Genomic DNA, 83452 nt, shown 5'->3' with positions numbered 1-83452 from the left:
ATGATAAATTTAATGCTCGGACGACTTTGTGACTGACTTTTAAAACACGCACTTAGGATTTCGGTGATTTGGGCGACGCCGTCGCTGCCTCCGTCCAGCACATGGTATTCCGCGCTTGGCGGCAATGCGGCAATGATGCTTTGGATGTCGCCTATATTCGGGTCGATAAAGTAGATGTCGTTGCGTGACGGCTCAACTGCGGGCGGCGCAACGTCAGCCGCGGCTTCGACGAGCTTGGCGGCATCATTGGCGGGCGCATCCTGCACCACCGGGGGTTTGGTATCGACCACGGCATCCGCGGCTGTTTCCGCCGCCGCTCCGTCGAACATGATGCGCGGCTCCAGCGCCATCATGGTCCGGCGGGATTTATAATGCAGGTCGCTGTAGCTTACCGGAGTCGGCTGAGTTGAATTTATTTTGCCTGTTTTTTCATTAGGTAGGTTTCTGATAAATTTCATGTTGATGCTCTCCGGATTGTTGCTGCCGGCTTGCGACAGCACTTAAAATTATTTGAATACACTATTATCTGCTTGCCGGTTTTCATCGGCTTTAACAATATTCGACGATTTATCTTTGTTTAGGCTAATAGTAGCGTCGGCCGCTGGCGCACTCGCATCGCCCGTTAAATAGGCTCGCCAGAACTGGGACACTTTTTCCACATCTTTCCAAACCTGGGTATTTCGCACCGGTTGATCATATATCTTGGTCCATTGCGGAGGCTGAGATCTTACCTGTTGCCGTATAACATGCAGGTCTTTGTAGCCGTAAAAAAAATCATCTTCAAAGGTAATTTGCTCGACATTTTCGAAATCATGTAAAAACGCGGCTTCTCCTAGGAAATCATAAATACCTTCCAGGACGCTCTTCGGGTTTTTGGTGAGCTGATCGTATTCAACAAAATGCATGCACTCTCGCCAACCGCGCGTTACTGCGTCACGAATAACATTGTACGAACGTCCGACAACTTGGCTGTTATCTAAAAGTAACTCTATTCGCCCTAACGAGGTCTTTGATCTTATTAGGTCGGACATCTCAAAGGGTATCTGGCTTAATGCCGATGTGTGGCGAAAAACCCGCTCAAAAGAAGCGAGTACGTCGCGTAAGTCACGAACGGTAACAATCACTTTTATCCGTTCATCGCCTCCCAGTAATGCGGAAGCCATTTCCAGATATTCGGGCCAAATCCGGTTTTTATCAAAACATACTGTTTTATCGGTGTGCTGAAAATAGGATTGCAGAATACCATTCAGCACATTCCGTTTGATCGTCTCGCTATGCTTGCGATCCATCGCGCAAAAAGCTTCATTCTTATCCCAAACATTGCGCACCTGCACCAGTATATCCAGAATTCCTGACGTAGATGTTACATAAAAGCGCGGGTTTTGCCCGAGAATGTTCATTAGCAAGGTCGAACCGCTACGCGGTAAGCCTGCTACCAGATAGATGCTTTTCATCTAATGGTTAAGCCTTCTTTTCGTTAATATATGCTCGCGGTACCGCCAGAAATGTAGAGCCGAAGCGGAGTAAGCCGGAAATAAAATGATAGCGGGGCATCGTTATAAACTGATAATGAAGTCTTATAATAAAAAAAACATTAAAATTCATCATATGCATAAGTACTAATACCTAGTCTCAGTGTAACAACACCCCATCTTAAATTCAACTTCTTCCATCTCACAACGTTATCCATAGAAATAAACCCCGCATTCTTACGCCGTCGATCAAGCCGACTTGCGAGAAAAATTCGATAAAAAGCGAATCCCGTTATAATTAAGAAACACGACAACTATTTTGGAGGAACGACATGTTAGCGGCAAAAGATACCGGACTCATTAGCCCGGAAGACTATTTGAAAGGCGAACCGCTTCGTGAAGTCAAGCATGAATTGATCGACGGTCATGTTTATGCCATGGCTGGGGCCGGCGCCAATCATGAAAGAATATCGGTGAATGTTTTAAGAAAATTCGGCAATCATTTAGAAAACAGTCCCTGCGAACCTTTCGGCTCGGATATGAAGGTGAGGGTCGGTTCCAACTTTTATTATCCTGATGTGACTGTCGATTGCCGTTTCGACGATTCGGAACCCCATTTCACCGAACCCCCTATCATTATTGTCGAGGTTTTATCGAGATCAACGCGCAGAACGGACGAAACCATTAAATTGATGTCGTATATTACTATCCCCAGCCTGCAGGAATATGTGCTGATTCAACAAGATTTCGTGGACATTCAAGTCATAAGAAGAAGCGAGGGCTGGCTGCCGAAACATTATTTTCTAGGCGACGAGATTACTTTCGAATCCATCGGCTTAACTTTACCGGTCGAAGATATTTATCATCGGGTGCAAAACGACGATATGGTTGAATTCCTAATCAATAAAGCCGAAGCCGGGGAATAAGCGCCTGAATATATAAGTCGGACGTTCCAATTCAAAAGGTACGTGGTTCATACCCTTGTATCTTAATCCCTGTCATGATTAGCCTTGGAGGCCGGGTTAGCGTAGCGTAACCCGACATTTTCCTAACATCAAAGCAGCTTAACCAACGCCGCGATGATACCTGCCTGGGCTAACATCATTCCCGCTATCCATTTGACAAGGTCATGCTTGATGCTTAATTCCAGCTCCCTTAAGTCGCGTTTTGAGGCTATTTCATCAAGCTCATAGTCAGCTCTGGTTTGTTCAAGCGTAGAAGCGACAGCTGCCTTTTGCAGCCTGGTAATGACCTCGGCTTGCTGGTCGCTAAAGCCTGCACTTTTAAGCTCGTTAAAAAACTCGTGCGTATCGAAAGTAATCGTAGACATGTGCCCTGCTCCAGAAAAAATCAGGTCTTAATTATGACCCATCTATGAAAAATTTGACAATTGCCGCCGCCCTTACGCCCCCAAATTGAATACTGAAACCGGGCACTACCGCTAGTACTCAGTCAAATTTATAATGTCGAGTGAAGAAGGCTATGTAGGAGCGGCTTTAGCCGCGACAATCGCGGCTAAAGCCGCTCCCACAATTAAATTATCACCCGACAAAACAAGATTGACTGAGTACTAGGGAGACGCTGAGCATGAATAACATGAGCCGGTTTGATTTTCCAGTCGTTCATGATTATTGCTTTAGCTTGTTCCTTAGCTCCCAAGGCGCGCTTTTACGATTCGCAGGAGCGGGTCTTGCCCGCGATATTTTGATAACGAGAATGATCTTGCCCCATTCCATGCGCGGGCACGGCCCGCTCCTACAGACTCATTGATCTCGGCTGCGGCGTTGTTCGAGCTGCTCATACAGTGGCGCTACCCGTTGTTGCAGCATCGGATGCGATGAAATCGGCGGCGCATCGGTGCTGAAGCAAATACTTTTATCCTTGGCATGAAAACCGGCCCGTTGCCGCATGCGCTCCAGCTGCTCCAAAGTGCAATCGAGTCCTTGCCGGGGCAGCAAATCTTGCCATAGGATATCCGGCAATTGCCGGTAATTGATTAGTTGTAAGTGCTCTACATTGGCAAGCGCCGCTTCGAAAAATCCGGCTAAAACCTTGGCGCAATAGCCGTCCAAATCCCCCGCCTCCAATGTTTCCGCCGCCAGCGAGGCGATCATGCCGGGCACCATCTGAGGTCCGCGCTGGCGTCGATGCGAGGCCAGTACGGCTTCCGGTTCCCGATAAAGAAACCAGCATGGCGTATCCGGGAACGCGGCGCGAAATATCGGCAGAAATTGAGTATGCCAGCTATCGAGCTTGATGAAAAAGTGAGTTTCTTCAAGGCTTCGTTGTTGCCCCAAGGCCAGAATTAATTGCCTCAGGTTGGCGCTGCCGCCGCTGGATTCAGGCTCTGCTTGATGCATGTGTAAGAAAGCATTGATGACCGGCGGCTCCGACATCACAATACAACAAGACAGGGTTGACAATAATTGGGTCAGCAAAGTGGAGCCGCAACGCGAAGTATGAAAAATAAACGCGCTCGGCATCAGCCCCGGCTCCAGGCGCTTCAGCCAATCGAAGTCTGTACGGCAGAGATAACGTTGCGACGGATTTTGCTGTTGCAAGGTATCGGTAAAGAACGATGCGCTAAAGCGGTCTTGGACATGCCGCCAAACGATTTCCCGGCCTTGCAGAGCAACCGGAAACCAATTGCGCAATGAGGTCAAAGTTTCTGCGGCGACAGCTTGGCCGCTTAATAACTGCCGTTCATTCAGCATGGGATAGGATAAAAAAGAAGAAGGCGCGGCCAGGCCCGGCCGCGCCTAAGCGGTTTAATTCCGGGAAGGGAAAATGCCTTCGACGCAAATTATATAGTTAAGCCCAATATAGGGAGGCATGGTGGAAATGTTGGCGCTGGTTACAACTGGAGCCGTCACTGCAGCACCTGTCCCAGTGGTACCTGAATTAACATTAGCATTACCTACAAGCGTAGTGGTTACACTTTGGGTATTGAGCGCAACCAAATTCGTAGCGGGACCGGTCGTGGCTAGATACATTGCACCAGAGGTTGGGCCTGTGCCGGTATTGCATAACGTTGCGTTAGCAGTGGGCGTCGCACTACCACTACCCGCCCCATTCGAAGTGGCATTAAGCGTCGATGAAGCCGTGAATGCACTTCCCGGTACAGTTACGGAATGGTTGTGTTGAGGCAGATTATTGATACCTATTGTAAATGATACCGAGCCAGAGCTAACCACAGTTGCAGTATTTGCACCACCCTTTAAACCCTGAGGAACATTCATCAAACCCGGCCCTTGGGCCTGTGATCCGACGACAACCCGGCCGCGCAGATCGGGTATGCCGAAAGTGTTCTGCCCATCCCCGCCATACATGGTACCCAGCAACGCAAATAACGCCGCATTTTGTTGAACCGGCACGGTTTGCCCATTGCAAAACAACCAGCCTCTTGGCGGATAATTAAATCCCACTGCCAGAACGCTTCCCATAAATGCATCCATAATAAACTCCAATTTTACTATATATAATTGAAATACAACGACAATGTGTCGCCGCACAATAAGATTACCTCGTATTTAATTACGCAAATTGGGTTATTTTTTAGTAAAAGCCTTTACAAAACAGCTCACATAAAACAATAAATACCTAAATCTTGAAATTAAGTACTGGTTATCAGTAATACGATTTTACTCAAACTCCAATCGGTAAGATAAAACCAAGGTTTGAATTTAATTCTAACCAAATAGTCAGCTGACCGGGGCGCAAAGATAGCAGATTACACCGTTAAATAAAACAAAAAAGATAAGTTGCTAATCAGCATAGCAGTTGGTACACCTGACATCAGAAAATAATTAACTGACTTTATTCGCTAAAATATATAACCTAAACTTTCTTTTACGGGACCTTGCACTACTTCTGCTATTATTTAATTAGATACACAGGGAATTAATTACGGTATTGAGTATTCATTTAGTACGCCGCATCGCATCCAGTCTATTAGCCAAACTCAATGCCGCAACAGAGCCGCTTTGCCGCAATTCTGCAATGATGTCCGATACATTTGCATCGGTGATACTGGGATCGCCATATTTCGGTAAAGAATTGGCAACAAACCCGGCCGCATTAAATATATCGGTTAGCCATTGATTCGGGATGCAATCAAGCACTAAATGAATACGATGCACTTCGCTATGGTTTTCAACCCGGTGCCTGCAGTTGGCATTCATGTACCAAGTACCGCCCGCGGCAAAATGAACCGGCTCGCCATCCAGCCAAAACAATACCTTTGGGTCGGTAATAATAGGAATATGCAAGCGCGCCAAGCCATCTTCAAAATTGGTTCCCGGATCGGTATGTTCGCGGATGACGCCGCCGGGCGCCAAGGCCATCAAGCGCACGGCGCAGGTTTCGCATTTGAAGTGTTGCAGGACTTGCCGAAAATAAGGACAACGCGCCAAGAGCGGCGTATCCAGAAATTGATCATTCGAAAATGCCAGAATATCGTCGCTGCGGCCGTGAGGGGAACGCAATGCCTGACAGTGCCAATATCCGGCATCGGCGGCTTGATCATTGTAATGGGGCACCCATTGATCCGGCAATAAGCCCTGCAAATCAGTTTGCAATGCGGCCAAATCGAAATCAAACGGCAAACGCAAATAGCGGGTAGCTTGATTCATGCCGCGGCTCCTGCCCGCCAGCACATTTGTTCGCTGATTTCGTCTTCGCCAACAATCTGGAAGCCGGCGGAAAGATAGAACCAGCGTGCTTTGAAATTATTTTTTACTACGCGCAAACTCAAGCTTGCCTGATGTGTTTCGGCCATTTGTTGAAGGTGCTGCAACATATACCGCGCCAAACCCTGCCTTTGAGCGCCAGGCAGGACTGCAATGTCGATCAGGCGAATATCGCCGGTAGTATGTTCGAATACCATGCGCCCCAGTGCTTGACGTTGATATTCGAGGATTATAGTTTGAGCATTCGGATAGTTATGCTGCACGCCCAGTGCATGAATCTGTTGTTGTGATCGAATCAAGTTGTCGATAAAGACTGAATCCATCGGCAACATGAGTAAATCTTCGCGGGTTGAACGATAAAGCGTATCGATAAATTCTTGATCGTGCTCATGGACGGAACGTAAATGAAAATCGGACGGTGACATATCTATAGTTTTTATGAAATAAAAATTTTTTTTCTGCTATCATGTACGCCGTCAACTTTTGACGCAACTCTACTTAAAGGTTAGCCATGAATCTCAGTCTTGAACAAGTCTCTCCGTTAGTGGGCACAAACTTCACAGTACACACACAAGCAGGTCTAATTGACTTGGAATTAATCGATGTAGCGGAATTACCGCGCCGTAACATACCGGAACAATTTCGCACTCCGTTATCGCTGGTCTTTACCGGACCGCCGGATATCCTTCTGCAACAAGACATTTATCTTGTTGAGCACGCTGAATTGGGACAGAATCAATGGCTCATGGGGCCTATATTATCAATCAACCCGGGCTCGAATGATAACAAACTCTATTATGAGATAATGTTTTCTTGATAATAGCAGATCCGCCGTGCCTTAAGCAAACAGAACCAATAGATAAAATCCATGCAATCTAATAAGGCTGTTTTATCGGTCGGAGGTGACGAGACTCCGCCTACTCTCAACCCCATCCGAATGTCGTGCATGGGGTTAAGTGGGTTACTTATCCAAGCTGAAAGCTGGGCGTAAACCCTGCTGTTTGGGTGAGTTCGATTCCGTTTAGACTTCCAAGGACTGGCGATTCTTAAATTTATTTTTAACAGATGATTTATACTCGAAACAGCTAATGCAGTGTTATTCTCTTAACCATCGCTGCATCTGTGGGAACGCCTTCCAGCCCAATTGCTCGGCCTTGTCGGGTTCGGCAGTTAAGCCCATCCACTGTAGCAACGGCACCCCCATAGTACCTCCATTACTAAAAATATCTATCAGCCAGTCTGACTCGCCTTTGTAGCCATCGGGATGAAATACAACATCCGGCGCTAGGTTTAAATACACCAGAGCCGCCCATGACCAAGCTAACGTAGCTATCTCATCACCCGCATTTTTGCTGACATCGTTATATGAAGCATTGCGTTGCGTGCTGGGCATCACCGCTAGGTGTCCCGCTTCATGCAGCAAATCCCCAGGATATTTCAGCTTAGTTTCGTCCACAACCAATGTACCTTTATCAATTAGAATGCCGGGCAAGATAACATTGTCAGGAGCTTCTCCGGCCCGTACAGGGATGCCTATACCGGAAATAAAATCAGTGATCTGTAAAGTTAATGGATTTTCAAACACAGCTATGTCTTTCCTTTATGTTGATGATTGGAGCGAAAGCCGGCACAAGGCAAAACGTATGGTTTTATTAAGATAATGATAAGCTTGCCAATGAATATAACAGCAAGAATTATGCGATTTACTTATCATTAGACATAAAAAAACCGTAGCCCCAAAAGAGCTACGGTTTTTGCACGCAATTAGATGATTGTTACTTCTTCTGCTTGCGGGCCTTTTTGTCCTTGAGTGACAGTAAACTGCACTTTTTGTCCTTCATCAAGAGATTTGAAGCCTGAGCTGTTAATGTTACGAAAGTGAACAAAAACATCGGGGCCGTTTTCTTGCTGGATAAAACCGAAACCTTTTTCAGCGTTAAACCATTTAACTGTACCAGTAGTCATTTAGTGTATTCCTATTTGTTTAATTGAAGCCTTATAAAGGCCTATGGAGCTGGGAAATTAGAGAATTACTTAATGATAACAGGACGAACAATTACATGAAGAACTTCGTAGAGATAAGCATAACGGTAACACTATTTCAAGCTGAGTGCATTCTATGACCGCAATCTGGGAATGTCAAGCTTGCTCTTACAGTTTCCCGATGTTTTGTTGCAACCTTGAAGAATCCAGTTTATAGGCCGTATTAAAAGCCATCTGAAATAATTATTCCTGACTCAAGATTGAGCTGATAAACATTCAAGACCGGATGGCGCTCACCACTAAACTTTAACCTTTTACATGACTTATATGAATAGCTTATGAATTTAATACATCAAATAAGGAAACAATCCATCAACTCCTAGTGTTATTGTCAACAATAGAGTCCTTCACTATAGTTGAGTCGTAGTTTAAAAAACCTTTCAACTTTATACGAGGATTTACTCATGAGCGACCTTTACAAAGACATTTTAACCGGAACGGTATTTATAACCGGCCTGCTGGGTTTTATTTCCGGTGAATTCATCATCTCATCCGCATTATTCGCCACTGCTGCAATTGCCAGTAACATTAACCTGAACCGTAAAAGAGGTAAAGCTGGACAATTATCATGCGAATGACCTACCTGAATTGTTTAGCCACACGACTTTCAAGGCTTAACGGCCTTGAAAGTTTTTAGACTTTTTTACAGCTCCCTCGCTTAAAGCCCTCACTAAATCGTTACCGCTACTCCGTCAGCATTCAGCCACGTTACATCCCCATCGCCCTCACCTAAAATTATTGGCAATGGCGCAGCCATAGTTATAGGGCAAGATAGAATTTTATCCTTGCGACACCTACATTCTAAATAAGCAGCTACTTACACCCAGCCAAAATCATTCTCTGCCTCTCACACGATTTTTTACAAATACTTTCTGCAATGCTTGATCAAATACCAACCGGTATAAATGGTCAAAGTTCAATCCGTATCGACCGGTCACGAATATCAAACAAAAGATTTATCAGCCCCCACCCAAAAACGCTCTTGAAGCTATATGATTTTGCACCAGTAAGTTGCACACCCTTGCTTGCCACCAACAATGAGGCAGAATATGCATTGTGCCATTAGGTGATTTTAAGAAGTATTTGCCATGATATACTCACCAAGAATGGAAAGAGGATATCTCATTCGGAATGATTAAAGCTTGCCGCATAAAGGTCAGCAATCGCCTTAGACATATTTAGTTGCAGTGATTTCATCAGCGATATATGGGCTTGGCATCATCAGGCAAAGGAACTCAGAATAAATACTTGTACAAATAACGAATAGTGCAACCAAACCGATAAATATTATGATGCACCCTCTTTCCGAAGCGAGCCTTCATTACCGCAACATCTTTACTTCGCGAACAGAACAAGAACTTGAGACGATTTCCAAAATTAAACGATTTATGGAAAGATTTTCTGCCGATGAAGTCTTCCGTAAAAGATTACAGGAAAATCATCTAAATCCCCATTTGATCCTTGCCGAATATGGACTGGAAATTGACTTGCAACGCGCTCTACCGCTGTGGCACGACCAATATAGCAAGTACCGCTTTAAGACGAATCAGGAACAAAAATGGCCGCTGGCCGATATGTTTGACCGTTACATCAACGACATGCGCAAATATCGTGCGCTTATCCGCGAACAAGGCGACATGTCTCAGTCCTATCCCCGATTCCATTCTTGGCGCGAGCGGCAGATTGCTCGTTCCGCCAGTGAGATTCCAGGCAATTATGAAGCCATCACCCACTCCATAATTTCTTTTGAGTTGAGCCAAGGTTGTTCCGTGGGTTGCTGGTTCTGCGGCATTTCAGCGGACAAATTTACAGGATATTATCCTTACGATACAGAAAACGTCCAGCTGTGGCGGGCCATGTTGCAAGTCGTCTATGAGCTGTTTGGCGAAGCCGCCCATACCGGTTTCTGCTACTGGGCGACCGATCCTTGCGATAACCCGGATTATGCGGCATTTATCAATGATTACTATCAGGTGATGGGCTGTCTCCCACAAACCACCACCGCTACACCACTGAAGAATTTGGAATTGACACGCAAAATCTTGCATCTTTCTGAACAACACCGTTGCACGAAGAATCGTTTTTCGGTGATTAGTTTGCGCTTACTTAATCAAATCCATCAAACCTTTACAGCAAGGGAGTTGTTGGATGTCGAACTGGTCATGCAGAACAAAGAATCCCTGACCTTGAAGACAGTGGCAGGACGGGCAAGTGAACGCCAAGAGCGTTTTCGTAAATCAGGCCGTAATGATGAAAATTTAAAGCTAAAGCGTGACCACTCCACAATTGCCTGTGTTAGCGGTTTTTTGGTGAGCATGCTGAAAAAGACGATACAACTGATAGCACCAACACGCGCATGTGAGAAGTGGCCATTAGGTTATCGTATCTACGCTGAGCGCCAGTTTACGAATAGCGAGACATTTCGGACGGCTTTGGTCGAGATGATTGATGAATTTATGCCGGATTCATTGCCTGATGGAAACCTGGTTTCTTTTAGGAAAGACTTGACTTTTTCGGTCGTGCCAGAGGGTGATGAAAGTAGTTTTTATTTAAAAAGCAAATGGGTGAAACATACCTGCAAGGGCTTTTCATTCATGCGCCTTTTGGGCGAGCTGATCGCATCCGGATCATATTGCGTCGATACGTTGACTGCCCAATTAGTCGAAGCCGGCGCGGATGCAGGGCAGACTAAAAATACTTTGCAGCATTTGTATGATAAAAGCTTGTTAAATGATGAGCCAGATTATGCTTGAGCAGCAATCCGGCCCGAAGCATTTTGGGCGAACACTGAGTCAAATGGAAACGTTTGCAGAATTTGTTTGTTCAAATCATTTCTGCTGTCGATGCGCCAGAATAATAAATACTACTTCCTTATGAAGATGGACAAGGGTTAACGTGAAAACATCCGTTCATGGCCTCGTCGAATCGTTTCTATCATTTGGAGGGATTTATAAGACATAAACAGAATCACCTTCACTTTCTCCCGATGGCTCAGGAGTCGTTTCGGTTGTGGGCGCTACATTACCTGAAGATGCATTCGAGCCCATAATATCAGCCTCACGCTCCAGCCCTTTGTCATCATTTATAGCAACACTGTTTGGCATTTTTCTACCTCTCAATTTTAATTGTGTTTATTTTCGATTGTTTGGTCTGATCGCGCCTGAATGTAATATGGCTTTCACAAGGATGATTCAGGCCATAAAATTCTATATCTCATCATAACTCCGGTCAACTCCAGCTAAGCTAACTTCTTGATACTATGTGATATGCAATATTATTCAATCAATTACATCTTTGCCTCGCCATTTTTCATCCTGGATTTCATAAAACTTATCGCTGGGGCTAGTGCTTTTTATGGCGGCATCTGAGTAAATAGGCCGATATGCTTTGAAACTTAACAATCCCCCACAAATGACTGTACGTCAATTCGTTAGACATAAAAAAACCCGCAAAGCCAGATAAACTTGCAGGTTCCTGATATTCTTTACATCTCGCCGGATACTTAAATGGCGGAGAGAGAGGGGTTCGAACCCTCGATACGTTGCCGTATACACACTTTCCAGGCGTGCGCCTTCGACCACTCGGCCATCTCTCCTTTTATTCAGCTCCCCGCAGATAACGAGAAGCCGAGTAGAATAATCGATATTACGTTTTGACGCAATGGCATTTATCCGCCAGCTTCGGATAATGCTTCCAACTCATCCCATCGCTTATACACTTTCTCCAATTCCGTATCGATCTGTTTCAATTCATCCAAGGTCTTCGCAACCACGGCTTGATCTTTTTTGTAGAACTCAGGCGCACTGATTTGCCGGTTTAACTCCGCTTGCTTGGTTTCCAACTCAGCGATCAGTTCCGGCAATTTCTCCAGTTCCTGCTGTTCTTTGAAACTGAGCTTTTTTTTCGTTCCGGTACGAGAAGGCGTCTGTGCCGCCGGTTTCTCCTGCTTGGTTACCTTGGCCGTTTCGGCCTGCTTCACCTGCTTGACATGACTCATCCAGTCGCTATAGCCGCCGACAAACTCATCGACTTCGCCCGAGCCGTCCAACACAAAGACACTGGTCACTACATTGTCCAGAAAAGCCCTGTCATGACTGACCAGCAATAAAGTACCGTCAAAGTCGACCAATTTTTCTTCCAACAACTCCAGCGTTTCCAAATCCAGGTCATTGGTCGGTTCGTCCATGACGATCAGATTGGAAGGCTTGGTAAATAACCGCGCCAGTAACAAGCGGTTTTTTTCGCCGCCTGATAAGCTTTTTACCGGCGAGCGCGCTCTTGCCGGTGCAAACAGGAAATCCCCAAGATACGACATCACATGCCGTTGGTTACCGGCGATCTCGACAAAATCATTACCATCGGCAACGGTATCGGCAACGGTCATCTCCGGGTCGAGCTGATCGCGCAACTGGTCGAAGTAGGCGATTTCCAGCCGTGTACCCTGCTCTACCGTACCGCTACTGGGTTCCAATTGCTTTAACAGCAATTTCAATAAGGTCGATTTACCGGCGCCGTTAGCGCCAATCAGGCCGATTTTGTCGCCGCGCTGAATCAGCGTAGAAAAATGATTAATGATCTGCCGATCTCCATAGCCAAAGCTAATGTCATTAACCTCGATCACTTTTTTACCGGAGGCATCGCCCCTGTCCAGGGACATTTTGCTGGTGCCTTGAGTATTGCGGCGCTGGGCGCGTTCATTACGCAATTTCTCCAGCGCCCTGACCCGGCCTTCATTACGCGTACGCCGGGCTTTTACGCCCTGCCTGATCCAGACCTCTTCATCGGCCAGCTTCTTGTCGAACTCGGCATTCTGGTTGGCTTCATCCTCAAGGGCTGCGGCTTTACGGGCCAAATAATCGTCGTAATTGCCCTGCCAGGACACCAAATTGCCGCGATCCAAATCAACAATCCGGGTCGCCAGTTTTTGCAGAAACGACCGGTCATGCGTCACAAATAATACCGCGCCCTGAAAATTCAGCAGTTGATCTTCCAGCCAAGTAATACTTTCAAAGTCTAAATGGTTGGTCGGCTCATCCAGCAATAATACTTCCGGCTCAATGACCAAAGCTCTGGCCAACGCTACGCGCCGTTTCCAACCGCCGGACAAGCCGCTAATTTTTAACTCACCGGGCAAATCTAGCTTACTTAAAGTGGCTTCAACCCGTTGCTGAAAATGCCAGCCGTTATGGGCTTCGAGTTTATGCTGCAAATCGCCCAACTCATTCAAAGCCTTGTCGTCGTCGTAATCCATGGTTAACGTCATCGCGTGATAACGGGTGATCCATTCGCCCAGCTCGCCCAAGCCGCCGGCAACCGCATCGTAAATGGTTGCGTCATCAGGCAATTCCGGCGTTTGTTCCAGCCATGCCAGTCTTAATCCCGGTTGCTGCCAGATGTCGCCATGATCGGGCTGAACATTGCCGGCGATAATCTTCATTAAAGTTGATTTACCCTCGCCGTTGCGGCCTAACAAGCCTACCCGTTCCCCAGCATCCAGCTGAAATTCGGCATTTTTCAATAAAGCGTGAGTTCCATAAGCAATGGAAACGTTGGACAATCGTAATAAGGGCATTTTAAAGTTCTTTATGTTGTAAATAGCGTCGTAATAAATCCAGTGCCAGTAAAGCCGCTTGGTTTTGCTTGCGTTTAATAGGGCCTGCCACTGAATGGGTGGTTTGATGAAATCCATCTCCAGTCAGCAGCACATTATATAGAATAATGGCTTGGTCTTTATCGTGAAATGTTTCGTTATCCCCGGAATAGAGCTGAACCAGCACAAAATCGGCAGCACCGGTCTTGTGTATTTCGCCGGCGACGGCCTGTGCAGTTGCAACTAAATCATCGGCATTAACCGCAACCGAAAGTTTTTGCCCTAACCTGCCCAGAGATTGCTCATAGCGCGTTTCCAGCAGCCATGATAAGCCTATGCACTTGGCCGCCAACAAACCCTGGCTGGCTGTTTCCACTACAGCCAGCGTATGCTTGCCGACAGTCATCAATTGATCGACGGTAAATACCAAGTCGCCGCCAATCTGACCCAATCCATCAATTGTAAAAACATGATCGCCCAGCTCTGCTGCAACTTTTGACACCAATGCATTCATGGCAGCTTCAGGGTAATCAGGCACAAACAGCAATTTGGTTTGCACATCGTCCGGGCTGGCCCGGAAACCCAACTGCACTTGGGCCGGGATTTCAATTGAACTCATGCGTTCCTGAATGGCCGACTCGCCTATGCCCATGGTTTTAATGGTGATTAGCTTTCCCGGCCGCAACAAGAACCGGCCTGCCAGCGTTGGCTGGATGGATTCCAAAAACAAATGCCGCATTTCCATCGGTACGCCGGGTACAAAGGCAAACCAGCAACGTCCCACTTGCAGGGAAAAACCCGGCGCCGTGCCCCAGGCATTATCAATTCGCTCGGCCCCTTTCGGAAACATCGCCTGTTTGCGGTTTGATTCGGGCATAACCCGATTTCTAAGCGTAAAAAACCGATTGATCTGCTCAAAAGCAACATCGTCAAACTCCAACGGCAAATCGAACGCCTTGGCAACGGCCTCGGCAGTCAAATCATCACTGGTAGGGCCCAGCCCGCCTGTACAAATGCAACAGTCTGCACGTGCCGATATCTCCCACAGCAAGGCTACCAGATCATCCAGTTTATCGCCTACGGCGGTATGCCGGGTTACGTTAAAGCCCATGGCGACGACTCGCTCAGACAACCAGGCCGCATTGGTATCGACGGTTTGCCCGGTGACGACTTCCTCGCCTTGAGAGAATATTTCTAATATTGGATTCATGCTGGAAATAAGGCTTATTGAGTTTGCGTATCGGCCATAATCGGCTAAAGCGTTTTGAAATACAAATTGACCTTAACACTTAAAGTGGAAGTTGATTTATCCTAAAAAAATCATTTTGTCCACGAAAGACGTAAAAAGCACGAAAAGCCAACTTACTGCTTTATTTTGTGTTTTTCATAGATCAATTGCAGTTTTTAAGTTTACAGGAATTCCGGCTGTTTTTTGCTTAATTCAACAATGCCATAATCGATCCAGCGCCTCTGGAACTCATCGGCCGGCAATGGCATCGAAAGATAATATCCTTGAATCTCATCGCAGCCGTATGATTGCAAAAGTGCCAACTGGGCTTCGGTTTCAACGCCTTCGGCGACAACCTTCATGCTTAAAACCTGGCCCAGGGACACGATGGTCTTGATAAATGCGGCTTCGTTCGAGGCCGGATCATCGTTATAAGCCGAGATGAACGATCGGTCGATTTTAAGAGTCTGTATGGGTAGTTTTTGCAAATAGGATAAAGACGAATAACCTGTGCCGAAGTCGTCCATAGCGATGTGAATACCGCGTGCCTGGATTTGCTGCAAACGTTCGGTTGCTTTCTCGATGTCGTGCATGACCAAGCCTTCGGTCACTTCCAATTCAATCCATTCGGGATTCGTATGCGTTTCCTCAAGAATGCGGTCTAGAATCGCTATAAAGTCATCGGCCAGCAGTTGCAGAGGCGAAAGATTGATTGCAATTCGAAAACCTTCCTGCTGATCGGCCCACTCATTGGCTTGCAAACAGGCCGTCTTCAGTATCCATTTACCTAATGGAATGATTAAAGCCGTTTCCTCGGCGATAGGGATAAAGCGGTCCGGCGGTATAATGCCGAAGCCGGGACGCCTCCAGCGAACCAGCGCTTCGGCGCCGGTTATTCGGCTTAAAGCGCTATCGGCTTTAGGTTGGTAATAAAGCTGGAATTCGTCCTGTTCTATGGCCAGCCGCAATGCGTTTTCCAGCGATAGTCTCTGGTGCGCCGCCTCGTTCATGCCAGCCTCGAAGTATTGAAACATGCCCCGGCCTTTTGCTTTTGCCGCATACATAGCGGTATCCGCATGCTTGGTCAGGGTGTCGAAGTCATTGCCGTCGTCGGGAAAAATGGCAATGCCGATGCTGACGCCGACGAAAACGGTGTAGTCCTTAATTTGCACCGGTTTGGTCATCGCAGCGACCAGTTTCCGGGCCAGTTCGGTGGCATCGGTGATGCCGATTAAACCGGGCAGGATAATGGTAAACTCGTCTCCTCCCATACGGGCAACTGTGTCGGTTTTGCGTAAGCAGTTTTGAATACGCATTGCGATGATTTTCAATAAATTGTCGCCGGCCCAATGACCGAGCGAGTCGTTAACGTTCTTGAAATGATCCAAATCAAGAAAAAACAATGCAATACGGGCATTATTGCGTTGTGCCAAACAAATTTCATGCTCAAATCTATCCTTGAACAGAAACCGGTTAGGAAGGTTGGTAAGCACATCGTAGTACGCCAACTGTTTGAGTTCATGTTCCGTTTGTTTCTGGTGGCTGATGTCCGTGGAGATCGCCACATAATGCGTTAGCTGGCCCAACTTGTCAGTGACGGCGTTGATGCTGAGTAGCATTGGGCAAAACTCGCCATTTTTCCGACGATCCCAGATTTCTCCTTTCCATTCCCCGTCGTTCAACAACGATTGCCATAAATGCTTGTAAAACGACCGATCGTGCAGTTTCGATTTCAGCATACGGGGATTTTGGCCCAGCACTTCGGAGCGCTCGTAGCCGGTGATTGCGCAGAATGCCGCATTGACTTCCAGGATAGTGCCCTGCGGATCGGTGATAAAAATCGCTTCGCTACTATTGTTAAAGACTTTGGCGCTTAGTCTCAACCGGGTTTCCCGATTTTTCAACTCGGTGATGTTCAAAGCAGTTACGACTGCGCCTTCCAGCTTTCCCTGTTTCGAATGCAGCAAACTGCCCTTCAGCCAATAAATGGCTTTGGAACTGTCCGGATTTTTACCTAACAGCTCATGCTCACCGGTGTAGTAGCCTTTAAGCCGGACCGTTTCCAACAGCACGGAACTGATCAGCCAGGGCAACGCCGGCAAATGCCCGGCAAGATACTGTCGTTCTGCGGGAATCAGTAAATCGTCGATACCGGTTCCCAGTAATTCTGTCTCGGTGAATCCGAGTTCCCGTTCAACTCCCGTATTCAGTCGCTGAATCCGGCCTTCGGTATCAATGACGAACAGGAGATCGTCCATGGTATCCATAACGCGGTCGACGAAACGGTTGAGGTCTTGCTGCTGATTCGCTTTATGCTGGAGCTTGACCTTTTGCTGTTCGGATTCGCTGAGCATGGCATCCATGCTTTGGGTGATGACGAGGATTTGCCTTTCCTGTTTCAGGTTGGCTAAGCGTAGTTTATCGATCTCTTCCTGTAATCTAAGCATTGTTTCGGAATCTCCGCTGCCGGAAATATTTTCAGCGGCTTCCAATTGGCAGGTTTCGTTTAAGGATGCCAGAAATTGCCCCTCGTATTCTTTGATACGGAATTCGGCAATTTTCAAATCTATGCATCGGCCATGCGCCGGACAAACAAGGCTTCCGTTGGACAGCGGGCAATATGTCAGATCGTAACCTTCATGAGGACAAAAAGCGGGAACAGCTTTAAATTCGCCTTGAATATTGAAAATCAGAATATCGATAGGACGATGCGTCCCCGGTAATTGCAACCGGCCTTTCCAGCGCGGCGGATCGACGAAGTCGAAAAATATGACCGATTCAACAATGACATCGTGAAAACTTGAACGTTGACGACTCATGCCAACACAAGGTTTTGTATTAAATGGACGGTTTTGAGTACGGCCTGTTCGGTCTTATCGGACAGGCCGGGACAAAAGGCGGCCACGGCAGCGATTTCGACACCCACGATCAGAATATCCGGCAGCGGATTCCTGATGATTTTGAGAGCTTCCAGCAAATACGGAATTCCCAGGCCATGACCGGTGAGCTGCTCGGGTCTGTCGGCCAAATCTTCGGGTCTCAACACGAAAATCTGACCGACATTCCCGAAATTAGCCAGAGCATCGACCAGAATCGCTTGACTGCAATTTTCAAGAAACCGGAGCGCATTGAGTCCGGCGATGCCCGCATTGAATATCTCGACATTTTTCGGCCAGGTCAACTGACAAAGCTGTGCGTAGATGCGGATACCGAAGCCGTCATCTCCGTGCAGTTCGTTACCGAAACAAACAATGTGCTGCATACCCATAACTTAGGGCCATACAGTCATGCGTTTGCCCGTGTCGAGTACATGCACGGTACAGACCAGACAAGGATCATGGGAGCGGATAATATGACCGATCTCTACCGGATCGTCTGGATTGTCGACAGTCAGGCCAATCAAACTGCTCTCCCAATGCCCGTGCCGGCCTTCGCTGTCTTTGGGCGATGCGTTCCAGGCAGTTGGCGTAACGACTTGATAGCGACTAATCACGCCGTCGGTGATTTGCACCCAGTGGCCCAGCGCGCCGCGCGCCGCCGTTACCAGTCCAAAACCTTCCCCGTCGGGGATTTCCAACTGGCCGGGAGGAATCATATGCGGGTCGTTAGGATGTGCGGCCAGCTCATGCAGGATTTCGCGCATTTCATGCAACAGCCGGGCGGTACGGCGCAAGCGGGCGAACTGACGCAGCCACGCATTGCCGCCCTCAGCCAGATATAACGAACGGATCAACGGCTCGCCGTCGATTAACGCGTCAGCCAAAGGACCGGTTTGCACGACTTTATCTTGATAGCGCGGGGCCTTGCACCAGGTATAGCGGTCGGAATGGGGTTGATAATCCGGGATGGTTTGCCCCTGAAACGGATGACGGCCGCCCGTGTATGGCTGAAACCAGGAATAGCGCACATGTTCGGTAATTTCGGCTTGCTCGAAAGGCTCGATGTCGCCGGTATCGCCATTGAAAAAACCGGAGCGAAACAGATGCTTGCGTTGCGGCGGAAAAGTCCCGGCATCGTCCGGGTCGTCGTAAGCGCCGTAACTGATCATATGAGGCGTGCCGAAACCCACTTGATATAAGCCGATTTCGCGACTCATCAGTGTGAACAGCCCGATAGCGCTGTCGGCGTGCGCATCCTTCGCTGCCAGCCAGGTGAAGAATTCGTCGGCGGATTCTAGGGCCAGCCAGGAATCCAGGTCTGTACCTATAATGTTTTGTTCGAACCAGCGGGTCAGTTTGTTAAGGATGGACAGACTGTCGATAACATGGCGGCTACTCGCAGGCGACGTCACACCGCCCGGCAACATATAGGATGAGTGCGGCCACTGACCACCAAACAGCGCAATAATTTCGACGGCATGACGCGAATGTTCGAGAGCGCCGCGGTGAACCCAGCCTTTGAACGGCAGAAAAGCAGTGCGCGCTTTTTGATAAAACGACCGTTGCTCGTATTTGGGGTGGCAAAAGTCGGCGGTGAAGAACAAAAAAGATTGCCGCAGGTCGCTTTGCACTGTCTCTGCCATCAAACACAGGTTGCGGATACGAATGGCTGCCGGCGGTACAGGAACGCTCCCGACATTTTCCAATGCCAGCACCGCAGCATTTAATTGCGCGGTGCCGCAGATGCCGCAGATACGTGGCGTGATGACCAACGAATCTTTGGGCTTGCGGCTTATCAGGATTTGTTCGAACCCTCTATACATTGAGCCGATACAGCGGGCATCGACGACTTTGTTGTCTTCCAGTTCCAGCTGAAAATCGAGATCGCCTTCGACCCGGTTAAGGTCTATTTGGATGATTCTTCTGGACATCGGTTAAGGGTCCATGGTCTTGTTCAGCACCCGCTCAGGGGCTGCTTCGTGGGCCAGGCTTTTGTAAGCCATATAATTGGCCCGCTCTACGCCCAGCGGCAGATGTACCGGAATAGTACCGATTTTTTCGGTGAGAAACAGGTCCTGATCTTGGGGAAAGTCCGGGGACGTGCAGCCGAAACACGGCACGCCTGCACGCGTCTTGCTGCTGCGGCCATTCCAGAGTTCGGTATTGCAGATGGCTACCGTGACCGGCCCTTGGCAGCCCAGGTTAAAGAACATGCACGCTTTGCCGCCGAATGCGGTTTCTTCGACATTGTACTCATGATATTCGTTACGGGTGCAGCCCTGATGCACTGTAGTATTGAAAAAGGCTTTGGGGCGGTTGATATGATCGAGTTCTACCGGAAGCCCGGATGCCAGCATGGCCAGCGTTTTGGTCATCGCATTGGGATGAGCCGGACAGCCTGAAAGATTAATAACCGGCAAGCCTTTACGCGAGCGCCATTCGATCGGTAATAACCCGCCGGGAGATTGTTTATCGAATTGTAAGCCCAAACAGTCGGTAGGATTGGGCGGCGCGGCATGGACACCGCCGTATGACGCGCAGGTGCCCAGAGCGACTACGTATTCAGCCTTTTCGACCAGTTGACTGATCAGGCTCATTTTGGAACGCCCCCGATAAGGATCATACATGCCTGAACCGTTGGGCCCGGTGATGATGCTGCCTTCAATGCAAAAAATGTCGAGTGCTTGCCGATCCGCGAGGATCGCCTCGATCAAAGTATCCAGCTTGCTGGTCGGTTCTATGGACAAAGAGGGTTGCCAAAGCATCTCGATGTTGTATTCATCCACGAGTTCTTCCAGAGACGGACTGTCCGCACACAGGATTGACATGGTGTCGCCACCGCAGGAGCCGGTTTGTAGCCAAAGTAATGTCGTCATAAAAGTCTCTGTGATACTCTAAACTGGACGGCCTTGCTGAATAAATACTCTTAAGGCCGGGGCATTTCGGAGCGTAGCGACGCGGGAAGTTATGTTTTTACTCTATCTCGTTAATTGCCGTCAAATCCGTTTGTTCAGCTTAACCCAAGCCGATTTGTCATTGTAGCATAGTCTTATTTGCCCCCCATCCGCTGCCGGCACCGAATAAATTCAACAAACTGCTGTGCCCAAAATCTTTGGATCGATTGCTTCTATAACACGCTATGCCAGAACGGTAATGTAATCAGGCTGATTACCGTTGTCACCGTTACCGCCATCGCATACAGCGAACTATCGAGCCGATAGCGATCACAAAAAACGATTCCGAGAACCATACACGGCATCGCCAGATCAAGCACCGCCGCTGCCCGGTATTGGCCGACTATAGGCAAAAAACCAACCAAAACCATCGCAAACAACGGCATTAACGCCATTTTAATAATTATAACGGGGATAACATATGGAATATTACGGACGGTTACCGCCTTCCAACTTAAGGCAAGTCCCAGAGAAAACAGCATCAACGGTACAACGGCGGCGGATAACTTTTGCAATACGCCGAGCAACCAAACCGGAGCAACGCAGCCGTTAATATTAAGCATAACCGCGATAACCGCGGCCCAGAACGGCGGTGCATTGAAAAACAACCATAGTGTCCGCGGCTTTTCCACGCTATCTTCGCCGTAATACCGCGCTATCACGACACCCACGGTAAACAGCAGCGGCGTGGCTGCAAATAAATCCATCTGTATGACCACTGACCTGGCCCAACTGCCAAAGGTTTGCTCTAAAACCGGCAGACCCAGATAAGTTACATTGGGAAATGCGGCAGCCAGTATCATCGCTCCCATACGCCTATCTTCAAATTTGAACAGTGATCCAACCATCCACAGGCAAAGTATCGCAAAAACAATACTGCCCATGCCCAGCAACGCATACTGGAACGAATGCAAACCTATATCCGCAGACCATAAAACCTCAAGAACCATAGCCGGCAGCAGCAAATAATAGACTACAGTGGTCAAAACCTGCCGCGTTTGATCGGCCGACAAACCTCCCGGTTTTGCAAAACGCCATCCGGCGCCGCATACCATTAGCAAGGTCATTTGTATCAATGTTGAATTCATAATCGAGGACTATTGTAGCGATAGTGAATTTTAACATTCACCGTTAAAACAAGTTCCGGTAATATATATCGTCTTATTATTCGGGGAGTGTTTAAGTGCGTTTATTTTCAAGATATTGCCAGATCGGTGTTTTTTTATTAATAGCCAGCCCTTTTGCAATTGCGGAAACTGACGTCATCTCACCTAATGAGGCCGCAACAATGCGCGTCAAGAACCACGCGGTTATTGTGGATGTGCGTGAAAATGACGACTGGAATGAACACCAAATTCACGGAGCCATTCATATTCCGCTATCCCAATTGAATGCTCGGCTAGCGGAACTTGAACCTTATAAAAACCACCCGGTCATCACCCAATGCCAAGCCGGCCTACGTTCCGCACAAGCCCAGCTGATATTAAAGGCGGCGGGATTTTCCAAGGTTTATTTAATGAACGGCGGAATACAGGCTTGGCACAGCCAAGGCTTTGTGACCGAATAAACCGTAGCCCATCAATCGCGAACAACGATGGGCGCCGTGCCTCAGCTCATTCTATAGATTTTTTATTTTTTACCTTATGTCTACTATGCCTCAATCATTTATCTCAACCAAACCCATCCCCGTCCGCGAACGCTTAATCATGGCATTGGATGTCCCCAGCATTCCCGAGGCGCAAGCTTTGGTGGAAGAACTCGGCGACTCGGTGATCTTTTACAAAGTCGGTATGGAACTGTTTATGTCGGGCGACTATTTCGGCTTTATCGAATGGTTAAAACAGCAAAATAAGAAAATCTTTGTCGACCTGAAGTTTTTCGATGTGCCTGCCACCGTGGGCCGGGCTATTAAAGCTTTGAGCAGCAAAGGCGTCGATCTTGCCACCATTCACGGCAACGATGCGATTATGGAGGCCGCCGCCAAGGAAAAAGGCGACCTTAAAGTATTGGCCGTGACCGCGTTAACCAGTTTGGATCGAGGCGACCTTGATGATTTAGGCTTTGCCTGCGATGTGCGCGAGTTGGTTTTGTCCCGCGCCAAACGCGCCTTGCAAATCGGCTGCGACGGCATTGTTTCATCCGGCCTTGAAGTTGCGATGCTGAGGGAAGAGCTGGACCATAAGCTGTTGGTCATCACCCCGGGTATCAGGCCTGTCGATAATCGCGAAGAGGACGATCAAAAACGCGTGGTCAGTGTGGAAACGGCTTTCCAGAACGGCGCCGATTATATCGTCGTCGGCAGACCGATCCGCGATGCAGAAAATCCTAAAGCGATGGCTGAGAAGATTCAGGGGCAGATTCTTGCACAATTTCAACCTGTTCAATAAGTTCGACTCAAAAGGGGCAGCCGTCCCTTGACACCTTTTTTAATATAATCCTGCGACTATGGAATTTGATCTCGCTTTTACCACCTCATATCTGGTCGCTTTTACGATGGGATTGTTCAGTAGCATGCACTGTATCGGCATGTGCGGTTCCATTATCGGAACCCTGACCTTAAGCCTCAGCCCGGAAATACGGAACCAAAAAAACCGGCTGCTGCCTTTTGTGTTTAATTACAATATCGGACGCATTACCAGTTACACGATAGCCGGCGCATTAGCGGGCGTTATTGAAGCGCTGATTACGATGCCGATGGGTGAAATCAGCGGACATAGACTGCTGCAATTGCTGTCCGCGGCGATCATGACCGGATCCGGGCTCTATATAGCCGGATGGTTCCCCCGCTTTGCCTATATTGAAAAAATCGGCCTGCGTTTCTGGAAAAAGATAGAGCCTTTTGGCCGTAAACTGATTCCTGTAAAAAATCGCACCCAGGCCTATCTTTTCGGCATGGTGTGGGGATGGCTGCCGTGCGGTTTGGTCTATTCGGCTTTGGCGCTCTCCGCAACAGCAGGCAATATCAGCCAAAGCGCACTGACCATGTTGTTTTTCGGATTGGGAACTTTACCTGCGGTTATGGGAGTCGGTATAATGACCGGCATTCTAACCAGGTTATCCAGAATGCAGCGTTTCAAACAGGCTATCGGCCTGTTTATGATTGCGCTGGCTCTACTGGCCGCACTGCCTTGGCTTAACCCCATGGCAATTACAACACACATGGCATTACATTAAGAGGTATCTATGGATCATTTTAACACGATCATCGGTCAATCTCCTGCATTGGATTCCTTAATCCGTAGCGCCAAAATTGTTGCCGCTACCGATGTTACTGTATTGCTTAAGGGTGAAACGGGCACCGGCAAAGAAGTACTTGCTACAGCGATTCAACAAGCCGGCTCTCGTGTCAACAAGGCTTTTATTACCCTGAATTGCGCAGCATTACCTGAAAGCCTGATCGAATCGGAATTATTCGGTCATAAAAAAGGCTCATTTACCGGAGCGAGCACAGATAAGCAAGGCCTTTTGCAGGCGGCGAACGGCGGCACCCTGTTTCTCGATGAGATTAATTCCTTACCGCTATCGATTCAGGCAAAATTATTACGCTTTCTTGAATCCGGCGAGTGTCTTGCTGTCGGCGAAATCAAACCTTACAAAGTCGATGTTCGCGTTATTTCCGCAACCAACACGGACCTGAACAAGCAGATCGAAAACGGCCAATTCAGATCCGATTTATATTTCCGTTTGAATGTTGTACCTTTGGAATTACCGCCGCTGGCGCAGCGCACTGACGATATCGAATCGCTGATCAAGCACTTCCTGGCCTTATTTGAAAACGCACACGCACTGACCGCGCCCAAATTCAGCAAGGCGGCTTTAAAAACACTGAAAGCTTACCCATGGCCGGGCAATATCCGCGAATTGCGTAATTTATGCGAAAGACTCAGCATTTTATTGGCCGGCAGAGTTATAGAACCGGAAAATCTTCCGCCTGAATTTACCACCAGATACATCAGCAATACGCCTGCCGCAACCGATTTCACATTGCCTGAAAACGGACTGCAACTGGATACGTTAGAGGCTAATTTAATACATCAGGCCCTGAACCGCACTAATGGCAATCGAAGCAAATCTGCAAAACTATTGGGCATTTCCCGCGACACCCTGCTTTATCGTATGCAAAAACACGGCTTTGCGAGCTAATATTCAGCGCCTTCTTACCCACTGAGCGGTAATGTTGTCGCTCTTTCCGTGAGCGCGGAGCACTGCCAGTTGCGCCAATTTGCCAAGCTCATCCTTGCCACCGGCAGGTTGAGCCAATTGCAAAAGCTCGGATTGCTTTACATATTCCCAAAAACCATCAGTGCAAAGCATAAAAGTCTCGCCCTTTTTCATGGCCGGATACAGATTAATCTCCACCTCATGCGCTTTCAGGATGTTGATGGTACGTGTTAACCGATTTTGCTCCGGATGCAGCGCCATCTCCTGTTCGGTAATCTTACCTTCATTCAATAATTGTTGCGGAATGGAATGATCCTGAGTTCGCCACACTATCTGCTGCGGATTCATCCTGTATATCCTCGAATCACCGCAATGCGCAGTCAACACCCGCTGCTCATCCATATAAAGGATTGCGCAGGTCGTATGGGCATCATGACCTGATTTGTCGAAAGCAAACAGACGTTTCATTTCATTGACAGCCGCATCAATCCACATCGAAAAAGTATCGACCGGATTACGCTCCATCTGCTTACCGTAAGCATTTGCAAACCTGAGCAAGCCCTGGCAGAAAAAACGGGACGCTTTTTCTCCGGCATGATGGCCGCCCAAGCCATCGGCAACGACAAATAACGCATAACTATCGTTAACGATATGCGTCATAAAGTCCTGATTAATTTCCCTGTCACCGGTCAAGGTTAACTGATAGAACTCCAGCGCCACTTATTTTCCTTGAGTTAAACGCTCTGCTGCACAAATCCGCCGGGAGCGGATTTGCATTTACCCTAAGGGTGCCGGGCAGGACAGCCCTGCATGAATCTTGCATTACGCATGATCCGCTTCAAATCCTTAACCGACTGGGCCAAACCGGAAAACACCGCCTGAGCGATAATCGAATGACCGATATTAAGCTCCACTATTTCCGGTATCGCGCAGATGGCCTCAACATTATAAAAGTTCAAACCATGCCCGGCATTCACTTGCAACCCGGCGCTATGAGCATAAACAGCAGCCCTATTGATACGCGCCAGTTCTTCGGCTTGCTGTTGCGAATTGTGCGCCTCGGCGTAACAGCCGGTGTGCAACTCGACAACCGGTGCGCCGGCTTTTACCGCCGCATCGATCTGTATCTCATCGGGATCGATAAACAAAGACACTTCAACGCCTGCACCCGCCAATCTATCGCAAGCCCAGTGCAGGCGCTGCAGATTTCCGGCAACATCCAGCCCACCTTCGGTAGTCAATTCTTCGCGTTTTTCCGGCACCAGACAGCAGGCATAGGGCTGCACTTTCACAGCGATATCGACCATCTCATCGGTCACCGCCATTTCCATATTCAGCCGGGTATGAAGCATCTGTTTTAATAAATAGATGTCCCGGTCCTGGATATGCCGCCGGTCTTCCCGCAAATGCGCGGTTATGCCGTCGGCACCGGCCTGCTCTGCAACCAATGCCGCCTGAATCGGTTCAGGATAAAGCGTGCCTCTGGCTTGTCTCAGGGTAGCGACATGATCGATATTCACGCCTAATAGGATATTTGTTTTATTCATTTTTCGCGCTGGACGGAGTCTGTCGCCTCGTCCACTCCGTTTGAGATTGTTGTGGTTGGAGAAAGGTAAAAGATTACGATCTGGATGGTAAGCCCTGTCCGGCGCCGGTATGTTGAATAACTTTATTAATTACCGCTCGGCTTTTAAGTTGCTTGCCCTGCAAATAAACATCAATGACCATCCTCATCAGTGCTTTTGCTTCGCTTAATACGTGCGGATCGGTTAATTCCCTGGAATTTAACGCCTGCAAAGTTCCGCCTGAAAACTGTCCATTCATCGCTTCAACCGCTCCTTGACCTACATTGAAATCGTACTTTTTAAACGATTCAACCGGTTTTTCATTATCATCGTATTCAAACGACAAACCATAACCCGTGCACTCCAGCAGATTAAGCTCAAATTGCCGCAATGCCGCCTCCATGCTCGTCCCACCCGTCAAGCCGGATAAACATTCGCGATAATGTTCAAACACTTCGGGATGAGGATCGTATTTGTGTAAAAAACAACTAACCAGCTCATTGATATAAAAACCGCAATAAAGCGCGAGTCCCTTTATGTCGTTAAACGGCTGAATAATTTCGACATCGGTCAGCGTTTTTAACTCTGCCTTGCCAAAATAGGAAATGAGTAACGGGATAAAGGGTTGCAGCATGCCTGCTGTTTTAGACTTGGTTTTTCTTACGCCTTTGGCCAGCACAGAGATCCGGCCAAAATCCCGGGTTAACGCATCGATAATCAAGCTGGTTTCCCGGTATTTGCGCTGCTGCAAGATAAAGGCAGGCTGCAAGTAAACTGCGGTTTCAGTCATTAAAGCCCAGGCTTTGCAAGGCTCGCTCACTATCCGACCAGCCTTTTTTGACTTTAACCCAAAGCTGCAAATAGACCTTCTGCCCAAGCAGCTTTTCTATATCCACACGGGCATCGGTACCGACCTTCTTCAACATGTCGCCTTCCTTGCCGATGACGATATTCTTTTGGGTCAAGCGTTCAACCCAGATAATCGCGTATATCTTAGTAATGTTGGGCTTTTCTTCGTAGCGCTCAATCTCGACCGTAAGCGCATAGGGCAGCTCATCGCCTAAGCGTCTGGTCAGCTTTTCCCTGACAATTTCAGCCGCCAGAAACCGCTCGGACCGGTCGGTAACCTGGTCCTCGGGATAGATCAAATCACGCTCAGGCAACAGCGCCATGATCAAGCTTTCCAACTGATCAAGATTGATTCTTTTTAACGCGGAAATGGGTACTAAATGCTTGAACGGAAAACGATGCTGGGCTTCGTTAAAGAACGTCAAAATAGCTTCTTTGTCCGCCACCTTATCAACCTTGTTTACAGCAAGGATCACCGGCAAACCGGCCTGTTCCAGTTTTTTGAAAATAGCCTCGTCATATTCATGCCAAGACAAGCCATCGATCAGCCAGACGATCACATCGACGCCCAGCAAAGTCGTTTCTGCGGTCCGGTTTAAATAACGGTTCAGCGCCCGCTTTTCACTGTTATGCATGCCGGGCGTATCCATATAAATAGCCTGCCCCGCTTCAGTGGTGTTAATGCCGAGAATTCGATGCCGCGTAGTTTGCGGCTTACGTGAGGTAATGCTGATTTTCTGCTTTAACAGATGATTCATCAATGTTGACTTGCCAACATTGGGGCGCCCAATCAGGGCGACGAAACCACAATTCATTTAGTTTCCTTATTTAATAATTCGAGCATAAGCTCTGCCGCCGACTGCTCGGCTTTTTTTCTGGAATTTCCAGTACCAATGCAGGACTCTGCTATTAATGATGTCGTACATTTAACTTTGAAAGTTTGTTCATGAGCAAGCCCGGACATGGTCATTAAAGTGTAATCCGGCAGCTCCATTTTTTTGGACTGCATTAACTCCTGTAATTGAGTTTTAGGGTCTTTCTGCCAATTATCCAAAGACAAATTTTTCAGCTTTTCCGCAAATAGCTGCAAGATCCATTGCTGGCACGCATCCATGCCCTGATCGTTGTACAACGCGCCGATAATCGCTTCCACGGCATCTGACAGAATGGAATCTCGACGAAAGCCGCCACTTTTCAACTCTCCCGAACCCAGCAACAAATAATCACCCAACTGATGTTTTCTAGCCAGCTCTGCCAGTGATCCCTGATTGACCAAACTTGCTCTTAACCGGCTTAAAACACCTTCACAGGCACCGGGAAATAACTCATATAACTTCTGTGCGATAACAAAACCTAAAATTGAATCGCCCAGAAACTCCAAGCGTTCATTGTTGTTCGGACTTGCGCTTCGATGCGTTAAAGCTATGGTAAAAAGCTGGGGATTATTAAACGCCAAACCCAGCTTTTTAGATAACTCTTCTGGCTTTTTTATCACTTCTGACCGACCTCGAAAGAGTCGTGAAACTCGGCTAACACACTCAGGTTACTGACCAATTTCACAACAGTTTCATACTCGATATCTACTTTCAGATAGTCGCCATGCCTGATTACTTTAATCTCATCCTGAGTGACGTCGTAGACATAATTGATACTAAAACGCTTAGCCAAACTTTCCCTGATTTCCGCTTCGCTTTTTGTTTGAATATCCGGAGACTCCTTTAACGCTGCCAGAGCGCTCTTTACCTTGCCGTGGTCCAGATAAATGGGAACGATCTTAAGTGTCAATAAAGTAAAAAAACCAATGAGCCCCAGAACAAAAACAAGCGAAATCAATGTCAAACCTTGCTGACGTTTAGGTGATAAATTCATTTTTTCTCCGGATGATTTATAAAAGAAATAAGTATAGTGCAGTTTATTTCAACACTGTGCCAATGCGGTCAAGACCGACACCTTTATTTTGCCAATCCCAACTCATCCAGATAAAAAATGCTTTTCCAACCAGGTTTTCTTCAGGAACCGTACCCCAGTAACGACTATCGTTGCTGTTATCACGGTTATCACCCATCACAAAATAGCTCCCTTTCGGCACGACATACACGCCTTCGGCAGAGGCTGCGCCATTCCTTATCAAAATGCTATGCTCAACGCCGGTCAGATCTTCCAACAAATGCTCATTCCCGGTCATATCCTCGCCTTGACCTACGCCCTGATAGCGCCCCAGAGAAACTTGATTGATCGGAACGCCGTTAATGTGCAGTTTTTTATCGTAATAAGCGACCCGGTCGCCCGGCAAGCCGATCACACGTTTGATGTAATCGACAGTCGGGTCTTTGGGATAACGAAAAACCACAATATCCCCGCGTTTGGGCTCGTTCAACTCAATGATTTTTTTATTGATAACCGGCAAGCGTATGCCGTAGGTGAACTTGTTTACCAGAATAAAATCGCCGATCAGTAAAGTCGGCATCATCGATGCGGAAGGTATGCGAAAAGGCTCGGCTATGAATGAACGCAGAAGCAACACAATCAATACAACCGGAAAAAAAGAACGCGCATACTCTACCAATATGGGTTCATTTTCTTCATCAAAAACCTCCCCTCTTGATTTGAGTACCAGTAAATATCCGCCCCAAATTACACCGGTAATCAGCGTGGCGACGACAAGAAAAAAGGAGAAATCGTAATCCATAGTATATGTCTTCAAAGTGTATGGGCAATCCCTTGTGATTGCCCTGATGAGCCAAAGTCCAAGTTATTCTTTGTTAAGCTGTAAAACGGCCAGGAATGCCTCTTGAGGAATCTCGATATTACCGACCTGCTTCATACGTTTTTTTCCGGCTTTTTGCTTTTCGAGCAGCTTTTTCTTACGGCTGATATCGCCGCCGTAACATTTCGCAATCACATTTTTTCGCATCGCTTTAACGGTGGAGCGGGCAATAACCTTGGAGCCGATGGCTGCCTGTATCGCAACCTCATACATTTGCCGTGGAATCAGGTCTTTCATCTTTTCAACCAGATCCCTGCCCCGGTTATGACTTAGATCCCGATGCACGATAATAGACAGGGCATCCACCTTTTCAGCATTGATTAAAACGTCCAGCTTGACCAGTTCGGCCGGCTGAAAACGCAAAAACTCGTAGTCAAACGATGCAAAGCCCCGACTCACCGATTTTAAACGATCGAAGAAATCCAGCACCACTTCGCTCAACGGCATTTCATAATGCAGCGATACTTGCCTGCCGACATATTGCATGTCTTTCTGCACGCCGCGTTTTTCTATACACAACGTGATCACGCCGCCCAGATAGGCCTGCGGCACCAAGATATTAGCCCGAATAATAGGCTCCCTGATTTCCTTGATGGTTCCCATATCCGGTAATTTAGCCGGATTATCGATCATCAAAACCTGGTCGTTCTGGGTAATGACTTCATAGATAACGGTAGGCGCTGTCGTAATCAGGTCAACATCGTATTCCCTTTCCAAGCGCTCCTGCACGATCTCCATATGCAACATACCGAGAAAACCGCAACGGAAACCAAAACCTAGAGCCTGCGACGTTTCAGGCTCAAAGTGCAAGGAAGCATCATTGAGATTCAACTTGTTGAGCGCCTCGCGCAAATCCTCATAATGATCCGAACTGACGGGATACAAACCGGCAAAAACGCGCGGCTGTACCCGTTGAAATCCGGTGAGCTGTTCGGTTGCCGGGTTATCGGTCCAGGTGATGGTATCCCCTACCGGCGCGCCGAAAATATCTTTAATACCGGCCACGACATAGCCGACTTCGCCGGTATTTAAAATGTCTTTTTCCAGCCGTTTGGGGGTAAAAACACCGACTTTTTCGGCTATAAACGACTTGCCGGTGGACATGATGGTGATCTTTTGCTTTCTGCGGATACTGCCATGCATAATCCTGACCAGCGACACCACGCCCAGATAGCTGTCAAACCAGGAATCGATAATCAACGCCTGTAACGGACCGGCAGTGTTGCCTTCAGGCGGCGGAACTTTAAGCACCAGTTGTTCCAGCACATCCTCAACGCCCAGACCGGTTTTAGCGCTGATCATCAGCGCTTCGTCGGCAGGGATTCCTATCACTTCTTCAATCTCAGCCTGTACCCGCTCGGGTTCCGCTGAAGGCAAATCGATTTTGTTCAGCACCGGCACCACTTCCAGTCCCTGCTCTATCGCCGTATAACAGTTGGCGACGCTTTGCGCCTCAACGCCCTGAGCCGCATCGACAACGAGCAACGCACCTTCGCAAGCCGCTAACGACCTGGAAACTTCATAAGAAAAATCGACATGCCCAGGCGTATCGATGAAATTAAGCTGGTAAGTCTCGCCGTCTTTCGCCTTAAAATCCAGCGTGACGCTCTGAGCCTTAATAGTAATGCCGCGCTCTTTCTCAATATCCATCGAATCAAGCACTTGTGCCGACATTTCCCTGGCGCTTAAACCGCCGCAGATTTGAATAAAACGATCCGCAAGCGTCGATTTACCATGATCGATATGAGCGATAATGGAAAAATTTCTTATATGTTTTAAATCCACTTATATTTCAACTTGTTATGATAGTGTTAATGCATTGCGCCAAATACTAAGTATCAATAAAGACGTGCCCCGCAAAGCTTCCGCCCCTTAATTACCCCCATACAGACAACATCCTCACACTGCTTGCCGTCATGTATTTGCACACCTGTGTTAGCTGGACATTGTAACAGATTTAGACTTACTCAAAGCCTACTTTCATCATCAATCCCAAGGGGATTTGTGCTTGTATGTACAGTGGTACTCTCTTGCTTCAACCTCATGCATATAGATTAAGACTTACTACGACTAAATTAATTTTTTCTTAAATTCGACAACTTCCTAGTATTTGCACTTATGTTTTTTTTCATTTTTTTTACTTAGAATAATTCTAAAGTCATTGGTTTTCATATGATATTCAAAGAGTAATATTTTAAGCATAACGAAATCTAAGGAATTAGCATGTGTGGAATTAATGGTATTGCCGCCCTCTCAAGGCAGACCAAAATTAGTGAGGAGGATGTGCGAAGCATGTTGCCTTTCCTGGCCCATCGAGGTCCGGACGGTAGCGGTGTTTATCTTGATCCCAGCCAACAAGTTGGATTGGGCCATACCCGGCTCAGTATCATCGACCTTGCCGGCGGCGCTCAGCCAATGCACAACGAAGATAAGACGGTATGGGTCACATTCAACGGCGAGATATTCAATTATCTTGAGCTGCGCAAGACTTTACTCAAAGACGGGCACAGCTTCCACACTCACAGTGATACCGAGGTCATCGTTCATGCCTATGAACAATACGGCGACGACTTTGTGCAACACCTGAACGGCCAATTTGCAATCGCGCTTTGGGATAACAGCCGCCGACGTTTGCTGTTAATTCGCGATCGAGTCGGTATTTTACCGCTTTTTTATACGCGCCAAGGCGATAGGTTGCTGTTTGCATCTGAAATCAAAGCCTTATTGCCTCAATTGTCGGAAGCGCCGCGCATTTCCCCGACCGCACTGGACCAGATATTCACCTTCTGGGCGCCGCGCAGCCCTAATACCCTGTTTGAAGATATCTTCGAAGTGCCGCCCGGGCATATATTGGCATTGGAAAACGGCTGCTTGAGCGAATCAATCTATTGGGATTGGCGTTTCCCCGAGCAGGATGACTATCATCACGGTTCGGACGCCGATCTGGCCGAGCAATTGTATGACCTGCTGGCCGATGCAACGTCCATCCGTCTGCGCGCAGATGTACCGGTCGGCGCCTATCTTTCGGGAGGGCTCGATTCCTCAGCATTGGTAGCGTTGATCCGTCGTCACTCAGACGCACCGCTCAAGACCTTCTCTATTGGTTTCGAAGAACAGTCGCTTGACGAATCGGTCTTTCAGAAGCAAATGATCGAACATCTTGGCGTTGAAAACAGCCGAATACTCTGCCAAAACAGCGATATTGCCGAAAACTTTCCCGCCACTATTTTTCACGCCGAAACAGCTATTCTACGCACAGCCCCCACACCGATGAGACAGCTGTCCGGCTTGGTGCGCGCCTCAGGTTACAAGGTAGTTCTGACCGGCGAAGGCGCCGATGAAGCCTTAGGCGGCTATGACCTATTTAAGGAAGACAAAATCCGCCAATTCTGGGCCCGCCACCCTCAGTCCGAATGGCGCCCTCTACTGCTCAAAGCACTGTATCCCTACCTGGAAACCTCCGGCGCCCAGGCTAAGTCTTACTTGCAAAGTTTCTACAGTATCGGCTTGGATAAACCGAACCAGCCGGGATTCAGCCACCTTCCCCGATGGTTCACTACGACCCAATGCAAGGTTTTTTTCTCGGAAGAGCTCAACTCCAGGTTGCGTGAGAATGCTGTCGACCGCCTGACCGAGCAATTACCGATTGGTTTCGACCGCTGGCATTCGTTCAACCGCGCGCAATATCTGGAAGCAAAAACACTGATGGGTGACTATTTATTATGTTCCCAGGGAGACCGTATGCTGATGGCCAACTCAGTGGAAGGGCGTTTCCCGTTTTTGGACCATCGCGTTATTGAGTTCGCCAACCGCCTGAATCCACGTTTGAAGATGCGCGCGCTGAACGAGAAGTACCTCTTTAAGCAAGCCATGAAAAGCCAATTACCCCGGCAAATCCTTGAGCGCCACAAACAACCCTACCGCGCCCCGGACATACCCGCCTTTTTTTCCTCACATCCACCGGCCTATGTGACTGATTTGTTAAGCGAAGAAAAGCTTAAGCGTTACGGATATTTTGACGCTCAAAAAGTCGGTTTTTTACTTAAGAAGGCGAAACGCGGCAGTTCAATTGCCTACAAAGATAACATGGCGCTAGTAGGCGTTCTTTCTACACAGTTGTGTCATTATTTTTTTATTGAACAATTTTCTCAGACTGCCAGCCAATCAGGCAGCTCTTATCTTTCGTTAACCTGACATTAGGCTATAGCTATGAAAAAAACTATCAAACAATACATTTTGGAAAACCTCCTGTTCACCGAAGATGAATCAGCTATACAAGATAACGATTCCTTTCTTGACGGGGGCATTATAGATTCTACCGGCGTTATGGAAATCATACTTTTCATTGAAGAGACCTTTGGCATCAGAGTCAACGACGATGAAATGCTTCCGGCCAATCTTGATTCAGTAGATAACCTGATTGCTTTTGTTCAGAGCAAACAGGCTCAGGCTGTTGCTGCCTGAAGAAAGGTGATCGCTATGTCCCGACTATTGCAAAATACCTTGCTCACTACGGCCGCCCGCCATCCGGATCGTACCGCCCTGATTGCGGGCGATGTAAGAATGAGCTATCAAGAAGTGAAGGATTATGCGTGCCGCTTGGCTCATGCTTTGCGCACGCGTGGCGTCCGCCGAGGTGACCGGGTGGCGATTTTCATGGACAACACCTGGCAATGTGCTTTGTCGATATACGGCGTTCTATTAGCCGACGGAGTCTTTGTCGTCATTAATGCCCAAACCAAACGCGATAAACTGGCATTCATTCTCGGTGATTCGAACGCTCGAGTGCTGCTCAGCGAGCCGAATCTCCTGCGCGTGTTCGGCCCGGTGGCAGAGCAGTTGCCAACGTTACGGGTATTGTGTGCGGGCGGAATCGGAACCTTGTCGGCGGACATGGAAAGCTTGGACAATGCATTAACCGATATGCCGACCACTCCACCTCCGCAGTCGGCGATCTCACTGGATCTGGCCTCGCTGATTTATACCTCGGGCAGCACCGGCGAACCTAAAGGAGTGATGCACACCCATCAATCCATGCTGTTCGCCCTGCAAAGCCTGGTTGAATACCTGCGTTTGGACGGAACCGACCGCTTGCTGTGCGTACTGCCGCTAGCTTTCGATTATGGCCTGTATCAATGGCTAATGACAGTCTACACCGGCTCCGCTTTGGTGCTTGAACGTTCGTTCACCTACCCGGCGCAGGTGCTCAATGTGATGGAAACAGAAGGCGTTACGGTTTTTCCTGGAGTGCCCACTATTTTCGCCATGTTATTGGCCGCTCATGAGCGCCAACCGCTATGTTTCGAGAACGTGCGGCGCGTCACCAACACGGCTGCCGCTCTTCCGGCCAATTTCAATACCCGGTTGCGTGAAATATTTCCGAACGCCGATATCTACCGCATGTACGGTCTTACCGAATGCAAGCGCGTAAGCTACCTGCCTCCGGAACAAATCGAGCGAAAGCCGGAGTCTGTAGGCATCGCCATCCCCGGCACAGAAGTCATGGTGCTTGATGATGCCGGCCAGCCGGTCAAACCCGGCGAAGTAGGTACGCTTTATGTACGCGGCTCTCATGTGATGCTCGGTTATTGGAACCAACCGGAAAAATCCGCCCACATGCTTAAGCCCGGTTCGCTGCCCGGCGAGCGCTTACTTTGCACTCATGATTTATTCACCGTTGATGAGGATGGCTACCTTTACTTCATCGGCCGCACTGATGACATCATCAAAAGCCGTGGCGAAAAAATCAGCCCGCTTGAAGTTGAAACTGTTCTCTATGGTATTCAAGGCATTCGCGAAGCCGTCGTACTCGGCATTCCGGATCTCTTATTAGGACAAGCCGTCATAGCTTTTGTCAGCGTGATGGAAAACAGCGACCTTAGTGAAGGCCGGATCAAGAAATTGTGCGGCGATAAGCTGGAAGCTTTCATGGTGCCCAAATATGTAACGATTCTGCCTGAACTACCTAAAAGCGCGAACAACAAGACCGACAAAAAAGCACTCACCGCTATGCTTTCTTGAAACATTACGGAGCTAAAGAATATGTTTTTGAATAATGAAGAACTATACAACTTAATAAAGCCCGGCTTTGAAAACAAAATTCATTTACTTGAAGATAAACCGGAAGAAAACATTGAGTCATCCTTGAAAGCCTTGGGGTTTGCGGCTTGTGGGCTTCAGAAATCGGTTGAAATGGCGGCGAAACACCCCTTACCGGCGTTAACGGAAGAACAAAAAAACATACTCTTTGACTTAATCAATCAAAGGCTGGACGGCGCACCTCTCGCGTATATAACAGGACGACAGTACTTTATGGATATTGAACTCTTATGCGACAGAAGAGCGCTTATTCCCAGAAAAGAAACCGAGCTTTTAGGGAAAAAAGCGCTTCTTCTTTCGTTGGAAATCGCTAAAGAAAAGCAAGCCGTCAATATTATTGACGTCTGTTGCGGTAGCGGAAATTTAGGTTTAGCCATCGCAAGCCACAATATTAACGCTTCTGTTTATGCAACCGATCTTTCTCAAGAGGCCGTTGATCTCGCACAAGAAAATATTTCATTTTTAAATCTCAACCACCGGGTAAATGCCAAACAGGGAGATTTATTATCCGCTTTTGAAACCAAAGAATACCAAGAAAAAATAGACCTGATTGTTTGCAATCCGCCCTATATATCAAGCGTTAATGTTCCCAAAATGGATAAAGAAATATCAGACCACGAACCCGCTCTAGCCTTTGATGGAGGCGTCATGGGCATCAACCTGATCCAGAGGTTAATCCGTGAAGCGCCAAAACTTTTAACAAAGTCGGGATGGTTAATTTTTGAAGTCGGAGCCGGGCAAGGATTATTCATTTCCCGGTTATGCGAAAGAAGCGGGCTTTACCAACAGATTGAATCAGTTTCTGACGATTTAGGGACTATACGAGTGATATTAGCTCAAACATAATCCTCTTCGCCCAATCGGAATATTGTTTGTATACATAATGCTGAGCGAATTATTTTAATAGTTCTCCTCGCTCGCAAAATTAGAATAATTCATTGCTGAGGAATTTACGATGTCTATAAATCTTAATACTACATTGAGAAGTGTCCCCATAAATCTTACTGCGGATCTCAAGCTCGACGAAGCTGCTGAAATCTCTAAAATTGCCGAGCGCCTGCGTGAATTGTTACGCAGTCACCTGCACCGCCGCGGACTGATTATCGCTATTTCAGGTGGAGTAGACAGCGCGGTCTGTGCCGCATTGGCCGTGCGTGCGGTCGGGCCCGAACGTGTTTTCGGCTTGCTATTGCCTGAGCGCGATTCCGCCTCCGAAAGCACTATCCGCGGCCGTATGGTGGCAAAACAACTCGGCATCGCCTACGAGGAGTTCGATATTGCCTCCACATTGGATGCTTTGGGTTGCTACCAGTGGCGCGACGAAGCCATCCGTGCCGTTTTTCCGACCTATACCACCGGATGGAAAAACAAAATCGTGATCTCCGGTGGACAGGCAGGGACTTTCAACTATTTCAAACTCGTGGTGCAATCACCGGATGGGCAATTATTCGAGGAGAGGCTGGATTCGAAAAATTACCTGCAAATCGTCGCTGCCACTAATTTCAAACAACGGGTGCGCAAAACTATTGAGTATTTTCATGCAGACCGTTTGCACTATGCAGTCATCGGCACGCCCAACCGCCTGGAATACGATCAAGGTTTTTTTGTAAAAAACGGCGATGGTTCTGCCGATGTAAAACCCATTGCGCATTTATATAAAACCCAGGTCTACGCCCTGGCGCGTTATCTGGGGCTTCCTGAAGATATATGCAACGCTCCGCCCACTACCGATACCTACAGCATGGCACAAGGACAAGACGAATTCTATTTTGCGCTACCTTACGACAAAATGGACATTGCTTTACTGGCTCACAACAGCGGCAAAGCGGCCTCTCAGCTAGCCGAGGAGTTAGGCATTAGTCTTGACCAAGCAAAACTTATTTACCATGACATCGAAGCCAAACGTAAAACCACGGCTATGCTGCACTGGCCTGCAATTGCAATTGAACCTGTAATTGGCCCAAAAACTAAACCACCTGTGCTTGGCTGAAACTAAACTATTGAAAACGTTAAATGGAGGCGAATATGACGCAGACAAATATACGTAGAATGTGGTTGCTGGTTGCGCTGACAATGCTGGCCCTATCTGGATGTAATCAATCCAAACGCGAGGAACCCTTGATGACATCAACGCAAATTAGCGGGTCGGAATGGCAGGCACTGGAAAAAAAGAGAGTGGTTTTCGGTCACCAGTCGGTAGGCTGGAATATTCTTAACGGTGTAGAGCGACTGGCCGCCAGGGACAGAGTCAATCTTGATATTCACGAACAGCGGACGACCCCGGCTGTGGAGGGTATTAGTCATTTTCCTATCGGCAGTAACGGTGATCCGATATCCAAGATCCATGATTTTGCTGCCGCCATTGACGCCGGTGCCGCCCAAGGGGCGGATGTGGCCATGATGAAGTTATGCTATGCCGACTTCAATGCCGTTACCGATGCCCGGCAAGTGGCAAATGCTTATATCGCCAGCCTTGAATCCTTGGCTCAACGGCATCCGAACACAAGCTTCGTGGCGGTTACCGTACCGTTAACGGCGGTGCAAACCGGCCCAAAGGCATGGATCAAACAGCTTGTAGGCAAGCAACCAAGTGAGTATCTAGAGAATGTCAAGCGTGCGGAGTTTAATACGCAGCTTCGTGAGCGGTACCTTATGACGGGTCGCTTGTTTGACCTTGCCCGGACCGAGGCTGAATCGGCCGGCAAATACTGCCGGGCAGAGGTGAATGGTCAAACGGTCGAGACATTATGCCCTGAGCTTACAACTGATGGCGGCCACCTCAACGAACGCGGTCAAGAGCTGGTCGCCACCGCCTTTTTAGATTTTGTCAGCTCTGTCGCTGCCAAGCAGGTGTCAAGATGAGCCGGTTAGCCAAGGACATTGACACTGTCCATTTGCATCAAAGAACGCGGGCAGATGTTGTTAGCTTCCACCTTTCTACACTTAATCAGCTCTCTCATTGGCAAATAGGCGGCAAGATCAATAGGGACATCGATGTTGCCCATATGCGTTGCCGGCTGAATCGCCCCGTAAATCAGGCTTCACGCTTATGGTTGCTGGCAATTTCCCCGGGTTTGCAGCTAATCTTGATGTATCGCATCAATCGCTGGTTGCATTTAAAGCGTGAGCATAACAGTGATCGCGAGTGGTTCTGGCGCGTCATGTCGATTTTTCTTGTACCTCTGAGATGGGCAATTAAGATCAACACAAAGAGTGAAATTGCCCAGGACATTGAAATCGAAGGAGGCGTTTGCTTTTCCGACCAAGGACATATTATTTTCGGAGCTCTAAAAACGGGCGAAGGGACAGTGATTGGTACGCGAGTGACCATCGGTATGAGCCATGTTAATAATGGACGCCCACAGATTGGGCGCAATGTATGGATTGGCTCAGATTGTGTGGTTTACGGTGCTATTACTATTGGTGAGGGCGCCACGCTGCTGCCTGGCACCGTGCTTTCCAAAAGCATCCCCGCAGGCGTTGTAATGCAGGGCAATCCCGCACGATTGGTATTGAGGAATTTTGACAATTCCGAATTGCGCACGCGCCAGGATATTGATGCCCTACAGTATGTGAATGCTAAGCGGGCTGGAGGAGATTAAATGTTCAAAAATATCCATGCAGACACGATGCGTGTTCTTCGTGAGGAAAAGGCCCTACGAGTAGTTGATGTTCTGCGTTTACTGAGGATAAATGAGGGACTTCAGGCTCTGATAATATACCGCTTTGGACGCTGGCTGAGCAGTATACGCAGACACCGCTTCGGCTGGGCAGTTGCTACGCCTTTTTACCCAGCTTACTGGGTGCTGTCAGTTTATATACGCAAGGCCTATGGTATCTATCTGGATCAAAGTGCGGATATTGCTGCCGGTTTCTATATTAATCACTTCGGGGGGATTGAGGTAAGAAATTGCCGTATTGGGTCTGGTTGCACCATTTATCAGCAGGTCAAGTTGGGGCCAGCCGAGGGTATGGATAGAGGACCGGTGATTGGCAAAGGGGTGTTTATTGGTGCCCATGCACAAATATGCGCTGATATCAGCGTGGGAGATGGTGCCAGCATTGGCCCTGGCACCGTGATTACTCAGGACATACCTCACCACTGCCTAGTACTCGGCAATCCGAGCCGTATTACCCAACGGAATTACAATAATCGTGGATTTTTCGTGAAGTAGCCTCTTCCCTGCCCTGTTCGCCCCTTTTAAACGTCATCATATCGGAGCAATCCCCGTCACTCGAACTCCCTGTCGGGAATTTCCATGCCGCTACAGTGTGTTAAATAAAGATTTCATACCATAGATCATTTGGTGGCTAAAGCCGCCCCTGCTGTCACACCCAGCCAACTATAAACCCGCTTAACCAGCAAACCTTCATCATGCAGATAAGCGTGACCTTCATCATTGATTTTAATTTGCCGGTAACCGGTATTATCTTTTGCAGCCAAGCGTCGTTCCCTGGCGCTTGCTGTAACATCCGGTACATCTAACGCGCCATAAATATCCAGCATCGGCACTTTGACTTTCTTGATAAACGCCAGCGTTTGGGCCGCTTTGTTTTCGGTTGTCGGCACCGGCAAACTAATAGCCACCAATGCTTTAATATCCGCCGCCTGCTCAGCCAGCGCATAAATAGCCATCAAGCTGCCTAAGCCGTAACCGACCACAACAACACTTCCTGCGCCATTGCCCTTGACATAGTCAATCCCCGCCTGAATCCGCGCCGCCGCCTCAGGAAATAAGGCGTAATATTCTTCCTTTTCCACGCCGACTTCCCTAAGCGGCATTTGCAGCGACAGTGTCGCCCAATTATGTTCGGGTAAAAGAGTCCTTAAACCGTAAATCAGCTGCTGCTGATCGGGATGACTATCCATATCATGGACAATAATAGCAACGCCATGGCCTAATACTTTCTCTGTTTCGGTATAAAGACCAAGAAACTTTTTCCCTTCGGACTCCAGCCAGACCGCCTTGCCTATTGTCATAGTCTTGTTAATGCTTTCGGCAAAATCGGCCTCCCGCTTATCATCACCGGCCAAGCACGCCTGACCAGGCAAGTGCAGTATGCAAAGGACAAAAACAACTGATCTGAATAATTTCATCAGGCTCATTGCCGTCTGTAAAAATCGCTGTATCGATATAAATCATGCACATGCCGTAACAATACCATAATGATCGAAGCGACAGGCAATGCCAGCAAGATACCCAAAAAACCAAATAACTGCCCGCCTGCCAATACCGCAAACATGACAGCCACCGGATGCAAGCCGATTTTATCGCCTACCAGCAACGGCGTTAACACCATGCCTTCCAGAGATTGACCGATGACAAAAACGATGGCGACCGGCACAAGCTGTATTAATTCATGAAATTGAACCAAGGTCGCTATACAGGCGGTCACAATACCGACGATTGAGCCCAGATAAGGCACAAAACTGACCAGTCCGGCCAACATGCCTATCAACAAAGCCAAATCGAGGCCGGTCATCCATAGCCCGATGCTGTAAATACTGCCCAAAGCCAACATCACATAAAGCTGGCCCCGGACAAAAGCCCCCAATACCGTATCAACTTCGCGGGCAAGTTTGGCCGCAGTAGGTGCTATTCGCCGGGGTAATAAATCATGAACTTTAGCAATCAGGCTATCCCAATCGCGCAATAAATAGAAAGTAACCACCGGAATTAACAACAGATTCATCAGCCACTCGGCTATCACCCCGCCGGAATACGAAACCGAACTCATTATCGACGCCGCAACACCGCCCGCTTGCTCCCAGTGACTTTTAACAAGGTTAACAATCTGGTTGAGATTAATCGGCCTGATGCCCAAATGAAATCGAGTCTGCGTCCAGGGAATGACAGTCTCATTCAACCATGCAGCATAGGCGGGCAGGTTATTCAAGAAATTCTCCACCTGAGACTCCAGAAGAGGCACAAGCAGCAGTAAGACTAAAACCAAAACCAGAGTCATTCCGGAAAAAACCACCAGCACGGCATTGGTCCTGGATAATCGGTAGGTTTCCAACTTATCGGTTAGCGGATCGCCTAAGTAAGCCAGCATCACTGCGAATGCGAATGGCATCAACACTGGGGCTAACAGATAAAGCAACCCTGCCAAACCTGAGATAAAAGCAAAAACCAGCCATTTTTGTGAATCGGTCATTACAAATCCTTAATGTGATAGGTATTTATAGTGGATTAGTACCGTTCAGTCAGCGCCACAACACCGAGCAATCTATCGTCTATTAACACTAGACACTTCAGGCGAAGCATCTAGTGTTGATTTATAAAAAATACAATTAAGGCTTTAAGTTGAGAGCAACAACCGCAGCCGCAATAGCCACTAAAGCCAGCACTATCAGCACAATACCTTTCTTGGGATCGAGAAAGCCTGGTGCTTTGTCTTCCAGAATTTCCACGCCTTCAATATTTGCATTAACCGCTTTGAACTTGCCCCGATTATCTCTTGCAATCTGGTAATAAATAACATCGCCAGTTACCGGGCGACGACTCGTTCCCTTGAGCGCCGAGATATGTATAAAAATATCCTTGCCACCATCATCAGGGCTAATAAAGCCAAATCCCCGATCTTCTTTCCATGTTTTTAAAACTCCTTTAATCATTGTTTTTGTCATAAAAATTTCTTTTTTGTTATTTTAGCCTTACCTACATGAATATAGATTAAGGAGCGTTAGCCTTGCAGTGTCCAAGCTTTACAGAAATTCTTCAGGCTGAATAAACAAGGCATATTCCAGATTGATGATCACGCATGACCGGCAAAACAGATTATCCAACCCATTTTCCATTAACTTACATTTTTTTCTTTATGATGACCTTATCATCGATAATCAGCTCCGAGATTCCTCCCAGAGACGCGTGTAATGTACATGATGCGTTTTTGAATCCGCCTTTATCAGCATTTTCGCCCACCCATTTCAAAGTCACATAAGTTTCCTTATCGCTCACGACTTCAGAAGGGAAAAATACTTGCTCTCCTGTTGCTTCCTTGATTTTCGGGGGACATTTTTCACCGGCCATCGTTTGCATTGCAACATTGTTTCTAATCTTTGCTGCGGCTTCTACTTGTTCAATAGGCTGTTCTTCTTTACTTAAGCCGACCATAACAAAGCCTATTACAAAAACTGCTGCAACAGCCATCATGATTTTTTGTGCTTCAGACATTTTTCTTCTCCTAGTTGTGACAATCACTCGTCATTTTACAGGTTGCCCGGCGTATTTACCTTAAAAATTCTATATGTATCATTTATCCTCAACACCTTTGATGCTCCGCTTCAAAATCTTGAGCCCTGCCTCAATCACACTTTTTAAAACTCAATCCCCTGTTCAGCCTTGATACCTTGCTCATAAGCGTGTTTTATCTTGGTCATCTCGGTTACGGTATCGGCAACTTCTATAACTTCGGGGGCAGCATTACGACCGGTCAAGATGAGATGCATCCAGAACGGTTTTTCATCGCGGATAAAATCGGCTATTTCCTGGCCTGAAATCCAGTTGTAGCCGCAGCAGTAATTGATCTCATCCAGCAGCACCACATCGAATTCTTCAGACATTATCTTGGCCTTACTGAATTCCCAAATTTCCCGGCTGGTTTTAATATCCTGCTCGGGATTTTTAGTATCCCAGGTAAAACCGTCGCCCAACGCATGCCATTCGATATTATCGAAGCGTTCGGCGGCTTTTTGTTCGCCGGTTTGCCATTGCCCCTTAATATACTGAATGACGCAAACTTTCATATCCCAGCCTGCGGCGCGAAAAACCATGCCCAACGCGCTGGAAGATTTCCCCTTTCCCGAGCCGGTATTGACTAAAACCAGTCCCCGCCGTCTATCTCTGGATTTCATAATCGTTATTCCTTAATTTGAGTGCCTATCTTAGCAATGGCATTATCGCCTGAATCGGCTTCAAAACAAATGACCAGAGAATCTTGAGAGATTATTCGAACAGAATGAATTGAAGTAGCTTCACCGGTCGAGTGACAGCTTATTGTTGTCCAACAGCCATGATTAAGTGTGATAACGAACAGACGCAGTATGCTCATCCGGTTATAGTTAATTACACGGCCTTTTTAGCCGCGTAACTTATCCACAAGGAATCGTCATGAAATATTCAATACTCTCAATTATGCTGTTTTTCGTGCTCGGACTGAGCGCCTGTACTGGCCCAATGGGGCCGCAAGGCAATACAGGCAACACTGGCAATACCTGATACACTGGCCTTAAAGGCGATACCGGAAACCAAGGCAATACAGGCAATACGGGATATACAGGTGCGCAAGGAGAAACAGGCAATCAAGGAAACACTGGCGCTACCGGCGAAGTCGGCGCAACAGGTAATCAAGGCAATACGGGAGACACCGGAGCAGCAGGTGAACAGGGCGCTACCGGAAATCAAGGGAATCGGGGAAGCACCGGAGCCAAAGGTAAAGCAGGTTCAGGCGGCGGTACTGTTGTGGTAGTGCCTAATCGCTAACCCTAGATAGCTTACGTCAACAACAATATACTGCGCCAGTAAATCGTGGGCGATACTGATAAAACGCAACTGTAAAGATCCCCGGTAGAAGTAGAAGTCACCCAGCATCGACAATATTGATTTCAACTCCGGTTCCATTTATGCCACCGCGGTTGGTGAGCCCTGATAATCATTTAAGTCCAGTAATTCAGGCAACAGATTTTCGTTGCCTGACATCCGTGTATTCGATGATGCGTTAGCGACGAATAAAACCCAAACCCATCGTCATATTAGAGCCTGAAAATAGCGGACACAAACAATATACCCTATCTACCAGACTACGGAAGTTGCGTAGGGCCGATCGGAGCCCCGGATTCCATAAGCCCCATCCAGTCTATTCGCTGCCCGTCAATTTACGTGTTATAGCAAAAAGAGATTATTTAGCATCAACCTGTTTGCCATCTTCGATCATCCGGTTTCCTCGCTCAACTTTGGCTTTGCCTTGCTCAACCAGTATTGCACCTTGTTCCAATTCTGCATTGCCTTCGTTAACGAGTTTTTTTCCGCGCTCAACCATTTGATCGCCTAGTGTTGGAGCGCTTGAGCATCCTGCCAGTAACGCAATGATTGTTGCTATCAGTATGAAGTTAAGTTTTTTCATAGCCCTTCTCGTTTGTTTATGTCAATTGATAGTCATTGTACAGTTACCCATTAACAATTAAAAATGAAACCAAGGGAGCAGCCCTTTAGTTTTTGCATGATCATGCAGTTGTTTTAAACAAATGCACAACTCATCAACGTTGTAGCTTTAGAGTGGTTTCGCCCCAGCAAATCGCCAATCACCCAAAGTTGGCGCTTTATGACTGCAAGGATGCAGCGGTAGAGCAAGTTACAACTGTGTTAAAAATCTTAATACTTGAGGTGAATTGCCCGTTAAAATATTTCAAAAATAAGCAGGTCATCCTGTGTTCGTTATGAGCCGCTACGTGCCCTACCCGACTTAAAAACATACGATTTTTGAAGAACTGGAAACAGTATAACATTTAAAAAATCAATTTTATTCATGCACTTATAAGCAAGATAAAGTCCTAACAGGATTATGCGATGCTCACTTTTTAAGGTTGAACAAGTCCTTTGAAGATAGAATTACCCTCATGATCAAAAAAATTAGTATCCAACAGCTCAAACCCGGCATGTTCATTCACGATATAAATTGCGTCTGGATGGAACATCCTTTTCTGGTGGGGGCGCTCAAGATCAAGAACGATAAAACAATCGAAAAAATCGCCGGCCTCGGTGTCCGTGAAGTGTATATCGACACGCTTAAAGGGCTGGATGTAATTGATGCGCCCACCGAAACTGAAGTTAATGCCGAGATTGAGCATAAAATGATAGCAATGGTCCAACAAACCAAGCCGATCACAATAACCTCCACGTTGAATGAAGAGCTTAAAAGGTCCAGAGAAGTATACGGTGAAGCTAATAAGATCATATCTAACATCATGCACGATGTGCGCATCGGTAAGCAGATTGAAATGGAGCGGATTGACCCCGTGGTTGAGAAAATGGCCAATTCGATACTGCGTAATAAGGACGCCCTGCTTAGCTTGTGCAGGATCAAAAACAAGGACGACTACACTTTTCTCCACTCTGTCAGTGTGGGCGCATTGCTGATCTCTTTCGCCCACGCCCTGGATTTTAATCATGACGTAATAAAACAGCTCGGCGTCGGCGGCATGTTGCACGACATCGGTAAAACCAAAGTGCCGAATGAAATATTGAATAAACCCGGCGCGTTGACTGAAGAAGAATTCGTTATTATGAAGTCACACGTAGTGCATGGTTGCAGCATCCTGAGAAAGTCGCCCGGCATCGCCCAGGTGTCTTTTGATGTAGCCTCCCAGCACCATGAGCGCTTTGATGGCAGCGGCTACCCGCTGGGACTGAAGAATTCGGAAATGTCGGTCTACGGACAAATGGCAGCCATCGTCGATGTTTACGATGCGATTACCGCTGATCGCTGCTACCACAAAGGCATGGAGCCTACAGTTGCGGTCAGGAAAATGTTTGAATGGAGCAAATTCCACTTTAACCCCAAACTGCTCCGCACCTTCATTCGCACCGTCGGTATCTATCCGGTCGGCACATTGGTGATGCTGGAAAGCGGCAAGATCGGTGTCGTCATCGAACAGAACGAAACGGATATGACCAGCCCCCTGGTGCGTATCATCTTTGATGCCAAGAAAAATTATTTCATCACCCCGAATGACATCGACTTGGCAAAGCCACTGGGCCAAGGTGGAGGCGACAAAATTGTCAACTACGAGTCTTCAGCCAAATGGAACATAGACCCCAATAAATTCATGTAGTCCCGCATGGGGCCATTTACAAACTTTAGAATATCAACGATATCGAAAAGGGCGCGATGCGCCCTTACCCTGCTTTGAAAAGTCCGCGGGGGATCAGATTCAAGGCTCCGATCATGGCGGATTGCCTAACGGCGAATCCCCCTACGATGATTCACCTTACAGCGTTAGTTGCGGTCGAGTGACCCCAAGGAACTGCCCCTTGGGGCCACTCGACCTCGCTTTATCAACTGCCGCGAAATTTGAACAACGGTACGCGCAACGTACCCGGCTAGGCGCCATGTCAAATATTCTCCCCTAACTCCTCGCGGAGCCACCGACCAATTCCAGCCTCACAATCAACTAAGGCTTCATCGAAAGAATTATAGCTAGGTCGTCCTTTCCAAACCATGCCGCCTTCATCAAGCGCACGAACAAACGAACGGCTCTGAGAACAGTAGCCAAACTCAACTGTACCGTATGTTTCCAGCCAGCGAGCCAGGGAGGGGTATGTATTGGCAACAATGTTAGCTTTCGATTTAGTCATAATGCACAACCTCAAATTTATTATTTTCGCCGATGCCAGTAGCCAGGGCGACGTTTCTAATGCGCAATTGCTATTATGAAAAGATGGTCAGGAAAAAGACGATACACAATGTAAAAAGGGAACCTGCGCAAAACAAAGCGGCGTGCACCATAAACCCATGGTGTACCTGACTCCGGATTTCCCGACAAAAGCGAGGCTGCTTTTTCAAACTCTGTGATGGATGCCAAGCCAAGCTGTTTATTTGCCTGCTCAGAATAAAAAGCCGCCGCATTATTCAGGTCGGCCGTAGCAGCCGGGTGAACGATTACGTTCACTTCAAAGTTGCACGAGCTTGTGCGATCACTTCTTCGAACGCCATGCCGACAACTGCTCCACTCTCGATCTCGGCAACACGCCTTTCAACTTCAACAGCCCAAGCGGATTCGATTTCGTTATCTTCATCAAGGCTGGCGATGATGTGTTCCGCTAACAACGCACGCTCAGCGGGTACAAGTTTTAATACCTCAGCTTCCAGAATTTCAAATTGTGTTGCCATTACATTCTCTCCAAACGATAAGTTTTAATTGTAACGTTGTAGAGTGGTTTCGCGCCACGACTGCATGGATGCAGGAGGTAGAGCAACGCAGGAGCAGTTGCCGAGCAAACCGCCAATCGACGCACAATATCCAAGACGATCGAACATAAAAAATCCCCGATTGGAAAAGTCCAAACGGGGATCAGATAGATCCATCCCGATCATGGAGGATTGCTAGCGAGACTGTGAAAGTATTCATGTGGGAGGGGCTTTAGCCCCGAAAGTCGGGGCTAAAGCCCCTCCCACGATCAATAAGACAATGACTTAGAAGTCACTAAAATAATATGCGTCATATTTTCAAAAATACTTTCACAGTCTCTAGCGCGAATCCGCGGTACAGCGTTAATAATTTAAAGAATTCATAGCAACTTAACCAGCGCGGCTATTACCGCTACCTGTCCCAGTGCCAAGCCGATGCCCCACTTAACCATTCTATTTTCAAGTTCAAACAATCTTGAATCAAGATAGTCGCGCGTCACGGGAAGCGACTCCGACTGCGCTTCCTGGAAAGCATCCGCTACCGCCTCGGCCTGTTTTTCTTCAAAACCCGCATCTCGCAATTTGCGTATAAATTTGTGTGTGTCAAAAGTAATCGTGGTCATGGATTTATCCCGCCCTATCGGACGTTTGAATTCTGATAAGCCAAAGTAGCCCAAATGGTTAGGCGCTGTCAATGCAGATTAATATAAACCAAGTCATGAAGGCTATCTCGCGTCGAAAACCACCAATTATCAAAAGGGCTAAAGAAAGCAAGTTACATATTGGTGTGGAAAAGTAACCTAACCCCTTTTTCCGCTTTTTCCCGCATCGTTGTGTAAAACGCGGCATTTACCCACCGAATTGGACCGCGCCTCCCCATTGTCAATCAATCTTGAGAATAGCATACGATACCAAATTGTAGGCTGGGTTGAATGCAATGAAACCCAGCATTGGTCAACATCAGAAGCTGGGTTTCGCGACGCGTACCCTACCTGACTTAGAACGGTTACGAGTTACGGTCGGTCATTCCGAAACAGTCGGCAAATCATCCATATCGCCGCACCAATCGATAGGCAAAATGCCATCGGCAACATAGCGATGAAACGTTGAGTGCGGCCAATCGCAAACCCGTTGCACATAGCCATGTTTGAGCGGATTAACATGAATATAGTCAATATGTTGGGCATAATCCAGTTCGGTAACAATGGTATGTTCCCAATAGCGTCGTTGCCATATTCCGCGTTCGGCGCGGCGTTGTCGTGTCGCCGATAGACGTTCGGTACGCGGTAATCCTTTGGAGAAAAGCAATTTAATCCGACGCCAGCGCATCGGGAAATCATCGGTATCCGGCGGTAATGTCCAGATGCAATGCATATGATCGGGTAACACTACCCAAGCATCAATATGGAAGGGATGCAAACGACGCACCCGGCGTACCGAATCGCGCAGTAAATCAATATGCTCGGTTAGTAAGGTCCGTTGCCGTTCCAACAGGTTAACGGTAAAAAAATAACATCCGCCCGTCACAAAGTTGCGTCGATAGTTGGGCATACCGGCTCCGTATCAGCAAATAAATGTAGTATAGGCGTAGGGCGGTTTCGCGCCAGCAAACCGCCAATCAACGCACAATATCCAATATAATCGAACATAAAAAATCCCCCTTGGAAGAATCCGAGAGGGGATCAAGTTCAAGGCTCCGATCATGGTGGATTGCCTAATGGCGAATCCACCTTACAGCGTTAATAATTTGTGCTGGTTCCCAAGCTCCGGCTTGGGAATCCAGTCGTGGAAGCTCCAGCTTCCCGGATCACTCACCACGCCCGTATCACCTCAATCAACCCCGTCTGTCCGGCATAATTACGCGCACTGGAATAGCGCCAATGCTCCGGTTGATCGACATAGCCGCGTTTCACCGGATTTTGATGAATGTAATCCAGCTTCTGACGCATAACCGCCTCAGACTCGATGATTTGCGGATGATTACCTTCCTCCCATACCTGATAGATAGTGTCTTGTTTATGTGCGCGTTTAAAAAACGCCAGCAGCTCCAACAGCTTGACTGAGCGACATTGTTCCAGATGCGCAATGATTTGCTTCGCCGTGTAAGATTTAAATCGCTGCATATCACGGCTTAAATCTTCCGAAGCGGCGATAAGATGCAGGTGATTTTCAAGGATGACGTAACCGTATAGCTGGAAGCCCGAGTCCCGCTGTAAAAAACGCCAAGAGTCCAGCACAATATTGACGGTTTCCGGGCGGGTAAACAACGGCAGCCAGTGGTTTACCGTTGCTGTTAGGAAGTGCGGACAAGGGTTGCATTGGACGCGATAGCGGCTTCTAGGCATGGTTGCACCATTTGTGTGGTGATCGTGGACGGGAAGCTGGAGCTTCCCGGACTGGGTTCCCAAGCTGGAGCTTGGGAACCAGTACAAAAGTCGGTTATACGGGCTACTGCGGCTTTTATCTCTGCAAGAAACTCATGCCCCAAGCCTTGTTTTTGCTGGTTGTAGTAATGCATTGCGCATTGCAATTCGTATTCCGCCGCTTCGAGAAAACCGACTTTCAATTCGATTCCAATCGGCTAAAAACTTGGTCGGCAGGTATTGAGCGCATTTCGCCGTTGTCGTAAGCATCGATTCGGCGTTCGGCTTCAATGGCTATTAATTCGTCAATTTGCGGATCGGGCCGATCAAGACTGGCGAGCAGTTGCTCAACTAAAGCCGCTCTATCCGCCAACGGCAGGCTTAACGCCTGATCAAATAACTGTTTTTGGTTCATAGTGGACACCTCACCATGCTGTTGTGTAGACCATATCATACAGAACTTCAGGGCAGAACAACCACCAGCTTTAGCGGATTGTTGTTCTGCTCAGGAAAATGCACCTTGCAAGACTTGTAACTTCCAATCAAATTTTTGTTTGTGCTGGTTCCCAAGCTCCGGCTTGGGAATCCAGTCTTGGAAGCTCCAGCTTCCCGGATCACTCACCACGCCCGTATCACCTCAATCAACCCCGTCTGTCCGGCATAATTACGCGCACTGGAATAGCGCCAATGCTCCGGTTGATCGACATAGCCGCGTTTCACCGGATTTTGATGAATGTAATCCAGCTTCTGACGCATAACCGCCTCAGACTCGATGATTTGCGGATGATTACCTTCCTCCCATACCTGATAGATAGTGTCTTGTTTATGTGCGCGTTTAAAAAACGCCAGCAGCTCCAACAGCTTGACTGAGCGACATTGTTCCAGATGCGCAATGATTTGCTTCGCCGTGTAAGATTTAAATCGCTGCATATCACGGCTTAAATCTTCCGAAGCGGCGATAAGATGCAGGTGATTTTCAAGGATGACGTAACCGTATAGCTGGAAGCCCGAGTCCCGCTGTAAAAAACGCCAAGAGTCCAGCACAATATTGACGGTTTCCGGGCGGGTAAACAACGGCAGCCAGTGGTTTACCGTTGCTGTTAGGAAGTGCGGACAAGGGTTGCATTGGACGCGATAGCGGCTTCTAGGCATGGCTGCACCCTTTGTGTGGTGATCGTGGACGGGAAGCTCCAGCTTCCCGGACTGAGTTCCCAAGCTGAAGCTTGGGAACCAGCGCAATTCAGGGACGTTGCGCGGAATTTTTGCGTAGCGTCCCCTGCAACGAGTGGTTAGAGCCATTAGCAGTAACCTCGCCCGATTTTGAGGCTTGCAGTATTGACACTGGAATTGGGTACTTAATGGCGTCGAGGTTGGCTATCGAAACCTTCCGCTCCGTTGAGTATGTTTTGTAATTGAAATATGTGGTACCGACCGATGTTGCAGTAGAAATCAAGAGGCTCACTACAGCAACAATGACAGTCGTTCTTTGTGCCTTTTCTCTAGCGTTGCGTTCGTCCTGCAGGTTTCTCTCTTCTGCGGTCAGGTAATCATCACTAATTAGCACGCTAAGCTCATTGAACGGAACAACCTCAAAGCTCCTATTGTTAACGAACAAATTAGTTATTTTTGGCGGAATTTGCGCCCCCGACGGATACTTACGCATGAGCATTGGAGGAATTGATTTCGGTGCCGCGTTTTCAAGAATCTGCAGAAGTTGGAAACTCTGTAGCTTGTAGCAAAGCGCGATAAATATGGATAGCTCTCTAGCCAGCGCATCATCGTCCTCAATCATTTTTACAGTGATCCCAGATGGGATTTCTACAACACCTCCCATAAAGGTAGCCCACGTATTGCGTTCTTCTTTCAATGGCACCGTTTCAGCGAGGTAACTAGGCAGATCGTGTATTACCCCAGAGGATATTTTGACAATTGTTTCTTTTTCTTTAACTGAAAAGTGCATACGCGACCTTCTAAAGCTCTAACGTAAAGTGAAGGGGTGCGCCGCTAAAGGAAGCCAAACGAAACCGCCGAACCAGATTAAAAAGCTAACCTTTAAAACCGCCAACGAGCGGCGCGTCCTTTTGACCATTTTGTTAGCCATTTTCATTTAAATTTTGTGCCTTCCCACAACTGCTCTACCTCTAGCAACTCACACTTCATATAGGTAGCCAGCTCGCGACAGCCACCAATGATTTCCAAATATTTGGCGTAAGTATCGATATCTTTGATACGGTTGACTGTGAATATCTTTTGTTTCACTTCTTTGAGGTTTTCACGCTTACAGTATTCTTCAATACCATCCCAAAGTCCGTTATCGATTGGTGGATGGATAAGGGTATACAAGTTATCCCCGCCCTCACGTCCCACATATACTCGTGTTTTTAGGTAAACGTTAATAAGTTTGGCGGCCCATCCAATTGGAAGCGCGCTATTATTTGCTATTTCTTCGGTACTCACTTTGTGCCATTCCGAGAACTCTTCTGGGCTAATAGTTGGTCCATCAAACAACTTACGATAATCCGGCTTTCTTATTAGTGGATATACAGCTTTTCTTGATTTGATGGGTGCGCCAGATCTAGTTGCTGAAAAAGCGGTCCACTCGGCGTATGCATTTACTATTATGTTTCGTGGCATGCTCAGAGCCCTATTTGTTAGGCTAACGTTTTCGAGCTAAGCACCGCTTCTCTGTGAGCGTTAAAGTTTCACAGTTTTTCGGGCATCTTAGCGTTTTAAAAAATCATCAATAGTTGATGAAGCGTGTGCTTGAGCGAGGCGTTAGGCCACGCGACTGGTCGATCTCTGATACGCAAAACTTGGCAATTTTTTTGTTTAAAATCAACACGATTACCCAATCGTGGGGCTTAACGTTAAGTAGGCACCTTTTTAGGTGTATTTTGATTTCAATCACAGGTGTATATTGCCACTCCTGCGATCCGCTAGGCAAGATACTATAAATATTGAACTATTTGATAGTAACCTAATTAAGCAAACCCAAAATACACCTTTAAAACTCTTTAACCCCATCTACAGCCGTATTCACATTTAATCAAATCCCCCTACCCCGGAATATCCATAACCCCCTCAGCCACCATAACCGCCGCGCCGCCAACCCGAATAGTCAACGTATTCTCCCCTTTATGATCCATTTCCAAATTCAGCACACTGCGTCGGTTACAACCATCGCCACGATCCACGGTAAACGTATAAGTCCCTTTCTGCATAAAATCGAATGAGCACAGATACGAAGCAAACGCAGGCATCGCGCTGCCGACCGGCGGATCGTCATGAATGCCGATTCTCGGCCCCAGCAGACGGGCATTGAAATCGGCATCGGCATACGGCGTTTTAGGAGAAAACAGCAGGATTTCCTGGGCCGCGGTTTGCGGGGCTATCGACTGGCTCCAGGCCGCGTAATTGAATTTTGCATTTCTTACGGTTTCGTAACGCCAAACCGGAACGATCAAATACGGAACGCCGCAAGACACCAAGCGCATCGCGTATTTTTTATGGTCGAGCTCCGACGGCTGTATGCCCAGGAAACTCGCCAAGTCTTCATCGCTGGGCGTGAAATAATCGATAACCGAACTCACTTTACGGGTGAACTGGACAAAACTGGGCTTGCCGTCTTCAGCGGAAATATTGACGTTGACCGGCCCGGTATTTTGCTCGAAAACCATCGGCGTAACCGCCTCATTCAACTGAATATCGCCGCAACTTGCCAACACAAACGCGGTCGCGATAATCGGATGACCGGCAAAATCGACTTCGGCCAGCGGTGAAAAAATCCGCATCACGCGGCTGGTGGTTTTTTTATTGGGATGAAATACAAACACCGTTTCCGATAAGTTCAATTCCCTGGCGACTAACTGCATTTGCTGTTGGCTTAAGCCTTCGGCATTCGGAAAAACGGCTATTTGCGCGCCGCTGAAAATCTGTTTGGTGAATACATCGGCGATGTAATAGTTGTATTTCATAACGCTTGTGCTCCGTCCTGAGGCAGTGATGAAAGGTTGACTTGAACGCTGCCGTTGTCAATGCGGATCGCATAAACGGGGATTTTCACGCTTTCATCTTCCAGGCATACGCCGGTTTGCAGGTTGTAATGTTGTTTGTATAGCGGCGATGCGACCACCGGCTGACCGCCAATGTCGCCGATCAAACCGCGCGACAGCACATTGGCGTTGCCGAACGGGTCGTAATTGCCGACCGCATACACTTTTGCATCGGTTTCCGGCATCCAGAAAATCGCCACCTGCTCGCCTTCAACCAGTGCGCACACGCCCGAATCGGGCTGCAAGTCATCAACACTGCAAACATTTATCCACTGAGCCATTAGGCTACCTCCACTAATTTAAAATGCTTCCGTTCGTCTTCATCGGCGGGGCGAATCTGGCCGCGCTCTTCTACAAAAATCACATTATCATCGGGCCGGTCGCTGTTAATGAAATGACGGAAGCGTTTGAGCTTGGCTTCATCTGCAATCGCGGCTTTCCATTCGCATTGATAGGTGTCGATCACATACTGCATTTGCTGCTCAAGCTGATCGCAAAGCCCCAACTTGTCTTCAATGACGACCGATTTCAGGTAATCCAGCCCGCCTTCCATGTTTTCCATCCACACCGAGGTGCGTTGCAGACGGTCGGCGGTGCGCACATAAAAGCTCAAGAAGCGGTCGATGTATTTGATCAGGGTTTCTTTGTCCAAACCGGTGGCGAATAAATCCGCATGGCGCGGTTTCATGCCGCCGTTTCCGCAGACATACAGGTTCCAGCCGTTTTCGGTCGCGATAATACCGACATCCTTGCCCTGCGCTTCGGCGCATTCGCGGGTGCAGCCGGACACCGCGAATTTGATTTTATGCGGCGAGCGCAAACCTTTATAACGGTTTTCCAATTCTATCGCCAGCCCGACGCTATCATCGACGCCGTAACGGCACCAGGTGCTGCCGACGCAGGATTTAACCGTGCGCAGGGATTTACCGTACGCATGGCCGGATTCGAAACCGGCAGCTATCAACTCTTTCCAGATATGCGGCAATTGATCGACCCGCGCGCCGAATAAATCCACGCGCTGGCCGCCGGTGATTTTGGTGTAAAGTTTGTATTTTTTGCCGACCTGCCCCAACGCAATCAACATGTCGGGGCTGATTTCACCGCCGGTGATACGCGGCACCACCGAATAAGTGCCGTCTTTTTGCATGTTGGCTAAAAAAGTATCGTTGGTGTCCTGTAGGCCTAAATGGTCTTTTTCCAGGATGTGCTCATTCCACTGCGAGGCAAGGATATTGCCGACAGTGGGTTTGCAGATTTCGCAGCCGTGGCCTTTGCCGTGTTTGTGCAGCAGGTCGGCAAAGGTTTTGATTTCTTCGACCCGGATCAGGTTATGAAGATCCTGCCGGGTATAAGCAAAATGTTCGCAAATATCGGTATTGACTTCAAAACCCTGTTTCGCCAATTCGGAATCCAGAACCGATTTAAGCAACGCGGAACAGCCGCCGCAACCGGTCGCGGCTTTGGTTTCGGCTTTTAGTGCGCTCATCGTCATGCAGCCGCCTTCTATTGCCGAGCAAATCGTGCCTTTGGTCACATCATAGCAGGAACAGATTTGCGCCGAAGCAGGCAACGCATCCGGGCCCAAACCGACCGACTCGTCGGAGCGATGTGGCAAAATCAACGCGTCTGGATTTTCCGGCAATTCGATACCGTTCAGGCAATATTGTAATAAAGTGCCGTAGCCCGACGCATCGCCAACCAGCACCGCGCCCAGCAATTGCTTTTTATCCTGGCTGACCACCAAACGTTTATAGACTTCGCTTGCACCGTTTTGGTAAGTATAAACCATTGCACCCTGGGTTTTGGCATGGGCGTCTCCGATACTGGCGACATCAACGCCCATCAGTTTAAGCTTGGTGCTCATGTCAGCACCGGTAAAGCTCGCGGCATCGCCTGCCAAATCAGCCACTACGGTGCGCGCCATCGTATAACCCGGAGCGACTAATCCATAAATCATGCCGTTCCACAATGCACATTCGCCAATCGCGTAAATGTTTTCGTCGGACGTGCGGCATTGATTGTCGATGACGATGCCGCCGCGCTGGCCGACTTCCAAGCCGGAAGCCCTGGCAAGATCGTCACGCGGACGAATCCCCGCCGAAAACAGCACGATATCGGTTTCCAGCTCTTCTCCGTCGGTAAAACACATTTTATTTACGCAGCACTCGCCATCGGCAATGATGCTGGTGTTTTTACCGGTATGCACGGTCACGCCCAGATTCTCGATCTTGAGCCTTAACATCGCCCCCCCCGCGTCATCAAGCTGCACCGCCATCAAGCGCGGGGCGAACTCAACGACATGGGTTTCCAAGCCTAAATCCATTAACGCTTTGGCCGCTTCAAGCCCCAATAGACCGCCGCCGACAACAGTACCAACCTTGCCTGTTTTGGCAGCGGCAGCAATGGCTTCAAGATCCTCAATGGTGCGATAAACTAAACATTGTGCGCGGTCATGCCCGGGAACGGGCGGTACGAACGGGTAAGAACCTGTCGCCAAAACCAACTTGTCGTAAGCTATGGTCAAGCCTTTTGCCGAGATTACGGTTTTGTCGGCTCTGTTAATCGTTGCGACCTTGTCGCCTAGATGAATGGTAATGCCATGTTGTTCAAAGAAGCCGTCTTCGACTAAAGACAACTCCTGTGCCGTGGTGCCGGTAAAAAACGCCGACAAATGCACCCGGTCATAGGCTGCTCTGGGTTCTTCGCAAAAAGTAATGATTTCATAGTGTTCTTTAATGGGACTTTCTACCAGGCTCGCCAAAAAATGCTGCCCGACCATGCCATTACCAATGACGATTAGTGTTTGTTTTATGCTCATATACAACCTCGGTACGATATTATGCTGTTCGAGGTTATAGAGCAACGCCCGTGCCATAATTAACAAATGAGCAAGTCTAAGGATTTGTTCAAGCCTTAAACTGAAACCAGGCCTTCAAATGGGCCAATATGGTGCAGTCACAAAAACAATGCTCTTTATATGTGCACCACAATTACGCTGCCATCCTGCCACGCACCAAGATAACCCATAAAAAATAAGACCTGTAAGTAGTAAGCTTGCATCATCCGGCACAACGCCGCAGCTATAAGAATAAAGGAAACTTCATTTATACTACTCTTAGACAGTTAATCCAGTCACCTTCCATAAATGGCGTAATTTGTGCTAATTATTTGAGAATGAATGCCTTAAACATATTACTTATTGAAGATGAAACTGCCGATCAGTTATTGGAAAAAATACTGGTTACACAGGGCTATTCAGTCATCAATACTGCAACGTCTAAAACAGACATTCAATCCTTGGTGGCGAACAACAGTATCGACATTGTCATTTTCAATATCGACAGCCCGAAAAAATATTTCCAGGATATCCATTACCTTAACCGGAACCAAGCCCTCCCGATTGTCATTTTCGCCTCCGATGACACCACCGACACTATCAATCAGATTGTTAAGGCCGGCGTCAGCGCTTATGTGGTCAACGGCCTCGAAACCAGCCGCATTAACAGCATCATCAATATCGCTGTGGCACGATTTAAGGAACAGCAACGGCTAACAAATGAACTGGAAAAAACCAAATCCAGGCTTGAAGAAAGAAAACTCATCGATCGGGCAAAAGGCATTTTAATTAAAACCCGCGGCTTTACCGAAGATGATGCTTATCACACCCTAAGAAAACTGGCGATGGATCGCAATATTGCAATCGGCGAAATGGCGAAAAACATTATCGCCATGGCCGAACTTCTTAAATAACTGAGGTTATGCAAATTGCCTAAAAACCACGAAGAGAGATTGAACCTTCTGCCCTTCGTGGTAATCATTCCTTAGCTGTCGAATAAGCCAAAAGTCATTGGCATTCTGAAGTTAAGCGTAACATCCTGCGAATCTGTCGTAGTGCCTACACCTAAAGACAAGTTAAAGGTAGTCCGTTTGGAGTATTTGAACGAATAGCCGACCAAAAGCTGCCCGATATCCAATGTACTCCCTTGAATTTTTGTTCCATTAATTTGAGAATCAAAAACATGTTTGTGCGAGTACCCTAGACTATATGAGGACCGCTCATTGATGCCGAATCCCAAACCAAAACTCAATCCTACCGTATCTCCCGGATCGACTTTACCTACGCCGGTACTGGTTTCGGCATTGTAGCTATAACTCAGATTACCGAAAAAAACCGCCGGGTCGGTCGGATAAAGCGCTGTAATACTGGGCTGAAAACTGAAGTATCCAGCGCCTGTCGGCAATTCGGTTGGAAATGTCGCTCCGGGAACGCCTTGAGCTTGTACAAACTTAATATCGAAAGGACTTTTCCCTGTCGGTGCCGTTGCGACGACATTACCGACAAGAATCGGCCAGCCGCCGGCCCCGCTGTTAAGCTGATAACGACCGGCAAATTCAAGATCGCCAATATCGTTTCCGCTTGCATTGAATGTTTCATCAACACCCGCACCAATGCTTACCGGCCGTGAACGTTGGGTATCATTACGGTATACATAAGGAAGCCTAAACTCTAATTCCAAACGATCCGTTACACCATAACGAGCCCCCAAAGTGCCGATAAAGCTGTGCCGTTTAACTGAGCGAAGATCAATAAGGCCAATGGCAATGGCAGGAAGAAAGGTAAAGGCATCAAGAAATACCCGGTCATTACTGGTATAGGCGTAATAGAGCGACGGTTCAACAACAATATTGCCTTTTCTGGTTAACACGCCGCCTACGGTGTCGCTTAATCTAGGTATTTCCGGCGGCCTTGGTTTGTCCGTTGTTCCGGGAGGCGCCTGGCCAACTGGCTTGGACGGAAGCTTATTGGATGATGTCGACGGCTCATTGTTATTTTTTGCCGCAACGATTTGGGGCTTATTCGATGCTTGCTGGATAGGTGCCTGTTTATTTTCTGGCGCTTGATTGGTTAATGCGTCAAGACGCAATTTCAGCTGCTCCAGCGCTTTGCCTTGCTCAGCAATAATCTGTCGTTGTTTTTCGAATTCTTTTTGCTGCTCGGCAATCAGTTTTTTATATTGCTCAGGAGAAAAATTTTGCTTGTCTGTTGCGGCGTAACTGCTACTTATAAACAGAATACAACAAGTATAAATGCCCCCTTTAAAAGCCAAAAACAGAAGAAATTTCCGGCTCCAAAATTTCATCTTCATATTATTATTTCCATTTTTTAAGTATTAGATTAATAACAGTTAAATTCCCTGAATTTCCATTTAGGATTGAACTTAGCTGCACAAATTGATATTCGTTAATGATTTTTTAGCCTTTGTTACTTAGAGTTGATGCATAAAAAGCCCTCCTAAAGAAGATAGGCGTAAACAATAAGTAATTAGTTAGTTTTATAAATTATTAAACCAATCGGGACAATCGGTACAAATACTTAGCCGGGCCGTTATTGATTAGTTAATGATTGAATTTGTTAAAGAGAATCTTCAGAAGTATTGCAACAAATTAACGTCATAAGACATGAACGCACTGATGCCTGCCTTGCGCGAGGATGACTTAATACAATTTATGAGGCTTTATCTAACACCGTTACAGTGCTTGGTAAATCCTATTGTTTAATTTGATTAATGCACATTGGGTAGGATAAGACTATTAAAAATCATGCCGTTATTATTCAAGTCCAGATTTTTTAAATTGCTGACCGTTATATTAATATCAGTGGCATTTCTAATAACCTGGTTATCCATATTATTCTGGATAATAGAACCCAGCCCTGCCGCCCCGGCCAAATCCGGAGCTTGATTCAGGGCTCCATTCTGGAACAATGACATATTGGCTGATGATTGAAAGAATGAGGAGGAAACTACTGCACCATTTAATGATGTGATTCTATCTAGACTAAAATCGACGTTCACTCCATTTGCAAGCACAAACCCTCCCCTTAATTGATCCAATTCGCTATCAGACGCCCTGTCCCAATTGCCAAATCGCTGGGGGGCAGTGTTTGATATTTCCTCCGCGGATACTTGGCAGGCGAAGTGGGAACCGCCAAAAATTGCTATCCACAGTCCAGCCTTAAGAAATTTTCGCAAGATGTTAAATTTATACATTTTCATCCGATACACTCCGCGTAATTAAAAATCCCAACGTCCGGGTTGCAACATATTGAATTGGCCTAAACTGGCTCGATCAACAGCAGAACCTAACGGTGCCTTGACCCGAAGCGCCCATTCTTGCTGATCCTGAAAATGCCTCGCCGCTACATCCTGTTTGTCATGAATTAAAAATAAAATGCGGTTCTCCCACATTTGTTCAAACTCATCGCGGGGTATGACCTTTATGCCTACAGCGGGATCTCCAACCAGAACTTCCTGCTCATTAAGTCCTTTAATAATGATGAAGTGTAAATAACCGTTATTATTGATAATAGTGATTGCCGGCGCATTAGCGGTAATCAATTGATCTAACTTGATCTTGAAACCATCGGAGCGATAGCCGCGTCTTTCCAGATAAAGTTTTATATCCAGTAACGAAAATCCCTGTTTTTGGATCTTTTGCTGATCGCCATTTTGATACATATCAACAAACACACTTTGTTCATCGACCCTGTCGTCATAGTGATAAGTCAATAGACTGGCCAAGGTTGCCGAACCGCAGCTGAAATCGTACTGCTGCTTATAAACGGTTTTGAACCGGCGCTCCGAGAAACTCGTCACGGGAACGTCATAGTTGCCTGCGCCCGCCATACCGTTAAAGTTTAAAGAACCTGCATTGCTACAAAATGCAGGGAGTATCAGAAGAACACATTTAACAAAAAAACTTATCATGCCGCACTTCCAATGTATAAAAGTTATTAAGGTACGATTGTGACATTCACAATCGTCGAGTCCTGGATGATGACATTGTTGCCGCTATTTTGAATCACACTGGTAATGCCGCTTGCCTGCGTAATTGAACCGTTATCGATAATGTTGTAACCGTTGACGTTATTGTTTGCTTGATTACCACTGAGTGTGGCTCGTACATTCATATTATTAAGCGTTGTTATATCGACACCTTCACGACCCCGCGCATTATCCAGCTCATCTGGCAACACTGTTTCGCTCGAAGAAAAAAGTAGCTTATCCTGTTGATCGAAATCAGCTTTAGCCGCCTGAGTTTGCGTAATGACTACGAGTAAAGTTACCAAACAGCCCTTTAAAATTTTTATAATTCTTCCCATGGCGTTCCCCTTCCATCTTTGATGATATGTAGTTAAGAGCCGATGAATGATTGCTCACTCATCGGCAAAGATCATCAACTACTACAGTGGACTAACTTACAAAAGCTTAAGGAGCTACTGTGGGTTGATTAACATTTACGTTGCCTTGGAAAGATACTTGTTGTTGTGCCAGAGAATTATGACCAAGGTTTTGAACAGTCTGGTTAATGCCCGCACTGCCATTCAAAGCATTATCCAAATTGTTGTTGGCAGCATAGGAAGTTGAATTCTTTGGCACCTCACCGCCAAAGCTGACTGGCGCACCGGTTACACTACCTGACAAAGATGAATTATTCACCTTGTAGTCGGTAGTTATGTTACCGGTCTTGGATACTGCCGCACCGGCTCCAGATGCAGTTAATACGCTGTTATCAGCGTTATTGGTGTTGTCGGTAGTTGCAGAAGCGTTGCTGCCGTTATTAGCCGAGGCGGAACCTTGACCATTTGCCGAAGCTAAGCTGTGATCGGAGTGATCTGAGGTAGCGGTACTACCGTTATTAGCCGCCGCATCGGTTGCAGATGCAGAGCTGTGGTCGGAATGATCTGAACGATCTGACGTAGCGGTGCTGCCGTTATTGGCGGCTGCATCGGTTCCGGTAGCAGCAGAGTGATCCGAAGTTGCAGTACTGCCGTTACTAGCCGCCGCATCGGTTGCTGTAGTTGTAATACTGTGATTGGAACTGTCAGGATTATTGGTACTGCTATCTGTTGTTGCTTGACTGGAGCTATCTGAGGTAGTTGTACTGTTATCCGTAACAGAGTTATTAGAGTTATCAGTAGTTGCTTTGTTAAAGCTATCAGCTATTGATTTGTTAAAACTATCGGTTGCAGTCTCATTAAGATCTGCCCATGCGTTAGAAACTGAGCCCAATGCAAGAACAATACTTGCTGCTAATATTTTTTTATTAAATTGTTTCATTGTTATTACTCCATGAATATATTTAATCAAATGCAATCAGACGTTGTTCAATAAAACGATCTGATGAGGGTGTAACGGCCGCCTATCTCTCCATTTATCAGCGAGCTGACCCAGCCACTACAGCGACAGTATCCTTAAGCATTCCTTAAATTTCCATAGAATGAATATCAATAAATCATTAAAATCAGTAAGTTACGTATAATTGCCTAGGTAGTCCGACCTATCTTTAAGAGCGCTCCCGACAATCCGGCACCTCAATAACTCACACGAATAACGCATGCTCTCTCCCATTCCGCCGCAAAATTAAAGCGCGACAGTACGGTCGAACATGATCCGACCTGCGTCAGTTGAATTAATACCCTGCATTAAAAACCGGCAATCTATCTAACGGTATGCATCAATGGCCCCCTATTGCCCGCGCCTATGCCTCATCATCCAGACTTCTGTGCTTAGATTGACCATAACAAACCAGGCTTTCGTAGCAATCCGGTCATGCTTATTAACATCCGCTTTAACAAGGAGACTTAACCGGTACCGGCTCTTGACTGCATAACCGGAAAATTGAAGATGCGCCCGTTCTTATCATTACGATAAAAACGGTGCGATCAATAGAGAATCAGGCTGAGCCTGAAATTTAGATACGACGATAATCAGTCATTTGTTGTCTAAACAGTGATTCGAACTGCATTGCTATAGCTCACAATGCCATTTAACGACGATATTTTTTAAACCATTCTTTAACAACAGGCCAGCCGCGTGTTAGCCATTGTTCTGTTACAAAAGTGGTCGCCAGTTTAATCTGTTCCGCAAGCACCTTAATATAAAACCATGCCCGATCCGCAACAGACGCTTGCGAACTATCGCGCCACTGTAAATAACGTGAGCCTAAACCATCAATAAATACCGGCTTAAAAAACCACATTTCCAAAATAGAAGTCGCCCACATAAACATGAATGAAACCGCCATGCCCATACCGGCAAGAATAACCAGCCATGCAAACATCGGATGAATTTTAGTCAACCACCATGACAATATATCGGCGATTAAAAACACATAAGGCATGCCGATGGCAATACACTTATATTGCGTTGTTGTGGTTTCCGCAAAGCTGAAAATAAGCCCGATAAACATGAAAATAAAGCTGATGCCGAACAAATGAATATGCGAAACACGGATTAATGAGCTAAAGGTCGCTCCCGTATCTTGCGTCGATAAAGCTTTTAGCGACTCAAACTTGGTAAAATCCGGTATGCCGGATGCCTCTTTGTTATGGCACATCACACAACGGCTCTCGATTATTTTATCGACACCGTCAGCCTTATAATCATCAATGCTCGCACCGTCCCTAACCCATTCCATGATCTTAAAACGCTCCTGTTCCGGCGCCTTATCCTTCATCGAACCATTCAATTTCTGCTCCAGGACCGTGCCTGAACGGTTACCGTAATAACTGTAAACAATATCATCGACAGACAGGCCGAACTTGCCGTCCGCCATACCATGAGTAAACAATATCTGGACTAATGCGAAAAAATAGCCGATGCCAACCGTACACAGATAACCGGTAAACAACACTTTGATAGGCGTATCGTGATCTTTTAAAGGAGTATATTTTGTTGTCATAATGTCGATTGATAATTTGTTGTGTTAAGGCCCAATCATCTCATGTCTGGCGTGTAGCACCAGTCAATGACCGAAGATAAGATTATACTTTGTCTTGATTACGTTATTATTGCCATGTTATCAACCCGCTTTCTGCTTATCGCGGTTATTCAACAACATTCCCTCTGCCTTGCTCCCCAAATAAACATAAACACCCAGCGACACCAACAACAACGCCACGGCGATAATAATCCAAACCGCTTCAATTATATGTTCGCTATCGCTCTTTAACGCAGACTTAAAAATCATTAACAGCGATTCGATGGACACGGCAATAATAATTACCGAAATAAAACGAGTAATCGTTCGCCGGGTTGAGCTATGCCTGAGTACATCCTTGTATAACAGCACTTCTTCCTCCAGCGTTGTTTTGCCCAAGTCAAAAATCGCCAGACTCAAGGTCAGGTAAATGACGACACTCAACGGCATCTCCAGCCGTTTTTCCGGAGTCATCATTAAATAGATCACGTCCAAACCCTCGACCCCGGCCGCGTAAAGCAACATCAACGCCACCGTAAACAAGCCCAGTACGATCATCGTATACATGGTTTTAAAATAAGGTTCGAAATGAATGCGCCGACTGTCGCCGGTTAGTATTGCCAGCATGGAGCCAAGATCGATATCCAGCACAACGACCCCTTTTATGGAGCTGTCATCATTGCTCATCTTCATGCTGGCGGACAGGCATAACTCCCGTCTGACACTGGACAGGTAAGGCTCGGTTACCACTACGCCGTCGGCTTTCATCGCAGCCACATAATAGGGCCGGTTGCTACGATCTGCATCCATGCCGATTTTAGGATGATGCTTAAAATGACTGCCCGGCACATTCATGCAGCTTTGCCTGCCTTTTGCATCAAGCAAGTAAAGAAGGCTTACAAAGGGATAATACGAACACAAAGAATTGAGCAACTCGGTAAGTTCCTCCTGATTTTTTTCAAACATTTTCTCATCGGCAAAACAACCTAAAATGGAAGAAAGCAGATTATGAATGGCTATGCGATGCTCCTCATATTTTTCAATAACATTAATATGGCTCATTTTAGACATGCTTTGGACCTTGAAAACTTATGATGATTACCCATGACTAAAGCAGCTTTTGTGCCAGGCAATCAATACGGCATAATCCTCATGGACGCTCCAAAACACTTTAATCAAGCCTATTAAAAGAACTTTATTGGTGCAAAACCATAAAAATTGCACCATATTAATGCACCTCAGTCATCGGCTCAAATACTTACGCCACAGAGTATATAAGTTATACCTGTCTAAATTAACAGCTCAAACTGATGCATTAATTACCGGCAGCTTTGGCACATCGATTGCTTGCATGAACGCAATGACTTCCGCGTCGGTCGGAGTGCTAAAATGCAAAATCAATGGCAGAACTCCTTAAAATCAATCATTTCGATATGAATCCAGAAAAAAAATTATTCCCTTATTTTCAGCCTATTGTTGGTGCCGCCAGCGGCACCATTATCGGTTATGAAGCATTAGCCCGGCAACATGACGGTAATGGTCGGGTTATTTCGGCCGGCGAATTATTTTCCTCTCCAGACATTGCAGCGGAACAACTGATAGCATGGGATCGCCTGGTTCGACGCCAAGCTCTGGAACAATTCAGTCGATCAAATTACAAGGGCTATTTGGCCATCAATATTTCAGCAGCCTGGATCGACCACCTCGCTGACTTTACATCCTTGCCGACACTACTCATGCTGGAGGAGTTTAATGTTGACAGAAGCCGCGTCATTATTGAAATAACCGAATCAAAAGGCGATCTGGACAAACTCGTTGAAATTGCCAGCCTGTACCGACAGCACGGCTTAAAAATAGCGATTGATGATTTTGGTGCCGGTTTCTCTCAACTGGAAAGGGTCATGGCGATACAACCCGATATCATCAAACTGGATATGCAGTTATTTCAGAATGCCGCCAAAGGCGGTATAGCCAGTGACGTAGTGCATTTAATATCCCGCTTGGCTAAACGCACCGGTTGCCGCATCGTTTGTGAGGGCGTGGAAACCGTTGACGACTTCCATTTCGGTTTAAGTTGCGGCGCCCAATATATGCAAGGCTATCTGTTCTCACCCGCCACAGCGGAGTTCAATGAGCCGCTACATTATCAAAAACAAATCGGTTCTTTAAGAAAGACTTTCCTGAAAAAAACCTTAGCCAAAGAAGAACACAAGATAAAGTTTATCGCCAACATTAAAGAGTTAATCGAACTCTTGAAAGAATCGCTGGAAACCGATTTCAACCTCAAAAAATTATTAGCGCACCCGTTTGAAAAAAGCGGCATTTTACGATTCTATTTATGTAATAACGAGGGCGACCAAATCTCATCGAATTTTAACTTTGCCCAGGGTGAGTGGTTCGAAGATTCCGCTCAAATTGGCTTTAATTGGGCATGGCGACCTTATTTTTATCAATTGCTGGCACTTGAGTCGGCAAAGGACAGCTATCGTTTAGTGACATCCGAGCGCTATCGGGATTTTAATAACGATATGCTTTGTAAAACCCTCTCGCTTAGACTGGACGACGAGCGTATTTTACTGATCGATATTGCTGCCGAATGGCTATGATTTCCACTCTTCGAAGAATTTAATCGTCCGCGTTTTTTTGCGCGTTCAATACAGGTATAGCCGACTACGATACCCTGATCGCAGTAATCTTCCCAAAACCATCCCGGCACTTTCGCCGAACAAAATTCCAGCCGTAAATAGCCATTACTCACATTAAGGTGTAATGTTTCTAACAAAGCCGCTTTGATTCTTGCGCACCAATTTGAGGCGGATACGATAGCCAATTAAAACAGAAAAGTAACCACTGCTTTCAACTTTCCCCCATTAATGACAGGCATTGCAAGCATGGAGCTTAAACGTCCTTCTACAAGGGCGCCTTCAGAGTTATTTCTAATAGAGGGAACGCCGGTTAGCCACACCCTGCCCAATATTCCCTCGCCTTTGCGTACCGAGACGGCTTCAAAAATTTCTGCCAGCTCATCATTTTGTTTACTGTATCCTGACTGACATACCAGCCGTTGACCGCTTTCATCCGGCACCCATATCTGTATGCGCCTGGCAATTGGCGTCGCTTTAGCCGATAGAAATGTCATGATATAAACCTGATTGGCAACAACCGAAACCGGGATCCCCAGTGCAGTAGTTATTCCTGCTTTTCTGGCGTCAGGGCTTCTGATAAAAGCGGAGGCTTGCCCCAGATCCTCTATCAGCACGGGCATGCCTGTTTCCCACACCTTGCCGGGTAAACCCGAACCTTTGATAAAACTCATTGTTCTGGATATCTTTTCAAAATCATCCAACGTACCGTAATATCCGTCGATAATAGCCAGCTCGGCATTGTTCTCTAAACTGTTGCTCCATACTTCTATAGCGCCGGCATGATGCTGATCGTCGCCGCACAAAAAAACCACCACGGCCATTATGAATTCACCTGAAAAAACAGGTATCGCAATACCGCAGGTCAAACCCGCTTTTTTAGCTGATTTTGTCCGCTTAAAATAAGAATGATCAAACTCCGTTAATACGACAGGATGACCTGCGGCCCATGCTTTACCGGGTAAACCTTCATCATAAGCGAAAGATTCTTTTTCACTGGCAACCCGGAATTCATTCAAAAGGCCATACAGCCCCGCGCTAAATCCCAAGCGGGTACGGTCTTTTGTCGGTATCCATACTTCCGTTACTTTAATAAAAGTTTTCATATCAAGCTGTTTTCTTTATAGAAGGATGACTTATCTTAAACATAATCGGAATACCTGAGAATTAATAATAACTATTCGAGTAACAGCAGGTTTTATGCCGGATTGGAAAAATAGCTCAGGCAATTGCAACAGTCTCTACTCGAAAATATCAGGAACAGTTGCTATAAAAGAACTTAATTGGTGCAATATATAGAGGAATTGCACTCATTCGATGCGTTGTTTATAGAAACTCAAAAATCTTTGTCACATAAAAGACATTCGCTAAGTCATTATAATTATTAGATAATACCTCTAGCAAAAACCGCTATGACAATTTTGGCATAACGATTGCGTTAAACCCTACAAGGTCCCCAATGGCGGGGCACTAGAAGATGTAGGTTTAACGCCGAACCCTATTGACAAAGTCGTCTAACAAACTCAATGCATGGCATTCATCGTACAGAAGTTTTTTATCTCATTTAAGAATAGAAAACCTGACGATGAACTAATTGTTTCTTACTATAAATATTATGCCGGATAGCTATCCTTCTGAATATTCAAAACAATTTGAACACCATTACATTGTAGGCCATCAACGTATCCTGAGATTTAATATAATTGACGCAAAACAATCATAATAGTTTGTAAAAAACTTATGACCGGCCGGAATATAGACCTGGTCGGAGTGTTGCCCAATTAACAATCCCAATCATAAAATAGAAATAGGAAATAGGAAATAGCATCATGCTAAATAAATTGAAAAATTCCGGTCTGTTAACTATCAAAATGCGCTTTACGATAATTTTAAGCACTTTGATCATCGGTTTTTCACTGTTTGGTTTCGCAACATTCAAAGCCATGAATACGCTGAATGTTAATGGCCCTATATACCAGCGCATTATTCAGGGTAAAGATATTATTGCCGACGTTCTGCCGCCTCCTGAATATATCATTGAGTCCTATCTGGTAGCGCTGCAACTGCCCCAAGCCGCCAATTCTACAGAAACCAGCGCTTTAATAGCGCGTTTTCAAACGCTAAAAATAGAATACGAGTCTCGCCATGGTTATTGGTTAGGCCAGACATTGGAACAGGAGCTCAATACTCCACTGCTTCAAGCTTCTTATCAGGCCGCGCAAGACTTTTATAATGAAGCCGACCATTATTTCCTACCTGCTATTCAGGCAGGAGACCACAACGCATCGCAGGCCAGCCTCCAAAAAATGCGTACTGCCTATGAACAGCACCGTAGCGCTATTGATAAAGTGGTGCAGCTTGCGACGGCTCGTAACCTGAAAGATGAGACTCAAGCACAAGATACAATATATTGGTACGAAATCTTCCTGGTCGGCATTTTCATATTCAGCGTTGTTATGGCGGCAGTCTTTACCGTACTGATCAGCCGCAGCATTATAGGTTCGCTCAAAACCGTCCAACAGGTTGCCGGAGCCATTGCAGATGGAGATCTGAACTCCAATATCGACATTCATCAAAAAGATGAGATTGGGGATCTATTGCGCTCCATGAAAACCATGCAGGATTCCATCAACTTCTTCGTTGCAGGCCTGGACGATATGGCGAAAAAGCATGCGCAAGGCTGGGTTAAAGAACAACTTGACAGCTCAACATTCTCAGGTATCTACGGCAAGATAGCCTATGAAGTTAATGACTTAATTCAATCGCGTATCCTGATCAATAGAAAGCTGATCAGCATTGTTTCCCAATATTCGAAAGGTGACTTTTCTATGGATATGGACGTTTTGCCGGGAGAAACAATTGCGATTACCGAGATTATGGACAATGCAAAAAAGACCTTTCTCGCAGTTAACAACGAAATCAAAATGCTTGCAGAAGCAGGCGCTCAAGGCGATTTCTCAAAGCGTACTCATCCGGATAAATTTGAGTTCATGTTCAAAGGGATTCTGGCTAATCTCAATAACCTGATGGAAACCTGCGATGTCGGCTTTAATGACGTATTGCATGTCGCCGATGCCCTGGCTCAAGGTGATTTAACCCAAACCATCGATAAGAACTACCCCGGCACTTTTGGCGAAGTGATTGTCGGTATGAATAATATTGTAGACAACCTCAAAGACCTGGTCGGCAACATCAAAGACTCCACCGACAGTATTAGCACAGCGTCTAAAGAAATTGCCGCAGGCAACAATGACCTGTCTCATCGCACTGAGGAACAAGCCGCCAGCCTGGAGCAAACCGCAGCCAGCATGGAAGAACTGACCTCCGCCGTGCAGCATAATGCGACCAACGCCCAACAAGCCAACAAGCTTGCCGTTAACGCATCCGACATCGCGGGCAAAGGCGTTGAAGTCGTCGGTCAAGTCGTCACGACCATGAATGACATTAATGACGCTTCACATAAAATCGGGGATATTATCTCGGTCATCGACGACATCGCGTTCCAGACCAATATTCTCGCCCTCAACGCCGCAGTAGAAGCCGCCCGCGCCGGTGAACAAGGCCGGGGCTTTGCCGTAGTAGCGGTAGAAGTGCGTAATCTTGCGCAACGCGCCGCGACGGCTGCCGGAGAAATTAAAGATTTGATTAACGATTCGGTGGGCAAAGTCTCGGTAGGCAGTAAATTGGTTGCCCAGGCCGGACTGACGATGGAAGAAATTGTCACTTCCATCCGTGGCGTTACCGACATGATGTCCGAAATCACCACCGCCTCTGCCGAACAAAGCTCCGGTATCGAACAGGTCAATATGGCCATCGCTCAAATGGATGATGTGACCCAACAAAATGCCGCCCTAGTCGAGCAGGCCGCAGCGGCGGCGGAATCACTGGAAGAACAAGCGCAAAACCTGGTGCTCACAGTGAACGGCTTTAAAGTGGCGACTCACTCAGGCCACTCCAAACCCAACCATTTAAACAGCTACCTTCATTTGCCGGTTGCGAAAAAAGAAATAACCTTACCCAAAACAAATGTCAGGCAGTTACAACTTGCTGGCAGTGATGAGTGGGATGAGTTTTGACCGCATTTATTATCAATTTTGCCCGGATGAACCTTTTATAAATAGCCATGGACATCACTATCACCACCCCTGCCCTATTATTTCCAGCCATTTCAGTTTTGTTTTTGGCCTATTCCAACCGTTTTCTGGCAATTGCCAGCCGGATTAGAGAGCAGCACAACCTGTTTAACAAAACCCAAAGCCCGGTTGCCAAAAAACAGATCGACAGCTTAAGACTCCGCATCCGTTTTATTGTCGCCATGCAAGTGTTGGGAATCATTGGAATCATCAGCTGCACACTGGCTATGGGATTGATTTTTTACGGATTGCAATATCTCGGCAACATTACTTTCGGCTTCAGCATGATGTTTATTGTTTTATCGTTATTAGCATCAATAAGCGAGTTATTGCTTTCAACAAAAGCACTCAATATCGAATTGGAAGATATGGAGGCGCATTAATCATCGATTCTTCATAGTTGGTGCAAACAGGTAGCTAAACGCACAAGATTGATGCATTACAGACATAAACCATCAGCCCTTTACCCTACCCTACGAACTATAACCGCCTATATTCATTAGCTTAAACCTATGAAGTAAGCATTTAATAAAAGTGGCATAACGATTGCTTTAAACAATACAGGTGCTCCAACGACGGGGCACTAAAAAATATCGGTTCAACGGCGAACCAAAACAGACAAAGGCGTCTACCAGACGGATACATCACGTATTTCGTCAGGTGACGCTTTTTTTTTGCTTATTTTTTTACAACCTGCTGAGGTTAATATGAAACAAACCGGACGATTTACTGCCAAAAAACTGGTTACGGCATTGGTTGCTGTGGCTGCGATATCAACTTTTTGCTTTGCAACCAGTGCCTATGCAGCTGAAAAGCTGGAAAAAGAAAGCTTAAAGCTCGGCTTCATCAAACTGACCGATATGGCGCCTTTGGCGGTTGCGTTGGAAAAAGGCTATTTCGAAGATGAAGGTCTTTCTGTGCAATTGGAAGCCCAAGCCAACTGGAAGGTTTTATTGGACCGTGTCGTCAGCGGCGAACTGGACGGGGCGCACATGCTGGCTACCCTACCCTTTGGCACTGCGATCGGCTACGGCACCAAGGCCGATATCGTCAGCGCTTTTACCTTGACCTTAAACGGCGATGCGATAACGGTATCCAACGATGTCTGGAATCAAATGAAGCCGCAAATCCCGGTCAAAGACGGCAAGCCGGTGCATCCGATCAAAGCCGATACCTTAAAACCGGTACTGGAAAAATACAAAAGCGCGGGTAAACCTTTCAACATGGCGATGACTTTTCCGGTCGGCACGCACAATATGAAACTGCGTTACTGGCTGGCGGCCGGCGGTATCAAGCCTGGATTTTACGCACCGCCTGAAGATACGTCCGGCCAAATCGACGCCGAGGCAATGCTGTCTGTCACACCGCCGCCGCAAATGCCCGCCACGATGGATTCAGGCACGATCGTCGGTTACTGCGTAGGCGAACCTTGGAATCAGCAAGCCGTATTCAAAGGTATCGGCGTACCGGTCATCAGCGATTATGAGTTGATGAAAAACAGCGCTGAAAAAATCTTCGGTGTGAACAAAGAATGGGCCGACAAAAACCCCAACACTCACAAAGCAGTCATCAAGGCGTTGATTCGCGCATCGATGTGGTTGGATGCGGAAAACAACAAAAATCGTAACGAAGGCGTAGAAATGCTGTCGCAAAAACAATATGTCGGCGCCGACTACGAGGTTCTTGCGAACAGCATGAACGGTACGTTCGAATATGAAAAAGGCGACAAACGCGACCTGCCCGATTTCAACGTGTTCTTCCGTCATAACGGTTCTTACCCTTATTACAGCGATGCGATCTGGAGCCTGACGCAAATGCGCCGCTGGGGCCAAATCAACGAATTCAAACCCGACTCCTGGTACCTGGAAACCGCTAAAAAAGTGTACCGCCCTGATATCTATATGGCTGCTGCTAAAGCGCTGGTCGCCGAAGGCAAAGCAAAAGCCGGCGATTTTCCTTCCGACAGCGAAACCGGCATCAAGCCGCCTAGTGCAGACTTCATTGACGGTGTTAGTTTCGACGCGACCAAACCCAATGATTATTTAACTAAATTTGCGATCGGCCTTAAAGGCAAGCAAAAAGTGGTCGGTGGCAAGGTGGTTGAGTAGTTGAGATGCATCACCCGCTGGTCCCCAAGCTCCAGATTGGGAACCAGCCCGTGAGTCTATTTAGGGAGAATTTAAACATGCCAACACCAAGAATATTAAACAGTTCCGTTTTCTTTCATCCGACTGACGGTGAGCCGATACGTTCGGTTGTCACCCGATCTAAAGATGCGGTAGTCGTGGCTTGGCACATTAAAAAAGGGCAGCAAATCCCGCTGCATATTCATCCGTATGGACAGGACACCTGGACGATACTGGCAGGCCAAGGCCACTATCATCTGGACAACAACGGAACCACCAGACCGATTATCGCAGGCGATGTCGTCGTGGCTCATACCGGTGAAATCCATGGAGTATTTAACAGTAACCCCGAACCGTTGGTGTTTATTTCGGTAGTCTCACCTGCTGACGCCGGATATCAACCTATTTAACAAAGCAACGATGCGCAAACAAATGCACCCATTGTTACAGTCGTCGAAAATTTAGGAGCCAAACATGTACTACAATCAACTCATAAAATTTTTAAACATAACCGGGCTAACCTGGTTTGTTCCTTTTGTAAAAATAGCCGCCGGAGAAAATGCCTCGCTGCAAATCCGCCAACTGTGGCTGGTCATGGGTGTGCCCATACTCGCTTTTATGGTCTTTCTGGGGCTGTGGAGCTTTTCCGCATCCAAAATCAACACCAGCCTGGGCGCTATTCCCGGCCCAGTCGCCGTATGGCACGAAGCGGCCGGATTGCTGGACGATCATTTCGCCGAACGGGCCAAAGAAGCCGCCTATTACCAACGCCAGCAAGACCGCAACGAACAAAAGCAAGCGGAAGATCCGGCCGCTGAAATCAAAGTCCGTCCCTATAACGGACAAGCCACTTATCTGGACAAGATTTTCACCAGCCTTTACACGGTGTTTGCAGGCTTTGTGATTGCCACACTGATCGCCGTACCGCTCGGCCTGCTCTGCGGTATGAGCCCGGTCTTTAACACCGCTATCAACCCGCTGGTACAGATTTTCAAGCCGGTATCGCCGTTGGCCTGGCTGCCCATCGTCACGCTGGTGGTCAGCGCCGTCTATGTAACCGGCGATAATTCCTGGTTTGAAAAGTCTTTCCTGACTTCCGCAATCACCGTCACCTTGTGCTCGCTATGGCCGACTCTTATCAACACCGCAGTCGGCGTGACTTCTATAGACAAAGACCTGATCAATGTCGGCAAAGTGTTACGCCTGGGCTGGGGCACCCAAATCAAGAAAATCGTCTTACCGTCCGCATTGCCTTATATCTTCACCGGCATGCGTTTGTCGTTGGGCGTGGGCTGGATGGTGTTAATCGCTGCGGAAATGCTGGCGCAAAATCCTGGGCTGGGCAAATTCGTTTGGGATGAATTCCAGAACGGCAGTTCCAACTCATTAGGCCGAATCATGGTCGCGGTCTTTACCATAGGGCTGATCGGCTTTGCGTTGGACCGCATCATGCAGTCCTTACAAAATATATTCTCTTTCGGTAGAGCGCTTTAATCAGGAGCCGAAGATGTCCGTCGTAAATCTTAATATTGTAAATACTCGCATGCAGACCAAATCGCCTGCGCCATCGAATGACGCCCACCAGCCTTTACTGGAATTAAAAGCTGTCTGCAAAAGCTACGGCGCGACATCCATCCTCAACAACATCAACCTGAGCATCAAAGAAGGCGAATTCATTGCCATTGTCGGCTTCTCAGGCAGCGGCAAAACCACGCTGATTTCAACCATTGCCGGGTTAATCCAGGCCGATAGCGGCGAAGTGCTGAAACAAGGCCGACCGATTACCGCACCGGGGCCGGATCGCGGCGTAGTGTTCCAAAACTATTCGCTGATGCCGTGGCTGACCGTGTTTGAAAACGTGGCGTTGGCGGTCGATCAGATATTTAAAGACTGGACGGCCGAACAACGCAAAGCGCATACCGAGAAATACGTCAGGATGGTTAACCTTGGTGCGGCCATGGATAAAAAACCTGCCGAGCTTTCCGGCGGTATGCGGCAACGGGTCAACGTAGCCAGGGCTTTGGCCGCCAGCCCCGATATTTTACTGCTCGACGAACCGCTCAGCGCGCTGGATGCGTTGACGCGCGGCAACCTGCAGGACGAGATTTTGCAAATCTGGGAGCAGGAAAAGAAAACCGTCATTCTGATCACCAACGACGTCGATGAAGCCATCTACATGGCGGACCGGGTCATACCGTTGAACCCCGGCCCTGATGCGACTTTCGGCCCGGATTTTCATATCAATATCGAACGTCCCAGAGACCGGACTGCATTAAACCATAATGCCGAGTTTAAAAGATTACGCGCCGAAATCACCCGTTATTTAATGGACATCGGCATCGAGAAAAACCTGGGGGCGAGCGCTGAAAAAGTCGTCCTGCCCAATGTTAAGCCCAATACCAGCAATGATTGGGATCGCGACCAATCGGTCTTCGCTGCGTCCGTTCCCGACGGACCTGCGGCATACACACCATCCCTGGCGATAAAACCCACGAAGGACGATTTAGGCCGCGCCCGTTACCTGGAATTTTCAAAGCTAGGCAAAATCTACCCCACACCCGACGGCAACAGTTCGGTTAAAGTCGTGGACGGCTTCGACCTGAAAATGAAAAAAGGCGAATTCATATCGATCATCGGCCATTCCGGCTGCGGTAAGTCAACCGTATTATCGATGACCGCCGGTTTAAACAGCGTATCCGAAGGCGTAATCATCCTGGACAACAAGGAAATCGCCAGCGCCGGGCCGGATCGAGGCGTGGTATTCCAGGCACCCAGCCTGTTCCCCTGGCTGACCGCGTTTGAAAACGTCATGTTGGGCGTGGATAAAGTCTATCCTCATGCCGCCAAATCGGAGCGCGATGATATTGTCGAATACTACCTGACCCGCGTCGGTTTGGGCGATTCACTGCGCAAAAAAGCCGGAGACATGTCCAACGGCATGCGCCAACGGGTCGGCATTGCCCGCGCTTTTGCTTTGTCGCCCAAACTGCTGTTACTGGATGAACCGTTCGGCATGTTAGATTCCCTGACCCGCTGGGAATTGCAGGAAGTGTTGATGGAAGTCTGGGAAAGAACGCATGTAACGGCCATCGTGGTGACCCATGATGTCGATGAAGCGATCTTGCTCGCAGACCGCGTGGTAATGATGACCAACGGCCCGCACGCCAAAATCGGCAAAATAGAAGAGATCGATTTGCCAAGACCGCGCAGCCGCAAAGCCCTGCTCGAGCATCCCGATTACTACAAATACCGGGAAAGCATCTTGAGCTTTCTGACCGAATGCGACCATACGCATTAGACATAAATAATCCACGAACAGCACGAAAATATTCAATGCGTAGGTGTGCTTAGGTACGAAGCACATCCTACGCATTGAAGATAAAAACTTCGTGTCCTTCGTGTCTTCGTGGTGAATTAATCGCTATACCAAGTTCTTATTTTAAATTAATGAAGGAGGCTTTATGCCGCAGCAACAAAGAAAAAACCCTTTATCTGCATCACTATTGGCCCTGTCAGTAGTCAGCGGCTCAGCTTTCGCCGGCGTTACCCAGGATGTTGAGGATGCGCTTAATTTCTATCATTACGGTAAAAACGGCGCGATCAAGTTCGACCTGAACACGCGTTGGGAAAACGTTGATCAGGGCATCGCCAAAAACCCGGCAACCGGCCTGGCCCTGCCTGCGGCAAGACAACCACACACCGCTAATGGCGTTACTTCGCGTTTACGCATCGGTTTACTGTCTCCGGTATTCCATGGCATTCAGGGTTACGCCGAATACGAAGGTAATCTTGCAATGGTGGACGATTATAATAGTTCGCGTAACAGCAATACCGGCTACTCAACGATTGCCGACCCTGAAAAAAGCGAACTCAACCAATTATGGCTCAGCTATGCCGGTATTCCCGATACGCTAATTAAAGGCGGGCGGCAACGCATCAAGTTCGATGACGACCGTTTTATCGGCAACGTCGGTTGGCGGCAAATGGAAACAACCTTCGATTCGGTGCTGATCACCCACAACAATCAACAGCTATTCGGCCTGACTGTTAACGCAGGCTTTATCGGGAATGTACAAACGTTTACAGCCACCAACGAACATATCGACGCCCCGATTCTGAACATCAATTATAAAGTCGGCGATTACGGCAACCTGGTCGGTTACGGCTATTGGCTGGATTATACCGAGCGTGAAAATTATGAAAAATCAAGCCAAAGCTATGGTTTGCGCATGACAAACTTTATGAAACCGGGCGATACGCTAAAATTGAGCGATAACTACGGCCTGGTTTATACCGCTGAATGGAGCTTGCAAAAAGATTACGGCCATGGGCCAACCGCGTATCAAGCCAGTCGTATCAATGTGATGGGCGGCTTTACGGCCTATAACCTCACTTTTCAGGGCGCTGTAGAGCAACTAGACGGTAAAGGCACCAATAAAACCTTCGATACGCCGCTAGGCACCAACCATGCCTTCCAGGGCTGGGCGGACTTATTCCTGGTAACGCCTAAAAACGGTATTCGCGATGTGTTCGCCACCATGATTTCCACTTTTGACCGTGGCGAAGTTGTCTTAACAGGGGTTTATCATAATTTTACCGACGATACCGGGCAAATTAAGTACGGCGATGAATGGGATTTCTCGGCGCTTAAGAAATTCGGCAAGCATTATTCGGTGCTGGCTAAATACGCTTATTACAGTGCAAGCGACTATAGCGGAGCCGATACCTTCTCTAATACAGATACCCAAAAAATCTGGTTGCAGGGGAATATCAGTTTTTAGCAATTGTCCGGTTTGCAATAATCCCAGAAAATCGTAACTATTCAGCGGTTAGAAAAAATCATCATCTGCTGAGTAGTTACAAAAAAATCAAGCTTAGGCGGGATACTCGCAGACGCTACCTAACTTTGCACTTATGAGTTGAATCTAAAATTGATTTAATACTGTGGGCGCGAATTGACCATAACATACAGCGCAATTGTTATTGACGCCCAGAGTACGGCTTTTCGAATTGCGACTATCGGCCAAAACCTGTCCTTAGAATAGGTGCCGTTAAGGTCTGCTAAATGTCATTAACGGGTCATTCATAACTTAGCCCCCCGTGCATCTGACCATTACAATTGTTCTGTTTTACAGAATTTACTTTTCAGTAATGAGAAAACTTATATGTACACTATATGCAAACGATAGTTTCATCAAAATTACTTCAGAAGCTCGACACAATTTCTTGCGCTACAGCGCCATGAGCGAGGTATTTAAGAATGTCATGGGCATCTTCATCGCCGTTGTCTATATGGTCAATATTTATGATTTTATCGCACCCGAAAGTTGCACCGTTTAGTTTAGGTTGAAGAGCAACGAAATCCTCGTGGTCTGATACATTCACCCATTTATCCGCATTTGGTAGACAAATAAGCGGAGAGCCAAGTCGACGTTTAACAATTTCAATGCCTAGAGGTGAGCCTGCGGTGAGTAGCAATTTGATATGGACTTGATGCCTAAGACGAAGCAATAAAGAGTAAGCTATAACGGTGCCAAGTGAGTGACTAATGATGACAACATTTTCATCTTTAGATAATCCATCAAATATCTGCTCCTTAACCAGATCATCAATTTTTTCTTTTAATCCTGGTTTGTGAAGATAGGCTGCTGCTTGAGTCAAAAATTTGCTTGCGATTCCCTTGCCCTTTGATGGAAGTATATTTTCTAAGCATCGTGCAATTGCTTTTAACCATTTTTTGTGAATCCCTTTTGCCATGCGTTTATGCGTTTTAAAGTTGTCCTCCTCGTCGAGTTCATTTGAGACTTGCTCATCGCTGATACCATATTTCTGTTGGAATTCGAGGTACAATGCCGCAACTTCGTCATTTGCGAAATCCTCATCAGGAGAATCGACACTCATAGGACGAGAAACTGGTTTATTTTTGCTCCAACTTTCCGTTTCGCCAAGGAGAGCATCCCCATAAAATGCCGCAATAAATTTCGCATCACTGGGTATTGTTAGATTCTCTTTGGCAGCTCCGCTTCTAAGGGCATCACCCCATTCTTTTAGAATGTTTTCTTTCGAATTGTCCTGATTATTAATGCCGTGAATCAGAAGGACTGTTGTCATCACAAATGCTCCTAAAAATTTAATAATAAACTGTTTTTTTACTACCAGTCTTCAGCTTCTTGAGAGCCAGAAACATCATCGATTCTGGAGCTACCAGGACTATTAGTTTCAACAATACGATAGTCAAAAGTTTCGAGAAACATTGTAAGCCCCTCTTCTGTTAAACTTGACGCTGATCGTCCGCTCGTCATTTTGCCGATTTGCCGAATTGATTCTGGAATTTCAAGGTATAGTTCCGTCTGCATGAAGCTCCAGCCTTGACTAAATATTGGAGCAATTCCCCAGAGTCGGACACCCTTGAGTGCCTCAAATTCCCTATAGGCGTAATTGGGACGATTGTTCGCTTTGTCAGTGGGTTTTGAACGTTCCACTGCTGGTAAATCTGCAAATGCGACAAGCTTATTATCTTCTCTACGCCATTCGATTTTGTCCACGCATAACAACGCTAAATCGAATGGTACTGTTCCTGTATTTCGCTCCATATAATGTGCAGTTCTGGCAATATTGGCATAATCGTTCGAAAATTCATAGAGGTATCCTGCTGTTACCGATTGATGTGGGAACTCCTCTTTTCCAATTCTGATTCTATCGGCGAATTTATTGGCATCGGCAGCACGTAATGGCGCATGATTATCGAGATTTGAAAAATCACTTAAATAAGTATCCCAGTCAGTCCATTGACTTATCCATTCCATCGCCCTGTGTCGCGAATCAATCATTCTTTCCCTCTCGCGCCATCGACTCCTTCCAGGACAATAAAACAAGGTATCGCCAGGCAAATCGCGAAAAATAACGGTTATAACGTTAGGATAATAAGGCGTAAGTAGCCACTGATCACCTTGACGGATTAAAATGGGTGCACCACCTTCGCAATGAGTTACTATTATCCTGTAGAAGAGACCGAACGATTGCACAGCAACCGATGCGCCGTTGGGCACAGCAACCAAGTCTGGTGAAAAATCACAAATAGTTGAGAAATCTCTACGATGGAAATCAGGAAAGAAATGACGATATTCGTAGTCTTCTTTGAACGTCTCGAACACTTCTTCGATATGCCGTTTCCCCTGCAAAAGAGTTTGCCTTTGATGTTCTTGAACTTTTGATAGTCTATCTTTTTCTGGGGATCGAAAAGCTGCCATCCTAATTGCCTCTGCTAATTGTGGATTATCCGAACTAGGCATCACTTTCGGGAGCGGTTCCTTTAGTAGCTTATAGAAATTATAAGGAGGATGGATACCAGTAAGAAGATCAGGCTCCATGTCCTCATCAATTGCAGCCGTACGCTTTGTAACTTCTTTCTGAAGATAATCCGCTAACTTATGATTAGTGACGGCTGGCTTGAATCGGTGATCTTCGGTTTCAATTGCCTCTTTAGCTTCACCACGCAGAGCACCTAGCATCACCTCCGAAAATAGGCAGTAAGCATTTTGGCTACCAACGCTATCAATTTGAAATGAATAATCCCCCAGTCCTGTAGATAAAAATCTGTCAAGCTGGATTCGCCTGTTCATCTTTGCTGTTGATGTTAAAATCGGATCACCGGAAAAGTCGATAGCGTCACGACCTGTATTTCGACAAGCATCACCAATGATACATAATTGCCCCGGTTGCTCATCATTGTACGCGCCGATATTGCATTTCAATAAGCCCCGCCTGAAAGATTCTACATTGATTCCTTCGCGCAGATCGTTAGCTGCATCGGTGAGAAGCCAGAACTGATCTCCCGCAGAACGAGCAATACCGTGACCAGCGAAGTAAACAATCAGTCGGTCTATTAGGTTGTTATTCAAAAATTCGGTGACTTTTTCGCGCACGAGCTGGACGTTTATTTCGTCATATTCATCATCAGCTAAATAAAGAACATTATAATTGCAGTCCTCATCAGTCTGTTCAGCCCATTCGCGAAGCCTTCTTGCACTTGTCACTGTTCCAGGAAGATTAGAATATGGGCCATTATATTTTGATACGGCGATAATAATTATTGCTTTATTTTCTATCATATTCATGACCAAAAGTGTTCAAGTTGACAAGGTAAATTTCTTTAAATATGGCTGAAGACTTTTATAAAGCCTTACTATGTTTTCAAAGATTGTCTAAAAGTGCAGTTTATTTGGCTTTGTTGCATAAATCAGTAATTATTTGATTTGTTTGGATGAGTAACTGATGTTACGCGCTGAGCCGTTGCAGTTCGGCAAAACTGGCTTGCAAGGCTTTGAGATAAAGCTTATTTCTAAACGCGAAATGGTTGATTTGATGCTTAAGCTTGAGCTGTTCGAGTTTGAAAAAAGCATAGATGGATGCAAAAAAGTGGTTGCTTTGAGTCCGGATGGTGCGGGTCGGTGAATGAGCCAAGCCGGTGTTGGATTTGATGGATTTGTGGAAGACCTCGACGTTCCACCGTTTTTGATAGAGTGTCGTGATCTGGTCGTAAGTTTGCTGGAGATCGCTGGACGCCAAATAGAGCACACCGCAGCTTCCGTCTTGGTTTTTAAAGACTTGTTTGGTCAACATCACCGGAAAGGAAAGCCCCTTGATGAAAACCAGTCGTGCAGTATTGTCTTCTAGCGGCAGCGCATCCACGCGCACGAAATGACCTTGGCGCTTGTCTTCCAGGCTGAGGGCAACGGTCCGGTTGCTTTTGAGGGCCATGACAAAATCTTTGTTCAGCTCGATTTTAATGAAAACCATGTTTTCTTTGGAGGAAAACCAGTTATCGGTTAACACGATGCGATAACGCAGTTGATTTTGCTGGCACACTCGCAGCATGTGACGTAGTTGCTCGTTTTTGGTAACAGAGCTGTGGCGCTTAACCTGCCGGGTTTGCGTGTCACAAAACAGCAGATCCTTGTGAACGATCTCGAAAGCGACAGGCACATTGACCCCATTGACGTGATACAGACAGTTGAGAATGTTGACGCCTTTGACGGTACGGTTTTGGCCATGATCAAAGTGCCATGAGATGATCTCGTTTTCATCGGTATAGGGTTTTTCTTCAATGGTGTCATCGAAGATCAGCACCCCATCGTCCGCCTCAATGCTGCGGAGGGTTGGCTTTACCAGCGACCACAAGTCGCGGGACGTGTAAGCCGCACCGGCTAAAAATCGGCTGATTTGATCATGGCTAACCTCATGATCCAGCAGTTCGGACAAACCGGTTGCGGTGGTCTGGGCGAACGAACTTATTAGATAATCGCTGTATAACTCTAACAGAGAATTTTTCATGACATCTACCTCACATGAATCCAGTTAACAGGGAATATTCTATGCCTTTAATTCTTCAGTGCGTAACATCAGTGAGTAAAAATGACAAAATTTAAAAGACTCATTTGATATAAACGAATTTATTGATAATTTTCAATCTTTAAAAACATCATCTAAAGAAAATAAATTAGTTAAGCCTGCTAAAACTCTTGATGGTTCATTTGGGGATAGTGCTTTAACTCTTAGTATGCCGAGCCAAAAACCTTCTTTATCTATTCAGAATGAAACATCACTCCATTTCGACCCTATATTTGAACCTGAATTTGCACAAATGGAACAGGAGAATGAGGCATCAAGAAATCTCGTTTTAAAACTGCATCCTGAATTACAAGCTGAATTACAAGATTTTATTAATAATGCTGTTCAAAGACAATCTCACTCTATTTCGCAAAAAGCTGACTTTAATAGAGTGATTATGAACAACAACACCATAGTTAATGTTAAACCAATCCAAAGCAATAAATTTAGTATGACATTCGAATATGCGATTGTTCAAATAGAAAGATACTGGTTGGATACAAAAATATTTCAATATTCTGATCTTTGGTACTCGCTAGCTAAGCGTCAATCATATTTTTCAAATGGTAAAAGAAGTGCTTTAAACAATGGTCCTCTGAGCGCAATTCCTATGGCTTTTATAGTTATAAAAAATTTAAAAATAAATGCAGATTGGACCAATCATGATGTAGAACAAGCTAAAATTTGTAATGTCTTGCCAAAAATGCCATTAACTAATGATAAAAATTTGGTAGTGGATTAAATCTGTAATTAGGCATGAATATCCAAGCCGAATTCGA

84 protein-coding genes and 1 tRNA gene are annotated in these 83452 nt (G+C 46.9%); 28 read left to right on the top strand and 57 right to left on the bottom strand.

Annotated features, from left to right (window positions below; all coding sequences use genetic code 11):
- The coding region (locus V7051_RS11430) for a DUF4347 domain-containing protein (RefSeq protein ID WP_333875094.1) at positions 1–458 on the bottom strand (458 nt) is incomplete at its 3' end.
- A 48-nt stretch (positions 459–506) separates the two neighbouring features.
- Complete coding sequence (locus V7051_RS11425; RefSeq protein ID WP_333875093.1) at positions 507–1454, bottom strand: sulfotransferase family protein; 948 nt, start codon at positions 1452–1454, stop codon at positions 507–509.
- A 350-nt stretch (positions 1455–1804) separates the two neighbouring features.
- Between V7051_RS11425 and V7051_RS11420 the strand changes: the two genes are divergently transcribed.
- Entirely contained in the window at positions 1805–2398 is a 594-nt protein-coding gene (locus V7051_RS11420) for a Uma2 family endonuclease (protein ID WP_333875092.1), read from the top strand.
- A 128-nt stretch (positions 2399–2526) separates the two neighbouring features.
- Here V7051_RS11420 and V7051_RS11415 read toward each other — a convergent pair whose 3' ends face one another.
- The 5 genes from V7051_RS11415 to V7051_RS11395 form a co-directional block, all read right to left on the bottom strand.
- Positions 2527–2802 (bottom strand): DUF1640 domain-containing protein, encoded by a 276-nt coding sequence (locus tag V7051_RS11415; RefSeq protein ID WP_333875091.1) that lies wholly within the window; start codon positions 2800–2802, stop codon positions 2527–2529.
- Positions 2803–3235: 433 nt separating this feature from the next.
- Complete coding sequence (locus V7051_RS11410; protein ID WP_333875090.1) at positions 3236–4186, bottom strand: hypothetical protein; 951 nt, start codon at positions 4184–4186, stop codon at positions 3236–3238.
- A 54-nt stretch (positions 4187–4240) separates the two neighbouring features.
- Entirely contained in the window at positions 4241–4927 is a 687-nt protein-coding gene (locus V7051_RS11405; RefSeq protein ID WP_333875089.1) for a phage tail protein, read from the bottom strand.
- 465 nt (positions 4928–5392) lie between these two features.
- Complete coding sequence (locus tag V7051_RS11400; RefSeq protein WP_333875088.1) at positions 5393–6103, bottom strand: aspartyl/asparaginyl beta-hydroxylase domain-containing protein; 711 nt, start codon at positions 6101–6103, stop codon at positions 5393–5395.
- Positions 6100–6585 carry a GNAT family N-acetyltransferase gene (locus V7051_RS11395; RefSeq protein WP_333875087.1) on the bottom strand — a complete coding sequence of 162 codons (486 nt, stop codon included), beginning with the start codon at positions 6583–6585 and terminating at the stop codon, positions 6100–6102. The genes V7051_RS11400 and V7051_RS11395 overlap by 4 nt, the downstream gene beginning before the upstream one ends.
- A gap of 86 nt (positions 6586–6671) precedes the next feature.
- Between V7051_RS11395 and V7051_RS11390 the strand changes: the two genes are divergently transcribed.
- Positions 6672–6977: a DUF6916 family protein gene (locus tag V7051_RS11390; RefSeq protein WP_333875086.1), complete on the top strand. Its 306-nt coding sequence runs from the start codon at positions 6672–6674 to the stop codon at positions 6975–6977.
- A 279-nt stretch (positions 6978–7256) separates the two neighbouring features.
- Here V7051_RS11390 and V7051_RS11385 read toward each other — a convergent pair whose 3' ends face one another.
- Together V7051_RS11385 and V7051_RS11380 are read right to left on the bottom strand one after the other, a co-directional pair.
- A complete protein-coding gene (locus V7051_RS11385) occupies positions 7257–7745 on the bottom strand; it encodes a hypothetical protein (RefSeq protein WP_333875085.1) in 489 nt (162 codons plus the stop codon).
- Between the two features lie 179 nt (positions 7746–7924).
- Complete coding sequence (locus V7051_RS11380) at positions 7925–8125, bottom strand: cold-shock protein (protein WP_006890275.1); 201 nt, start codon at positions 8123–8125, stop codon at positions 7925–7927.
- Positions 8126–8607: 482 nt separating this feature from the next.
- On the opposite strand from V7051_RS11380, the gene V7051_RS11375 reads away from it, so the two are divergent.
- Entirely contained in the window at positions 8608–8781 is a 174-nt protein-coding gene (locus tag V7051_RS11375) for a hypothetical protein (protein WP_333875084.1), read from the top strand.
- A gap of 711 nt (positions 8782–9492) precedes the next feature.
- A complete protein-coding gene (locus tag V7051_RS11370) occupies positions 9493–10956 on the top strand; it encodes a radical SAM family RiPP maturation amino acid epimerase (protein WP_333875083.1) in 1464 nt (487 codons plus the stop codon).
- Between the two features lie 195 nt (positions 10957–11151).
- Here the strand turns inward: V7051_RS11370 and V7051_RS11365 are convergent, their stop codons facing one another.
- The 9 genes from V7051_RS11365 to V7051_RS11325 all read right to left on the bottom strand — a co-directional run bounded on the left by V7051_RS11365 (position 11152) and on the right by V7051_RS11325 (position 21942).
- Positions 11152–11307, bottom strand: coding sequence for a hypothetical protein (locus V7051_RS11365; protein WP_333875082.1), 156 nt, complete (start codon positions 11305–11307; stop codon positions 11152–11154).
- Between the two features lie 403 nt (positions 11308–11710).
- Positions 11711–11798: transfer RNA gene (locus tag V7051_RS11360), tRNA-Ser, on the bottom strand.
- 72 nt (positions 11799–11870) lie between these two features.
- A complete protein-coding gene (locus V7051_RS11355; protein ID WP_333875081.1) occupies positions 11871–13775 on the bottom strand; it encodes an ATP-binding cassette domain-containing protein in 1905 nt (634 codons plus the stop codon).
- A gap of 1 nt (position 13776) precedes the next feature.
- Positions 13777–15003 carry a competence/damage-inducible protein A gene (locus tag V7051_RS11350; RefSeq protein ID WP_333875080.1) on the bottom strand — a complete coding sequence of 409 codons (1227 nt, stop codon included), beginning with the start codon at positions 15001–15003 and terminating at the stop codon, positions 13777–13779.
- Between the two features lie 200 nt (positions 15004–15203).
- Entirely contained in the window at positions 15204–17840 is a 2637-nt protein-coding gene (locus V7051_RS11345; protein ID WP_333875079.1) for an EAL domain-containing protein, read from the bottom strand.
- On the bottom strand, positions 17837–18283 hold the full coding sequence (locus tag V7051_RS11340) for a hydrogenase maturation protease (protein WP_333875078.1): 447 nt from the start codon (positions 18281–18283) through the stop codon (positions 17837–17839). The genes V7051_RS11345 and V7051_RS11340 overlap by 4 nt, the downstream gene beginning before the upstream one ends.
- Before the next feature lie 9 nt (positions 18284–18292).
- Positions 18293–19831, bottom strand: coding sequence for a nickel-dependent hydrogenase large subunit (locus tag V7051_RS11335; protein ID WP_333875077.1), 1539 nt, complete (start codon positions 19829–19831; stop codon positions 18293–18295).
- A 3-nt stretch (positions 19832–19834) separates the two neighbouring features.
- The gene (locus V7051_RS11330; protein WP_333875076.1) at positions 19835–20776 is read right to left on the bottom strand and encodes an NADH:ubiquinone oxidoreductase; all 942 of its coding nucleotides are present in this window, start codon (positions 20774–20776) and stop codon (positions 19835–19837) included.
- Between the two features lie 251 nt (positions 20777–21027).
- Complete coding sequence (locus V7051_RS11325) at positions 21028–21942, bottom strand: AEC family transporter (RefSeq protein ID WP_333875075.1); 915 nt, start codon at positions 21940–21942, stop codon at positions 21028–21030.
- 95 nt (positions 21943–22037) lie between these two features.
- Between V7051_RS11325 and V7051_RS11320 the strand changes: the two genes are divergently transcribed.
- The 4 genes from V7051_RS11320 (at position 22038) to V7051_RS11305 (ending at position 24997) form a co-directional block, all read left to right on the top strand.
- On the top strand, positions 22038–22421 hold the full coding sequence (locus tag V7051_RS11320) for a rhodanese-like domain-containing protein (protein ID WP_333875074.1): 384 nt from the start codon (positions 22038–22040) through the stop codon (positions 22419–22421).
- An 85-nt stretch (positions 22422–22506) separates the two neighbouring features.
- Complete coding sequence (gene pyrF / locus V7051_RS11315; RefSeq protein ID WP_333875073.1) at positions 22507–23241, top strand: orotidine-5'-phosphate decarboxylase; 735 nt, start codon at positions 22507–22509, stop codon at positions 23239–23241.
- 58 nt (positions 23242–23299) lie between these two features.
- Positions 23300–24028, top strand: coding sequence for a sulfite exporter TauE/SafE family protein (locus V7051_RS11310; RefSeq protein WP_333875072.1), 729 nt, complete (start codon positions 23300–23302; stop codon positions 24026–24028).
- Between the two features lie 9 nt (positions 24029–24037).
- The gene (locus tag V7051_RS11305) at positions 24038–24997 is read left to right on the top strand and encodes a sigma-54 interaction domain-containing protein (RefSeq protein ID WP_333875071.1); all 960 of its coding nucleotides are present in this window, start codon (positions 24038–24040) and stop codon (positions 24995–24997) included.
- A gap of 3 nt (positions 24998–25000) precedes the next feature.
- On the opposite strand, the gene V7051_RS11300 is transcribed toward V7051_RS11305, so the two are convergent.
- From V7051_RS11300 to lepA, 8 genes are all read right to left on the bottom strand, one after another.
- Positions 25001–25735, bottom strand: a complete 735-nt coding sequence (locus tag V7051_RS11300) for a PP2C family protein-serine/threonine phosphatase (protein WP_333875070.1) — start codon at positions 25733–25735, stop codon at positions 25001–25003.
- Between the two features lie 62 nt (positions 25736–25797).
- Positions 25798–26562, bottom strand: coding sequence for a pyridoxine 5'-phosphate synthase (pdxJ, locus tag V7051_RS11295; protein ID WP_333875069.1), 765 nt, complete (start codon positions 26560–26562; stop codon positions 25798–25800).
- A 73-nt stretch (positions 26563–26635) separates the two neighbouring features.
- A complete protein-coding gene (gene recO, locus V7051_RS11290; RefSeq protein WP_333875068.1) occupies positions 26636–27370 on the bottom strand; it encodes a DNA repair protein RecO in 735 nt (244 codons plus the stop codon).
- Positions 27363–28244 (bottom strand): GTPase Era, encoded by an 882-nt coding sequence (gene era, locus V7051_RS11285; RefSeq protein WP_333875067.1) that lies wholly within the window; start codon positions 28242–28244, stop codon positions 27363–27365. The genes recO and era overlap by 8 nt, the downstream gene beginning before the upstream one ends.
- Positions 28241–28924: a ribonuclease III gene (rnc, locus tag V7051_RS11280; RefSeq protein ID WP_333875066.1), complete on the bottom strand. Its 684-nt coding sequence runs from the start codon at positions 28922–28924 to the stop codon at positions 28241–28243. Before rnc ends, era begins: the two co-directional genes overlap by 4 nt.
- On the bottom strand, positions 28921–29298 hold the full coding sequence (locus V7051_RS11275; RefSeq protein ID WP_333875065.1) for a DUF4845 domain-containing protein: 378 nt from the start codon (positions 29296–29298) through the stop codon (positions 28921–28923). The genes rnc and V7051_RS11275 overlap by 4 nt, the downstream gene beginning before the upstream one ends.
- Before the next feature lie 43 nt (positions 29299–29341).
- The gene (gene lepB / locus V7051_RS11270; RefSeq protein ID WP_333875064.1) at positions 29342–30118 is read right to left on the bottom strand and encodes a signal peptidase I; all 777 of its coding nucleotides are present in this window, start codon (positions 30116–30118) and stop codon (positions 29342–29344) included.
- A 63-nt stretch (positions 30119–30181) separates the two neighbouring features.
- Positions 30182–31981, bottom strand: coding sequence for a translation elongation factor 4 (gene lepA / locus V7051_RS11265; protein ID WP_333875063.1), 1800 nt, complete (start codon positions 31979–31981; stop codon positions 30182–30184).
- Positions 31982–32419: 438 nt separating this feature from the next.
- Here lepA and asnB point away from each other — a divergent pair, with 438 nt between their 5' ends.
- The 8 genes from asnB to V7051_RS11225 all read left to right on the top strand — a co-directional run bounded on the left by asnB (position 32420) and on the right by V7051_RS11225 (position 40470).
- Positions 32420–34390 (top strand): asparagine synthase (glutamine-hydrolyzing), encoded by a 1971-nt coding sequence (gene asnB / locus V7051_RS11260; RefSeq protein WP_333875062.1) that lies wholly within the window; start codon positions 32420–32422, stop codon positions 34388–34390.
- Between the two features lie 15 nt (positions 34391–34405).
- Positions 34406–34660 (top strand): acyl carrier protein, encoded by a 255-nt coding sequence (locus V7051_RS11255; protein ID WP_333875061.1) that lies wholly within the window; start codon positions 34406–34408, stop codon positions 34658–34660.
- Positions 34661–34675: 15 nt separating this feature from the next.
- The gene (locus V7051_RS11250; RefSeq protein ID WP_333875060.1) at positions 34676–36217 is read left to right on the top strand and encodes a class I adenylate-forming enzyme family protein; all 1542 of its coding nucleotides are present in this window, start codon (positions 34676–34678) and stop codon (positions 36215–36217) included.
- Between the two features lie 27 nt (positions 36218–36244).
- On the top strand, positions 36245–37141 hold the full coding sequence (prmC, locus tag V7051_RS11245) for a peptide chain release factor N(5)-glutamine methyltransferase (RefSeq protein ID WP_333875059.1): 897 nt from the start codon (positions 36245–36247) through the stop codon (positions 37139–37141).
- A gap of 109 nt (positions 37142–37250) precedes the next feature.
- Positions 37251–38285, top strand: coding sequence for an NAD(+) synthase (nadE, locus tag V7051_RS11240; protein ID WP_333875058.1), 1035 nt, complete (start codon positions 37251–37253; stop codon positions 38283–38285).
- A gap of 35 nt (positions 38286–38320) precedes the next feature.
- Complete coding sequence (locus V7051_RS11235) at positions 38321–39157, top strand: hypothetical protein (protein ID WP_333875057.1); 837 nt, start codon at positions 38321–38323, stop codon at positions 39155–39157.
- Complete coding sequence (locus tag V7051_RS11230) at positions 39154–39897, top strand: hypothetical protein (RefSeq protein ID WP_333875056.1); 744 nt, start codon at positions 39154–39156, stop codon at positions 39895–39897. The genes V7051_RS11235 and V7051_RS11230 overlap by 4 nt, the downstream gene beginning before the upstream one ends.
- Positions 39898–40470, top strand: coding sequence for a serine O-acetyltransferase (locus tag V7051_RS11225; RefSeq protein WP_333875055.1), 573 nt, complete (start codon positions 39898–39900; stop codon positions 40468–40470). It abuts the gene before it with no gap.
- A 125-nt stretch (positions 40471–40595) separates the two neighbouring features.
- Here the strand turns inward: V7051_RS11225 and V7051_RS11220 are convergent, their stop codons facing one another.
- From V7051_RS11220 to cobO, 5 genes are all read right to left on the bottom strand, one after another.
- Positions 40596–41393, bottom strand: coding sequence for a DUF3530 family protein (locus tag V7051_RS11220; protein ID WP_333875054.1), 798 nt, complete (start codon positions 41391–41393; stop codon positions 40596–40598).
- Between the two features lie 5 nt (positions 41394–41398).
- Positions 41399–42454, bottom strand: a complete 1056-nt coding sequence (locus V7051_RS11215) for an AI-2E family transporter (protein WP_333875053.1) — start codon at positions 42452–42454, stop codon at positions 41399–41401.
- A gap of 136 nt (positions 42455–42590) precedes the next feature.
- Positions 42591–42926, bottom strand: coding sequence for a cold shock domain-containing protein (locus V7051_RS11210; RefSeq protein ID WP_333875052.1), 336 nt, complete (start codon positions 42924–42926; stop codon positions 42591–42593).
- 175 nt (positions 42927–43101) lie between these two features.
- Positions 43102–43473, bottom strand: a complete 372-nt coding sequence (locus tag V7051_RS11205) for a hypothetical protein (protein ID WP_333875051.1) — start codon at positions 43471–43473, stop codon at positions 43102–43104.
- Between the two features lie 143 nt (positions 43474–43616).
- Complete coding sequence (gene cobO, locus V7051_RS11200) at positions 43617–44153, bottom strand: cob(I)yrinic acid a,c-diamide adenosyltransferase (protein WP_333875050.1); 537 nt, start codon at positions 44151–44153, stop codon at positions 43617–43619.
- 425 nt (positions 44154–44578) lie between these two features.
- Here cobO and V7051_RS11195 point away from each other — a divergent pair, with 425 nt between their 5' ends.
- Entirely contained in the window at positions 44579–44767 is a 189-nt protein-coding gene (locus tag V7051_RS11195) for a hypothetical protein (RefSeq protein WP_333875049.1), read from the top strand.
- Between the two features lie 429 nt (positions 44768–45196).
- Here the strand turns inward: V7051_RS11195 and V7051_RS11190 are convergent, their stop codons facing one another.
- Positions 45197–45421: a hypothetical protein gene (locus tag V7051_RS11190; RefSeq protein ID WP_333875048.1), complete on the bottom strand. Its 225-nt coding sequence runs from the start codon at positions 45419–45421 to the stop codon at positions 45197–45199.
- 493 nt (positions 45422–45914) lie between these two features.
- Between V7051_RS11190 and V7051_RS11185 the strand changes: the two genes are divergently transcribed.
- Positions 45915–47129, top strand: a complete 1215-nt coding sequence (locus V7051_RS11185) for an HD-GYP domain-containing protein (protein WP_333875047.1) — start codon at positions 45915–45917, stop codon at positions 47127–47129.
- Positions 47130–47409: 280 nt separating this feature from the next.
- Here V7051_RS11185 and V7051_RS11180 read toward each other — a convergent pair whose 3' ends face one another.
- From V7051_RS11180 to nirB, 14 genes are all read right to left on the bottom strand, one after another.
- Positions 47410–47652: a hypothetical protein gene (locus tag V7051_RS11180; protein ID WP_333875046.1), complete on the bottom strand. Its 243-nt coding sequence runs from the start codon at positions 47650–47652 to the stop codon at positions 47410–47412.
- 56 nt (positions 47653–47708) lie between these two features.
- Positions 47709–47966, bottom strand: a complete 258-nt coding sequence (locus V7051_RS11175) for a type II toxin-antitoxin system RelE/ParE family toxin (protein ID WP_333875045.1) — start codon at positions 47964–47966, stop codon at positions 47709–47711.
- Positions 47963–48187 carry an addiction module protein gene (locus tag V7051_RS11170; protein ID WP_333875044.1) on the bottom strand — a complete coding sequence of 75 codons (225 nt, stop codon included), beginning with the start codon at positions 48185–48187 and terminating at the stop codon, positions 47963–47965. Before V7051_RS11170 ends, V7051_RS11175 begins: the two co-directional genes overlap by 4 nt.
- 398 nt (positions 48188–48585) lie before the next feature.
- Positions 48586–48828, bottom strand: coding sequence for a DUF1640 domain-containing protein (locus tag V7051_RS11165; RefSeq protein ID WP_333875043.1), 243 nt, complete (start codon positions 48826–48828; stop codon positions 48586–48588).
- Positions 48829–49228: 400 nt separating this feature from the next.
- Positions 49229–49756: an REP-associated tyrosine transposase gene (locus tag V7051_RS11160; RefSeq protein WP_333875042.1), complete on the bottom strand. Its 528-nt coding sequence runs from the start codon at positions 49754–49756 to the stop codon at positions 49229–49231.
- Positions 49757–50016: 260 nt separating this feature from the next.
- Positions 50017–50550 (bottom strand): REP-associated tyrosine transposase, encoded by a 534-nt coding sequence (locus tag V7051_RS11155; protein WP_333875041.1) that lies wholly within the window; start codon positions 50548–50550, stop codon positions 50017–50019.
- Positions 50499–50771 (bottom strand): hypothetical protein, encoded by a 273-nt coding sequence (locus tag V7051_RS11150; RefSeq protein ID WP_333875040.1) that lies wholly within the window; start codon positions 50769–50771, stop codon positions 50499–50501. The genes V7051_RS11155 and V7051_RS11150 overlap by 52 nt, the downstream gene beginning before the upstream one ends.
- Positions 50768–50983, bottom strand: a complete 216-nt coding sequence (locus V7051_RS11145; protein ID WP_333875039.1) for an addiction module protein — start codon at positions 50981–50983, stop codon at positions 50768–50770. Before V7051_RS11145 ends, V7051_RS11150 begins: the two co-directional genes overlap by 4 nt.
- 203 nt (positions 50984–51186) lie before the next feature.
- Positions 51187–51720: an REP-associated tyrosine transposase gene (locus V7051_RS11140; RefSeq protein ID WP_333875041.1), complete on the bottom strand. Its 534-nt coding sequence runs from the start codon at positions 51718–51720 to the stop codon at positions 51187–51189.
- 88 nt (positions 51721–51808) lie between these two features.
- Complete coding sequence (locus V7051_RS11135) at positions 51809–52528, bottom strand: hypothetical protein (RefSeq protein ID WP_333875038.1); 720 nt, start codon at positions 52526–52528, stop codon at positions 51809–51811.
- 143 nt (positions 52529–52671) lie between these two features.
- Entirely contained in the window at positions 52672–53202 is a 531-nt protein-coding gene (locus tag V7051_RS11130) for a hypothetical protein (RefSeq protein WP_333875037.1), read from the bottom strand.
- Positions 53203–53624: 422 nt separating this feature from the next.
- On the bottom strand, positions 53625–54542 hold the full coding sequence (locus V7051_RS11125; RefSeq protein ID WP_333875036.1) for a PhzF family phenazine biosynthesis protein: 918 nt from the start codon (positions 54540–54542) through the stop codon (positions 53625–53627).
- Positions 54539–54901, bottom strand: coding sequence for a nitrite reductase small subunit NirD (gene nirD / locus V7051_RS11120; protein WP_333875035.1), 363 nt, complete (start codon positions 54899–54901; stop codon positions 54539–54541). Before nirD ends, V7051_RS11125 begins: the two co-directional genes overlap by 4 nt.
- Positions 54901–57438: a nitrite reductase large subunit NirB gene (gene nirB, locus V7051_RS11115; RefSeq protein ID WP_333875034.1), complete on the bottom strand. Its 2538-nt coding sequence runs from the start codon at positions 57436–57438 to the stop codon at positions 54901–54903. The genes nirD and nirB overlap by 1 nt, the downstream gene beginning before the upstream one ends.
- Before the next feature lie 356 nt (positions 57439–57794).
- Here nirB and V7051_RS11110 point away from each other — a divergent pair, with 356 nt between their 5' ends.
- Positions 57795–58370, top strand: coding sequence for an ANTAR domain-containing response regulator (locus V7051_RS11110; protein WP_333875033.1), 576 nt, complete (start codon positions 57795–57797; stop codon positions 58368–58370).
- Between the two features lie 71 nt (positions 58371–58441).
- Here V7051_RS11110 and V7051_RS11105 read toward each other — a convergent pair whose 3' ends face one another.
- The 7 genes from V7051_RS11105 to V7051_RS11075 all read right to left on the bottom strand — a co-directional run bounded on the left by V7051_RS11105 (position 58442) and on the right by V7051_RS11075 (position 65444).
- Positions 58442–59767 (bottom strand): transporter, encoded by a 1326-nt coding sequence (locus tag V7051_RS11105; protein WP_333875032.1) that lies wholly within the window; start codon positions 59765–59767, stop codon positions 58442–58444.
- A gap of 417 nt (positions 59768–60184) precedes the next feature.
- Positions 60185–60676, bottom strand: a complete 492-nt coding sequence (locus tag V7051_RS11100; protein WP_333875031.1) for a hypothetical protein — start codon at positions 60674–60676, stop codon at positions 60185–60187.
- Positions 60677–60694: 18 nt separating this feature from the next.
- A complete protein-coding gene (locus tag V7051_RS11095; protein ID WP_333875030.1) occupies positions 60695–61387 on the bottom strand; it encodes a C39 family peptidase in 693 nt (230 codons plus the stop codon).
- A gap of 26 nt (positions 61388–61413) precedes the next feature.
- Positions 61414–61782 (bottom strand): hypothetical protein, encoded by a 369-nt coding sequence (locus tag V7051_RS11090; RefSeq protein ID WP_333875029.1) that lies wholly within the window; start codon positions 61780–61782, stop codon positions 61414–61416.
- Positions 61783–61888: 106 nt separating this feature from the next.
- Complete coding sequence (locus V7051_RS11085) at positions 61889–62740, bottom strand: hypothetical protein (RefSeq protein WP_333875028.1); 852 nt, start codon at positions 62738–62740, stop codon at positions 61889–61891.
- A 709-nt stretch (positions 62741–63449) separates the two neighbouring features.
- A complete protein-coding gene (locus tag V7051_RS11080) occupies positions 63450–64364 on the bottom strand; it encodes a hypothetical protein (protein WP_333875027.1) in 915 nt (304 codons plus the stop codon).
- Positions 64365–64484: 120 nt separating this feature from the next.
- Positions 64485–65444 carry a PDC sensor domain-containing protein gene (locus V7051_RS11075; RefSeq protein WP_333875026.1) on the bottom strand — a complete coding sequence of 320 codons (960 nt, stop codon included), beginning with the start codon at positions 65442–65444 and terminating at the stop codon, positions 64485–64487.
- A 338-nt stretch (positions 65445–65782) separates the two neighbouring features.
- Here V7051_RS11075 and V7051_RS11070 point away from each other — a divergent pair, with 338 nt between their 5' ends.
- Entirely contained in the window at positions 65783–66988 is a 1206-nt protein-coding gene (locus tag V7051_RS11070; protein ID WP_333875025.1) for an EAL domain-containing protein, read from the top strand.
- Positions 66989–67212: 224 nt separating this feature from the next.
- Here V7051_RS11070 and V7051_RS11065 read toward each other — a convergent pair whose 3' ends face one another.
- Positions 67213–68130, bottom strand: a complete 918-nt coding sequence (locus tag V7051_RS11065) for a GAF domain-containing protein (RefSeq protein ID WP_333875024.1) — start codon at positions 68128–68130, stop codon at positions 67213–67215.
- Positions 68131–68853: 723 nt separating this feature from the next.
- Between V7051_RS11065 and V7051_RS11060 the strand changes: the two genes are divergently transcribed.
- The 7 genes from V7051_RS11060 (at position 68854) to V7051_RS11030 (ending at position 78064) form a co-directional block, all read left to right on the top strand.
- Positions 68854–71100, top strand: coding sequence for a methyl-accepting chemotaxis protein (locus V7051_RS11060; protein ID WP_333875023.1), 2247 nt, complete (start codon positions 68854–68856; stop codon positions 71098–71100).
- Between the two features lie 47 nt (positions 71101–71147).
- Positions 71148–71540, top strand: coding sequence for a DUF2721 domain-containing protein (locus tag V7051_RS11055; RefSeq protein WP_333875022.1), 393 nt, complete (start codon positions 71148–71150; stop codon positions 71538–71540).
- 324 nt (positions 71541–71864) lie between these two features.
- Positions 71865–73265 carry a CmpA/NrtA family ABC transporter substrate-binding protein gene (locus V7051_RS11050; RefSeq protein ID WP_333875021.1) on the top strand — a complete coding sequence of 467 codons (1401 nt, stop codon included), beginning with the start codon at positions 71865–71867 and terminating at the stop codon, positions 73263–73265.
- A 77-nt stretch (positions 73266–73342) separates the two neighbouring features.
- A complete protein-coding gene (locus V7051_RS11045) occupies positions 73343–73693 on the top strand; it encodes a cupin domain-containing protein (protein WP_333875020.1) in 351 nt (116 codons plus the stop codon).
- A 64-nt stretch (positions 73694–73757) separates the two neighbouring features.
- Positions 73758–74777, top strand: a complete 1020-nt coding sequence (locus tag V7051_RS11040; protein ID WP_333875019.1) for an ABC transporter permease — start codon at positions 73758–73760, stop codon at positions 74775–74777.
- A gap of 13 nt (positions 74778–74790) precedes the next feature.
- Positions 74791–76581, top strand: a complete 1791-nt coding sequence (locus V7051_RS11035) for an ABC transporter ATP-binding protein (protein WP_333875018.1) — start codon at positions 74791–74793, stop codon at positions 76579–76581.
- A 163-nt stretch (positions 76582–76744) separates the two neighbouring features.
- Positions 76745–78064: an alginate export family protein gene (locus tag V7051_RS11030; RefSeq protein WP_333875017.1), complete on the top strand. Its 1320-nt coding sequence runs from the start codon at positions 76745–76747 to the stop codon at positions 78062–78064.
- Between the two features lie 424 nt (positions 78065–78488).
- On the opposite strand, the gene V7051_RS11025 is transcribed toward V7051_RS11030, so the two are convergent.
- The 3 genes from V7051_RS11025 to V7051_RS11015 all read right to left on the bottom strand — a co-directional run bounded on the left by V7051_RS11025 (position 78489) and on the right by V7051_RS11015 (position 82616).
- Positions 78489–79394 (bottom strand): hypothetical protein, encoded by a 906-nt coding sequence (locus V7051_RS11025; protein ID WP_333875016.1) that lies wholly within the window; start codon positions 79392–79394, stop codon positions 78489–78491.
- Positions 79395–79435: 41 nt separating this feature from the next.
- Positions 79436–81394: a hypothetical protein gene (locus tag V7051_RS11020; RefSeq protein ID WP_333875015.1), complete on the bottom strand. Its 1959-nt coding sequence runs from the start codon at positions 81392–81394 to the stop codon at positions 79436–79438.
- A 166-nt stretch (positions 81395–81560) separates the two neighbouring features.
- Positions 81561–82616, bottom strand: a complete 1056-nt coding sequence (locus tag V7051_RS11015) for an IS701 family transposase (RefSeq protein ID WP_333875014.1) — start codon at positions 82614–82616, stop codon at positions 81561–81563.
- Between the two features lie 226 nt (positions 82617–82842).
- Here V7051_RS11015 and V7051_RS11010 point away from each other — a divergent pair, with 226 nt between their 5' ends.
- Complete coding sequence (locus V7051_RS11010) at positions 82843–83415, top strand: hypothetical protein (protein WP_333875013.1); 573 nt, start codon at positions 82843–82845, stop codon at positions 83413–83415.
- Positions 83416–83452: the final 37 nt, after the last annotated feature.

This window comes from Methylobacter sp., assembly GCF_036845245.1.
Taxonomy (GTDB): domain Bacteria; phylum Pseudomonadota; class Gammaproteobacteria; order Methylococcales; family Methylomonadaceae; genus Methylobacter_A.
Note: the sequence above shows the minus strand (reverse complement) of the source record. Positions and strands in the feature narration are given on the sequence as shown.

What these genes read in the sequence shown, in the direction of transcription:
- V7051_RS11045 (WP_333875020.1), top strand. Translation starts at nt 73,343, where the DNA reads ATGCCAACACCAAGAATATTAAACAGTTCCGTTTTCTTTCATCCGACT.
- V7051_RS11160 (WP_333875042.1), bottom strand. Translation starts at nt 49,756, where the DNA reads ATGCCCAACTATCGACGCAACTTTGTGACGGGCGGATGTTATTTTTTT.
- V7051_RS11225 (WP_333875055.1), top strand. Translation starts at nt 39,898, where the DNA reads ATGTTCAAAAATATCCATGCAGACACGATGCGTGTTCTTCGTGAGGAA.
- V7051_RS11130 (WP_333875037.1), bottom strand. Translation starts at nt 53,202, where the DNA reads ATGCCACGAAACATAATAGTAAATGCATACGCCGAGTGGACCGCTTTT.
- V7051_RS11060 (WP_333875023.1), top strand. Translation starts at nt 68,854, where the DNA reads ATGCTAAATAAATTGAAAAATTCCGGTCTGTTAACTATCAAAATGCGC.
- asnB (WP_333875062.1), top strand. Translation starts at nt 32,420, where the DNA reads ATGTGTGGAATTAATGGTATTGCCGCCCTCTCAAGGCAGACCAAAATT.
- recO (WP_333875068.1), bottom strand. Translation starts at nt 27,370, where the DNA reads ATGACTGAAACCGCAGTTTACTTGCAGCCTGCCTTTATCTTGCAGCAG.
- V7051_RS11135 (WP_333875038.1), bottom strand. Translation starts at nt 52,528, where the DNA reads ATGCACTTTTCAGTTAAAGAAAAAGAAACAATTGTCAAAATATCCTCT.
- nirB (WP_333875034.1), bottom strand. Translation starts at nt 57,438, where the DNA reads ATGAGCATAAAACAAACACTAATCGTCATTGGTAATGGCATGGTCGGG.
- V7051_RS11140 (WP_333875041.1), bottom strand. Translation starts at nt 51,720, where the DNA reads ATGCCTAGAAGCCGCTATCGCGTCCAATGCAACCCTTGTCCGCACTTC.
- V7051_RS11190 (WP_333875048.1), bottom strand. Translation starts at nt 45,421, where the DNA reads ATGAAAAAACTTAACTTCATACTGATAGCAACAATCATTGCGTTACTG.
- V7051_RS11350 (WP_333875080.1), bottom strand. Translation starts at nt 15,003, where the DNA reads ATGAATCCAATATTAGAAATATTCTCTCAAGGCGAGGAAGTCGTCACC.
- V7051_RS11380 (WP_006890275.1), bottom strand. Translation starts at nt 8,125, where the DNA reads ATGACTACTGGTACAGTTAAATGGTTTAACGCTGAAAAAGGTTTCGGT.
- V7051_RS11180 (WP_333875046.1), bottom strand. Translation starts at nt 47,652, where the DNA reads ATGACTAAATCGAAAGCTAACATTGTTGCCAATACATACCCCTCCCTG.
- V7051_RS11055 (WP_333875022.1), top strand. Translation starts at nt 71,148, where the DNA reads ATGGACATCACTATCACCACCCCTGCCCTATTATTTCCAGCCATTTCA.
- V7051_RS11080 (WP_333875027.1), bottom strand. Translation starts at nt 64,364, where the DNA reads ATGACAACAAAATATACTCCTTTAAAAGATCACGATACGCCTATCAAA.
- V7051_RS11340 (WP_333875078.1), bottom strand. Translation starts at nt 18,283, where the DNA reads ATGCAGCACATTGTTTGTTTCGGTAACGAACTGCACGGAGATGACGGC.
- nirD (WP_333875035.1), bottom strand. Translation starts at nt 54,901, where the DNA reads ATGGCTCAGTGGATAAATGTTTGCAGTGTTGATGACTTGCAGCCCGAT.
- V7051_RS11155 (WP_333875041.1), bottom strand. Translation starts at nt 50,550, where the DNA reads ATGCCTAGAAGCCGCTATCGCGTCCAATGCAACCCTTGTCCGCACTTC.
- V7051_RS11110 (WP_333875033.1), top strand. Translation starts at nt 57,795, where the DNA reads ATGAATGCCTTAAACATATTACTTATTGAAGATGAAACTGCCGATCAG.
- V7051_RS11015 (WP_333875014.1), bottom strand. Translation starts at nt 82,616, where the DNA reads ATGAAAAATTCTCTGTTAGAGTTATACAGCGATTATCTAATAAGTTCG.
- V7051_RS11205 (WP_333875051.1), bottom strand. Translation starts at nt 43,473, where the DNA reads ATGTCTGAAGCACAAAAAATCATGATGGCTGTTGCAGCAGTTTTTGTA.
- V7051_RS11345 (WP_333875079.1), bottom strand. Translation starts at nt 17,840, where the DNA reads ATGAGTCGTCAACGTTCAAGTTTTCACGATGTCATTGTTGAATCGGTC.
- V7051_RS11100 (WP_333875031.1), bottom strand. Translation starts at nt 60,676, where the DNA reads ATGAAAATGTATAAATTTAACATCTTGCGAAAATTTCTTAAGGCTGGA.
- V7051_RS11095 (WP_333875030.1), bottom strand. Translation starts at nt 61,387, where the DNA reads ATGATAAGTTTTTTTGTTAAATGTGTTCTTCTGATACTCCCTGCATTT.
- V7051_RS11425 (WP_333875093.1), bottom strand. Translation starts at nt 1,454, where the DNA reads ATGAAAAGCATCTATCTGGTAGCAGGCTTACCGCGTAGCGGTTCGACC.
- V7051_RS11035 (WP_333875018.1), top strand. Translation starts at nt 74,791, where the DNA reads ATGTCCGTCGTAAATCTTAATATTGTAAATACTCGCATGCAGACCAAA.
- V7051_RS11330 (WP_333875076.1), bottom strand. Translation starts at nt 20,776, where the DNA reads ATGACGACATTACTTTGGCTACAAACCGGCTCCTGCGGTGGCGACACC.
- V7051_RS11220 (WP_333875054.1), bottom strand. Translation starts at nt 41,393, where the DNA reads ATGAAATTATTCAGATCAGTTGTTTTTGTCCTTTGCATACTGCACTTG.
- V7051_RS11085 (WP_333875028.1), bottom strand. Translation starts at nt 62,740, where the DNA reads ATGAAACAATTTAATAAAAAAATATTAGCAGCAAGTATTGTTCTTGCA.
- V7051_RS11050 (WP_333875021.1), top strand. Translation starts at nt 71,865, where the DNA reads ATGAAACAAACCGGACGATTTACTGCCAAAAAACTGGTTACGGCATTG.
- V7051_RS11390 (WP_333875086.1), top strand. Translation starts at nt 6,672, where the DNA reads ATGAATCTCAGTCTTGAACAAGTCTCTCCGTTAGTGGGCACAAACTTC.
- V7051_RS11365 (WP_333875082.1), bottom strand. Translation starts at nt 11,307, where the DNA reads ATGCCAAACAGTGTTGCTATAAATGATGACAAAGGGCTGGAGCGTGAG.
- V7051_RS11395 (WP_333875087.1), bottom strand. Translation starts at nt 6,585, where the DNA reads ATGTCACCGTCCGATTTTCATTTACGTTCCGTCCATGAGCACGATCAA.
- V7051_RS11415 (WP_333875091.1), bottom strand. Translation starts at nt 2,802, where the DNA reads ATGTCTACGATTACTTTCGATACGCACGAGTTTTTTAACGAGCTTAAA.
- cobO (WP_333875050.1), bottom strand. Translation starts at nt 44,153, where the DNA reads ATGAAATCCAGAGATAGACGGCGGGGACTGGTTTTAGTCAATACCGGC.
- V7051_RS11125 (WP_333875036.1), bottom strand. Translation starts at nt 54,542, where the DNA reads ATGAAATACAACTATTACATCGCCGATGTATTCACCAAACAGATTTTC.
- V7051_RS11275 (WP_333875065.1), bottom strand. Translation starts at nt 29,298, where the DNA reads ATGAATTTATCACCTAAACGTCAGCAAGGTTTGACATTGATTTCGCTT.
- V7051_RS11235 (WP_333875057.1), top strand. Translation starts at nt 38,321, where the DNA reads ATGACGCAGACAAATATACGTAGAATGTGGTTGCTGGTTGCGCTGACA.
- V7051_RS11105 (WP_333875032.1), bottom strand. Translation starts at nt 59,767, where the DNA reads ATGAAGATGAAATTTTGGAGCCGGAAATTTCTTCTGTTTTTGGCTTTT.
- V7051_RS11210 (WP_333875052.1), bottom strand. Translation starts at nt 42,926, where the DNA reads ATGACAAAAACAATGATTAAAGGAGTTTTAAAAACATGGAAAGAAGAT.
- V7051_RS11020 (WP_333875015.1), bottom strand. Translation starts at nt 81,394, where the DNA reads ATGATAGAAAATAAAGCAATAATTATTATCGCCGTATCAAAATATAAT.
- V7051_RS11250 (WP_333875060.1), top strand. Translation starts at nt 34,676, where the DNA reads ATGTCCCGACTATTGCAAAATACCTTGCTCACTACGGCCGCCCGCCAT.
- V7051_RS11075 (WP_333875026.1), bottom strand. Translation starts at nt 65,444, where the DNA reads ATGAGCCATATTAATGTTATTGAAAAATATGAGGAGCATCGCATAGCC.
- V7051_RS11010 (WP_333875013.1), top strand. Translation starts at nt 82,843, where the DNA reads ATGCCGAGCCAAAAACCTTCTTTATCTATTCAGAATGAAACATCACTC.
- V7051_RS11070 (WP_333875025.1), top strand. Translation starts at nt 65,783, where the DNA reads ATGGCAGAACTCCTTAAAATCAATCATTTCGATATGAATCCAGAAAAA.
- pdxJ (WP_333875069.1), bottom strand. Translation starts at nt 26,562, where the DNA reads ATGAATAAAACAAATATCCTATTAGGCGTGAATATCGATCATGTCGCT.
- V7051_RS11065 (WP_333875024.1), bottom strand. Translation starts at nt 68,130, where the DNA reads ATGAAAACTTTTATTAAAGTAACGGAAGTATGGATACCGACAAAAGAC.
- V7051_RS11165 (WP_333875043.1), bottom strand. Translation starts at nt 48,828, where the DNA reads ATGACCACGATTACTTTTGACACACACAAATTTATACGCAAATTGCGA.
- V7051_RS11090 (WP_333875029.1), bottom strand. Translation starts at nt 61,782, where the DNA reads ATGGGAAGAATTATAAAAATTTTAAAGGGCTGTTTGGTAACTTTACTC.
- V7051_RS11255 (WP_333875061.1), top strand. Translation starts at nt 34,406, where the DNA reads ATGAAAAAAACTATCAAACAATACATTTTGGAAAACCTCCTGTTCACC.
- V7051_RS11400 (WP_333875088.1), bottom strand. Translation starts at nt 6,103, where the DNA reads ATGAATCAAGCTACCCGCTATTTGCGTTTGCCGTTTGATTTCGATTTG.
- V7051_RS11025 (WP_333875016.1), bottom strand. Translation starts at nt 79,394, where the DNA reads ATGACAACAGTCCTTCTGATTCACGGCATTAATAATCAGGACAATTCG.
- V7051_RS11310 (WP_333875072.1), top strand. Translation starts at nt 23,300, where the DNA reads ATGGAATTTGATCTCGCTTTTACCACCTCATATCTGGTCGCTTTTACG.
- V7051_RS11355 (WP_333875081.1), bottom strand. Translation starts at nt 13,775, where the DNA reads ATGCCCTTATTACGATTGTCCAACGTTTCCATTGCTTATGGAACTCAC.
- V7051_RS11170 (WP_333875044.1), bottom strand. Translation starts at nt 48,187, where the DNA reads ATGGCAACACAATTTGAAATTCTGGAAGCTGAGGTATTAAAACTTGTA.
- lepB (WP_333875064.1), bottom strand. Translation starts at nt 30,118, where the DNA reads ATGGATTACGATTTCTCCTTTTTTCTTGTCGTCGCCACGCTGATTACC.
- V7051_RS11325 (WP_333875075.1), bottom strand. Translation starts at nt 21,942, where the DNA reads ATGAATTCAACATTGATACAAATGACCTTGCTAATGGTATGCGGCGCC.
- nadE (WP_333875058.1), top strand. Translation starts at nt 37,251, where the DNA reads ATGTCTATAAATCTTAATACTACATTGAGAAGTGTCCCCATAAATCTT.
- era (WP_333875067.1), bottom strand. Translation starts at nt 28,244, where the DNA reads ATGAATTGTGGTTTCGTCGCCCTGATTGGGCGCCCCAATGTTGGCAAG.
- V7051_RS11185 (WP_333875047.1), top strand. Translation starts at nt 45,915, where the DNA reads ATGATCAAAAAAATTAGTATCCAACAGCTCAAACCCGGCATGTTCATT.
- V7051_RS11215 (WP_333875053.1), bottom strand. Translation starts at nt 42,454, where the DNA reads ATGACCGATTCACAAAAATGGCTGGTTTTTGCTTTTATCTCAGGTTTG.
- V7051_RS11305 (WP_333875071.1), top strand. Translation starts at nt 24,038, where the DNA reads ATGGATCATTTTAACACGATCATCGGTCAATCTCCTGCATTGGATTCC.
- V7051_RS11420 (WP_333875092.1), top strand. Translation starts at nt 1,805, where the DNA reads ATGTTAGCGGCAAAAGATACCGGACTCATTAGCCCGGAAGACTATTTG.
- V7051_RS11405 (WP_333875089.1), bottom strand. Translation starts at nt 4,927, where the DNA reads ATGGATGCATTTATGGGAAGCGTTCTGGCAGTGGGATTTAATTATCCG.
- V7051_RS11040 (WP_333875019.1), top strand. Translation starts at nt 73,758, where the DNA reads ATGTACTACAATCAACTCATAAAATTTTTAAACATAACCGGGCTAACC.
- V7051_RS11410 (WP_333875090.1), bottom strand. Translation starts at nt 4,186, where the DNA reads ATGCTGAATGAACGGCAGTTATTAAGCGGCCAAGCTGTCGCCGCAGAA.
- V7051_RS11230 (WP_333875056.1), top strand. Translation starts at nt 39,154, where the DNA reads ATGAGCCGGTTAGCCAAGGACATTGACACTGTCCATTTGCATCAAAGA.
- V7051_RS11370 (WP_333875083.1), top strand. Translation starts at nt 9,493, where the DNA reads ATGATGCACCCTCTTTCCGAAGCGAGCCTTCATTACCGCAACATCTTT.
- V7051_RS11030 (WP_333875017.1), top strand. Translation starts at nt 76,745, where the DNA reads ATGCCGCAGCAACAAAGAAAAAACCCTTTATCTGCATCACTATTGGCC.
- V7051_RS11145 (WP_333875039.1), bottom strand. Translation starts at nt 50,983, where the DNA reads ATGAACCAAAAACAGTTATTTGATCAGGCGTTAAGCCTGCCGTTGGCG.
- V7051_RS11335 (WP_333875077.1), bottom strand. Translation starts at nt 19,831, where the DNA reads ATGTCCAGAAGAATCATCCAAATAGACCTTAACCGGGTCGAAGGCGAT.
- V7051_RS11375 (WP_333875084.1), top strand. Translation starts at nt 8,608, where the DNA reads ATGAGCGACCTTTACAAAGACATTTTAACCGGAACGGTATTTATAACC.
- pyrF (WP_333875073.1), top strand. Translation starts at nt 22,507, where the DNA reads ATGCCTCAATCATTTATCTCAACCAAACCCATCCCCGTCCGCGAACGC.